Annotated in this window: 107 protein-coding genes and 1 riboswitch (2 of these 108 running past the window's edge); of the genes, 69 read left to right on the forward strand and 38 right to left on the reverse strand. The window is 63.0% G+C overall.

Annotated elements, in window-relative coordinates; genetic code table 11:
- Nucleotides 1-1181: the 5' portion of an FG-GAP repeat domain-containing protein gene (locus ACIQH5_RS06280; protein WP_400401264.1), read on the reverse strand. Its footprint begins 1069 nt before the window's first position; 1181 of the gene's 2250 nt are visible here — the first part of the coding sequence; it begins with the start codon at nucleotides 1179-1181; its stop codon lies beyond the left edge, outside the window.
- 318 nt (nucleotides 1182-1499) lie between these two features.
- On the opposite strand from ACIQH5_RS06280, the gene ACIQH5_RS06285 reads away from it, so the two are divergent.
- Nucleotides 1500-1904: a rhodanese-like domain-containing protein gene (locus ACIQH5_RS06285; RefSeq protein WP_400401266.1), complete on the forward strand. Its 405-nt coding sequence runs from the start codon at nucleotides 1500-1502 to the stop codon at nucleotides 1902-1904.
- A 23-nt stretch (nucleotides 1905-1927) separates the two neighbouring features.
- A complete protein-coding gene (locus ACIQH5_RS06290; RefSeq protein WP_400401268.1) occupies nucleotides 1928-2596 on the forward strand; it encodes an alpha/beta fold hydrolase in 669 nt (222 codons plus the stop codon).
- A gap of 9 nt (nucleotides 2597-2605) precedes the next feature.
- Here the strand turns inward: ACIQH5_RS06290 and ACIQH5_RS06295 are convergent, their stop codons facing one another.
- Nucleotides 2606-3283 carry a hypothetical protein gene (locus ACIQH5_RS06295; protein ID WP_400401270.1) on the reverse strand — a complete coding sequence of 226 codons (678 nt, stop codon included), beginning with the start codon at nucleotides 3281-3283 and terminating at the stop codon, nucleotides 2606-2608.
- 202 nt (nucleotides 3284-3485) lie between these two features.
- Between ACIQH5_RS06295 and ACIQH5_RS06300 the strand changes: the two genes are divergently transcribed.
- A complete protein-coding gene (locus ACIQH5_RS06300; protein ID WP_400401272.1) occupies nucleotides 3486-4496 on the forward strand; it encodes a YdcF family protein in 1011 nt (336 codons plus the stop codon).
- 32 nt (nucleotides 4497-4528) lie between these two features.
- Here the strand turns inward: ACIQH5_RS06300 and ACIQH5_RS06305 are convergent, their stop codons facing one another.
- Complete coding sequence (locus ACIQH5_RS06305; RefSeq protein ID WP_400401274.1) at nucleotides 4529-5092, reverse strand: hypothetical protein; 564 nt, start codon at nucleotides 5090-5092, stop codon at nucleotides 4529-4531.
- A 70-nt stretch (nucleotides 5093-5162) separates the two neighbouring features.
- Here ACIQH5_RS06305 and ACIQH5_RS06310 point away from each other — a divergent pair, with 70 nt between their 5' ends.
- The 6 genes from ACIQH5_RS06310 to ACIQH5_RS06335 all read left to right on the forward strand — a co-directional run bounded on the left by ACIQH5_RS06310 (nucleotide 5163) and on the right by ACIQH5_RS06335 (nucleotide 9323).
- On the forward strand, nucleotides 5163-5732 hold the full coding sequence (locus ACIQH5_RS06310) for a GNAT family N-acetyltransferase (protein WP_400401276.1): 570 nt from the start codon (nucleotides 5163-5165) through the stop codon (nucleotides 5730-5732).
- A 53-nt stretch (nucleotides 5733-5785) separates the two neighbouring features.
- Nucleotides 5786-6238 (forward strand): hypothetical protein, encoded by a 453-nt coding sequence (locus tag ACIQH5_RS06315; protein WP_400401278.1) that lies wholly within the window; start codon nucleotides 5786-5788, stop codon nucleotides 6236-6238.
- The gene (locus ACIQH5_RS06320; protein ID WP_400401280.1) at nucleotides 6235-6912 is read left to right on the forward strand and encodes a hypothetical protein; all 678 of its coding nucleotides are present in this window, start codon (nucleotides 6235-6237) and stop codon (nucleotides 6910-6912) included. The genes ACIQH5_RS06315 and ACIQH5_RS06320 overlap by 4 nt, the downstream gene beginning before the upstream one ends.
- A 112-nt stretch (nucleotides 6913-7024) precedes the next feature.
- Entirely contained in the window at nucleotides 7025-7969 is a 945-nt protein-coding gene (ppk2, locus tag ACIQH5_RS06325; RefSeq protein ID WP_400401282.1) for a polyphosphate kinase 2, read from the forward strand.
- A gap of 119 nt (nucleotides 7970-8088) precedes the next feature.
- Nucleotides 8089-8616 carry an RNA polymerase sigma factor gene (locus ACIQH5_RS06330; RefSeq protein WP_400401284.1) on the forward strand — a complete coding sequence of 176 codons (528 nt, stop codon included), beginning with the start codon at nucleotides 8089-8091 and terminating at the stop codon, nucleotides 8614-8616.
- Nucleotides 8613-9323 carry a hypothetical protein gene (locus tag ACIQH5_RS06335; RefSeq protein WP_400401286.1) on the forward strand — a complete coding sequence of 237 codons (711 nt, stop codon included), beginning with the start codon at nucleotides 8613-8615 and terminating at the stop codon, nucleotides 9321-9323. Before ACIQH5_RS06330 ends, ACIQH5_RS06335 begins: the two co-directional genes overlap by 4 nt.
- Nucleotides 9324-9398: 75 nt before the next feature.
- On the opposite strand, the gene treS is transcribed toward ACIQH5_RS06335, so the two are convergent.
- Nucleotides 9399-11693, reverse strand: a complete 2295-nt coding sequence (gene treS, locus ACIQH5_RS06340; protein ID WP_400401287.1) for a maltose alpha-D-glucosyltransferase — start codon at nucleotides 11691-11693, stop codon at nucleotides 9399-9401.
- A 234-nt stretch (nucleotides 11694-11927) separates the two neighbouring features.
- Here treS and ACIQH5_RS06345 point away from each other — a divergent pair, with 234 nt between their 5' ends.
- From ACIQH5_RS06345 to ACIQH5_RS06360, 4 genes are all read left to right on the forward strand, one after another.
- Nucleotides 11928-12902 carry an NAD-dependent epimerase/dehydratase family protein gene (locus ACIQH5_RS06345; protein WP_400401860.1) on the forward strand — a complete coding sequence of 325 codons (975 nt, stop codon included), beginning with the start codon at nucleotides 11928-11930 and terminating at the stop codon, nucleotides 12900-12902.
- 66 nt (nucleotides 12903-12968) lie between these two features.
- Nucleotides 12969-14273, forward strand: coding sequence for an LssY C-terminal domain-containing protein (locus ACIQH5_RS06350; RefSeq protein ID WP_400401289.1), 1305 nt, complete (start codon nucleotides 12969-12971; stop codon nucleotides 14271-14273).
- An 83-nt stretch (nucleotides 14274-14356) separates the two neighbouring features.
- Complete coding sequence (locus ACIQH5_RS06355; protein WP_400401291.1) at nucleotides 14357-15280, forward strand: AEC family transporter; 924 nt, start codon at nucleotides 14357-14359, stop codon at nucleotides 15278-15280.
- A 118-nt stretch (nucleotides 15281-15398) separates the two neighbouring features.
- The gene (locus ACIQH5_RS06360) at nucleotides 15399-16127 is read left to right on the forward strand and encodes a polyprenol monophosphomannose synthase (protein WP_400401293.1); all 729 of its coding nucleotides are present in this window, start codon (nucleotides 15399-15401) and stop codon (nucleotides 16125-16127) included.
- Nucleotides 16128-16346: 219 nt separating this feature from the next.
- Here ACIQH5_RS06360 and ACIQH5_RS06365 read toward each other — a convergent pair whose 3' ends face one another.
- From ACIQH5_RS06365 to ACIQH5_RS06375, 3 genes are read right to left on the reverse strand one after another with little or no spacing between them, the layout of a single operon-like run.
- A complete protein-coding gene (locus tag ACIQH5_RS06365) occupies nucleotides 16347-16751 on the reverse strand; it encodes a RidA family protein (RefSeq protein ID WP_024818727.1) in 405 nt (134 codons plus the stop codon).
- Nucleotides 16748-17554 (reverse strand): IclR family transcriptional regulator, encoded by an 807-nt coding sequence (locus ACIQH5_RS06370; RefSeq protein ID WP_400401295.1) that lies wholly within the window; start codon nucleotides 17552-17554, stop codon nucleotides 16748-16750. The genes ACIQH5_RS06365 and ACIQH5_RS06370 overlap by 4 nt, the downstream gene beginning before the upstream one ends.
- A complete protein-coding gene (locus tag ACIQH5_RS06375; protein ID WP_400401297.1) occupies nucleotides 17514-18521 on the reverse strand; it encodes a sugar kinase in 1008 nt (335 codons plus the stop codon). The genes ACIQH5_RS06370 and ACIQH5_RS06375 overlap by 41 nt, the downstream gene beginning before the upstream one ends.
- A gap of 178 nt (nucleotides 18522-18699) precedes the next feature.
- Between ACIQH5_RS06375 and ACIQH5_RS06380 the strand changes: the two genes are divergently transcribed.
- The 4 genes from ACIQH5_RS06380 to ACIQH5_RS06395 are packed head-to-tail and all read left to right on the forward strand — an operon-like array spanning nucleotide 18700 to nucleotide 23732.
- The gene (locus tag ACIQH5_RS06380) at nucleotides 18700-20016 is read left to right on the forward strand and encodes an alanine racemase (RefSeq protein ID WP_400401299.1); all 1317 of its coding nucleotides are present in this window, start codon (nucleotides 18700-18702) and stop codon (nucleotides 20014-20016) included.
- A 10-nt stretch (nucleotides 20017-20026) separates the two neighbouring features.
- On the forward strand, nucleotides 20027-21685 hold the full coding sequence (locus ACIQH5_RS06385) for an amidohydrolase family protein (protein WP_400401301.1): 1659 nt from the start codon (nucleotides 20027-20029) through the stop codon (nucleotides 21683-21685).
- Complete coding sequence (locus tag ACIQH5_RS06390) at nucleotides 21682-22317, forward strand: bifunctional 4-hydroxy-2-oxoglutarate aldolase/2-dehydro-3-deoxy-phosphogluconate aldolase (RefSeq protein ID WP_090821906.1); 636 nt, start codon at nucleotides 21682-21684, stop codon at nucleotides 22315-22317. The genes ACIQH5_RS06385 and ACIQH5_RS06390 overlap by 4 nt, the downstream gene beginning before the upstream one ends.
- Nucleotides 22318-22340: 23 nt before the next feature.
- Nucleotides 22341-23732 (forward strand): GntP family permease, encoded by a 1392-nt coding sequence (locus ACIQH5_RS06395; RefSeq protein ID WP_400401303.1) that lies wholly within the window; start codon nucleotides 22341-22343, stop codon nucleotides 23730-23732.
- Nucleotides 23733-24047: 315 nt separating this feature from the next.
- Here the strand turns inward: ACIQH5_RS06395 and ACIQH5_RS06400 are convergent, their stop codons facing one another.
- Nucleotides 24048-24554 carry a universal stress protein gene (locus ACIQH5_RS06400; protein WP_400401305.1) on the reverse strand — a complete coding sequence of 169 codons (507 nt, stop codon included), beginning with the start codon at nucleotides 24552-24554 and terminating at the stop codon, nucleotides 24048-24050.
- A gap of 135 nt (nucleotides 24555-24689) precedes the next feature.
- Here ACIQH5_RS06400 and ACIQH5_RS06405 point away from each other — a divergent pair, with 135 nt between their 5' ends.
- Entirely contained in the window at nucleotides 24690-24890 is a 201-nt protein-coding gene (locus ACIQH5_RS06405; protein ID WP_400401307.1) for a hypothetical protein, read from the forward strand.
- A gap of 69 nt (nucleotides 24891-24959) precedes the next feature.
- Here the strand turns inward: ACIQH5_RS06405 and ACIQH5_RS06410 are convergent, their stop codons facing one another.
- Nucleotides 24960-25304, reverse strand: a complete 345-nt coding sequence (locus tag ACIQH5_RS06410) for a hypothetical protein (RefSeq protein WP_400401309.1) — start codon at nucleotides 25302-25304, stop codon at nucleotides 24960-24962.
- A 182-nt stretch (nucleotides 25305-25486) separates the two neighbouring features.
- Here ACIQH5_RS06410 and ACIQH5_RS06415 point away from each other — a divergent pair, with 182 nt between their 5' ends.
- Nucleotides 25487-26410 (forward strand): LysR family transcriptional regulator, encoded by a 924-nt coding sequence (locus ACIQH5_RS06415; protein WP_400401311.1) that lies wholly within the window; start codon nucleotides 25487-25489, stop codon nucleotides 26408-26410.
- A gap of 83 nt (nucleotides 26411-26493) precedes the next feature.
- On the opposite strand, the gene ACIQH5_RS06420 is transcribed toward ACIQH5_RS06415, so the two are convergent.
- Together ACIQH5_RS06420 and ACIQH5_RS06425 are read right to left on the reverse strand one after the other, a co-directional pair.
- On the reverse strand, nucleotides 26494-27273 hold the full coding sequence (locus ACIQH5_RS06420) for an isocitrate lyase/phosphoenolpyruvate mutase family protein (protein ID WP_400401313.1): 780 nt from the start codon (nucleotides 27271-27273) through the stop codon (nucleotides 26494-26496).
- Between the two features lie 135 nt (nucleotides 27274-27408).
- Entirely contained in the window at nucleotides 27409-28611 is a 1203-nt protein-coding gene (locus tag ACIQH5_RS06425) for a GGDEF domain-containing protein (protein WP_400401315.1), read from the reverse strand.
- A gap of 301 nt (nucleotides 28612-28912) precedes the next feature.
- Here ACIQH5_RS06425 and ACIQH5_RS06430 point away from each other — a divergent pair, with 301 nt between their 5' ends.
- Both ACIQH5_RS06430 and ACIQH5_RS06435 read left to right on the forward strand, forming a co-directional pair.
- Entirely contained in the window at nucleotides 28913-30145 is a 1233-nt protein-coding gene (locus tag ACIQH5_RS06430; protein WP_400401317.1) for a WD40/YVTN/BNR-like repeat-containing protein, read from the forward strand.
- Nucleotides 30146-30152: 7 nt separating this feature from the next.
- Entirely contained in the window at nucleotides 30153-30440 is a 288-nt protein-coding gene (locus tag ACIQH5_RS06435) for a MoaD/ThiS family protein (protein ID WP_400401319.1), read from the forward strand.
- Between the two features lie 23 nt (nucleotides 30441-30463).
- Here ACIQH5_RS06435 and ACIQH5_RS06440 read toward each other — a convergent pair whose 3' ends face one another.
- Nucleotides 30464-30700 carry a hypothetical protein gene (locus ACIQH5_RS06440; protein ID WP_024818712.1) on the reverse strand — a complete coding sequence of 79 codons (237 nt, stop codon included), beginning with the start codon at nucleotides 30698-30700 and terminating at the stop codon, nucleotides 30464-30466.
- Between the two features lie 227 nt (nucleotides 30701-30927).
- On the opposite strand from ACIQH5_RS06440, the gene ACIQH5_RS06445 reads away from it, so the two are divergent.
- Nucleotides 30928-33666, forward strand: coding sequence for an FG-GAP repeat domain-containing protein (locus ACIQH5_RS06445; protein ID WP_400401321.1), 2739 nt, complete (start codon nucleotides 30928-30930; stop codon nucleotides 33664-33666).
- Nucleotides 33667-33810: 144 nt separating this feature from the next.
- Here the strand turns inward: ACIQH5_RS06445 and ACIQH5_RS06450 are convergent, their stop codons facing one another.
- Entirely contained in the window at nucleotides 33811-35142 is a 1332-nt protein-coding gene (locus tag ACIQH5_RS06450; protein WP_400401323.1) for an MFS transporter, read from the reverse strand.
- 205 nt (nucleotides 35143-35347) lie between these two features.
- On the opposite strand from ACIQH5_RS06450, the gene ACIQH5_RS06455 reads away from it, so the two are divergent.
- The 12 genes from ACIQH5_RS06455 (at nucleotide 35348) to ACIQH5_RS06510 (ending at nucleotide 46923) form a co-directional block, all read left to right on the forward strand.
- Nucleotides 35348-36118 carry an IclR family transcriptional regulator gene (locus ACIQH5_RS06455; protein WP_400401325.1) on the forward strand — a complete coding sequence of 257 codons (771 nt, stop codon included), beginning with the start codon at nucleotides 35348-35350 and terminating at the stop codon, nucleotides 36116-36118.
- A 220-nt stretch (nucleotides 36119-36338) separates the two neighbouring features.
- Nucleotides 36339-37250, forward strand: a complete 912-nt coding sequence (locus ACIQH5_RS06460) for a shikimate dehydrogenase (protein ID WP_400401327.1) — start codon at nucleotides 36339-36341, stop codon at nucleotides 37248-37250.
- On the forward strand, nucleotides 37250-39133 hold the full coding sequence (locus ACIQH5_RS06465) for a bifunctional sugar phosphate isomerase/epimerase/4-hydroxyphenylpyruvate dioxygenase family protein (protein WP_400401329.1): 1884 nt from the start codon (nucleotides 37250-37252) through the stop codon (nucleotides 39131-39133). Before ACIQH5_RS06460 ends, ACIQH5_RS06465 begins: the two co-directional genes overlap by 1 nt.
- A 54-nt stretch (nucleotides 39134-39187) precedes the next feature.
- A complete protein-coding gene (gene pcaH / locus ACIQH5_RS06470) occupies nucleotides 39188-40057 on the forward strand; it encodes a protocatechuate 3,4-dioxygenase subunit beta (protein ID WP_400401331.1) in 870 nt (289 codons plus the stop codon).
- 5 nt (nucleotides 40058-40062) lie between these two features.
- Nucleotides 40063-40677, forward strand: a complete 615-nt coding sequence (gene pcaG / locus ACIQH5_RS06475) for a protocatechuate 3,4-dioxygenase subunit alpha (RefSeq protein ID WP_400401333.1) — start codon at nucleotides 40063-40065, stop codon at nucleotides 40675-40677.
- Entirely contained in the window at nucleotides 40674-42113 is a 1440-nt protein-coding gene (locus ACIQH5_RS06480; RefSeq protein WP_400401335.1) for a lyase family protein, read from the forward strand. The genes pcaG and ACIQH5_RS06480 overlap by 4 nt, the downstream gene beginning before the upstream one ends.
- Nucleotides 42106-42909 carry an alpha/beta fold hydrolase gene (locus ACIQH5_RS06485; protein WP_400401337.1) on the forward strand — a complete coding sequence of 268 codons (804 nt, stop codon included), beginning with the start codon at nucleotides 42106-42108 and terminating at the stop codon, nucleotides 42907-42909. The genes ACIQH5_RS06480 and ACIQH5_RS06485 overlap by 8 nt, the downstream gene beginning before the upstream one ends.
- Nucleotides 42906-43352, forward strand: coding sequence for a 4-carboxymuconolactone decarboxylase (pcaC, locus tag ACIQH5_RS06490; RefSeq protein WP_400401339.1), 447 nt, complete (start codon nucleotides 42906-42908; stop codon nucleotides 43350-43352). The genes ACIQH5_RS06485 and pcaC overlap by 4 nt, the downstream gene beginning before the upstream one ends.
- 75 nt (nucleotides 43353-43427) lie before the next feature.
- On the forward strand, nucleotides 43428-44642 hold the full coding sequence (locus ACIQH5_RS06495) for a thiolase family protein (RefSeq protein ID WP_400401341.1): 1215 nt from the start codon (nucleotides 43428-43430) through the stop codon (nucleotides 44640-44642).
- A 14-nt stretch (nucleotides 44643-44656) separates the two neighbouring features.
- Entirely contained in the window at nucleotides 44657-45340 is a 684-nt protein-coding gene (locus tag ACIQH5_RS06500) for a 3-oxoacid CoA-transferase subunit A (protein ID WP_090821864.1), read from the forward strand.
- 2 nt (nucleotides 45341-45342) lie between these two features.
- On the forward strand, nucleotides 45343-46014 hold the full coding sequence (locus ACIQH5_RS06505) for a 3-oxoacid CoA-transferase subunit B (RefSeq protein WP_400401343.1): 672 nt from the start codon (nucleotides 45343-45345) through the stop codon (nucleotides 46012-46014).
- Nucleotides 46015-46119: 105 nt separating this feature from the next.
- Entirely contained in the window at nucleotides 46120-46923 is an 804-nt protein-coding gene (locus tag ACIQH5_RS06510) for an IclR family transcriptional regulator C-terminal domain-containing protein (RefSeq protein WP_400401345.1), read from the forward strand.
- Here ACIQH5_RS06510 and ACIQH5_RS06515 read toward each other — a convergent pair whose 3' ends face one another.
- Nucleotides 46924-47286 carry an iron chaperone gene (locus ACIQH5_RS06515; protein WP_377486759.1) on the reverse strand — a complete coding sequence of 121 codons (363 nt, stop codon included), beginning with the start codon at nucleotides 47284-47286 and terminating at the stop codon, nucleotides 46924-46926.
- A 76-nt stretch (nucleotides 47287-47362) separates the two neighbouring features.
- Complete coding sequence (locus ACIQH5_RS06520) at nucleotides 47363-47761, reverse strand: RidA family protein (RefSeq protein ID WP_400401347.1); 399 nt, start codon at nucleotides 47759-47761, stop codon at nucleotides 47363-47365.
- A gap of 137 nt (nucleotides 47762-47898) precedes the next feature.
- Between ACIQH5_RS06520 and ACIQH5_RS06525 the strand changes: the two genes are divergently transcribed.
- Genes ACIQH5_RS06525 through ACIQH5_RS06555 form a run of 7 tightly spaced genes read left to right on the forward strand, consistent with a single transcriptional unit; the run spans nucleotide 47899 to nucleotide 56077 of the window.
- Nucleotides 47899-48753: a fumarylacetoacetate hydrolase family protein gene (locus ACIQH5_RS06525; RefSeq protein WP_400401349.1), complete on the forward strand. Its 855-nt coding sequence runs from the start codon at nucleotides 47899-47901 to the stop codon at nucleotides 48751-48753.
- Between the two features lie 42 nt (nucleotides 48754-48795).
- Nucleotides 48796-49278: a cupin domain-containing protein gene (locus ACIQH5_RS06530; RefSeq protein ID WP_179017946.1), complete on the forward strand. Its 483-nt coding sequence runs from the start codon at nucleotides 48796-48798 to the stop codon at nucleotides 49276-49278.
- Nucleotides 49279-49281: 3 nt separating this feature from the next.
- On the forward strand, nucleotides 49282-50154 hold the full coding sequence (locus ACIQH5_RS06535; RefSeq protein WP_400401351.1) for an acyl-CoA thioesterase: 873 nt from the start codon (nucleotides 49282-49284) through the stop codon (nucleotides 50152-50154).
- 60 nt (nucleotides 50155-50214) lie between these two features.
- Nucleotides 50215-51903 (forward strand): AMP-binding protein, encoded by a 1689-nt coding sequence (locus tag ACIQH5_RS06540; RefSeq protein ID WP_400401353.1) that lies wholly within the window; start codon nucleotides 50215-50217, stop codon nucleotides 51901-51903.
- A 15-nt stretch (nucleotides 51904-51918) separates the two neighbouring features.
- Complete coding sequence (locus tag ACIQH5_RS06545) at nucleotides 51919-54309, forward strand: bifunctional salicylyl-CoA 5-hydroxylase/oxidoreductase (RefSeq protein WP_400401355.1); 2391 nt, start codon at nucleotides 51919-51921, stop codon at nucleotides 54307-54309.
- Nucleotides 54310-54311: 2 nt separating this feature from the next.
- Nucleotides 54312-55670, forward strand: coding sequence for an MFS transporter (locus ACIQH5_RS06550; RefSeq protein WP_400401357.1), 1359 nt, complete (start codon nucleotides 54312-54314; stop codon nucleotides 55668-55670).
- A gap of 8 nt (nucleotides 55671-55678) precedes the next feature.
- The gene (locus ACIQH5_RS06555) at nucleotides 55679-56077 is read left to right on the forward strand and encodes an acyl-CoA thioesterase (RefSeq protein ID WP_400401359.1); all 399 of its coding nucleotides are present in this window, start codon (nucleotides 55679-55681) and stop codon (nucleotides 56075-56077) included.
- 37 nt (nucleotides 56078-56114) lie between these two features.
- On the opposite strand, the gene ACIQH5_RS06560 is transcribed toward ACIQH5_RS06555, so the two are convergent.
- On the reverse strand, nucleotides 56115-56903 hold the full coding sequence (locus tag ACIQH5_RS06560; protein ID WP_400401361.1) for a VOC family protein: 789 nt from the start codon (nucleotides 56901-56903) through the stop codon (nucleotides 56115-56117).
- A 22-nt stretch (nucleotides 56904-56925) separates the two neighbouring features.
- Here ACIQH5_RS06560 and ACIQH5_RS06565 point away from each other — a divergent pair, with 22 nt between their 5' ends.
- Nucleotides 56926-57912, forward strand: coding sequence for a PaaX family transcriptional regulator C-terminal domain-containing protein (locus ACIQH5_RS06565; protein WP_400401363.1), 987 nt, complete (start codon nucleotides 56926-56928; stop codon nucleotides 57910-57912).
- A 21-nt stretch (nucleotides 57913-57933) separates the two neighbouring features.
- Here ACIQH5_RS06565 and ACIQH5_RS06570 read toward each other — a convergent pair whose 3' ends face one another.
- Together ACIQH5_RS06570 and ACIQH5_RS06575 are read right to left on the reverse strand one after the other, a co-directional pair.
- The gene (locus ACIQH5_RS06570) at nucleotides 57934-58716 is read right to left on the reverse strand and encodes a VOC family protein (protein WP_400401365.1); all 783 of its coding nucleotides are present in this window, start codon (nucleotides 58714-58716) and stop codon (nucleotides 57934-57936) included.
- 218 nt (nucleotides 58717-58934) lie between these two features.
- On the reverse strand, nucleotides 58935-59576 hold the full coding sequence (locus tag ACIQH5_RS06575) for an NADPH-dependent F420 reductase (RefSeq protein WP_400401367.1): 642 nt from the start codon (nucleotides 59574-59576) through the stop codon (nucleotides 58935-58937).
- Between the two features lie 82 nt (nucleotides 59577-59658).
- On the opposite strand from ACIQH5_RS06575, the gene ACIQH5_RS06580 reads away from it, so the two are divergent.
- A complete protein-coding gene (locus ACIQH5_RS06580; RefSeq protein WP_400401369.1) occupies nucleotides 59659-60003 on the forward strand; it encodes a hypothetical protein in 345 nt (114 codons plus the stop codon).
- The gene (locus tag ACIQH5_RS06585) at nucleotides 59993-60715 is read left to right on the forward strand and encodes an HAD family hydrolase (protein WP_400401371.1); all 723 of its coding nucleotides are present in this window, start codon (nucleotides 59993-59995) and stop codon (nucleotides 60713-60715) included. Before ACIQH5_RS06580 ends, ACIQH5_RS06585 begins: the two co-directional genes overlap by 11 nt.
- A 41-nt stretch (nucleotides 60716-60756) precedes the next feature.
- Here ACIQH5_RS06585 and ACIQH5_RS06590 read toward each other — a convergent pair whose 3' ends face one another.
- Both ACIQH5_RS06590 and ACIQH5_RS06595 read right to left on the reverse strand, forming a co-directional pair.
- Complete coding sequence (locus tag ACIQH5_RS06590) at nucleotides 60757-61140, reverse strand: hypothetical protein (protein ID WP_400401373.1); 384 nt, start codon at nucleotides 61138-61140, stop codon at nucleotides 60757-60759.
- Nucleotides 61141-61271: 131 nt separating this feature from the next.
- Nucleotides 61272-61883, reverse strand: coding sequence for an NADPH-dependent FMN reductase (locus tag ACIQH5_RS06595; protein ID WP_400401375.1), 612 nt, complete (start codon nucleotides 61881-61883; stop codon nucleotides 61272-61274).
- A 186-nt stretch (nucleotides 61884-62069) separates the two neighbouring features.
- Between ACIQH5_RS06595 and ACIQH5_RS06600 the strand changes: the two genes are divergently transcribed.
- The 5 genes from ACIQH5_RS06600 (at nucleotide 62070) to ACIQH5_RS06620 (ending at nucleotide 65798) form a co-directional block, all read left to right on the forward strand.
- Nucleotides 62070-63230, forward strand: coding sequence for a Re/Si-specific NAD(P)(+) transhydrogenase subunit alpha (locus ACIQH5_RS06600; protein WP_400401862.1), 1161 nt, complete (start codon nucleotides 62070-62072; stop codon nucleotides 63228-63230).
- Nucleotides 63230-63580 carry an NAD(P) transhydrogenase subunit alpha gene (locus ACIQH5_RS06605; protein ID WP_400401377.1) on the forward strand — a complete coding sequence of 117 codons (351 nt, stop codon included), beginning with the start codon at nucleotides 63230-63232 and terminating at the stop codon, nucleotides 63578-63580. Before ACIQH5_RS06600 ends, ACIQH5_RS06605 begins: the two co-directional genes overlap by 1 nt.
- Entirely contained in the window at nucleotides 63577-64950 is a 1374-nt protein-coding gene (locus tag ACIQH5_RS06610) for an NAD(P)(+) transhydrogenase (Re/Si-specific) subunit beta (RefSeq protein ID WP_400401379.1), read from the forward strand. Before ACIQH5_RS06605 ends, ACIQH5_RS06610 begins: the two co-directional genes overlap by 4 nt.
- 124 nt (nucleotides 64951-65074) lie before the next feature.
- Nucleotides 65075-65329 (forward strand): hypothetical protein, encoded by a 255-nt coding sequence (locus ACIQH5_RS06615; RefSeq protein ID WP_400401381.1) that lies wholly within the window; start codon nucleotides 65075-65077, stop codon nucleotides 65327-65329.
- Between the two features lie 121 nt (nucleotides 65330-65450).
- On the forward strand, nucleotides 65451-65798 hold the full coding sequence (locus ACIQH5_RS06620; protein WP_400401383.1) for a hypothetical protein: 348 nt from the start codon (nucleotides 65451-65453) through the stop codon (nucleotides 65796-65798).
- Between the two features lie 64 nt (nucleotides 65799-65862).
- Here the strand turns inward: ACIQH5_RS06620 and ACIQH5_RS06625 are convergent, their stop codons facing one another.
- The 5 genes from ACIQH5_RS06625 to ACIQH5_RS06645 all read right to left on the reverse strand — a co-directional run bounded on the left by ACIQH5_RS06625 (nucleotide 65863) and on the right by ACIQH5_RS06645 (nucleotide 70718).
- Entirely contained in the window at nucleotides 65863-66501 is a 639-nt protein-coding gene (locus ACIQH5_RS06625) for a hypothetical protein (RefSeq protein WP_400401385.1), read from the reverse strand.
- Between the two features lie 111 nt (nucleotides 66502-66612).
- Nucleotides 66613-67530: an amino acid-binding protein gene (locus ACIQH5_RS06630; protein ID WP_400401387.1), complete on the reverse strand. Its 918-nt coding sequence runs from the start codon at nucleotides 67528-67530 to the stop codon at nucleotides 66613-66615.
- Between the two features lie 216 nt (nucleotides 67531-67746).
- Nucleotides 67747-68211, reverse strand: a complete 465-nt coding sequence (gene mscL, locus ACIQH5_RS06635; RefSeq protein WP_400401389.1) for a large conductance mechanosensitive channel protein MscL — start codon at nucleotides 68209-68211, stop codon at nucleotides 67747-67749.
- 132 nt (nucleotides 68212-68343) lie between these two features.
- Nucleotides 68344-69339 carry an agmatinase gene (gene speB, locus ACIQH5_RS06640; RefSeq protein ID WP_400401391.1) on the reverse strand — a complete coding sequence of 332 codons (996 nt, stop codon included), beginning with the start codon at nucleotides 69337-69339 and terminating at the stop codon, nucleotides 68344-68346.
- The gene (locus ACIQH5_RS06645) at nucleotides 69336-70718 is read right to left on the reverse strand and encodes an MFS transporter (protein ID WP_400401393.1); all 1383 of its coding nucleotides are present in this window, start codon (nucleotides 70716-70718) and stop codon (nucleotides 69336-69338) included. The genes speB and ACIQH5_RS06645 overlap by 4 nt, the downstream gene beginning before the upstream one ends.
- A 172-nt stretch (nucleotides 70719-70890) precedes the next feature.
- On the opposite strand from ACIQH5_RS06645, the gene ACIQH5_RS06650 reads away from it, so the two are divergent.
- The 12 genes from ACIQH5_RS06650 (at nucleotide 70891) to ACIQH5_RS06705 (ending at nucleotide 85154) form a co-directional block, all read left to right on the forward strand.
- Nucleotides 70891-72414, forward strand: coding sequence for a PucR family transcriptional regulator (locus tag ACIQH5_RS06650; protein ID WP_400401395.1), 1524 nt, complete (start codon nucleotides 70891-70893; stop codon nucleotides 72412-72414).
- A gap of 75 nt (nucleotides 72415-72489) precedes the next feature.
- Nucleotides 72490-72588, forward strand: a riboswitch (glycine riboswitch).
- Between the two features lie 147 nt (nucleotides 72589-72735).
- Nucleotides 72736-75606, forward strand: a complete 2871-nt coding sequence (gcvP, locus tag ACIQH5_RS06655; protein ID WP_400401397.1) for an aminomethyl-transferring glycine dehydrogenase — start codon at nucleotides 72736-72738, stop codon at nucleotides 75604-75606.
- 11 nt (nucleotides 75607-75617) lie between these two features.
- Entirely contained in the window at nucleotides 75618-76754 is a 1137-nt protein-coding gene (gene gcvT, locus ACIQH5_RS06660; protein WP_400401399.1) for a glycine cleavage system aminomethyltransferase GcvT, read from the forward strand.
- Nucleotides 76755-77019: 265 nt separating this feature from the next.
- Nucleotides 77020-77403: a glycine cleavage system protein GcvH gene (gene gcvH, locus ACIQH5_RS06665; RefSeq protein WP_090821801.1), complete on the forward strand. Its 384-nt coding sequence runs from the start codon at nucleotides 77020-77022 to the stop codon at nucleotides 77401-77403.
- Nucleotides 77400-78719, forward strand: a complete 1320-nt coding sequence (gene glyA, locus ACIQH5_RS06670; protein ID WP_400401401.1) for a serine hydroxymethyltransferase — start codon at nucleotides 77400-77402, stop codon at nucleotides 78717-78719. The genes gcvH and glyA overlap by 4 nt, the downstream gene beginning before the upstream one ends.
- A 262-nt stretch (nucleotides 78720-78981) precedes the next feature.
- Nucleotides 78982-80382 carry an L-serine ammonia-lyase gene (locus ACIQH5_RS06675; protein WP_400401403.1) on the forward strand — a complete coding sequence of 467 codons (1401 nt, stop codon included), beginning with the start codon at nucleotides 78982-78984 and terminating at the stop codon, nucleotides 80380-80382.
- A gap of 121 nt (nucleotides 80383-80503) precedes the next feature.
- Nucleotides 80504-81523 (forward strand): lipoyl synthase, encoded by a 1020-nt coding sequence (gene lipA, locus ACIQH5_RS06680; protein ID WP_400401405.1) that lies wholly within the window; start codon nucleotides 80504-80506, stop codon nucleotides 81521-81523.
- A gap of 157 nt (nucleotides 81524-81680) precedes the next feature.
- Entirely contained in the window at nucleotides 81681-82745 is a 1065-nt protein-coding gene (locus ACIQH5_RS06685) for an FUSC family protein (protein ID WP_400401406.1), read from the forward strand.
- A 96-nt stretch (nucleotides 82746-82841) separates the two neighbouring features.
- The gene (locus ACIQH5_RS06690; protein ID WP_400401408.1) at nucleotides 82842-83339 is read left to right on the forward strand and encodes a MarR family winged helix-turn-helix transcriptional regulator; all 498 of its coding nucleotides are present in this window, start codon (nucleotides 82842-82844) and stop codon (nucleotides 83337-83339) included.
- 80 nt (nucleotides 83340-83419) lie between these two features.
- A complete protein-coding gene (locus ACIQH5_RS06695; protein ID WP_400401410.1) occupies nucleotides 83420-83821 on the forward strand; it encodes a hypothetical protein in 402 nt (133 codons plus the stop codon).
- Complete coding sequence (locus tag ACIQH5_RS06700; protein WP_400401411.1) at nucleotides 83818-84819, forward strand: serine/threonine-protein kinase; 1002 nt, start codon at nucleotides 83818-83820, stop codon at nucleotides 84817-84819. Before ACIQH5_RS06695 ends, ACIQH5_RS06700 begins: the two co-directional genes overlap by 4 nt.
- A 74-nt stretch (nucleotides 84820-84893) precedes the next feature.
- Entirely contained in the window at nucleotides 84894-85154 is a 261-nt protein-coding gene (locus tag ACIQH5_RS06705; protein ID WP_062065229.1) for a GlsB/YeaQ/YmgE family stress response membrane protein, read from the forward strand.
- Nucleotides 85155-85285: 131 nt separating this feature from the next.
- Here the strand turns inward: ACIQH5_RS06705 and ACIQH5_RS06710 are convergent, their stop codons facing one another.
- The 4 genes from ACIQH5_RS06710 to ACIQH5_RS06725 form a co-directional block, all read right to left on the reverse strand.
- On the reverse strand, nucleotides 85286-86797 hold the full coding sequence (locus ACIQH5_RS06710; protein ID WP_400401412.1) for a leucyl aminopeptidase: 1512 nt from the start codon (nucleotides 86795-86797) through the stop codon (nucleotides 85286-85288).
- Nucleotides 86794-88506 carry an MFS transporter gene (locus ACIQH5_RS06715; protein ID WP_400401414.1) on the reverse strand — a complete coding sequence of 571 codons (1713 nt, stop codon included), beginning with the start codon at nucleotides 88504-88506 and terminating at the stop codon, nucleotides 86794-86796. The genes ACIQH5_RS06710 and ACIQH5_RS06715 overlap by 4 nt, the downstream gene beginning before the upstream one ends.
- Before the next feature lie 180 nt (nucleotides 88507-88686).
- Nucleotides 88687-90489, reverse strand: a complete 1803-nt coding sequence (locus ACIQH5_RS06720) for an SLC13 family permease (RefSeq protein ID WP_400401415.1) — start codon at nucleotides 90487-90489, stop codon at nucleotides 88687-88689.
- Nucleotides 90490-90604: 115 nt separating this feature from the next.
- A complete protein-coding gene (locus ACIQH5_RS06725; RefSeq protein ID WP_400401416.1) occupies nucleotides 90605-93241 on the reverse strand; it encodes a LuxR C-terminal-related transcriptional regulator in 2637 nt (878 codons plus the stop codon).
- A gap of 90 nt (nucleotides 93242-93331) precedes the next feature.
- On the opposite strand from ACIQH5_RS06725, the gene ACIQH5_RS06730 reads away from it, so the two are divergent.
- Nucleotides 93332-93967 carry a DedA family protein gene (locus tag ACIQH5_RS06730; RefSeq protein WP_400401418.1) on the forward strand — a complete coding sequence of 212 codons (636 nt, stop codon included), beginning with the start codon at nucleotides 93332-93334 and terminating at the stop codon, nucleotides 93965-93967.
- A 47-nt stretch (nucleotides 93968-94014) separates the two neighbouring features.
- On the opposite strand, the gene cls is transcribed toward ACIQH5_RS06730, so the two are convergent.
- The 3 genes from cls to ACIQH5_RS06745 are packed head-to-tail and all read right to left on the reverse strand — an operon-like array spanning nucleotide 94015 to nucleotide 96995.
- On the reverse strand, nucleotides 94015-95502 hold the full coding sequence (cls, locus tag ACIQH5_RS06735) for a cardiolipin synthase (RefSeq protein WP_400401420.1): 1488 nt from the start codon (nucleotides 95500-95502) through the stop codon (nucleotides 94015-94017).
- 6 nt (nucleotides 95503-95508) lie between these two features.
- Nucleotides 95509-96573 (reverse strand): AI-2E family transporter, encoded by a 1065-nt coding sequence (locus tag ACIQH5_RS06740; protein WP_400401421.1) that lies wholly within the window; start codon nucleotides 96571-96573, stop codon nucleotides 95509-95511.
- Nucleotides 96574-96617: 44 nt separating this feature from the next.
- Nucleotides 96618-96995 (reverse strand): hypothetical protein, encoded by a 378-nt coding sequence (locus tag ACIQH5_RS06745; protein WP_062066051.1) that lies wholly within the window; start codon nucleotides 96993-96995, stop codon nucleotides 96618-96620.
- Between the two features lie 279 nt (nucleotides 96996-97274).
- Between ACIQH5_RS06745 and ACIQH5_RS06750 the strand changes: the two genes are divergently transcribed.
- On the forward strand, nucleotides 97275-98537 hold the full coding sequence (locus ACIQH5_RS06750) for a hypothetical protein (protein ID WP_400401422.1): 1263 nt from the start codon (nucleotides 97275-97277) through the stop codon (nucleotides 98535-98537).
- A gap of 59 nt (nucleotides 98538-98596) precedes the next feature.
- Here ACIQH5_RS06750 and ACIQH5_RS06755 read toward each other — a convergent pair whose 3' ends face one another.
- On the reverse strand, nucleotides 98597-99352 hold the full coding sequence (locus ACIQH5_RS06755; protein WP_400401424.1) for a ZIP family metal transporter: 756 nt from the start codon (nucleotides 99350-99352) through the stop codon (nucleotides 98597-98599).
- A 299-nt stretch (nucleotides 99353-99651) separates the two neighbouring features.
- Between ACIQH5_RS06755 and ACIQH5_RS06760 the strand changes: the two genes are divergently transcribed.
- From ACIQH5_RS06760 to ACIQH5_RS06770, 3 genes are all read left to right on the forward strand, one after another.
- Nucleotides 99652-100260: a TasA family protein gene (locus ACIQH5_RS06760; protein ID WP_344763160.1), complete on the forward strand. Its 609-nt coding sequence runs from the start codon at nucleotides 99652-99654 to the stop codon at nucleotides 100258-100260.
- 153 nt (nucleotides 100261-100413) lie between these two features.
- The gene (locus ACIQH5_RS06765; RefSeq protein WP_400401427.1) at nucleotides 100414-101172 is read left to right on the forward strand and encodes a signal peptidase I; all 759 of its coding nucleotides are present in this window, start codon (nucleotides 100414-100416) and stop codon (nucleotides 101170-101172) included.
- Nucleotides 101165-101578: an Hpt domain-containing protein gene (locus ACIQH5_RS06770; protein WP_400401429.1), complete on the forward strand. Its 414-nt coding sequence runs from the start codon at nucleotides 101165-101167 to the stop codon at nucleotides 101576-101578. The genes ACIQH5_RS06765 and ACIQH5_RS06770 overlap by 8 nt, the downstream gene beginning before the upstream one ends.
- Before the next feature lie 66 nt (nucleotides 101579-101644).
- On the opposite strand, the gene ACIQH5_RS06775 is transcribed toward ACIQH5_RS06770, so the two are convergent.
- A complete protein-coding gene (locus ACIQH5_RS06775) occupies nucleotides 101645-102943 on the reverse strand; it encodes an MFS transporter (RefSeq protein ID WP_400401431.1) in 1299 nt (432 codons plus the stop codon).
- Nucleotides 102944-103198: 255 nt separating this feature from the next.
- On the opposite strand from ACIQH5_RS06775, the gene ACIQH5_RS06780 reads away from it, so the two are divergent.
- On the forward strand, nucleotides 103199-103939 hold the full coding sequence (locus ACIQH5_RS06780; protein ID WP_400401433.1) for an IclR family transcriptional regulator: 741 nt from the start codon (nucleotides 103199-103201) through the stop codon (nucleotides 103937-103939).
- A gap of 118 nt (nucleotides 103940-104057) precedes the next feature.
- A complete protein-coding gene (locus ACIQH5_RS06785; protein ID WP_400401435.1) occupies nucleotides 104058-105245 on the forward strand; it encodes a 4-hydroxybenzoate 3-monooxygenase in 1188 nt (395 codons plus the stop codon).
- Nucleotides 105246-105508: 263 nt separating this feature from the next.
- On the opposite strand, the gene ACIQH5_RS06790 is transcribed toward ACIQH5_RS06785, so the two are convergent.
- Entirely contained in the window at nucleotides 105509-107605 is a 2097-nt protein-coding gene (locus ACIQH5_RS06790; RefSeq protein ID WP_400401436.1) for a DUF222 domain-containing protein, read from the reverse strand.
- Between the two features lie 131 nt (nucleotides 107606-107736).
- The gene (locus tag ACIQH5_RS06795) at nucleotides 107737-108663 is read right to left on the reverse strand and encodes a helix-turn-helix domain-containing protein (RefSeq protein ID WP_400401437.1); all 927 of its coding nucleotides are present in this window, start codon (nucleotides 108661-108663) and stop codon (nucleotides 107737-107739) included.
- Nucleotides 108664-108874: 211 nt separating this feature from the next.
- On the opposite strand from ACIQH5_RS06795, the gene ACIQH5_RS06800 reads away from it, so the two are divergent.
- Nucleotides 108875-110257 (forward strand): MFS transporter, encoded by a 1383-nt coding sequence (locus tag ACIQH5_RS06800; protein WP_400401439.1) that lies wholly within the window; start codon nucleotides 108875-108877, stop codon nucleotides 110255-110257.
- Between the two features lie 122 nt (nucleotides 110258-110379).
- On the opposite strand, the gene ACIQH5_RS06805 is transcribed toward ACIQH5_RS06800, so the two are convergent.
- Entirely contained in the window at nucleotides 110380-111240 is an 861-nt protein-coding gene (locus ACIQH5_RS06805) for a class II glutamine amidotransferase (RefSeq protein WP_400401441.1), read from the reverse strand.
- Nucleotides 111241-111261: 21 nt separating this feature from the next.
- Nucleotides 111262-112158: the 3' portion of a glutamate decarboxylase gene (locus ACIQH5_RS06810; protein WP_400401443.1), read on the reverse strand. It continues 504 nt past the right edge of the window; only the last 897 of its 1401 coding nucleotides appear in the window; the start codon falls outside the window, past its right edge — the gene reads right to left on this strand; its stop codon occupies nucleotides 111262-111264.

A 112158-nucleotide genomic window follows, 5' to 3' on the forward strand; every position in this document is an offset into this window, starting at 1 on the left:
GGCATGGGGCCGATCGGCGGGGACGTCACCGTTGTGGGGAGGCGGTCAGCGGCCCGGGCGGTCACCCTTAGGGTGAGAACGGAGCCTCCAATGGGTCCACCGAGGAGTGAAATGCCGTCGTAGAACTCCTCCACAGGTTGGCCGTCCTTGAACCATTCGTACTCCAGTTTTGCGTCCGAAGGTTCGGTGACGCCCACGTCGGCCGTCGGGTAGGTTCCCAGAGCGTAGTCGGTGGCAATCTTGACGCCGGACGGGAAGGAAATCGGCATGAGCACTTTGTGGGGATTAATTACCTGGAAATCACCCTCTTCCAGGGCTGACCACGTCTCCGGGAATGGCTTTTCGGACCCGGATCCGTCATGTCGGCCATCGCGATAGTAGGTGACGAAGGAACCGCCGAGATAGGTAACCCGGGCTTGAGTCAGTGTGTATCCGCCGTCGAACGTCGCTGCCGTGACAGGTCCTGTGGCCGTTCCGCTGGCGGGAGACGTCGACGCCGGACCACTCCAGGTGAGCGTGACATCGGATGGTCCGGACTGGCCGGAATCGTTGATGTAGCGCAACTGCACTTTTTGGGCGGGCAGGCCTAGAGCGAATTGCACGGCGGCATTCTGTCCGGGCACAACGGGGCTCGAGGGACCGGAAAGCATTGTCAGAGCGGGGGCCCTCCGAGGGAGCGCGGGATTGGAGACAGCGAAATCGAAAGCCGAGAGTGGCCCTATGGAATTCGCTCCTCCGCCCGTTGTGCCGTAGGAGAAGACCGCTCCCTCGCGCAGGAAGGAGATGGGGTACTGCATTCCGGCGACCTCGACACGAACGTTTTGGATAGTCGCCTTACCTTCCGGCCATTTTTCCGCTGGTATTTCCAGTGCGACAGTCCCTGAGGTTGTCGGTGTCGAAGATGTCCACACTCCGGAGTAAAGGCGGAACTCGCCGTGGGCGTCTGAGGCAGTGACCTCCACGCGGCTCACCGGCTTCGAAGCCGTGAAGTCGAACAATGCGGGCTGCCCTGCTTGTGCCGTAAACGGTGTTGTGCGCTGGAAAGTAAACACCAGCGGATCGGCTGCCGCAGCTGGCTTGCCTGGTACCACCAGAAGCAGCGCTGTCATCACAGCGGCGAGGACGACGGCGGCGTATCGCCGAACGCGGGCAGGCGAAAGTAAGGAAGAGCGAGAGTCCACGAAATCCCCCAAGAAGCGGCCGGTGCGTCGGCCGGTGAAAGTGATGGCTTAGTCTACCAACGCCGGAGCCGGGGCGCTCAGTTCGCCGCGCTCCCGCGCCTCAGCGCCATTTCCGGAGTGTTCTGGTCCAGCCCCGAGGGCCGGGACTACGATGAGTTCCTGACCCGATTCAACGGCTCACACTTGGCACGGCTTGATGCGCCGTGGCAGCTGAGGCCGGGGGCTGATGGTTGGAAACGGGGAATAGGACGCCGAACAGCTCGTGAGGAACTGAGTGACTACAGAAGGCAAATCTGCCCACGATTCTTTGGAGCTCGTATGAGCATGAGCGCATCGGACTTCTTTCGCGCCAAGCTGCAGTGCGAGATCGACGTCATGGAGGTAGCTGAGTCCGAGCCCGGCTCGTTGGTCGTGGTGGACACGCGCCGTCAATCCTCGTGGGATCACGGACATATTCCAGGAGCCGTACATCTTCCGACGGCTCAAATACCTGCCCTCGGACGGGATCTCGTCCCTGCCGGTTCCCACGTGGTGGTCTATTCCTGGGGTCCAGGGTGTAACGGCAGCACGTTCGCTGCGCTCGCCTTCGCGGAACTCGGTTACTCCGTGAAGGAGATGATCGGCGGAATTGAGTATTGGATCAGGAATGGGCTCCCGGTGGAAACCGCCGCGGGGATCGTTCCCAGTGCGCCGGATGCGCTGGTGACAGCACACAAGTCTTAGACAAATATGGTAAGGCGGGAAAGATGGCGGTTTTCGTACTGATTCACGGTGGTGGTTCAACAGCGTGGGACTGGCACCTGGTCAGCCCACTGCTTGAGGCATCAGGGCATGAGGTGGTGGCCGTCGACCTGCCCATCGAAGACAAAGCTGCCGGGCTTGACGACTATACCCGTGCAGCGACGGAAGCAGTTGGCGATGCCCAGCACACCATCGTAGTGGGGCACTCACTGGGCGGCTTCACGGCGCCTTTGGTCTGCAACGAACTCCACTCCGACGGTCTGGTGTACCTCTCGGCAATGATTCCGATGCCGGGCGAGACCTTCGGCGACTGGTGGACCACCACGGGGCACGACCGCGAAACCATCCCTGAGGAAGCGTTTTTCAACCTGGTGCCGGAAGAGTTGGCCAAGGAAGCCGCTCGCAGGGAGCGGGACCAGCAAGGCGCATGGATGTCCGCCCCCTGGCCTGGCCAGCATCCTGAGGTGCCCACCTTGGCGATTCTGTGCCGTGATGACCAGTTCTTCCCGGCTTCCTTCATGAGGCGACAGGTTCAGCAGCGCCTTGGAAGCGAACCCGTGGAAATCCCAGGGGGCCATTATGTGACGCTGAGCCATCCGGAGGCTGTAGCTGCGGCCCTCAACGACTTTGCCCGAAACACCGCGCAGGAACAGTCAGCCCGGCAGCGGCGCTAACGAAAGCTGCTAGGCAGGCTTGACGTACTCAGGGTCGATTTCGGTTGGCTTTGCCCGAACAATGCTCTGGGCGTCGGTGACACTGGACGGCTCGGGGGCGGGCACGAACAAAGCAGTAGGCGGCTTGGCGGTACTGCAGTCCAGATCGGGAAGTGTCACCACGCTGCTGATGCGCAGCTTCCCACCGGCGATGTGCTCCATCCGGAACATCACACCGGAAGCATTCAAGTCATTCGGCACCTCACCCGTTTCAGATGCCCAACGCACCACACAGCCCCGCAGCTCGGCAGTGCCGGCGTCCCGGCCAGGTTTGATCTCCAGGGGGAGAAAAGGATCGGGCCCCGGGCGGATGTCAGGGCGTCGTTTCTGCGCGACATCGTTCAGCGGGTGCCTGGAAAGACGAACGCGGAGGTCCAGGCTGGTGGTCTCCACCAATTCGGGCAACGTGAAATCCGTAATGTTTTGCGCGACAGCCTGGGCCTCGAGCGACTTGCGGGCAGCAATGACCCAAGGATCGGCCTCTATGGCCTCGCTGGGCGCGGTTCCTTGCCATTCAATTGCCGGGTAAGGGGGCGTGGGCTTCTTCTCTTCGCCGCACGCTGACAGCCCGCCGGTTACAGTGACCAGCAGCAGCGAGGTGGCAACAGCATTGAGATACCGCGGCCGGGATGTCCTTGCGTGGCTCATGATCAACCCCTAGTTTGCGTTTTTTCGCCTATCGAATCTACCACGGGCGGGTCGAGGCCCGGGGGTCAGGAAGTTGCGGCGCCATGGACGGCTTGCCGGTGGCGGGCCCGACAACTCGAAGTGAGGCCGCCGTCGTCGTCGGTTTCGATGGCATCAAACGCCCGGCCGCCGTTACCCTTCGCCCAGCGCATAGGCTTGGATCATGCTGAACCTGGTCCTTGGTCTTCTCTTCGCGGGGCTGTTCCTTGCCTCGTTCCAGTCGGACCGGCGCCGGCTCCGCAACGGGGTTCTGTTGCTTGTGGCGGCGTGGTTTCTGCTGCAGGCCCTGTTGGACTTCCTCATTGACCTCAATCCATGGTTCGAATGGCTGAACCTGTTGGTTTTGGTGGTGCCCGTGGTGAGCATCTTTGTGTTTGCGGGCTTCCTGATCGCCAACGGCGTCACTATGGTCCGCCGTGAAGGCCCGGGAATCACCAGCTTCCTGCCGGTCGCGGTAGGGCTCGCAGTGTTCCTCGCGCCGGTGGTCGCGTTCCTTTTTGTGCTGAGCGGGCAGCCGGTCCTTACTGGTCTCGCAGCGTTGGCCTTCTTCCTATGCGCCTATCTGGGGTGCGCGTTCGTGGTGTTCCTTGGGTACGCCTTGTTGTATTCCCGCATGCGTTTCAGTGCGAATCCCGCGGCCGTCATCGTTCTCGGTTCCGGGCTGATCAACGGCAAAGTCCCGCCGTTGCTGGCCGCACGCTTGAACAAAGCCTTGGAAATTTACGACGGCGGCAGCCCGGCCAAGCCGGTTTTGGTGCCTTCCGGGGGTAAAGGCCCGGATGAGCCCCGGCCCGAGTCCACCGCCATGAAGGAGTACTTGGTGGCCAAGGGAGCGGTTGCCGCGGACGTGTTGGAGGAGAACCAGGCCACCACCACCCGCGAAAACCTTGCGTACTCCGTAGCACTGCTCGCTGACAAGGGAATCCAGGGACCGCTGCTGGTGTGCACCAACAACTACCACGTGCTCCGCGCGGCCCTCTTGTCGCGTCGGCAGAAGATCAACGCCGAGGTGGTGGGTGCTCCCACCGCCAGGTACTTCGTCCCCAGCGCCTTCCTCCGGGAGTTCGTGGCCGTGATGAGGGACAACCGCCTGACCAACATCATTCTTTGCCTGCCGATGTTCGGGATTGCCCTGCTCATCACCGTGGCAGTGATGAATTCGCCGGTGGTGTAGAACCGCGGACAGGGAGCCCGGGAGCCAGGGCGTTAGGGGTCAGGGGTGCAGCCGGGCGGGTTGGAGTTACCGCTGATGGAGAAGTCCCCACAGGTCAGGAAGTGTTCCTGAAGGACGCCCAAGGTGTAGGCGACGGCGAGGATGGCCAGGGCTGCGATCACCAATACGGCGCGTCGTGGGCCGGAAAGGTCTTCTCCGAAGCCGGGCCACAGCAACTGCGTGATCACCCATACGGCAAAGGGTAAGCCCAGGATGGCGACCAAGATGCCGATGAGGTCCGCGATGAGTTCAATACCGCTTTCAGTGTCCGATGGTGAGAAGAAACTGAGGACCAGCCATAGTGAGGGAACTGATAAGGCCGCGGCCTTCCAGAGCCGGCCGCGGTAGGGGCGCGCTTGGATGAGGACAATAACCAGGCACGCTGTTGAGACAGCCCACACCCCCAGAAGCTGATCGAAGAACAGCGTTCCCCATGCTCCGAGCGTAAACGCCGGCCACCACAGCGAGGCGCTGATCCCTACAAGGACCAAACCTGCTGCTGTGTTGCCGGGCTTAGGGGTTTCAGCAGTGCTCCGTCCAGCGGCTGTGGTGTCCATGCGGACAAGGTAGCACTCAGGGCCTTCGGCCAAGAACGGGCTTGAAGGCGCTCTCGGGTAGGGTCGGTCCATGTTTACCCTCGTCGCTCCCCATACCTCCTATCATCAGTCGTTCCTCGAGTCCCACCGTGAGTGGGACGGCGCCCACCAGGACGGTGCCGCCGTCTTCCTGGCGGAGGACGTCACCAGCCCCGAGGGTTTCGCCGCTTGGGTAGGCAAGCTGCTGGACGCTGAAACCGCGCCCGAGAAGGACGGTATTGTTCCGTGCACTTTTCGCTGGATTACCGAGGGCCCACGGTATGTGGGTGCCATCGCCTTCCGGCACCATCTGACTCCGGCCCTCCTGAACTCCGGCGGGCACATCGGCTACGGAATTCGGCCTTCGGATCGCGGGAGGGGGGCGGCTTCCTGGGCGCTGCGGGAACTGTGCAGCCAGGTGGCCGAGCAGGGGGAATTGGATCGCGTTCTGCTGACGTGTGATGACCACAATGCGGCATCGGCTAAGACCATAGAGCGTTGTGGTGGGCTGCTTGAGGACGTGCGCACGGACGAGGATGGGGACCTTTTCCGCCGTTACTGGATTGAGCTGCGCGCGGCGGACATCAAGGCCGCCGCCGTCGGGACAGCCCCTACAAACTAGTCTTGTCACCCTAGGGTTGACACTGCGGCACATCCCGGCGCACTATGGGATGCATGAGCAGTCAACCCCGGGGTGACAAACCCGTCGTCGCCGATCCACAGTGGCAGCAGGTCCTTACACACCGGGCTGCGGATGATGGCTCGCGGGATGTCGCAGCCGCTAGATTTACCGAACGCGGCATCACCCCGGAGCAGGTCAGCGCCGTCATCGCCGATGGTGGGGACGCCCTCTATTCCGCTGCCGCCGGGGGCGAGCCGGGTTGGGCGGAACCGTTCGGTGGCCCGCTCGCCGTCGCTCTCCTTGCAGCGGAAGTCAGCATTTTCGCAGCGCATCTGAACTCAAGGGCCTCCGGAGTCAGGTCAGCAGCAGTCGCCGAACTCCTGGATGAATACAGCGCCGTAACCGTAGCCAGCGAGCTCGGTGTGGCGCGCCAGAAGGTCTACGAAATCGCCAGAGCGGGTCTCCGCCCGCCATACATCGAGCAGGTCCCGTGGAGGGCGTCATGAATCCCATCGAAGAAAAGGTCCAATTACCGGACCCGGAAACCCAGTTCCTTGTCCATCCCCTGGACCTCCCCGGAGCCCGTAAGGAATTCCTGACGGGCTGGTGGCTGGGAATTGTTGCCACCCCGCAGGTCTACACGGCACTTCTGGCCTTCTTTTGGGCCGTCAGCAACAACTACGTCACGCCCGTCCTGGTCCCCCTGGTGCTGGTGGTGATTGCGGGATGGATCAGCTCCAAGCTCACCCGTGGCGCATGGGACTACATCCCCCGGAAGCGCCATGACAAGGACCGGCGGATGACGGTGATGACCATCGCTGCCTCGCTCATCACGTCGCTTGCACTTTTCGCGGGCCTGCTGACCTTCATGGTGTGGACCGCATCGCAGGACCTGGTGCCGGGCTTCAGCGCTTATCCACTGGGAATGGGTGTGGCGATTGTTGTGATCATGGCCGGAGAGTTGGTGGTCAAACTGGTGCGGTACCGGTCAATTGAGGTGGCTTCTGACGCCATCAGCCTGGTTGTGGTGGCCGGTGCTGTTGGACTCGGGTTCGGAATACTCCCCGCCGGGCGTGAACTCGCGCCCCTGGACCTGCTGCCCGGCGCCGCAATACTTCTGGGCGTCTGGTTGAGCTGGCTGCTCTTCAGGCAGGTGGAGGCCCGCCGCAACCACGGCTAGCCGTCGGGTACTCGTTCACGTTCCCGTCACCCAGCACTGTTAGGCTGCCGCGCACTACCCGTAGACGGCGGACACCCGCAGGCCGCGCACACTCACAGACCAGGAGCACCGCATGACGGAGGCAAGCCCATCAAGCCCAACAGGCGCATCACTGGACGATTGGTGGGTCAGGGACAACCTGCGCGAAACCATTGACCATTTGGTGGAGTTGGGCTACACCATCAGCGGAGGGCAAGGGGAGGACCCGGACCTGATCGATCCCGGCGGATCAGCAGTGGAGACGTGGAACGAGGATTACCCCTACGAGCAGCGGATGACCCGCGATGAGTACGAGATTGAGAAGTACCGCCTGCAGATCGAGCTCTTGAAATTCCAGTACTGGGGTCAGGACCTGGGACTCAAGCATGTGATTGTTTTCGAGGGACGAGACGCCGCCGGTAAGGGTGGCACCATCAAACGCTTCAACGAGCACTTGGATCCCCGGTCTGCCCGGACGGTGGCACTGGCCAAACCCTCGGATCGCGAGCAGGGCCAATGGTACTTCCAGCGTTACATCCAGCACCTTCCCACCGCAGGTGAGATCGTGATGTTCGACCGCTCCTGGTACAACCGCGCCAACGTTGAACGCGTTATGGGGTTCTGCACTGACGATGAATACGACACCTTCATGGGCCAGGCCCCGGTGTTCGAAAAGATGCTGGTGGACGCAGGCATCCACGTCACCAAGTTCTGGTTCTCCGTGACCCGGCAGGAGCAGCGAACCCGTTTCGCCATCCGACAGATCGACCCCGTCCGCCGCTGGAAACTCTCGCCCATGGACCTGGCATCGCTGGATCGTTGGGACGACTACACGGACGCCAAGGAGCGGACGTTCCTGCACACGGACTCGGATCACGCCCCGTGGATCACCATCAAGTCCAACGACAAGAAGCGCGCCCGCATCAACGCCATGCGCCACTTCCTCAACCAGTTCGACTACGAGGACAAGGACCACTCGGTGGTCTACGACGCCGATCCGCTCATCCTCCGCCGCGGCCGCGACGCCGTAGGCGACTAACCTCAGCGATTGACGCCAAAAGTTCGACGTCGGCACTCACCGTGAGTGCCGACGTCGAACTTTCCGTGTCTTTTCTGGAATTTGGTGACATTTTCCTGACTGCCGGACATTAACTGATTATGAGGGTGCGAACGGAGCAGGGGGATCGCGTGGAGTCGGCCGGGCAGAAGCATTTTCTGGCAACGCATGCGGCGTGCCACGACAAGGTGTACCGCTACTTCCGGCGTCGAACGGAGGGGACGCCCGCAGCCGAGGACCTCACCGCCGACGTCTTCCGCATCGTGTGGGAGAAATCCTGTCAGGGCCAGGAATTGTCTGAGTTGGTGGTGTTCGGTATCGCCCGGAATGTCCTCCGTAACTATCACCGTTCGGCCATTCGCTCCATGAATCTCGCACAACAACTGGAACATCAAAGAACGCGCGAGCTGGGCTCCGACGGCGGCACGGTGCGGGAGGCGCTGGACCAGCTCAAGCCGGAGGAACGCGAGGTCCTTCTCCTGACGTACTGGGACGGATTCAGCTCCGCAGAGGTGTCCGGTCTGCTCAATATCACCGCCACGGCCGTCAGGATGCGGTTGCACAGAGCAAGAAAGCAACTCAGCAACCTCCTCCGGACGGATCAAGCCACAGAGGATGTGCAGCGATGAAGAGAAAAGAAACGCCCGGCATGGATCGCCTGACGGCTGTTGATCCGGCCTTGGTGATCACGGAAGATGAACTGGCCCGGAGCCGTGAGAAGACCCTGGCTGTGATGGACACTGACGCCGAGCAGCTTGCCGTGGGTGGTTCCCTTGAAGATTCACATCAACAGCGTTCCCGGCGCCGTATGCGGTTGGCAGCAGGATTTGGGTTGGTGGCGGCCGCAGCAGTTGTTGCCGGGGTCATTGTGACCACGTCTTTGCCGGCGGACGTGGTCCCAGAGACTGCGCCGGTTGCCACTCAGCCTGGTATTGCGCCCGAAACGGGCTCGTCCCAGCAGCCACCTTTGCCGGAAATTACCGGACGGATGCCAACATTCGATAACCACATAGTCACCGGGGGCAACGGCAACAAGGCTGCTGTCGCCGATGACCCGGAAGCAGACTTCCATATGGATGCCGCCGATATGGGCAAGCTTGGCCTCAACAGCAGCGGGTGTTTTGTCAACGCCTCCGCCGAAGGCAGTTCGAACGGACTCATATTCCCCGCAGGGACAAATGTCACCGAGACCGGTGTCGTTTTTCCCGACGGCAAAACACTGAATATTGGAGACGAATTCGCGTTCGGAGGAGGACTTTCCCCAGAACTCGAGCCGTCGCCGTGCGCCGTAACCGGCGTGGCTTTCCTGGTTCAAAGCTGGGGGCCGCTCCCCTGATCTCTGACCGACCCCTCGGCGCTTAACGCCAAACTTCGACGTCGGCACTCACCATAAGTGCCGACGTCGAACTTCCTATTCCGTAGCCTCGTCCTCCACTACCGGGTCCTTCAGCAGGAGGGCCGTGCCCTGGAAGGCGGGCAACTCGAGGAAGAAGCTGCACAGATCATCCACCTGGGCCACTTCTTCCTCACCGGAGAACAAATCATGGACGGTAGCGCCCGGAACAAGGTGTGAGGACTGGATGCTGCCGGCGATGTCCTGATCAGAGAAGTTCAGGACCGTGACCTGCAGCGCTCCATCTGCAAGCTGATTGACCAGCACCAGCAGACCGCGGTGGGAAACGTCGGGCACGTCCAGCAGCGTGCTGGTGGCGATCCCCGCTTCTTCCCGCACCGTGAGGATTTGCTGGAGGCGCCGGGCATAGGAATTCGGGTCCTTCAGCTGATCGGGCAGCGGACCGTAGAGGCTCCGGGCGCGGGGCATGCCCGCCAGGGAGGTTTTGGCATCGGGGCTGGTCCCCATGAGATCGTGCGCGCCACGGTTGATCCAACGGGTATCGCCCTGTGAGGTGAGCTCGCGGACCGTCTCGCGGTCAATGGCCGTGATGCCCGTAAGGTCCCAGCCGGAAAGCGCGAAAACCCCCGGCTGCAACGCGTTGTACATGGACAACAGCACGTGGGCGTCCAGCACCTGCGCTTCCTGCTCCTTGGTGATATCGTCCTGATCCTTGATGCCCAGGGCGGCCATGATGAAGCTGACAGTGGTGCAGGCGATCCCGTTGGTGGTGAACACTGCGTTGTAGGGCCCGTTCTCACCCGTGAGCCGTTCCCGCATGGTGTTCTGGACCTTCTCGGCCACTTCTGCGCCGGTGAGCTCCTCGCCGGCAAGTTCAAAGACGTCGTCCCTGTGGCCCGCAGCGAAGTGGAGCAGTTCATAGGTCAGCTCATCGTGGTTCTGGAGGGCATGAACCAACGAGGCCTGGTCCACGCCGATCTCCATGGAAAGCCGCAACGTAAGGCGCAGGAACTCGGTATCGCCTATGACCAGGGCGTAGTGATAAGCGGGCCTGGTGATGAAGTCGTAGGACAGGTCAGGGCCGGACTCGGACTGGGTCTTGATGTCGTCAATGGTGAGGTTGAGCTCCTGGAAGGAGAACCCGCCCACCTTGCGGATCATGGAGCCAATCAACTGGTTGGCGGCCTCGGACAACGGGTGGCCCTCGGACCAGCCCGGTTCTTCCTCGGCGCTCTTCTCCACGCCAAGGAACCCGTTGGCATCGAGCCGGAGCGCTCCGGTTCCGAGGTCAAGCAACGAGTGCAGGGCGTCGCCAACCACCAGGCGCATGCCCGCGAAGGTGGGATCCAGCCAGTTGATGGAAGGCTGACCGGCCTTGAAGTAGTGGAGATAGACCCAGCGGCGTTTCTTACCCGTGGTGTCGATGATGGGCTTGGTGGCGCTCCAGTTGGTTTCCTTGACGCCAGGCTCGTAGAAGATGACCCGCTGCAGGCGCCCGATGATGTAGCCGGCCTTTTGCAGCGCCTCCTCAGCCGCGGGGCTGATGTTCACCGAGTCTTCGCCCTCGGGGACGTCCGGCAGCAAGTGCCAGTCCTCCTCGGGGATGTCCACCATGTGATAAATGCCGGGGTAGTCCCGGAAGTTCATTTCGGCGAGGCGGAAGTCCGCTCCCTTGCCGGTGTGCCCCGGGACGATGTCGTCAATGACAGTGCCGCCGTGTTCATTGGCTACCTCGCACATCTGACGGAACTCTTCCTCGGTACCGAAGGCAGGATCGATCGCCATGCTGATCCGGTCAAAGTGCCCGTCCACGCTGGGCGTCTGCGACCATCCGCGGATGCCGCCGGCCAGCTTCACCGGACCGGTGTGCAGCCCCCTGATGCCGATCTGGCTGAACGCGTCCCAGAGTGAGGGATCGCCCAGCGCTGAGAGGAAGGACTGTCCGTCCTTGGTGATGAAGGACAGTGGGTAGGCCGTGAACCAGACGGGTGCACGCTCAACTGCTGCACGCGGGTTGGGCCTGGCGTACGAGTTCTGCCACATGCTGGCCTGCCCGGACAGTTGCCGGGCCATGGTGTTGGCATCACCGAGCATGGACTGGTTCCTGAGCCAGTCCACATAGGTGGAGTTCAGGCCATCGAATTCCAGGGAGGGCCGGGCGGCAAAGAACTGCCGCCTCCGGGCGATCGGCCGCAGCGCCTTGGGCCGGGCCGGATAGAACTGTTCATCAAACGTGATTTCCGCCGGTTCGCTTGCGATTTCATCGGGCGTTTCCTGTGGCGTCAACTCCGGATTTTCTTCTGGAGATTCGCTGATTTCTGACACGCTCTCGTTGACTGCAGGCTCCCGCACAGTTTTCTCCTTTACGTGGTCGCCGCGTCAACGCCGACCGTCCGAGGGGGTCGTTCAAGAGGTCACGTAGTCCGGGCTTACCCGGACTATTCATGCTAGTCGGGGGAGCCTGCCGTTTGTCTAACCCGGGAACAAGTAAGTCTCGTTATTATGTGCGGGGTTGACGTTGGGCGCCGGGGCCTGCCGGTAAGTACCGAACATTCAGTACCGTGACTCGTGAAGATCGGAGCACTCATGAAGATCGTTGTCATCGGCGGCAGTGGCCACATTGGGTCCTTCCTCGTTCCCCGGCTTGTGCGCGCCGGACACGAGGTCATTAACGTCAGCCGCGGAAGCAGCCCGCCGTACGCTGACGTCCCTGAATGGCAGCAGGTCCGCCAGGTCACCGGGGACCGCGACCACGAGGAACGCGAGGGCGTCTTTGGTGACCGGATAGCGGGACTGGGTGCCGACGTCGTGGTTGACCTCATTTGCTTCACGCTCGAGTCAGCCACTGCGCTGGTGGAAAGTCTCCGAAACCAGACGGAGCATCTGCTGCACTGCGGCTCCATATGGCGGCACGGGGTCAGCTTGAAGTTGCCCATTGCCGAAGGAACGGATTCCGCCGCTGAACCACTGGACCAGTACGGGATCCGGAAACGCGACATCGCCCGCATGCTCGAGGAAGAGACTGCTGCCGGAGGCCTGGCCACAACATCCATCCACCCCGGACACATCGTGGGGCCCGGGTGGTTGCCGATCGGGCCACTGGGCAACCTGGATCCAGACGTGTGGCACACGATTGCCTCCGGGCAGCCGCTGCAGGTTCCCGGGAGCGGGACTGAACTGATGCACCATGTGCACGCCGACGACGTTGCGCAGGCCTTCGAGAAAGCCATCCTTCACCGAGACGCTGCAGCCGGGGAGGACTTCAGCATTGTTGCGCCCACTGCCCTGACGGTTCGGGGTTACGTGAGCATTGCGTCGTCCTGGTTCGGTCAGGAGCCGCACATGGAAACCGTGACCTGGGAGGAATTCCGCCGGACCACCACCCCGGAATTTGCCGATTCCAGCTGGGCGCACCTCTCCCGCAACCACTGCATGAGCATCCACAAGGCCACCTCCCTCATCGGGTACGCGCCCGGATATGAACCCGAGCAGGCGGTCCACGAGTCCTTACAATGGTTTATCAGCAACAGGCAGCTCCACCTGCCAAAGCTGCTGACCTAAGCCGGCAAAACCATGTACCAAGTACAGCGGAAGCCCGAAGCTTAGGGAGCCACAAGGGGGTTTAAGGTGCCGAACAAAGACGTCACAGACAGCCGGCTCGACCACGGATTCTTCATCCTCGGCGGAGCAGCTGCGGTGTGGCTGGCCTTCCTGCTGGTAGGCGAGAGCTTCCACCTGGGGTGGGGGCAACTGTGGTTCTCGATAGTGTTCTGGGCATTCCTCGCATACCTGCTGCTGCCCAGGCTGCACCGGATCCTCACCACCATTTACGTTCCGGGATACTTCATTGGCCGCGCCCGGACCAGCGACGGTCTGCTGGGTGACCCCGTCAATGTAGCGTTGCTGGGGACCGAACCCAAGATCCACGCGATCATGAGGGCCGCCGGATGGACCATGGCCGACGACGTCACTTTCGCCAGCAGCAGGCGCATCATCAGCTCCACCATCTTCCGGCAAAGTTACACGGAGGCGCCGGTAAGCCCGCTGTACCTTTTCGATCGGCAGCAGGATTTCGCCTACCAGCAAGAGGTCAACAACACCCCCGGAAAACGTCACCACGTCCGCTTCTGGCGTTGCCCCGAGGGCTGGCTTCTCCCGGGCGGCCATAAAGTGGATTGGCTCGCGGCAGGCACCTACGATCGCAGCGTCGGTTTCTCCCTCTTCACCCTTCAGATCACGCACAAAATCGAGCAGAATACCGACGTGGAACGGGACCACATCGTTTCCACCGTTTCGGACGCTGAGCCAGCAGTCGCGGTCCAGGTCATCGAGGACTTCTCCACCGGATATCACACGCGCAACGGCGGCGGTGACTCCATTTCCACCGACGGCGACCTGCCGATCGTCGACGCGCGCCGCGTCCAAGTCCCCTCGGATCAGCCGCCCGGCCGGACAGACAGCCGCGACCGCCGGCCCGCTCCCATCATGATGGGCGCCGCCTTGGTGGTGGCCAGGGCAATCGCCGCCTTGGCCCTCGCCATCACGCTGTTTACCTCGGGCGGTGAAATATCCGGACTCGCCTTGGACGCCGACACGTCCGACCCGGAAAGCACGACGGCGGCAATCGCCTTGATAGCGTCCGTGGTCCTGGTGTTCGGGCTGGGTGAAGTTTTCCTTGCCTGGCGCATTTTTCTGGGCAGCAACGGCGCCCGCGTGATTGCCATGGGACTGAGTTCCATCTCCATCGTGGTTCAGGCAATCGACTACGCCACTGGCAGCGCGAATATCACCCTCGAAGCGGGCCTCTCCGGTTTGGCCACCGACATCCTGGTGCTCCTGGCCCTGTCCAGCCAACGTGCCCGGGTGTACGCCAAGCGGCAGCGCGTCCCGGCTGTCCCGGCGTCGGTGGTCAGTAGGCGTGTGCCTTCCTGACCCTCTTTGCCGGATAGTCTGAAATCTGTTTCCAGAGCCTGCGCTGTCAGTGGGCCTCCCGAAGAGTGGATTGAGGAAGACGGTTGGACGGTGTCCTCAAGGGTTTCTTCGTGGTCGGTGTTGTGCTGCTCATCGGCTACATCCTGGGCAGAACAAAGGTATTGGGTCCTGAGGGAAGCAAAGTCCTTTCCACGCTGACCTTTATGGTGGGTCTGCCTTGCTTGATGTTCTCGGCCATTGCATCCAAGCACATCAACGAGGTCCTGAGTGCCACAGGCCTGATCTCCGTGGTGACAGCAGCGGCTGTCATGCTCGTGTTTACGGTGGCTGGCACCATTGCTCGGTGGGGTGTCCGGCGAACAACTATTGGCGCGCTGTCCGTGGGCATTGTGAACTCCACCAATTTGGGTGTTCCCCTGTCGCTATACATCCTGGGAAGTGCCACCTACGTCACCCCGATCATGCTGTTCCAGCTGGCCATCGTGACGCCCATTGCGCTGACGATCCTGGACCTCACCGATCCCGCGGGTAAACAAGTGTCGGTGTGGCGCACGCTCTCCATCCCGTTCCGCAACCCCGTGACTGTTGCGGCGATCCTGGGCGTGCTGGTCAGCGCGCTGGGAATTGAAGTGCCCGGCATGGTTCTGGATCCCTTGGCGCTGGTTGCCCAATTGGCTGTTCCGCTGATGCTGATCATCTTCGGCATGTCCCTGCATGGATTGTCGGTCCGCCCGGGTATCAGTGATCGGGCCCCTACAACGGTGGCTGTGGTTCTCAAGTCGGCAGTCCAACCCGCTCTCGCGTGGGCGTTGGCCGCCTTCGTCTTCCATCTGGATCCGTTCAGCACTTTCGTGGTGACTGCCTGTGCCATCCTCCCCACCGGCCAGAATGTGGTCCTTTATGCGGTCCGTTACGGGGTTGGCCAGGGAATTGCCCAGTCAACGGCCGTGTTCACCAGCATCCTGGCGGTACCGCTGCTGCTGGGGGCGGCCTGGCTGTTCGGCTGAGGAGGTCGTGTGGCCGTTTAGGTTGTCGGAGCTGAATCAATAGACTGGCTTGGCCCGTCGTGCGAGCTTCGGCAGCATGGCCGGGCCAGATCCGAAAACCGAATTGGGGACCTACGTTTTGACTGCTGAATATCCGAAAATCACTGTTGTTGTGCCCACCTACAATGAGCGGGAAAACTTGCCCGTCCTCGTTGCCCAGCTTGATTCACTTGGGATCGTGAACCTCAATGTCCTCGTAGTGGATGACAACTCCCCCGACGGCACAGGAGCGGTGGCTGACCAACTGGCAGCGGAATCCACGGGAACGGTGTCCGTCCTGCATAGGAAAGTAAAGGATGGGCTGGGGCGTGCCTATGTTGCCGGAATGACCCGTGCTCTGACGGAAGACTCCGACGTTGTCATCCAAATGGATGCAGATCTATCCCACCCCACGTCGGCAATTCCTACAATGCTTGACCGGATTCGTAATTCCGGTGCTGCGCTGGTGATCGGCTCGCGCTATGTCGCCGGTGGGTCCACGGCCGCGGAATGGCCGTGGCATCGCAAGGCACTCTCAGCTTGGGCCAATTTCTATGTAGGCGCCATCCTGGGTTTGAAGGTTAGAGATGCAACAGCGGGTTTCAAGGCGTGGACGGCCTCTGCGCTGACGCAGATTGATGTCGCGTCTGTTCGCAGTGACGGCTACTCATTTCAGGTTGAGATGAACTACCGGGCGGCCCGGCAAGGCCTAAAGATCGCTGAAGTACCCATCCACTTTGAAGAACGCGTCGAGGGCGCTTCCAAGATGAATCTCCGCGAACAGTTGGAGTCCGCGCTCACCCCGTGGAAGCTTCGGTTTCAGAAGTAGGCGCGTGCCTTCCTGACCCTTTTTGGGCTTGGAGGCCGGGCGACACGCCGCCATTCGCGGCGTGTTGCCCAGCTTGAAGAATCAAAGTGGGTGGTGACGGTACGCGTCCCAGCCACCACTGAAGGCTCGACGGCGACACTCAAGATGAGTGCCGCCGTCGTGCCTTAAACGCGGATGTGAGAGAGCGTCCTGTGGAAGCCCTAGGGATGTGAGAGAGCGTTAGGCAGTGACGGCCAGGGCGTCGATCTCCACCAGCATGACCTCGTGCGGGAGGTCCACGAATACGGTGGTGCGGCTCGGCAGCAGTCCGCTGGGCACGTTCTCGCGGATGAACTCGCCGTAGACCTCGTTCATGGCGGCAAAGTCATCGCGGGTGGTGAGGTAGACGCGGAACATGAGGACGTCTTCAACGGACGATCCGCCGGCTTCGAGGATGGCCTTGACGTTCTCCAGGGTGCGACGGGTCTGGACGCGGACGTCGCCCTCGCCGATGTACTGGTTGGTGGCGGGATCCATGGGGCCCTGGCCGGAAACCTGGAACATGCCACCCTTCTTGATGCCCTGCGAGAATACGTGCGCCGGGGCGGGGGCGTTTTCGGTCAGTACTACGGTCTTTTCACTCATGCTGAGTTCCTTTCGTGGCTGATCCAGCCGAGGTCGTTGGAGACAGCCTCGGTGCTGGCTTTGAGGTCGGGCAGCAGCTCAAGCAAGCCTTCATAGCTGAGCATCACTACCGGTACCGAACAAGAGGCTGCGGCTACAACGGCGCCGCTGGCGTCGCGGATGGGGGCCGCGATGCAGTGCACGAAGGCTTCGTGCTCGGCGTTGTCGTGGGCCCAGCCCTGTTCCTTGACCTGCTCCAGCTCCGCTAACAGGGCAGAGGGCGAGGTCAGGGTGTTCTCGGTAACTTTCACGTAGTCCAACCCCGCGGCGATCTTTTCCTGCCGGCTGCGCGGCATGTCGGCGAGGAGGACTTTTGACACAGCAGCCGAGTGCAGCGATGCAGTCAGGCCGATGCGCGAGTACATGCGGACGGGGTGGTGAGACTCGAATTTGTCGATGTACACCACCTCATTCCCTTCAAAGGCTGCGAGGTGCACGGTGTGCCCGGTGCGGCCGTTGAGTTCGGCCAGATGCGGGTGCGCCACTTTGCGGATGTCCCGCTGTTCCAGGGCCAGTGAGGACAGTTCAAAGAGCTTGGAACCGAGCATGAAGCGTTGGTCTTCGTCGCGGACCACGAATCGTTTTTCTTCCATGGCGTGCAGCAGCCGCATCACGGTGGTTTTGTGGACGGCGGCCTTGGACGCCAGCTCGTCCAGGGTTGCTGGTTTGGCGGCGAGTTCGCCGAGAAGGTCGATGGCCCGCATGAGGCTTTGGCTCACGGTGTCACGCTCCGGTTCTGGTGTTGAATTGTCCGTCTTCAACATGGATAGCAGCCCAAACGTGATCCGAAGAATCGAGGATGGCTGCGAGCTCGGCGGCGTCGGGCAAGGGGCCCCGGTCGCCGTGGACCGTTAGCGTGCACGCCGCGGCCACATGCCCGCGGCGGAGGCTCTCTTTTTGGCCGAGTCCGAACAGCATGCCGCTGAGGTACCCGGCAGCGAATGAGTCACCCGCCCCAACGGGCTCGACGACGGCGACGGACAGTGCGGGCACCTCTTCCCGGGTGCCGGTCCGGTCCAAAGAGATGGCGCTGATGGCCTCGTTCTTGATGACCAGAACCTTGGGGTCGGGCATCATGCGGCGGAGTTCGGCTTCGTCGGTGGTGCCGAAGGCGTGTTCGGCTTCGTCTTTTCCAACAAGCACGACGTCGGCCAGGTTCGCCAGGTGCTGTAGGACGGATCGGTCCTGGTCTGCCCAGAGAGCTTCGCGCCAGTTGACGTCGAAGCTGATGGTCCGGCCGTTTCTTGGCTCAGTCAGGATGGCTTCCAGCAGCTGAAGGCACTCGGGGGAGAGGGCTGCGGTGATCCCACTCAGGTGGATCAGTGCAGCGTTTTCCAGCAACGAGGAGACGGCGGGATTGGATAGTGTGTCGCGTCCCATGGCTGACGCTGCGGATCCTTGCCGGTAGTACAAAACCGAGCTGCCGCCGTCGGGCTCTGAATCCTGGGCCGGGACCTTCACGTAGAGGCCGGTGGGCAGGGAGTGGTCCACCTCGACGCCGGAGGTGCCCACGCCGTGATCCTGAAGCTCGTGGAGGATGCGGGTGCCGAATCCGTCGTGGCCAACCCGGCTGACCCAGTGCGTGTCCAAGCCCATGGCTGCAAGGCCCATGGCGACGTTGGATTCAGCGCCGCCGATCCCGAAGTGGAGCTCTGTTGCCAGGTGCAGGGGGACGGCGTGGACAGGGGTAAGCATGGCCATGGTTTCGCCCACGCATACAGCTGAAAGCATCGTTCTCCCACTAGTTCGTGCGCTTCTCAGCGGCCTTGACTCTCGATCCGCCACCATGTTAGACATATCACCAGCAGGTTTGCAACCAGCGTTGCAAAATACGCAACGCAAGCAAAACTCACCCAACAACCCCACAACGCAGCTTCAACAACGCAGCACCGCGAAGGGAACCAAACGCGTGAACACTTCCGAAGCCATCTCGGCATCTGCCGTGGCGGGTCTGGCTGAACGCCGTCTCGACTGGCGCCACAAAGCGGCGCCCGCCTCCGCAAACGGGACCACCCACGCGGACTTCCTCGCCGCCAAGCACACGTTGGCCGAGCTCCAGACGCCGCTGCTCACCCTCGATGCCAACGCGCTCGCAGCCAACGCCGACCGCCTGGCAGGGTGGTGCGCAGACCACGGTGTCCTCCTCGCCCCACACGGCAAGACCACCATGTCCCCCCAGCTCTGGGCCGAGCAGCTCAACCGAGGCGCATGGGGCATTACGCTGGCCAACTTCGCGCAGCTCCGCGTGGCCCGCGAGTTCGGCGTCCGGAACCTGCAGCTCGCCAACAGTCTCACGGATCCACACGCGATCCAGTGGGTGGCCGACGCTCCGTCCGGCACCACCATCCTGTCCTGGATCGACTCCCTGGGAACCGTGGACGTCATCGACCAGACCCTCACCGGAAGCGATGCAGTGCTGGACGTCCTGGTGGAGCTCGGCGCCCACGGTGGCCGGACCGGCGCGCGTGGCGTGGATGCTGCCTTGGAGGTTGCCCGCGCAATCTCCGCCTCGCCGAACCTGCGCTTGGTGGGCGTCAGCGGTTACGAAGGCTCGCTCGCGCACACAGCGGACGACGCCGGACTGGCCGCCGTTCGGGGCTACCTCGCCCAGATGGGGCTGCTTCACGAGCAGCTTCTCGCCGAAGGCCTGTACGGCACGGATTCCGTGATCCTCACAGCCGGGGGAAGCGCCTACTTTGACGACGTTGTGACGGTTCTATCGCCGTACATCAGGGCAGACCCGGAGGACGGCCCCAAGGTGGACCTCATGATCCGCAGCGGCGCCTACATCATCCACGACGACGATTTCTATCGCGGAATCTCGCCGTTCTCCCGCGAAGGAGACCAGCCATTCACCGCCGGGATGTACGGCTGGGCACGCGTCGTTTCGCAAACCGAACCAGGCCTGGCCATCCTCGACGCGGGCAAGCGCGACCTCCCGTTCGATGAAGGGCTGCCCGAACCGCAATTCATCGGCCCGGAGTTGGGCGGCGCCATGCAGCCTTTGGTGGGCGCCCACATCACCTCGGTCAATGACCAGCACAGCTTCATGACCTTCGACGCCGACACCACCACCGTCCGTCCCGGCGACGTGGTCCGGCTGGGGCTGTCCCACCCGTGCACCGCGTTCGACAAATGGACCGTCATCCCGGTCCTCGCGGATAGTGCATCCGCTGACAATGCAGGTAACCAGACCGTCGTCGACCTCATCCATACCTTCTTCTAGGACCCCTGCCATGAAGACCCTCATCAAAAACGCCACCCTGGTGGACGGAACCGGAACCGACCGCCACCGTGCGGACGTCCTGTTGGACGGCCCGGTGATTGCCGCCGTCGTCGAGGCCGGAACGCTCGACGCCGGTTCCCTGACCACAGCGGGAACCGGCGCGGACCGCGTCATCGATGCCACGGGCTTGGTCCTGAGTCCCGGTTTCATCGACATGCACGCGCACTCGGACCTGCAATTGCTGTTGAACAGGGACCACTACGCCAAGCTCAGCCAAGGCGTGACCACGGAATTGCTGGGCCAGGACGGTCTGTCCTACGCCCCGGTGGATGACGCCACCTTGGCCGGTGTCCGGGAGAAGATCGCCGGCTGGAACGACAATCCGGCCCACTTTGACTGGAACTGGCGGACCGTAGGGGAGTACCTCGACCGCTTGGACGCGGAGCAAGAGGGTGGCCGCATCGCCACCAACGCCGCCTACCTCGTTCCCCAAGGAACCGTCCGGGCCATGGTGATGGGCTTCGCCGAAGGGGACCCCACGCCCGGGCAACAGCAGCAGATGCAGGATGTCATCCGCACAGCGATGGAGGAAGGTGCCGTGGGCATGTCCGCGGGCCTGACCTACACGCCGGGAATGTACGCGCAGACTGAGGAGCTTGCCGGCCTCTGCCGGATCGTGGGCGAAATGGAGGGCTTCTACGCGCCGCATCACCGCTCCTACGGCAAGGGCGCGCTCGCAGCCTACGCTGAGATGATTGGGCTCAGCCGCGAGACGGGCTGCGCACTGCACCTGTCCCACGCCACCATGAACTTCGCCGAAAACAAGGGTCGCGCCGGGGAACTCCTGGACCTGATCGACCACGCCTTGGACCAGGGCGTGGACATCACCCTGGACACCTACCCTTACCTCCCGGGAGCCACCACGCTCTCCGCCATCCTGCCCAGTTGGGCGTCGTCGGGCGGAACCGAGGCCACGCTGGCCCGGCTGGCAGACCCGGAAACCCGTGCACGCATCCGGGAAGCCGTGGAGATCTACGGCTCCGACGGCTGTCACGGTGTGGTTGCCGAATGGGACACCCTGGAAATCAGCGGCGTCCAGAACCCGGCGCTCGCAGGCTACGTTGGCAAGACCGTCAGGGACATCGCTGCGGAGACCAAGCATGAACCCTTCGATGTCTTCGCGCAGATCCTCACGGAGGACCGCCTTGGCACCGGAATACTGCAGCATGTTGGCCACGAGGAAAACGTGCAGGCCATCATGAAGCACCGCACCCACACCGGCGGCAGCGATGGGCTTCTGGTCGGCGCCAAGCCACACCCCCGCGCCTGGGGCACCTTCCCGCGCTACCTCGGCCACTATTCCCGCGACCTCGGACTGCTCAGCCTCGAGGAAATGGTCCACCACCTCAGCGGCCGCGCCGCCGCACGACTCAAGCTCCACAAGAGGGGACTGGTCCGCGAAGGCTACGCGGCCGACGTCGTGCTCTTTGATCCCGAAACCATTCGCGATGAAGCCACTTTCGAGAATCCCCGCCAAGCCGCCAGCGGCATCCAGTTCGTCTTCGTCAACGGCACCGCAGCGATCGACGGCGGCAACCCCACCGGGGCACGCGCCGGCCGTGCCTTGCGCCGACACAGTGACGGCCTTACCCGAGAAGGACAACAATGACCCCTGAACAGTTCCTCCAGCAGCTCGAAGCCGACCGCACCCTGGCCGTGGTTCGCGCGCCGTCCATCACCGACGCCGCGGATCTCTGCCGGGCACTGGCCGACGGCGGCATCCGAAGCGTCGAACTCACGTTCACCACCCCGGATGTGCTCAAGCATGTACAGCGTGCGGCGGAGACGGCCGCGGACCACGGTGCCGCCGTCGGAATCGGCACCGTGATGACGGCGGACCAAGCCCGCGCAGCCATCGACGCCGGTGCACAGTTCCTGGTGACGCCGGGCCTCCGTCCGGAAGTTGCCGCCGTCGCGGTCGCCGCCGGGATCCCGTTCAGCCTCGGAGCCATGACCCCCACCGAGGTGGCGCAAGCCCTGGACCTGGGGTCCGCCGCCGTCAAGATTTTCCCCGCCCGGCAGCTCGGCCCGGCGTACCTGAAGGACCTGCAGGGCCCGTACCCGGGCATCCGCTTGCTGCCTTCGGGAGGCATCGACGCCTCCAACGCCAAGAGCTACCTCGACGCCGGTGCTGCCGCAGTGTGCTGCGGTACCAGCGTGGTCCCGCCCGCAGCAGTTGCTGCAGGTGACTGGGCAGACATCGCGGCACGTGCCGCCGCCTTCACCGGCACCCTCAAGTAGGACTCACCCAGAAAGAAACATCCATGAATGAATTTCTTGAATGGCTGCGGCACGACACCGCCGGCCTGCTCCTCCTGGCAGGTGCCGGCATTGCCCTTCTGCTGTTCCTGATCATCAAGGTCAAGCTCGAACCGTTCATCGCCCTGGTGGGAACCGGTGTGATCGTGGCCCTGGTGGGAGGGATCTCCGTGGAAGCCCTGGTGGGCTCAGCCACCAAGAGCAGCGACGCCCTTATTGAAAAGGGCTTCGCGGGCATCCTTGGCCACATCACGGTGATCATCGGCCTCGGTACTGTCCTCGGCGCAATCTTGGAACGGTCCGGCGGCGCGGAAGTGCTGCTCGGACGGCTCGTGAAGATCTTCGGTGAAAAGGGCACCCCGCTTGCCATGGGTATCACCGGCTTTGTGCTGGGCATCCCGGTGTTCTTCGACATCGGCATCTTCGTCCTGGCGCCGTTGGTCTATGTTGCCGCGATCCGTGGCGGCAAGTCGTTGGCCCTGTACGCCTTGCCGCTGCTGGCCGGCCTCTCCGTGACGCACGCATTCCTTCCGCCGCACCCCGGCCCCGTTGCTGCGGCCGGACTGTTCGGTGTGGACCTCGGCTGGATCATCCTCATGGGCCTCATCTGCGGCATCCCGGCCTGGTTCGCCTCAGGTATTTTGTGGGGCACCTGGATCGGCAAGCGAGTCATGGTCTCCGTCCCGGAGGACCGGATCGTTCCCGAGTCGGACACTGCCAAGGGCAACGAACCGTCCATCGGGTTGGTCCTGCTGGCCATCGGCCTGCCCATGATCCTCATCCTCGGCGGCACCTTCGGCAACATCTTTGCCCCCGCAGGTACGTTCCGGGACGTCCTTCAGTTCTTCGGCAACCCTGCCATTGCTCTGACAGTTGCTGTGCTCCTGGCCATGTGGCTCCTGGGGACCCGCCGCGGCATGACCTCAGCCGAACTCAGCGAAATCACCGGTTCTTCGCTGCGACCCGTGGGCATGATCCTGCTGGTTGTCGGTGCCGGTGCGTTCTTCGGAGCCGTCCTTTCCGCCACCGGTGTTGGCAAGGCCGTGGCGGACTCACTGTCCCAGGCCGGGCTTCCCATCATCCTGTCCGCGTTCGTGATCAGTGCCGGCATGCGCATCGCTCAAGGCTCGGCCACGGTGGCCATTGTGACCACCGGCGGCATCCTGGCACCCAGCCTCGCCTCCGGGTACTCCCAGCCACAGCTCGCGTTGATTGTGGTGGCCATTTCCTCCGGCTCCATCATCGCCAGCCACGTGAACGACGGCGGATTCTGGATCATCTCCAAGTACTTCAACATGTCCGTCAAGGACACCCTGAAGACCTGGACCGTGCTGGAAACTGTGCTCTCCATTGTGGGCTTTGGAATGGCAGCGCTGCTGTACACGTTCGTCAGGTGACCCGTGGCACCCAACCCGGGTGCCGGCGTCGTGACTTGCTCGTGAGCCCGTACCGCCACCACCCGCTATGAAATCGGAACGGCCCCGACACGCCTTGCTTGAGGTGTGTCGGGGCCGTTTTCGCGTCAAAGAAGGTGGTGGGGGCACATGCCTTAGCGCGGCGGAAGCGTCGCTTAAACAAAAGAGCTCCGGAGTGCGTTATTGGGGGATACGCACTCCGGAGCGGCCTTTGAGCAGGGGCTTTCGCCGTCCTGCAGTAATTACTCTACGTGCCGTGGGACTCCTTCGCCACCACCTCGAATAAGTACTTTCGCTTTAGTTTTTATGGGCAGCGTCGTGCCTCTTCTTTTGGGGCACAATCAGCACCGGACGCCGCTGGTGATGGCTCAGCCATGCCGCCACCGAGCCGTTCAGTGCTTCAGAAATACGGTGCCCCAAGCCAGGCTCGGGAGATCCAACGATGATCATTGACGCATCGATGTCGGAGGCCAAACGGCCCAGTGCCCGGGCAGGATCGCCGGCGAGCAGGCGCAACGTCCAGTCCGCGGTGCCGCCGTCCATGGCCTCAGTGATGGCTCTGCCAAGATCATCCCGAATAGCTGCCACGTCCTCGTCATCCTTTTCGGGATGCAGGGACATCCGGTGCGTTTCCCGGGAGGGATCCCACTCCACGAGGTAGCTTGCCTCGTCCACATAAGCGCAAACCAGCGGCACGCCCAGTTGTTCGGCCAAGGTCCGGGCAGTCTGCAGGACCTCCACATGCTGGTCCGGCAGCACTCCGACCACCAAGGGAATCCGTCCGCTGAAAGCTTCCGCAGCCATACCCCTATTGTTGCTCTGCGGCGTGTGCTTGAACAGCATGTTCCGGGCATCTGTCAGGGATCAAGCAGACGGCAGTGGACCCTTGTAGAGACACCCGTCCCGGCCTACCGTTAATCCGAAGAAAGGCGGTCCGCGATGGAAATCTATATGTGGTGGCTCGACCTGCACCTGGACAGCAAAGAGTGGCTGCGCGAAAACCTGCGGGCCGATGAACTGCCGCTGCAGGTATTGCAGCACATTGCCGAAGCCGGCGGACCCCATCCGGACAAGGTCAGCGGTGTTTTGACCATTGCCGATTGGGACTTCATCGAAACACAGTCGGAGTTTGTGGACTGACTCGCTGGGCGGGGCTAGTCAGGGCTCGTCTGCGCCCGGCAGCGCTTGTCAGCCGGGCCGGTCCACCGGTTAGGCGCAGCTGGCGGCCGGGCGAGCAGCCGCGACGATGACCTGGGCCGCGGTGTCCGGGCCAAGAGACGGGCTCTCCTGAGGCTCCACCGTGGCCTCCGCGGGTCTGAGCTTGGCCCTCATGCGAAGAAGTGCCACAGCTGAGATCAGGAACCAGGCCACGTTGGTCACCACGGAAGGCCAGGCTCCATGGAGCGTGCCGTTGATGATGAAGGCGCAGGAACCAAAGAGATTGACGGTCTGGAAAGTGCTGCCCGCCTGCAACCACCCCATGGACACCGCCATGTAGCCGCCGAGCATTGCCACTGCGCCGGTCCAACCGGCAATTTCGAACAGCAGTTCCATGGGAGTCCTTTCAGGATTTGGGCATCCGGATGAAGCCGACGGGCGGCGTGAGATCCGGGATGGGGGGCTTGATTCGGGGGTCGATGCTGCGTGACTGAATCGTGCTTGTGAGTCAATATTGAGGCAGTAACACCTTTAGTTCAATTGCATTATTCTGAATCCCGTGTTTAGGAGTGCTTAACATGGAAATGGACCCCCGCAGGCTGCTGGTTCTTCTGGCTGTTGCCCGCACCGGAGGCGTTCTGGCGGCAGCTGATGAATTGCGGATAACGCCGTCCGCAGTGTCGCAGCAGCTCAGCAAACTCGAGCACGAGGCGGGCCAGGCCTTACTCCTGCGGACCCCCAAAGGATCAGTGCTTACACCCGCCGGACTGGCCATGGCAGAGGCAGGGGAAGAAATAGAACGGGCACTCAACGTTGCCCGTGCCCGGATGCAAAGCGAAGTCAATATTGCTGGAGTGGTGCGGGTGGGTGGCTTCACCAGCTTCATGCGCACTGTTGTGATCCCGCGACTTCCAGAATGGCGCAACCAGTACCCCCAGCTGCAGATCCAGATCGTTGAAGACGGTTTCCCGGCATTGATGAGGCTGCTCCGTCAACGGCAGCTCGATGCCGTAGTGATTGAACAGGACTCGACGGCGGCCGAGCAGCGTCCCATGGCGGCCGGAATGGTTCAGGAACCCCTGCTGGACGAGCCATGGAAGCTGGTGGTGCCCGCAGGGAGCCTGCTCGGCACGGACAACATAGACCTGAGCCGCCTGCACTTGCCGTGGCTGGGAGTGGAACCGTCCGCAGCAAACACCGCGGTGCTCGGGCGCCTCCGCCACTCGACGGGCACCCGGATTGAGACTGTTCACCAGTACCACGACACCCTCACCGCACTGGCACTCGTCGCTGCCGGCGAGGGAGTGGCCATTGTGCCCACCCTGGCACTGACGGGCGTGATCCACGATCAGGTGGACATCCTGGACGTTCCCGGTTTGGGGACCCGGCACATCGCGCTGCGCCGCTTCGACCGCCGCAAAGCAGCCAGCCTGCCTGTGGACACAGTGGCCCGCCTGCTCCGGGAATCGGCGGCCGCGTTCGATACCCGTTCAGGCGCCTGACCGGTCCCGCCTGGCAGACGGGACCGGCCGGCGTCGCCTAGTTTGGCTGCTGTATCCTGATCACCTGGTTCAGCGCGGGTGTATCAGTTCAGTGCGGGTGTATCAGTGGGGACCACGCCCGAGCCATAAAGGTCCGTGGCAAGATCCCGGAGGGCGCGCAGAGCCACCCGCTGGGTGAACGGACCGTAAGACACACGGGCCACTCCCAGTTCCTGGAGTTCGCCTGCGGGGAGGGCGCCGGGTGCGCCGATGACGGAGAGCTTCCCGTGTCCGAGGCCCTCAACCAGAGGCTCGATCACTTCCCGGGTCATAGCGCCGGGCACGAAGACCAGCGACGCGCCGGCGTCGAGGAACGCCCGTCCCCTGGCGATGGCATCCTCAATGCTGTCCTTGATGGGACGGTCCCCGCCGCGAGCGATAGCGTCAGTGCGTGCGTTCAGCTGGAACGCAATACCCTCGTCCGCAGCGACCCCGATGATTGCCTGTACACGGGCAACGGCCTCGTCGAAGGGCCGCAAGCGGTCTTCAACGTTCGCGCCAACCACGCCGATTCCAATAGCCCGGCGGATGGTCTCGGCCGGGTTCTCGTAGCCATCGTCCAGGTCCGCAGTGACCGGGTGCTCCACGGCGTCGACAATTCGCTTGACCCCGTCCAGCGCGACGTCCAAGGGCATGGTTCCGTCGGCATAGCCAAACGCGGCAGCAATGGAATGCCCTGCTGTGGCGATGGCCTTGGTTTCGGGAAGTTCCGCAATAGTGCGGGCACTGATGGCGTCCCACACGTTAACCACACTCAGGATTTCCGGGGCTTCATGGAGGGCTTTCAGCTGTTGTGCGCGTGTAGCGGTGTTTGCTTCAGTCATTGTTGTTCTCCGTCATCGTTGTCCGTCATTCACGGGTGGAACCCGGCTCATTTGCCACCCTCAGCCTAGGCATAACGTCACCCAACGCGGTACCAGGGGTCCGCAGACACCGAACGCCCTGCCCGTGACCCGTGACTACGGACTTCCACGGAACGTGGGCAGCGGGTCCACTGAATCCGCGCCCACCACCCTGTTGCGTCCCTGTGCTTTGGCTTCGTACAGGGCCGCGTCTGCCACCGTGATCAGGAACTTCAGGTCCTGAGTTCTGGCTCCAGTGGACGTCACTCCGTAGCTCACCGTGGGGTAGGGCAACCCGTCCGGATCTGCCATGGCGGACAGGCGGCGGCTGATCTCCGAGGCGATGGCCTCGGCACGCTGTTGCGTTGCACCCGGTAAGAAGAGGATGAACTCTTCTCCGCCGTACCGGCCAACCAGGTCCGTTGACCTCACTGAAGCGGTGCAGGCCTCGGCGAAGGCACATAAGGCGGCGTCCCCGGCGGCGTGCCCGTGCTCATCATTGACGGCTTTGAAATAGTCGAGGTCCGCCAGGATCAGGGCTGCGCCGCGGTGGTTTGCCGGACTTGCCAGTTCCTTTTCGGCCAGGCCCAGGAAGGCGCCCCTGTTGAGCAGCCCGGTCAGGTGGTCCCGTTCGGCGCGCTCCCGGAGCCTTTTGATCAGGTGGCTGTTGCTGAGCGCGTTGATGGTGAAGGACAGCGATACCAGAAGGATCAGGTGCATGAGGGCCGCCGGAGCGTAACCGAAGAAGGTCCTGAACGAGTTGCCTTCCGGCCCTTCCAGCACAAACGTGACGGCCCGGCCCAGGTAGTACAGGGAGGTAAGCGCGGCGATGAGGGCCAGGAACTTCGTTACCCGGGACTGGGCGGACTTGGCAAACCACAACTCTGCGGCGGCCATGCCAAGGCCGGCCGCCGTCATGCCCAGATACACCAAGCCGCCGGACCACAGGCTGGTCTCGGCGCCGTCCATCGCTGACGTGAGGAAGGTGATCAGTGGAGCCGGAACCAACTGCCAACCACTGACTTTACGGCCGCGAAGGGTTCGAGCACCTGCCCAGATGCTGAAGGCACCAGCCACAATCAGGGCTTTGCCGGGCGGATTTGCCCAGGCCAGGAAGGAGGTTCCGTTCAGCAGGAAAGCGAAATTTCCGGCGAAGAAGAGAAGCAAGGCAACCCGCCACCAGCCGGTGCACGCGGACTTGAGCCGCCGGGAGGAGACAGAGGACAGAACTATCAGGGTCAGCGTAACCACCCCGAGGACCATCCTTACGGAGAACGGGTCCAGGACTATGGCTCCCTCTTGCAAAGAGACTGCAATCATGGCTCTGTCCTGCTACCGGCCGACCACCGCGGACATCCTTCTAGGCGGTGTCATGGCTCTTTGACCTCGTAAAACATTAATCCCCCAATAATTTGTTGCGGTCTGTTTGGCCGCAAAACCACAGTCAAGCACGTTTCCACCTATAACGGGCATCGGTCACAACCCGCGAAAAAGTTTTTTCTATTTTCGCGTCACGATTAGGGTTTGAGCCGCACTGTAACCGTAAGGGTTGGTCTTGCCTTGAAACGGACTGTCCACATACGCCCAAAAATCGTTGCCACCTTCACGCCCTGATGGTTCGATGGGGTTCATGGCTACTTCAGAGAGTTACGTCATCGCGATCGGGACCAAGAAAGGCCTGTGGCTCGCAACCAGCCCGGACCGCAAAGGATGGTCCCTCTCCGGCCCGCACTTCCTGATGAGTGAGATTCCCAGCATCGGGATAGATACAAGGGACGGCAAAACACGAATCATGGTGGGTGTCCGGTCAGAGCACTGGGGACCCACAGTGGCCCACTCGGACGACCTCGGCGTCACCTGGACCGAGCCCGAGCAGGGCGCCATCAAGTTTCCGGACGGCACCGACGCCGCCTTGGAGCGCATCTGGCAGATATACCCGGACGCCGAGTCCCGTCCGGGCGTCGTGTGGGCCGGCTGCGAGCCGATTTCGGTTTGGAAATCAACCGACGGCGGCGAGCACTTCGAGCTGAACCGCGGACTCTGGGACCACCCCCATCGCAGTGATTGGGGCGCCGGCTACGGAGGAGCGGCGGCGCACTCCATTGTGGTTGACCCTTCCGGGGAGAAAGTCCACGTCGCCATGAGCACGGGCGGCGTCTACAGATCGCTCGACGGCGGCGCCTCCTGGGAGCCCCGCAACAAGGGAATATCGGCCTACTTCATGCCCGACCCCAACCCCGAGTTCGGCCAGTGCGTTCATAAGATTGCGGCGGATGCCGCCGTCGAGGACCGTTTGTACGCGCAGAACCATCATGGCGTGTACCGCACGGACGATGGCGGCGAGAACTGGGACTCCATCGCGGACGGGCTACCTGCGGATTTTGGGTTCGTGATGCTGACTCATCCTCGACGCGAGGGCACGGCCTGGGTGGTCCCCTTGAAGGCGGACGGCGAACGCATCCCGCCCGGCAGCAAGCTCAGCGTCCACCGCACAGACGACGCCGGCGGAACATGGAAAGAGCTGCATACAGGTCTGCCGGACCACGAATACAACGCCGTGCTCCGGGATGCGGCGTCCGTGGACACCGCCGAACCCACTGGCGTGTACTTCGGAACCCGCGGGGGCGCTGTGTATGCCAGCGCTGACGAGGGCGAGACCTTTGCCGAAGTGGCATCGCACTTGCCGGACGTGCTCTGCGTGCGTGCCGCCGTCGTGGTGGGACACCCCGCTGGGGCGGAAGACCCGCTGGCAGCGGCGGAAGCCACACTGGTGGCGGAAGCTGAAGAAATCGTGGAGGCGGCAGCACAGACGCGCGACCCCGACTCCGAAGACCCAGCCACGGTGCCTGGTTAGGCCCGTCATGGCTGACTTTACGGTCCTGTTGCCTGGTGTCCTGCAGCCTCTCGTCGGCGGACAGTCCTATCTGACTGCGTCCGCCGACGGGGCTGTGACCGTTGGACAGTTGCTGGATTCAGTGACCGGAGATTATCCGGTGCTGGCCAGGCGTTTGCGTGATGAAACCGGAGCGCTCCGCCGTTTCGTGAATATTTACGTGAACGGTGACGAGGTCCGGCGTCTGAAGGGTCTTGAAACAGAGGTAGCGGCTGGCCAGGAGGTTCTGATCATCCAGTCCGTGGCCGGCGGCTGAGAGGAGTTTGGGGTCAAGCCGGTTCAGGCGACGCGCCAAACACTGCATTCGTCGGTATTGATGGCTTTCCTCATTCCGGAGGCGTGATCCATGATCCACACGACGCCGATTCCGGGCGCCGTTTCCTGGACGCGCCCGCGGCGGATGACCACGTCATCATAGGCGGGTCCCACGGACAGGCGGGCTTCAATCTCGTCTCCACGGTGGAGCTGGCTGATTGCGCGTATACGTGTTGTGTGTGTGGTGACTTCCTTCAACATTGTGGCCTCCTGGGCTGGAGCTTGTGCCTGCACTTGCCGGCTATTCCAGTGTGGCGCGGCAATGTTGCCACGGTATTTCGGCCCGGTTAGGGTCCCGTAAGCATTCCGGGATAGTTGGGTTTCCACGGGAACAGCCCCGCCTGCCGGTGTGGCTGCCTACCCGGTTGTAGCCTGATCTCGGTTACTGAGACTCACAGGAACCACAGGCTCCGGCTCAGGGAGATCGAATGGGTGCGCTACGGCGATCAATCGCGTTGTCTACAGGCTTGGTGGTGTTTGCTACCGGCCTGTTTTTTGTACAGACCCCTGCGACGGCGGTGCCGTCGCCCGGGCCGGAGAATCCGAACGTCCAGTTCGTGGAGGGGACGCCGCACTCGGAGCATACGTTCGAGACTCCCCCCGAACGGGCCACACCGTTTAACACCGGTCCCGATTCCGGCATCGGTTCGGACTCCGGCGCCGCGGCAGCAGGGCCCAGCGGCGATATCCGTGTACGGCTGGTCACAGCCAAGCTTGCGGACAACACCAACACGGTGTCCATGACCAGTGCCGAGCAAGCCGTGGCCGCATCCAGTAACTACTGGAAAGCGATGACGGCCAACAAGCTGTCCATGACGGTAAACACCAAGGTTGCCGGTCACCAGTCCAAGGCGAAATCCACCGACAGCTACAGCACCATCATGTCCACCATCACCAGCGAGCTGAATTGGACAGCAAGCCCGTACACCGCGCTGGTGATTTTCATTCCGCCGTCCACTCTGTCCGGAAACGCCCTCGGCGCCGGATACAGCAGCGGAAGCTACAGCGGCCGGGTGCTCCTGCCGCAGATCAGCGGGTTCACAAATAACGTGATGAGCCACGAGTTCGGGCATGTCATCGGCCTGATGCATGCGGACGCGTTGCAGTGCGGCAGTGGTGTGTCCGACGTCGGCGTTGACGGCAACGGTCGGTTCACCGATCCCTCGTGCTACATCCGGGAGTACGGCGACACCACGGACATCATGGGTGCTGCCCAATTCGAGTCGCCCGTGGTGAGCAGCTCGCTCTGGGACTATGCCGGGCTCGGCCGGGGAGATGAGATCCGTGATGTTGGCGTTGCCACGGGCGCCAAGACCTACACACTGAAACCTTGGGGCGGAACCGAAGCCCAGCGTGCCATCAAATTCACGGATCCCATCAGCAAAGAGGTCTACTACCTGGAGCTGCGGCAGGCTGCCGGTTACGACAGCTACCTCGACGACTCCGGCAAGCCAGCAGGAAACAGGGGCGTCAAGATCGTCCAGCGCGGCGGAGCCACCATCGCTTCGTCCCTGATCCTCATGCCGTCCACCAAGCCATTCCCGGAACCTTGGTACGCCACCAACCACGCCTGGCAGGCCGGCAGTACTTTCACTACCTATACCGGCACGCAGGTGACCATCAATTCGGTGTCCGCAACGCAAGCGTCGGTCACTATTGTTGCCGATCCCAAGCTCACGGCGAAGATCCGCTTTTCGGTGGGCGACTTTGACGGCGACAGGCTCAGCGATGTCCTCTCCCGTGAGCCGGACGGCTCGTTGATGTTGTACGCAGGGCTGCCCGGCAACAGGCTTAACAACCCCCGTCAGGTGGGCTGGGGCTGGAATGTTTTTGACGCCCTCACCGGCATCTCGGACTTTGACGGCGATGGCCTGGGGGATGTCTTGGCGCGCACCAGCGACGGCACCTTGTGGCTGTATCCAGGGGATGGCCGCGGCGGTTTCCTCGCGCAAAGGCAGGTTGGATCCGGCTGGCAAGGCTTCTCCAACCTGATCGGCGTGGGGGATTTTGACGGCGATGCCCGCCCCGATCTTATGGCCGCCAAGCCTGACGGCAGCCTGTGGCTCTACCCCAGCGACGGGCAGGGCGGATTCCGGGCTTGGTCCCAGGTGGGCTGGGGATGGACCGGTTTTAGCAGCATCACCTCTGCTGGTTCCCTTGGGGGCACCGGCGCAGGGCTCCTTGCACGGGCAGGCGACGGCACGATGTACCTGTACCCCGGAAACGGTTGGGGTGGGTTCGCGCCGCGGGTTTCGCTCGGAAACGGTTGGAATGCCCTGGGCGACATCGTGGGTGGGCAGGATTTCACAGGCGATGCGAAGTCGGATGTCCTGACGGCGACGTCGTCCGGAACCATGCGCCTCTTCCCGGGCAGCGGCTCGGGAATTGCTGACCGGCTGGCCATCGGGGCCGGGTGGAACCAGTTCAGCCAAGTGTGGGAAGCGGGAGATTTCGACGGCGATGCTGTCGCGGACATTCTTGCTCGCGGCACCAATGGTGTGTTGTGGCTTTACCCCGGCAACGGTTCCGGCGGATTCCTGCCGAGAGTCCAGGTGGGCTCAGGGTGGGCCGCGTTCACCTCCGTGCTCAGCGCGGGAGATTTCGACGGCGACGGTCGCCCGGACCTCGTGGCACGCACTTCCGACGGGGTGTTGTGGCTGTATCCAACGGATGGCCGCGGCCAGTTCCTGCCACGCAAACAGATCGGCACAGGGTGGCAAGGGTTCACGCAGATGCTCGCGCCGGGTGATTTCTCCGGCGACGGCAAAGCGGACCTTGTGGCGCGGGCTGCCGATGGCAATCTGTGGCTTTACCCGGGCAACGGTTCCGGCGGTTTCCAGCCATGGCGCCAGATCGGCACCGGCTGGAATATCTTCGACGCCGTCATGCAGGGCGGTGACTTCAACGGCGATGGCACGGAAGACATCATGGCCCGCGGAACTGATGGGGCACTGTGGCTCTACCCGGGCAACGGTAACGGGGGCTTCCTGGCCCGGACGTCCATGGGGTCGGGATGGAACATGTTCGCTTCCTTCGCCGCCCTCGGAAATGGCTTTACCGGGACGGGGAATCCTTCCGTTGTTGGCATAGCCGGCGATGGAGCGTTGTTGCTTTACGTCGGCACGGGCAAGGGGGCGTTCCAAACGGTGGTGCTGGACCCGAGGTAGGGGCCGCGCTCTTCCCCCGTTCGCGCTCCTCCCCGGTTGCCTCGGCTGGACCTTGCGCGAGAGCAGCGAAATGCCCGGCACGTCAGGAGATGTGCCGGGCATTTCCTTGCTCCAGGCCAGGTAACCGGGAAGGAGCGTCAGGATTTAGGCGTGTTTCTTGTGGATGCCGAGTTCTGCAGTGGGTGTCTTGGCTGATTCGCGGGCTGTCATGGCTGAGACAGCTGCGATCACGCAGATCACGGCGGTGAAGATGGAGATCTGGACCCATCCGCCGGGCTTCGTGCCACCCAGGGCCGTCACGATGGCCGGCGCGAAGCCTGCCATGAGGAAGCCGAGCTGCGTACCGATGGCCAAGCCGGAGAAGCGGACTTTGGTGCTGAACATTTCACCGTAGAAGGACGGCCACACTGCGTTGGCTGCGGCGTATCCGAAGGAGAAGTAGACAACGGAGACCACGAACATCAGCGGCACATTGCCGCCTTCGAGCGTCAGCAGGAACACCGGCGTCATGATGGCGCTGGACAAGGCTCCGTAGATGAACACGGGTTTGCGGCCGATCTTGTCCGAGAGCATGCCGAACAGGGGCTGGGTTCCCAGGGCAACCACGTTTGCTGCGACCACCAGCCAGAGCGTGATGGTGCTGTTGACGCCGGCAACATCCTGGGCGTATTTGATGGCCAAGGTTCCAAAGACGGTGCTGACCGCGGCGATGAAGGCGCAGCAGACGACGCGGAGAACATCGCGCCAGTGCAACCGCAGGAGATCGGCGACGGGCAGCTTGGAGATCTCATTGTTCTTCTTGGCTTCCGCGAAGGCCGGGGGCTCGTGGAGGGTGCGGCGGATGAAGAAGGCCACCAGAACTACCACTGCGCTGAGCCAGAACGGAATGCGCCAGCCGATGCCGTACTTGATCTCGTCCGGCAGCGCCACGACAGGGATGAACACCAGTGCCGCAAGAATTTGGCCACCCTGGGTACCGGTAAGGGTCCAGGAGGTGAAGAAGGAGCGGCGGTTGTCCGGGGCGTGCTCAAGGGTCATGGAGGAAGCGCCTGCTTGCTCGCCGGCCGCGGAAAGTCCCTGGCAAAGGCGGGCAAATACCAGCAGGATGGGCGCCCACCAGCCGATGGTCTTGAAGTCCGGGAGGCAGCCGATGACGAACGTGGCTGCACCCATCAGGACCAGCGTGAACATCAGGACCTTCTGCCGGCCGATACGGTCGCCGAAGTGACCCAGAATGACGGCACCCACGGGCCGGGCAACGTAGGCAAAGCCGAAGGTTGCGAAGGACATGATGGCCGCGTTGGCGTCGGCGGAGGGGAAGAAGACGTGGGGGAAGATCAGGGCCGCGGCAGAACCGAAGATGAAGAAGTCGTAGTACTCGACGGCGCTGCCCAAGAAGCTGGCAAGCGCGGCTTTCTTGGGAGTTCCGGCGGTGGTTTCAGTGCCTGGCGTCGCTGACGGCATTGTTTGGCTCATGGGTGTTCCTTCTGTGACGACGATGTCGCGGATCTGGCTTCTGTGGGGAGACCCAAGCATGGTGCGGCCGGTCGATCCCTGAACAAGTAACCGCATGGTGAGAGCTACTTGTGCAATACAGCAATACTGGCTGTGAGTGGGGTCACTTGTCAAGAGATGTCACCACGATCTAGAAATAGCTCTCACCATGTGAGAGCATCGAGTTATGAGTGTGAAAGAGGACACAAAGACCGACATGGTCGGCAAGGCCTTGAGCCTTTTGGTTTTGCTGGGCAATGAACCACGCGGGGCGAGTGCGGCGGATCTGGCGAGGAGCGCGAGCCTTCCCTTCAGTACCACGTACCGGCTGCTGGGTTCCCTGACCCGGGATGGTTTTGTTGACTACGAGCCGGATGGGCGCCGGTATCACCTGGGATTGCGCGTCTTCCAGCTCGGTCAGCGCGTCTCCAACCATCACGGCTTCGCGGCAACTGCGCTGCCTGTCCTCCAGCGCGTTACGGAGCGAACGCATGAGGCCACCATCCTGTCCGTCCGCGACGGCAACCATCACCTCACGGTCAACAAGGTGGACGGACCCAAGACCTTCCGCGTCACCAGCGATCCCGGCCATCTGGGCGCGCTGCACACCACGTCCGTAGGCAAGGCGATTGTGGCGTTCGAGGAGGAGATTGAGCGCAAGCGCCTCCTCGAGGAGCTCCCCCTGGATCCGCTGACCGAGCACTCGATCACCGATCGCGACAAGTTCCGCGAAGAAATCGAGCAAGTGCGCCGGCAGGGTTATGCCGTCATGGATGAAGAAAATGAGGTGGGCATGCGCGCCGTCGCTGTGCCCGTCCTGAACTCCCAGGGCCACGCTTTCGCATCCCTCGCCACGGCCGTGCCGGTCTTCCGGCTCACCATGGAGGAACTCATTGCGCACGTCCCCACCCTGCAGGAAGCCGCGGCTGAACTCGCGGCCCGCCTGCCCCAGCGCTAACGCCCGTTGTGAGGCCCGATTTGCGCCCCAAATCCCCGGAATGCCGCGCAGAGCGGGCCCCACAACGCACCCCCGAAGCACTCCAACGCTAATGAAATGTTCGCGATAAGAACAAGCGTGCGGAATATGAACACTTGTAGTAATCTAAATAACACCCGGTCAGGCGGCACTCCCAGCGAGTGCCCCAATCCCGCGGTGCTGAAGTCAAAGGAGCTTTAGGATGAGCAACCGAGCCGAGTCCGTTCTGGTGGGCCTCATAGGCGAAGGCGTCATGCCTTCGCTCACACCGCCCATGCATGAACACGAAGCTGACGTCCAGGGCCTTCGCTTGCTGTACCGCCCCCTCGACCTTCTGGAACTGGCATTGCCGGCCGCCGCCGTCGGGGATCTCCTCACCGCAGCGCAGCGCATGGGCTTCAACGGCCTGAACATCACGCACCCGTGCAAGCAGTTGGTGCTTGAGCACCTTGACGAAATTTCCGCCGACGCCGCGCGCCTGGGTGCCGTGAATACGGTCCTGATTCGGGACGGGCGGTTCATCGGCCACAACACAGACTTCTCCGGCTTCGGCTCGGCGCTCGCCGACGGCCTCCCCGAGGCCCAACTGGGCCGCGTGGTCCAGTTGGGCGCGGGCGGTGCCGGTTCCGCCGTCGCCTATGCGCTCCTCAAAGCCGGCGTCAGCACGCTGGACCTTGTGGATATGGATCCGGCCCGGGCTGCGGAACGTGCCGCCGAACTGGGTGAACTCTTCCCGGCTGCCACGGTGACGCCGCGGAGCATCAACGAGCTGCCCCAGATCATGCCGCTCGCCGACGGCCTGGTGCACTGTACTCCCATCGGCATGGCAGCGCACCCGGGCCTGCCGCTGGACATGGAGCTGTTGGAACCTCGGCATTGGGTGGCGGATATCGTGTACCGCCCCATCGAAACCCAGCTGGTCCGCGAGGCGCGCGCCAAGGGATGCGACGTCCTCGACGGCGGGAGGATGGCAGTAGGCCAGGCGGCCGACGCTTTCCAACTCATCACAGGTCGCGAGGCAGACCGCGAGCGGATGCGGGCGCACTTCCTTGAGCTGATCGCGGTGGAAGACGCCCAAGCTGCAGCCCCCGAGCTGACGAAGGCAGGCCACTGATGCGCACAGGTATCGCCACTGTCTGCTTGTCCGGCACGCTGAAGGAAAAGATGCAGGCCTGCGCCATCGCGGGCTTCGACGGCATCGAGATCTTTGAGCAGGACCTCGTGACGTCCCCACACAGCCCGGAAGAAGTCCGGAAAATGGCCGCCGACCTCGGTCTGGGCCTGGACCTCTACCAGCCTTTCCGGGATTTCGACGGCGTCACCCCGGAGCTGCTGAAGGCCAACCTCAAGCGCGCCGAAGCCAAGTTCAAGCTCATGTCACGTTTGGGCATGGACACCATCCTGGTCTGCTCCAACGTGGCGACAGCCACCATCGACGACGACGATCTCAGGGCCGAGCAGCTCGCGGAATTGGCAGAGTTGGCGGGGGCACACGGCGTCAAAGTTGCCTACGAAGCCCTGGCGTGGGGCAAATACGTCAATGACTACGAGCACGCCTACCGCCTGGTTGAGATGGTGGACCACCCCAACCTCGGCACCTGCCTGGACTCCTTCCACATCCTGTCCCGCGACTGGGACACCGCGCCGATCGAGGACATCAACGCTGAGAAGATCTTCTTCGTCCAGGTTGCCGACGCCCCCAAGCTCTCCATGGACGTGCTGTCCTGGAGCCGCCACTACCGGGTTTTCCCGGGTGAGGGACAGTTCGAGCTCGCCAAGTTCATGGGGCACGTTGTCCGCGCCGGGTACACAGGCCCGGTATCGCTTGAGGTTTTCAACGACGTCTTCCGTCAGTCGGACACCGAGCGCACCGCCGTGGACGCCATGCGTTCGCTCATTTGGCTGGAGGAGCAGAGCGCCAAGTGGCTCGCCAGCACCGCTGTGGAAACAGGAACTGAGTCCGCCGGCAACGGCAGCCCGTCCCGCCGTCGTTATCCCATGGAACTGGCCACGCTGCCCAAGGTGAACGAACCGGCCGGCTTCAACTTCGCCGAGGTCAAGGCCGACGACACCGCGCAGCTTGAGAAGCTCCTGGGCCAGCTCGGCTTCGGCTTCGAAGGCCGCCACCGCACCAAGGACGTCCAGCTCTGGACCATGGGCCAGGCCCGCGTCATCATCAACGAACAGGCGGCCTCGCACTCGGAACCGGCTATCGCCGCGTTGGGGTTCGACGTCGACTCTCCAGTGATTGCCTCCGCTCGCGCCCAGCAACTCAAGGCGCCTGTGGTGGCCCGCAAGGTCCAGGCTGACGAGGAAGTTTTCCAAGGCATCTCCGCCCCGGACTCCACCGAGATCTTCCTGTGCCAGGGAAGCCCGGACGGCACCGCAGCGTGGACACACGAGTTCGGCGAAGGTTTGGAACACGCCTCCAGCGCACAGAACGCCGTGATTGACCACGTGAACCTGGCCCAACCGTGGCAGCACTTCGACGAAGCAGTCCTCTTCTACACCAGTGCCCTAGCCCTGGAACCTCAGCCGTTCGCCGAGGTACCCAGCCCCAGCGGACTGGTCCGCTCGCAGGTCATGGAGACCAGCAACGGCGCGGTCAGGCTTGTCCTGAACCTGGCACCCGCACAGCAGGCACAAGAAAAAGCCCGCAAAACGTACCAGGAACACATCGCCTTCGCCGTGGACGACCTCGTGGCAACTGCCCGGTCCGCCCGCGATCGTGGCCTCGAGTTCCTGCAGATTCCGGCCAACTACTACGAGGACCTGGACGCCCGGTTCGATCTTGAACCCGGCTTCCTGGCCACCCTCAAGGAGCTCAACCTCCTGTATGACCGGGACGCCAACGGCGAATTCCTCCACTTCTACACGGCCACCGTGGGCAGTGTGTTCTTCGAAATGGTGGAGCGCCGAGGCAACTACGACGGCTACGGGGCGCCCAACGCCCCAGTGCGTCACGCCGTCCAATACGACTCGCTCCACCGGGTGTAAACCCACCGCAGCCGCCCATAGACCACAAGAACCGTCAACCGAAAGGAGCCGGCCGTGCCACAGGAACAGACAGCACAGGCGCTCGTATCAGAGGAACTCGTGCCGCCCGCTGAGCCACACGCCGCACACGAGTCCAAGAAGGTGGAAACCCAGGCGGATCTCAGTGCTGAGATCAAAGCCATGGGTGATCGCTACGCCGAGGCACTGAAGAACGGCCGTGCGCCGGAGACCATGCCGCGCCTGGATTACTCGCCGTACCGGAGCAGCATCCTGCGCCACCCCACCAAGAGCCTGCACCACGCGGACCCGGAGACAATCGAGCTCTACTCGCCCGCCTTCGGCCACCAGGACGTGCACGCACTGGAATCGGACCTGACCATCCAGCACAACGGTGAGCCCCAGGGCGAACGCATCATCGTGGCCGGCCGCGTCCTTGATGGCGACGGCAGGCCGGTTGCGGGTCAGCTCGTGGAGATCTGGCAGGCCAACGCATCCGGCCGCTACATCCACAAACGCGATCAGCACCCCGCGCCGCTGGATCCGAACTTCACGGGCGTTGGCCGCTGCATCACCGGTGACGACGGCTCATACAGCTTCACCACCATCAAGCCCGGCGCGTACCCGTGGAAGAACCACCTGAACGCCTGGCGTCCGGCGCACATCCACTTCTCCATGTTCGGCTCGGAGTTCACCCAGCGCATCGTCACCCAGATGTACTTCCCGGGCGATCAGCTCTTCCCACTGGACCCCATCTACCAGTCGATCGTGGACCAGGACGCGCGAGACCGCCTCGTGGCACAGTACGACCATGAGCTGACGAGCCCCGAGTGGGCGCTCGGCTACAAGTGGGACATCATCCTGACCGGTTCCAAGCGCACCTGGACCGAAAACGAAGCATACGGCGACGCCGGGGACGAGGAGTAAAGCGCATGAGCAAGCTGGCACCCACACCGGGTCAGACTGTTGGCCCCTTCTACGGCTACGCCCTTCCCTTTAATAAGGACAACGAACTCCTGGCTCCGGGCAGCCCCGGCAGCATCCGACTCCAAGGCACCGTGTACGACGGCGCGGGGAACGCCATCCCGGACGCCATCCTGGAAATCTGGCAGCCGGACTCCGAGGGCAAGATCGTCCAGCGTACCGGCTCCCTGGTCCGTGACGGCTACACGTTCACCGGCTGGGGCCGCGGCTCCGTGGGCAACTCGGGCGTGTACACCTTCACTACGGTCAACCCCGGCCCCACGGCTCCCGGCGCGGCAGCGTTCATCTCCGTGGCCGTCTTTGCCCGAGGCCTCATGAACCGTCTTTTCACCCGCGTGTATCTTCCCGAAAACGAGGAAGCGCTGGCCAATGACCCTCTGCTGAGCTCCCTCGACCCGGAGCGCCGCAAGACGCTGATCGCCCGCCGCGATCCCGACGGTGGCCTCACCTGGGACATCCGCCTGCAGGGTGGTGACGAGACCGTGTTCCTGGACTTCCAGCAGGACGGCTCGCTGGAAACCAGCGTCAACGCGGACCATTCTGAAGGGGAAACCCAGGCATGACCGACGGCGACTTCGGCCTCCTTAGCCCCGTCTCGGCGTCGCCCGCTGTCACGGCGCTGACCGGCGACCGTGCCGTGATCGCGGCAATCCTCCGCGTCGAAGCCTCCTGGGCTGCCGTCCTTGAGGGTGCAGGGCTTGTCCCTGCCGGATCCGCCGCTGTGGTGGCCGAAGCCGCCGATGGTGACTCTTACGACGTACTTTCAGTAGCGGAACGTGCCCAGGGCGGCGCCAATCCCGTGATTCCCTTGCTTGGCGACCTGCGCGCCCGGGTCCGGGCCCTGGACACCTCCGGAATCGGTGCCGGCAAAGCTGTCCACACGTCGCTGACCAGCCAGGACGTCCTCGACTCCGCCCTGATGCTGCTGGCCAGCCGCACCGTTTCCGCGCTCCTGGTTGACGTCAAGGGCACGACGACGGCGCTCGCCACCTTGGCGGAGCAGCATGCGGACACGCTGTGCGTGGGCAGGAGCCTGACACAGCACGCGCTTCCGTACACGTTCGGGCTGAAGGCTGCTCAGTGGTTCCAGGGCGTGGCCGCTGCGGCTGCCCGCTTGGAATCCCTTGAATTGCCGGTCCAGTTCGGCGGGGCCGGCGGGACGTTGGCCTCAGGCACGAAGCTCACCGCCGGCTCGGACTCCACGCCGTTCACCCTTGCGGATTCCTTGGCTGCCGAACTGGGCCTCGCACCTGTTCCAGCGCCGTGGCACACCAACCGCTTGCCGGTCACGGCCCTCGGCGACGGGCTCGCCGCCCTGATCGATTCCTTCGGCAAGATCGCTGCGGACCTGCTGTTCCTGAGTCGTCCGGAAGTGGGCGAACTTGGCGAACCGCTGGCTGCCGGACGCGGTGTTTCCTCGGCCATGCCGCAGAAGCAGAACCCCGTGCTGTCCGTGCTCATCCGCAGTGCGGCGTTGCAGGCCCCCGCTCTTGCCGCGCAACTGCATCTTGCCGCAGCAACATTCAACGACGAGCGCCCCGACGGAGCCTGGCACAGTGAATGGCCGGCTCTGCGCCAGCTGCTCGCCCTTGCTTTGGGCGCAGCCGGACACCTCCGCGAACTCACCGAAGGCCTCCGTGTCTTCCCCGATGCGATGCGCAGGAACCTGGAAATCTCCGGGCCGCTGCTGCTCAGCGAAGGTGTGGCTGCCGCCGTCGCGCCTCTGCTCGGTGAGGACGGAAAGCAGAAGCTGCAGGCCGTCGTCGACGAAACCCTGAAAGCACCCGCCGCCGAGCAGTCGCGGATTTACACCAAGCTTCTGCGCGAAGCCGTGCCCGCGGACAAGGTCTCCGATGCCACGCTTGAACAGCTCCTGGACCCTGCGAGCTACCTCGGCGAGGCATCGGAGATCAGCCGCCGCATCCTGGCCGCCTACCCCGACTTCACGGCGCCAGCAACAAACACGGGAACCTCAACGAAGGGAGCCACACGTGGCTAAGCCAACAGTCAAGGCCGTGCTGCTGTCCCCGCAGCGCGAACTCGGAGCCAAGCCGCTCTTGGTAGTGGGCCCGTCGCTGGGCACGTCCACTGTGCTGTGGACTGAAACGGCGGCCCTCCTGGGCGATGAGTACGACGTCATCGGTTGGGACCTCCCCGGCCACGGCATCTCGCCCACCACTACCGAAGGTTTCGATGTTGCGGAACTGGCTGACGCCGTCGTCGATCTTGTCGACTCGGTGTCGCCGGAATCAAAGTTCCACTACGCCGGTGTTTCGCTGGGCGGGGCCACCGGCCTGCAGCTCGGCATCAAGCACGGCGAGCGGCTCCGCAGCCTGTCCGTCCAATGCAGCGGCGCCAAGCTCGGCACCCCCGAGGGCTGGCTGGAGCGTGCTGAGACGGTTCGTCAGCTGGGCACGCCCGTGATGATCCAAGGTTCCGCGGAGCGCTGGTTCGGCCCGGGCTTCATGAACCGCCAGCCGGAGATCAGCAGCCGCCTCCTGCATGCCCTCCGCGACGCCGACCGCTTTGGCTACTCGTTCTGCTGCGAAGCCCTCGCCGCTTTCGACGTCCGCGAGCAGCTCGGCAGCATCACTGTCCCCACCCAGGTGATTGCCGGCGTCGAGGATTCAGTAGCGCCGCCGTCGCTCGCCGAAGAAACGGTCGAAGGGATCCGAGCCGGTGGAGGGTCTGCCGTGGTGGAAACGCTCGACGGCGTCGCGCACCTGGCGCCTGCAGAAGCGCCGGCCGCTGTGGCAGAGCTGATGCGCACTTTCATGAAGGAGAACGGACGATGACCTCTTCCGAAGACAACGGCGCTGAACGGAATGGCGCCGTGCAGGCGGATGCCACCGCACAGGACATTTACGACGCCGGCATGGTGGTTCGCCGCGAAGTGCTCGGCGATACGCACGTGGACCGGGCCAACGCCAACAAGGACTCCTTTACCGAGGACTACCAGGACATGATCACCAGGATCGCCTGGGGTGGCATCTGGACGCGACCCGGCCTGAGCCGACAAATGCGATCCGCCGTTACCCTCACGGCACTGGTGGCGCACGGTCACTGGGAGGAGCTGGCCATGCACGTCCGGGCTGCTCTCAACAACGGCCTGAGCAGGGACGAAATCAAGGAAATCCTGCTGCAGACCGCCATTTATTGCAGTGTGCCGTCGGCCAACTCGGCCTTCAAGACGGCCCAAAAAGTATTCGCCGACATTGACGCATCCGAACCCAACTGAGTCGCACTTCAGGTCGTTCTGAACGCTGAAAACGGCCTGAACTGCTACCTAGTTGGGCAAGAGAAAGAGAAACCCATGAATCAGGCTTTTGTGTACGACGCCGTGCGCACGCCCTTTGGCAAGTTCGGCTCCGGCCTTGCCGCTGTCCGTCCCGATGACCTTGCCGCCCATGTGGTCCGCGAGTCCGTCAAGCGTGCTCCGGGGCTTGATGTTGAGCGGATCGATGAGGTGGTGTTCGGCAACGCCAACGGTGCCGGCGAGGAAAACCGCAATGTAGCCCGTATGGCCACGCTCCTGGCAGGCCTGCCCGTCTCCATTCCCGGCACCTCGGTCAACCGGCTCTGCGGTTCCTCGTTGGACGCGGCGATCATCGCTTCGCGGCAGATCAACGCCGGCGACGCTGAGTTGATGCTGGTTGGCGGCGCCGAGTCCATGTCCCGTGCGCCGTGGGTGCTGCCCAAGACCTCCAAGCCCTACCCGGCCGGCGACATGACCTTGGCGTCCACCACCCTGGGCTGGCGTTTGGTGAACCCGGCCATGAACAAGGACTGGACCATCTCCTTGGGAGAGGCCACCGAACGGCTCCGCGAGAAGTACGGGATCACCCGGGAGCGGCAGGACCAGTTCGCTGCTGATTCGCACAACCTGGCCGATGCCGCGTGGAACGAAGGCTTCTACGACAACCTGGTGACCGCGGTTCCGGGCACTGACCTGGTCCGTGACGAAGGTATCCGTGCCGGTTCTTCGGCGGAGAAGCTTGCCGGGTTGAAGACCGTGTTCCGGGCGGAGTCTGACGGGCCCGACGGCGGCACGGTCACCGCCGGGAACGCCTCGCCGTTGTCTGATGGTGCTTCGGCTGCGTGGATCGGTTCGGAGGCTGCTGCCGGGATTCTTGGTTTGGAGCCGCTGGCCCGCATCGCAGGCCGTGGCGCGCACGGCAATGATCCCCAGTTCTTCGGGTTCGCCCCGGTGGAGGCCGCGAACAAGGCCCTCGCGAAGGCGGGCATCGGCTGGGACCAGGTGGGCGCCGTCGAACTTAACGAAGCGTTCGCCGCGCAATCGCTGGCGTGCGTTGACGCGTGGGGGATTGACCCCGGGATCGTGAACCAGCACGGTGGCGCAATAGCGATGGGTCACCCGCTGGGTGCGTCCGGTACCCGCATCCTGGGCACGCTGGCCCGCTCCCTGCAGGCTTCCGGCCAGCGCTGGGGCGTTGCTGCGATCTGCATCGGCGTGGGCCAAGGCCTTGCCGTGGTGCTCGAAAACGTCACTGCCGGCGCGTCGGCATAGAAGGGGTAAGAGTCATGCTGAATTTCATTGACACTGTGGGCGAGGCTGTCGCCAGCATCAAGGACGGGTCCACGGTGATGATCGGAGGCTTCGGCAACGCCGGGCAGCCGTTCGAACTGATCGATGCCCTCATGGACTGCGGCGCGAAGGACCTGACCGTGGTCAACAATAACGCCGGCCAAGGCGACCAAGGACTGGCGTTGCTGATCAAGGAAGGCCGGGTCCGCAAAATGATCTGTTCCTTCCCGCGGCAGTCCGATTCCTGGCACTTCGACGCCAAGTATCACGCCGGCGAGATTGAGCTGGAACTGGTTCCGCAGGGCAACCTGGCCGAGCGTATCCGGGCCGCTGGTGCCGGAATCGGCGGCTTCTTCACTCCCACCAGCTACGGCACCACGTTGGCTGAGGGCAAGGAGAGCAGGTTCTTGGACGGGAAGTGGCAGGTGTTCGAGACGCCGATCCACGCCGACGTCGCGCTTATCAAGGCACTCAAAGCGGACGGCAAGGGCAACCTCGTGTACCGCAAGACCGCCCGGAACTTCGGCCCCATCATGGCCGCCGCTGCCAAGCACACCATCGTGCAGGTCTCGGAGATCGTGCCTACCGGTTCGTTGGATCCGGAGAACGTGGTGACACCCGGTATCTACGTCAACAGCGTGGTCCGCGTCAGCGGTTCCAGCGCAGAGAAGGTGGCCTGATCATGAGCACCCAAACCAGCATCCAGACCTCGGAAAAGCCGTTGGGCCGCGACGAGCTCGCCCAGTTGGTGGCCCGCGACATCGCCCCGGGTTCGTTCGTGAACCTGGGCATCGGCCAGCCCACTCTCGTGTCCAATTACCTCACCGAGGAACAAAACATCACGCTCCACACGGAGAACGGGATGCTCGGCATGGGCCCGGCAGCTGTTGGTGATGAGATCGATGAAGACTTGATCAACGCCGGTAAGATTCCCGTCACTGAGCTGCCCGGAGCCTCGTACTTCCACCATGCCGACTCGTTCGCGATCATGCGTGGCGGGCACCTGGACATCTGCGTTCTCGGCGCGTTCCAGGTCTCCGCCAACGGCGATCTAGCCAACTGGCACACCGGAGCCCCGGGTGCCATCCCCGCCGTCGGTGGCGCAATGGACCTTGCCACCGGCGCCAAGGACGTGTTCGTGATGATGACTTTGTTGACCCGTGAGGGCGTGTCCAAGCTCGTGGAGCAGTGCACCTACCCGGTCACCGGCGTCGGCTGCGTCACCCGCGTGTACACGGACAAAGCCGTGTTCCTCACAGGCCCCGACGGCGTCACGGTCCGCGAGACCTTCGGCTGCACCTTCGAAGAAATCCAGGAGCTCGTGCCGCTGCCCCTGAAGGCCAAGGCAGAGTAGGCCCCGCAACGTCCTCCCCAGCACGTTGTGAGGCCCGCTCTGCGCGCTATTTCGCGAACTTAACGCGCAGAGCGGGCCCCGCAACGCGCTCTAGGATTGGTAACCATGAGCGATTCCGCAGTTACCCCCCAGGCAAGCGACCAGTATGTCCAGTCGCTGGCCCGCGGGCTCGCCGTGATCCGGGCGTTCGACGCGAACAACCCGGTGATGACACTCAGCGAAGTCGCTGCCCGCACGGATCTGACGCGCGCCACGGCCAGGCGCTTCCTGCACACCCTCGTTGAGCTCGGCTACGTCCGCACCGACGGTAAGACCTTCGCCCTGACGGCAAAGGTGTTGCAGCTCGGCTACTCGTATCTTTCGGCGCTGTCTTTGCCGCAGTTGGCACAGCCGCACCTGGAGCAGCTGAGCCTGAAATTGGGGGAATCCACCTCCGCCGCGGTTCTGGACGGGCCGGACATTTTCTACGTGGCCCGCGTTGCCACGCGCCGGATCATGAACGTTGGGATTACGGTAGGCACCCGCTTCCCGGCTTATGCAACGTCCATGGGGCGCGTTCTGCTTGCCGGATTGCCGCAGGCCAAGCTTGAGGCGTACCTCTCGACGGCGGAACTCACCCCGCTCACGCCGCGAACCGTCGCCAGCGCGCCCGACTTGAGGGCCGCCGTCGAGCATGTCCGTGCGCAAGGCTGGTGCCTGCTGGACCAGGAGCTGGAAATCGGCCTCATGTCCATCGCAGCCCCGGTGTGGAACCACAACAACGGCGACAATGTGGCTGCGATCAATGTGTCCTTGCAGGCGCAGGCGGTCGCAGCGCAGCCGGATCCGGCGAAGTACCTCGATGCGGTGCGGCAGGAAGTGGTGGCCACGGCCAACGCCATTTCACAGGACGTGTCCGCGAAGCACTGATTACTTCCGGATTGCCGCCAACCTGGTTTCCAGGATCCGGCGCACCATGGAGTCCGGCACGGGGTTGTCCGCGGAAAACCGCAGCGTCCCGGGCGACCACGAATATCCGCCGAGCTCCTCCGACATTTCCGGCAGGATCTGCCCGCTGAACGGGTACAGGGCCAAGTGTTTCTTCGTCTCCAGAACGCTCAGGAAGCCCTTGCCATCAACCAGCAGCGCGGGCATGCCGTAGCTGACGCCTTCTTCGGCATCGGGCGCGAGTTCGCGGGCTATCCCCACAATCCGTTCCAGGATGGAGCGGTTGTCCTCGGTGACGCTTTCCAGGTATTCGGTGACGGTTCCCATAGGCCAATCCTGCGTCATGGCGGGGAGTTTTTGTACAGATAATGTCCTTTAGAAGCGGTTTTAGGGGCGGTATCTGTACAAAAACTCCAGAGGCTTAGCGCTCCGGGATCACCGCGATGCCCTGGATTTCTATCAGGGCCTCTTTCTGCCAGAGGCGCGTGACACCGATGCCGGCCATGGCGGGGTACTGCGAACCGGCCATGTCGCGCCAGATGCGCCCGATCTCCCGTCCGTTCGCCATGTAGTCGTCCACATCCGTGAGGTAGATGGTCACGTTGACCAGGTCTTCCGGCTGCCCGCCGGCTTCGCGAAGCGTGGTCAAAACGTTGGTGAACGCCTGGGTGAACTGCTCCACGATCCCGCCGGGAACGATGTTCATGTTCTTGTCCAGGGCCGTCTGGCCGCCCAGGAAAACGGTGTTGCCGGCCAGGATTCCGTGGGCAAAGCCCGATGGTTTGGGCAGCGATTCCGGGTTGATCGTTATGTGGCTCATGCTGTTCCTCCTTGTTGTGGCAACTGCAAAAAACTTTTGGAAAGCCTCTGTGCAGATCATTTCCGCCGTGCTACGTTGAGCATATGTGACGATCGTAAAAAAGTCGACACATCACAAAAACTCGAAGGGAACCCGCAATGAAACTAGCCACCTTGCGCACGGCCGGCGGAAGTACGACGGCGGCGCTCGCCACGGGCGCCGCCTCCTACCTCGCGTTGCCCGCCACTGACGTGGGGGAACTCCTGGCGCAGGCGGATTGGCGTGCTGTGGTGGAGGGGGCTGCCGCGTCCAAGGATCAGACCGTCATCGCCGCAGCTGACGCAGACCTCGCGCCGCTCCTGCCCCGCGCGGGCAAGGTCATTTGCTGCGGCTTGAACTACGGCGACCACATCCAGGAAATGGGTCGTGAACTTCCTGAGTTCCCCACCCTTTTCGCCAAGTACGCGGACACTCTTATCGGAGCAAACGACGCTGTGGAAGTCCACGGCAGCGGGCGCGTCGACTGGGAAGCCGAGCTGGCCGTCGTCGTCGGTTCTGAACTGTTCCGCGCTGACGAAGACCAGGCCCGTGAGGCCATTGCCGGGTACACCGTGGCAAACGACGTTTCCATGCGTGACTGGCAGAACCGGACCTTGCAGTGGTTCCAGGGCAAGGCCTGGGACGGCACCACCCCTGTTGGTCCGGTCATGCTGACCGCCGATGAAGCCGGGCAGCACTTCGACGTGCGCGGCTACGTCAACGACGAGCTGGTACAGGAGGGAAACACCAGCACTCTGGTGTTCGGCCCCGCGCAGCTGCTGTCCTACATCTCGCAGTTCACCACCCTGCGCCCCGGCGATCTCGTCCTCACCGGAACTCCCGGGGGAGTGGGCATGGGAATGACCCCGCCGCGCTTCCTCAAGGACGGCGACGTCCTCACCACCGAAATCGACGGGATCGGCCGGTTGGAAAACCAGTTCCGGATCCACGCGCCCGTCGCCGCCACCGTCTAAGTCCCACCCCGCAAAGCGTCACCCCACACGAAGGAGAGACCCATGAGTCAGACCACCACCGAATACCGCCTCGAAGGCGATAACTCCATCTACGCCCAGGCTGACGGCAAGGTTGTCCCTGTTGTCACGCGCGCCGGCGCAGAAGATACCAACACTGCCCAGTCGGGGGACTGCATCCGCGTCTCCGGCGTCAGCATCCAGCACACCCCGGCAACCAAGATCTGGTTCGGCCAGGTGTCCAACACCCCCGGTTACCGCTCCCTCCCGCACCACCACGGCGAGGCTGAGACCGGTGGCTACGTGCTGCGCGGCCACGGCCGGATCTACTTCGGCGAGAACTACTCGGAGTTCATTGACATGAAGGCCGGCGACTGGGTTTTCGTGCCGCCATTCATGCCCCACGTCGAGGCCAACATGTCCATCACGGAAGAACTCGTCTGGCTCACCGCACGCACGCCGGAGAACCTGGTGGTCAACCTTGAGGACGTAGCCGACGAAACCCTCGCCGACTACCGCCGGGCCTAAGCCATGATCACTGGAACCCTGACGTCCGAGACGTTCCTCAAGGCAGTTGACCTAACGCCCACAACGGCAGAGGTCTTCGACGAAGCCTATGAAGCAACCACCCAGTACGTGCCGTGGCCAAAAGCCTATGGTGGAGACATGGTGGCACAGGCTGCGGCCGCAATGATGCGGTCCGTTGATGCTGACAGGACTCTGCACTCGATGCATAGCTACTTCATGCGCCCCGTGGATATCGGTTCCAGTGTCCGCTACGAAGTGGAGCGCCTGCGGGATGGCCGCGGGTATTCCACCCGCACGGTTCGGGGCTTCCAGAACGGCAAGCCTGTATATGCCGCGATGGGTTCCTTCCAGGTTCCCGAAGACGGCCCGGACTTCCAGCCTGAGCCTCCTGCCGCCGTCGAGCCTGACTCGCTGCGGACCGCGGCGGAAGCGCTGGACGGCGTGGACGGCAAAGCAGCGGAGTACTGGTCTGCGGGCCGCAGCTTCGATATGCGCCATATTCCCGGTCCGGTATATATCGAACTCGAAGGCGGTTCAGTGCCGCAGCAGGCGATTTGGGTCAAAGCCTTCGACGCCCTGCCCGACGACGCCGACCTCCACCGCACAGCTTTGGCTTACGTCTGCGATTACACCATTTTGGAGCCGCTGCTCCGGGTGAACGGACTCACGTGGTCCAGCCCCGGACTCGCCACCGCCAGCCTGGACCACTCCATGTGGTTCCACCGGGACGGTCGCGCGGACGACTGGGTGCTCTACGCCCAGGAGGCCATTTCCGGTCAAAGCAACAGGGGCCTCGCCATGGGCCGCTTCTTCGATCGCCAAGGCAGGCTCCTCGCTACGGTCGCCCAAGAGGGCATGATCCGCGCCGGCTCCTGAACAGCTTTTTCCCACCCCCCAATCATCCGCTTCAACGACGCACCACTGAAAGGAACGGCCATGAGCATGATGCCATCGGCCCACGTGGACACGTTCACCCGCCACCACCTGCCGCCCGCCGATACCTGGCCTGCGCTTGAATTCACCCTCCCGGAACTCAACTACCCGGAGCGGCTCAATGCTGCAGCGGTGCTGATCGACGACGCTGTCGAAAAGTACGGCGCCGACCGCCCGGCCCTGTGGACACCCGATGGCTCTGTTTGGACCTATGGTCAGCTCCAGCAGCGCTCCAATCAGGTGGCGCAGGTGCTCACCGAAGACCTCGGGGTTGTCCCCGGCAACCGCGTGTTGCTGCGTGGCCCCAACAATCCGTGGATCGTCGCCGTCTGGCTGGGGGTTCTGAAAGCCGGCGCCGTAGTGGTCACCACCATGCCCATGCTGCGCTCCACAGAGGTCTCCACGCTCATCCAGCTCACTAAGCCGACGGTGGCCATCTCCGATCACCGGTTCGTGGACGAGCTCGCAATTGCGGCGGGGGATGAGGTCAAGGTACTGACGTACGGGGCCGGCAACGGATTCGACGACGACGGCGACCTCGCCTCGCGCTGCGAGCACAAGAGCGGCAAGTTCACGGCAGTGGACACAGCCGCGGACGACGTTGCCCTGCTGGGTCCGACGTCGGGCACCACCGGTGTGCCGAAGGTGACCATGCATTTCCACCGGGACATCCTGGCCAATGCTGACACCTTCGCCCGGTACATCCTGGAGCCCACGGCGGATGACGTCTTCGCCGGTTCCCCGCCGTTGGCGTTCACGTTCGGGCTCGGCGGACTGGTGGTCTTCCCGCTCCGGTTTGGCGCGTCTTCGCTCCTCACCGAGAAGGCCGGCCCCGTGGAACTGGCTGAAGCCGCAGCCGCAGCAGGTGCCAGCATCCTCTTCACCGCGCCCACGGCCTACCGGGCGATTTTGAAAGAGAAGCGCGGCGATCTCCTCCGTGGCCTGCGCATTGCAGTCTCTGCGGGTGAGCACCTTTCCAAGGAAACCTGGGAAGCCGTGCATGAGGCGACGGGTTTGCGGTTGGTCAACGGGATTGGCGCCACGGAGATGCTGCACGTCTTCATTTCCGCAGCGGGGGACGATATTCGCCCCGGAACAACCGGCCGCGCCGTGCCGGGCTTCCGTGCCACCATCCTGGACGACGACGGCAACGAACTCGGCCCCAACAGCATCGGCCGCCTTGCCGTTATTGGCCCCACCGGCTGCCGCTACCTGGATGACGCCCGGCAGGCCAACTATGTGGTCCGTGGCTGGAACGTCACCGGGGATACGTTCTCCATGGACGCCGACGGGTACTTCACCTACCAGGCCCGCTCGGACAACATGATTGTCTCCTCCGGCTACAACATCGGTGCGCCCGAGGTTGAAACGGCCATCGATCAGCACCCGGACGTGGTGGAAAACGCCGTCATCGGGATCCCGGATGAGGAGCGCGGCAGCATCGTCTGCGCGTTCGTCGTCCTGCGCGAAGGCGTCACTGGCGATGCGGGGAAGCGCAAGGAAATCCAGGACTTCGTGAAGCAAACCATCGCCCCGTACAAGTACCCGCGGGATGTTCGCTTCGTCGATGAACTGCCCCGCAATCCCAGCGGCAAACTCCAGCACTTCAAGCTCCGCGACAGGGTCCTCTCGCAGGACAAAACCGGGAGCCAGACCGAACAACTTACCCCCGCCGGCCAGAGCCAGGCCTGAGAAGGAGCAACACCCATGAAAATCGCAATCGTTGGAGGCGGCCCCGGCGGCCTGTACTTCGCAGCACTCATGAAGCAGCTGGACCCGTCACACGACATCACCCTCTGGGAACGCAACGCTGCCAGCGACACCTTTGGCTTCGGCGTCGTGTTTTCCGATGAAACGCTGGGCGGCATCGGCAATGCTGATCCCGTGGTGGCCGAATACATGAGCCGCCGCTTTGCCCGTTGGTCAGATATCGACATCCACTTCCGGGACGAAATGATCACCGTGGGCGGCCAGGGCTTCGCTGCCATGAGCCGCAAGGAACTGCTGGAACTGCTGCAGCGCCGCTGCATCGAACTCAACGTGGATGTTCGTTTCAGCACCACGGCTCCGGCTGTTGAAGAGCTTGAAGCCAACTACGATCTTGTGCTGGCAGCTGACGGCATCAACTCGCAGATTCGCGCTAAGTACGCAGAGTCCTTCAAACCGGACCTTGATCCCCGCACCAACAAGTTCATGTGGCTCGGTACCAACCAGGTGTTCGAGGCCTTCAAGTTCTTCGTGAAGGAAACCGAGTGGGGCGTCATGCAGATCCACGGCTACCCCTACTCGGATGAGGGCTCCACGTTCATTGTGGAAATGCACCAGGATGTGTGGCACGCGGCCGGATTCGACGAGACCGCCAACGAGGTCTTCCCTCCCGGCGTTTCGGACGAGAAAGCAATCGCCAAGATCCGCGAGATTTTCGCAGAGGAACTGAACGGCTACGAAGTCCTCACCAACAACTCCAAGTGGATCAACTTCACCACGGTCCGCAACGAGAACTGGCGCCATAACAACGTGGTGCTGCTGGGCGACGCCGCCCACACGGCCCATTTCTCCATCGGTTCGGGCACCAAGCTGGCCATGGAAGACTCGCTTGCCTTGGCTGCGTGCCTGCACGAGCACGCTGATGTTGAGTCGGCACTGGCTGCCTACGAGGCGGAGCGGCGGCCCGTGGTCGCGTCCACCCAGCGCGCCGCGCAGGCATCGCTGGAGTGGTTCGAGCGCATCGGTCAGTACAAGGACCAGGACCCTACGCAGTTCGCGTTCAACCTGCTCACCCGCAGCCGCCGCATCACCCAGGAAAACCTGCGCCTCCGCGATCCTGAGTTCGCCGATGCCGTGGACCGCGACTTTGCTGAATCCCAGGGCCTCAGCGAGGTGGCACCGGCCATGTTCCAGCCCTTCCGCATTGGTGGGCTGGAGCTGAAGAACCGCATTGTGGTCTCCCCAATGGACATGTACTCAGCTACTGACGGCGTTCCGGGCGACTTCCACAAGGTCCACCTCGGCTCCAAGGCCCTCGGCGGTGCCGGCCTGGTGATGACCGAAATGGTCTGCGTCTCCGCAGCGGGCCGCATCACCCCAGGCTGCAGTGGCCTGTACACGGATGAGCAGCGGGACAGCTGGAAGGAAATCGTGGACTTCGTCCACAGCCGTTCCACCGCCAAGATCGGCGCTCAGCTGGGCCACTCAGGCCGCAAGGGCTCCACCAAGCTCATGTGGGAAGGCATCGACCAGCCCCTCGAGTCCGGTAACTGGACCGCCGTAGGTCCTTCCGCCCTGCCGTACAGCGCTGAGAACCAGACCCCCGTGGAGCTTGACCGCGCGGGCATGGACGCCATCAAGGCGGAGTTCGTCGCGTCCACGGTTCGTGCCGAGGAGGCAGGCTTCGATCTCCTGGAGATCCATGCCGCTCACGGCTACCTGCTGTCCTCTTTCCTGTCGCCGGTGTCCAACAAGCGGACCGACGAATACGGCGGCAGCTTGGAGAACCGGCTGCGGTTCCCGTTGGAAGTGTTCGACGCCGTTCGCGCGGCCTGGCCTGCCGGCAAGCCTGTGACCGTGCGCATCTCCGCCACCGACTGGATCGAGGGCGGCAACACCTCCGACGATTCTGTGGCCATCGCCGCGGCCTTTGTTGAGCACGGTGCTGCCGGTTTGGATGTTTCCACCGGACAGGTGGCCAAGGAAGAGAAGCCCGCTTTCGGCCGCAGCTACCAGACGCCGTTCGCCGACCGCATCCGTCAGGAAGTTGCCGCACCGGCAGGCGTGGCTGTCATCGCCGTCGGCGCCATCTCCACTTACGATGACGTGAACTCCATCCTCCTCGCAGGCCGCGCGGACCTGATCGCTCTGGGCCGCACGCACCTTTACGACCCCCAGTGGACGCTGCATGCTGCGGCCGAACAGGAATACCAAGGCCCCGGTGCCCAGTGGATCCCGCAGTTCCGTGCGGGCCGCCGCAAGCCACCGAGCTCACGCACTGACGCCGTCCGTCCCCGTCTGTCCTTGCTGAAGGAAGCGGACCTTGACGAGGTCAACACCCACCTCCGCTGGACTCCCGAGTCAGCCGCTGCATCGGTTTTGGTGAAGTAGCCATGGCCACCGCACCAGTTAATAACTGGAACGTGCCCAAGAAGACCACCGGCCTGGTGTTGTTCTGCTGCTGGCTCGCGATCCTCGCCGAAGGCTACGACGTCGGCGTCCTGGGAGCGATCCTCCCCGCCCTTGCCGAGTACAAGGAATGGAACCTTAGCCCGCTGGCACTGGGCGGACTCGGTTCATATGCTCTGATCGGCATGCTTATTGGTGCCCTCTTCATCGGCACGCTGAGCGACCTCGTGGGCCGGAAGAAGATGCTCCTGGCCTCCATGGTGATCTTCACGCTCACCCAGGCCGGCGCAGCGTGGGCTCCGACGCCGGAACTTTTCGGCCTGTTCCGGCTCATTGGCGGCCTGGGCATGGGCGGTGTCATTCCGGTGGCAGCGGCCCTGACCATTGAATACTCGGCGCCGAACAAGCGCTCATACAACTACGGCCTGATGTACTCCGGCTACTCGCTGGGTATTGTGGCAGCCGCACTGGCAGCCCTGTTTGTCCTGCCCATGGGTGGCTGGCGTGCGGTGATCGCCATCGGTGCCGCACCGGTGGTCCTGATTCCGATCATCTGGAAGTTCCTGCCTGAATCCTTGGAATTCCTGGAGTCAAAGGGCCGGAAGTCCGAGGCCAAGTCCCTGGCCGCCAAGCTGCAGATCACCGACTACCGGCCAGTGGTTGCCGTTGCCCCCTCAGGTGCGCAGGCGGCGGATCCTTGGTGGAAGACCATCACCACCATGTTCTCCATGAAGTACCTGCGCTCCACCGTCTTCTTCTGGATCTCCCTGTTCCTGGGCCTCCTGCTGGTTTACGGATTGAACACTTGGTTGCCGAGCATCATGAAGAAGGCCGGCTATGACCTGGGCTCGTCCCTGACGTTCCTCCTGGTCTTCAGCCTTGCCTCGGCCATTGGTGGCTTGCTCCTTGGCCGGGCGGCGGACAAGTACGGCAAGAAGCTCATTCTGGTGGTGTTCTACATCCTGGGCGGCCTGGGCATCATGCTCCTGGTCTTCCCCAACACCATGGTGGTGAACCTGCTGTTCGTGGCCTTCGCCGGGGTCGGTTCCATCTCCACATCGCTGGTCCTGACGGGCTACATCGCCGATTACTACCCGGCCAAGGTCCGCGGCACGGCAACCGGCTGGGCGTTGAGCTTCGCCCGACTGGGTGCCATTTCCGGACCGTTGATCGGTGGTTGGATCGCAGGTTCCAAGCTGCCCTTTGAGGCCAACTTCGCCATCTTCGCAGGCATCGCGGTACTGGCAGCCGGCGCGGTGGCGATGATTCCCAAGCCCCAGCCTGAGCTGCCCGTAGCCGCCGTCGACGTCGACCCCGACGACGCCACCGTCAGCGCCCGCTAGGAGCAATCATGGACAGGTTTCCGGAGGCGTGCGTCGAGCGAACGGTGGAATGGGTGGACACCGACGCCTCCGGACACCAGCACAACTCGGCCATCCTGCGCTGGGTTGAGGCTGCGGAGGCCGAGCTGTTCCGAAAGTTGAAGCTGCCGGACTATTTCCCCAACGCCCCGCGAGTCCAGCAAGTCATCAATTACAAGGCCAAGCTGTGGTTCGGCCAGCGCATCACCGCCACGGTGAAGATCCACGCGCTTGGCCGGACCTCGCTGACGCTCGCCTTTGAGGTGATGTCCGACGCCGGTGAGGTGGCCGCGTACGGGACGGTCACCACGGTGCACGTCCCCCACGGCACTACCTCGGCGCAGCCCTGGCCGGAGCATCTGGTCCGGGCCGTTACCCCCGCGAGGTGACAGTTAACGACAATGCCGGCGCCTCGGCGGATCCGGTTCAGGCCTCGACGTTCTGGCTGATGGCGAGTACTCCGCCGCTGGGATCGGCCAGCACGGCATTACGGAAGCCCGGGGCGTCTGTTGGCGGCATCAGCAGCGAACCGCCGAGCTCCACCACACGGCTGGACACAGCATCGGCATCGGACACCTGAACGTTGACAGCCCAGTGGGGTGGCACGCCGGCCCCGGGGCTGGCCAACGTCGCTACGGTAACCACGTCATCCGGCAGGGTTGGATGGTTGGCCCGCCGGGTGCTGCCGGCCAGTCGCCACAGCCCCACGCCCGAGCCGGGTGCCATCTCAAGCCGCCAAGCAAAAACAGTTGCGTAGAACTTCTCTGCGCTGGTCATATCCGGGGTGTGCAGGGCGCTCATCTGCCAAGCACCAGGCGAATCGACGATCTCCGCCACGGTGGGGGCGCTGCCTTCACGTATTCCGAAAGGCGCCCCACTGGGATCGGCGAACAGTGCTGTACGCTCGGCGTTTCCGGCGTCTACGGGCCCAGCGAGAAGGCTTCCGCCGCTCTCAGCGATGAGAGCCGCCGATTCGTCGAGGTCCGCCACGAGGAAGTATGTGGCCCACGCACCGCGGTCAAGCATGGGCGGGGCCTGCCCCACTCCAACCACGCGTCGTCCGTCGAGCCGGGCAACGCGGTAACCAGCGGGTGACGCGTCGTCGAACGTCCACCCGAACAATGAGCCGTAGAACGTTACGGCTTTCCCGACGTCGGGTTGCAGTGACTCGACCCAGCAGGGCGCCCCAACGGGGTAGCTTGGCGCATCAGTCATGGTGGGGACCTCCAAGGAATAAGTGCCGGGACGCCGCTCAGCCTACGCCGACCACAGAGGATCCCGCACCTATGATGAACTGGACTTGCGCCTGCTGTGCGGCGCGGAAATGAGGACCCTTTCGATGTTCGCCGTCCCGGCACCCCCAGTGCGTCACCAGCAGTTGCTCGTCACGATCTTCGGCCTCTACGGCCGGAACGCGGGCGATGCGTTGCCGGTTTCGGCGCTGATTTCCATGCTGGGTTCTCTGGGTTACGACGCCCCCGGGGTGAGGTCGTCGGTGTCCAGGCTCAAAGCCAAGGGCGTGCTGAAGAGCGTCCGTGAGGGCGGCATCGCCAAGTACAAGATTTCCGAGTCTGTCAGCGATGTTTTCCGCGAAGGCGACCGGCGGATTTTTGCCCCGGAACAACCTGCACCGGTGGACACGTGGGTGCTTGCGGTGTTCTCCGTGCCGGAATCGATGCGTAACCGCAGGCACCAGTTGCGTTCCGCCCTTTCAGGATTGGGATTTGGTTCGGTGGCCAGCGGTGTCTGGATCGCGCCGGCCCACAAGCTGGAGCAAGCGCGGGACCTGCTGACAGCAAGCGGTCTGATCGAGTTTGTGGACCTGTTCCGCAGCGATTACGTCTTTGACGGCCCCATGAGACCCAAAATCTCCGAATGGTGGGACCTCAAGGAACTCGATGAGCAGTTCACCGAGTTCCTTGAGCTGTACAACGACGCCGGGCAGCAGTGGACCGAACGGGTGGGCGAGGATCCGGAGGTTGCCTTGGCCGAGTCCACGGAAGAGCTGCGGCGTGATGCTTTCCGCTACTACATCCCGATGCTCACCATGTGGCGACGGTTCCCCTACCGGGACCCGAACCTGCCTGCCGATTACCTTCCACCCGAGTGGCATGGCCCCGCGGTCCGCAGGACGTTCCAGGCGGTTCATCGCCTGGCATCACCCCTGGCCGCTGCACATGCGCACGAGGTCATTGCCGAGGCTCTGGATCCGGCCGTAGCCTGACGCTTCGCCTGGTGTTCGCGGCTACTCGCTGGTGCGGGGTGCGTCGATGATGCCGAAAATTTCGCCCTGCGGAGCCTGGACAAGAGCCATGCGTCCCATCGGACTTTCAGCAACGGGCCTCAGGAGGGTGGCGCCAAGCTCCAACGCCCGCGTGGCAGTGCCGTCCACGTAGTCGCTGGCGAACCACGTGGACCAGTGGCCGGGCGTGTGCTCGGAGAGGTCGGAGTCGTGGTGGACGCCGCCCACCTCACGGCCGTCCAGTGGCCTCCGGATGGTGGAGTAGACCAGGCCTTCTTCAGTGGAGTCCTGGTAGCTGACATCGAAGACCTCGGCGTAGAAGGCTCGCGCTGCAGCGTAGTCGTGGGTGTGGATCTCATTCCAGCACAGGGCACCGTGCTCGTTGACGCGTTCCGCCCCAATGTGGTTGCCGGCTTGCCACACCCCAAAGACCGCGCCGACGGAATCGACGGCCAAGGCCATGCGGCCGGAGTCCATGACGTCGAACGGGGGTGCCATCAGCTGTCCGCCGGCGGCAACTACCTTCTTGGACGTGACGTCCACATCGTCCGAGGCCAGGAACGTGGTCCAGACGGTGGGCATGCCCGGATCCTGTTTGGGGCCCAGCCCCGCAACAGCACGCCCGCCGACGTGCGCCAGGAGGTAATCCCCGGAGTCCTGACCGCCGCATACGAACTCCCAGCCGAATAGATCCGAGTAGAAGGCCTTCGCCGCGTTGAGGTCGTCGACACCCAGGTCCACCCACATGGGTGTTGCTGCGGGCCAGTTAGAGATTTTGGTGGACACGGGACTCCTTGGGTTCGGGGCACAAAGGGGCAGCTGCCTCCCCGGATGCCCAATGCGCAGGGCATCCGAGGAGGCAGCCATCCATAAAGTGCGGTCCGGACCCGATTCGTGACACGGTTTCCCACCAGAAATTGGAAGCGCCCCACTCTACGGAAAGAACCTCCCAAAAAGGATGGCGGGCAAGCGTAAGCCGCTTGCCCGCCGTCGTGCGTTGTGGGTTAGACGGTGCGCGGCGCCTTGGCGAGGTTGTCCCGCAATTCCTCCGCGTTCTGGCGGATCACGTAGGCGGGACGGTCGCGCTCCACACGCCAGCTGTCCTCGAGCGGGCCAATGTTGACGGTGTCGAAGCCGAACTCGTCGTACAGCTTGGTGACCAGGTCCGCGGCTTCGGGGAAGTCGCTCGCGGTGGCCAGTGCACGTCGGTTTGGGGTGCCGGCGGGGGTGCCGTCGGTGGTGATGTCCTTGGCGAAGATGTGGTTGAAGCCCTTGGCTACCTTGGACGTGGGCAGGTGCTTCTGGAGGAGCCCGGACGTCGTTGCCTCGCCGTTGTCCAGCGCGGGAATGTGGCCGTCGCGCTCCCAGTAGTAGTTGTTGGTGTCAATGACGATCTTGCCTTCCAGCGGCTCCGTGGGGATGCCCTGGTAGTTCTTCAGGGGAACGGTCACGACGGCGAAATCGCCCGCCGCTGCTGCCTCGGCTGCCGTAGCCGCACGGGCACGCGGCCCAAGTTCCGTGACCAGTTCACTGAGGGTTTCGGGTCCCCGTGAGTTGCTGATGACGACGTCGTAGCCGAGTTCCACTGCCTTTCGTGCGACTTGGCTGCCAATGTGTCCTGCACCGATGATTCCGATTGTTGTCATGTTCCTGCCAACAATAAGTTGCACACGCCTATTTCCCGCGTGACGCAATATTACTGAGAGGTTTATACTAAGTAGTCTTACTATGCTGGTTGGCATCGAAGACGAGGAGGTAGCGATGGCCGGGCATTTGGAACTGGTTGAAACGCCTGATGGGGAATTTCGGATTCTGATGGTGGACGGCGATGACGTGCTGATGGGACTCTCCAAGCAGTTCTCCACCATGGATGAGGCTGTTGAGGGAGTCGCGGCGATCAGGGAAGTTGCGGGGACGGGCCTGCTTCGCCCGGCTTCGGCTGAGCGATATGCCGTTCTGATGTTGGAGGAGCCTGTGATCGACTCGGCGCTGGCAGCGCAGGGCGAGCAAGTCCAGGCGCGAGCCCAATCACAAGCGCGAACCCCATCGAAGGTGGTCAACTGTGGCAGCTGACGGAGCACTAAAATATGACGGAGCAATAAAAAAGCAGCGTGGCGTTCTCTTCGATGTGGATGGAACCCTGATCGACTCCAGCTACTTCCACGCCATGGCGTGGTGGCAGGCTTTCCGGCGCGAAGGGCTGGACATCGAGATGTCCGCCATCCACCGGCGCGTAGGCATGGGAGGGGACAAGCTCATTCAGAGCCTGGTCCCGGACTGTACCGAGGACATGCAGGAAGAGCTGAAGTCCGCACACAGCGCCGTGTTCTCAACGTTCTGGCCCACGCTGCGGCCTTTCGAATCAGTCCAAGATCTCCTGGCCGCCTGCTCGGACGCCGGGCTGGCCGTGGGGCTGGCATCCTCAGCGCAGGACCGCGACCTGGAAGTGAGCCGCCACATCCTGGACGCCGGGTCCTCCATCGACGCATGGACCAGCTCCAACGATGCCGAGGAGAGCAAGCCTGCCCCGGACATCCTGCTGGCCTGCCTGGAAAAGCTGGGACTCACGCCGGAGGACGCTGTCTTCGTTGGCGATGCAGTCTGGGACGTGAAGGCCGGAGCCGCAATTGGCATACCCGTGATCGCACTGACCTGCGGTGGAATCAGTGAAGCCGAACTGCGCGACGCAGGTGCCGCGGAAGTCTATGACAATCCACGGCACCTGTTGGAGCGCCTGGAAACCAGCATCATCGGCAGGCTGACGGCGGGGCGCCGGGACGCCTAGCGTCCATCCAGACCGCCCGACGTCGGGTCTAGCGGGTGCATCTAGCGCGGCTCGTGGCTGATGCCCTTGTCCCGCCCGCGCCGGTTCCGCAGGGTCCAAATGATCAGCGCGATGATGATGACCGCCGCGACTCCCGCCAGAACCCAAGGAACGACGTCGGTACGAGTCTGTTCTTGCTGCTCGGTCTCGCTGGTGCCTGGATTGGCCGGGCCGGTGCCGGCGGGATTCGAGACGTCGGTTGTCGGCTCTGCTGTAGGTGTCGCCGTAGAAGGTCCGGAGGGGTTGCTGGGCTCAGGCGATGGGGTGGTGGTGGCGGCTACGCTGCCCTGCGTCACCACGGCTGCGTTCGCTGCAACGGTGGTGGAGATTGTGGTCCCGGCTAAGAGGGTCAAAGCAAGGGTGGTCATGGCCAATCTGCGAAGCATCGTTCCTCCTGGTTGCTAGCATGACTTCTCATATAGTAAGCATACTGATCAACCCGGAATTGTGGATGCTTTTGCCGGTGCCGCCGGCCGCCAGCCGTCTGTCGGCGCGGCAAGCGGCACCCGACGAGGCGTTACCGCGTGAGCTTGGCGGAATCCGGCTCCTGATCACCGATGTGGCCCGGCGCGTTCGCCGCAAGGACGCGCTGCACAAACGCGCTGTATTCCTCCATGTAGTGACGCAGAAGCCCGGCCGTTGCTGGGTCCTTAACCGAGCCGTCGTCGTCGTACGCGTCTGCGACGAAGCGTATGTAAGCCTCAGGCGCATTCAGCTGCGGGGCGTCCAGGAAGCTCAACACGCTGCGCATGGACGACTGCATCACGGCCGTTCCAATACCGCCCGGCGATGCGCCAATGATTCCGGTGGGCTTGCGCGCGAAGGAATTGGTGCCCCACGGGCGTGAACCCCAGTCGATGGCATTCTTCAGGGCGCCAGGGATGGAGCGGTTGTACTCAGGGGAGATGAAAAGGATTCCGTCCGACGCGGCGATGGCCTCCTTCAGTTCCCGGCCCGCCGGTGGGAAATCTGCGTCGTAATCCGAGCTGTACAACGGAAGGTCTTTGATGGCGATCTCATGGAACTCGAGTTCCGGCGGTGCCACGCTGATCAGGGCCTTGGAGAGGACCCGGTTGATGGAAGTGCTTGCCAGGCTTCCGACGAAGTAACCGATTTTGAACGTGTCCATAGTGGCGTTCCTTTCCGACGGCACGGCCGGAACCGGCTCGTCGACGGTGGGGAGGCTGGTTGCCCCCAGCTTCCACCGACCTTAGTGGACTTATGCACATAGCGCAGCCCCTACTCCCGTCCGGCCCCTCGCAGTCATAGACTCATGCCAACTGAGTTCTGGAGGGTTCCGGAAAAGGGGTGGCTGGTGAAGGCAGGCATAGCGCGCGAGACGCTCGACGGTGAGCGACGTGTTGCCGCAACGCCGGAAACGGTGAAGCAATTGGTGGGGCTGGGCCTTGACGTTGAACTGGAGTCCGGCGCCGGCCTGGCCTCCGGCCATAGCGACGATGACTACCGCACAGCAGGGGCCACGGTAGTACAGTCACTGGATCTCGGGACACTAGATGTCTACTGCCATGTGCGTGCCATGGAACCGTCGACGGCGGGAGCTCTCCGCCGGGGTTCGGTCACCGTTGGATTGGGGTCGCCGTCCTCGGAGTTGCCCACAGTGCGGGCGCTCGCCGCCGGGGGCATTACCTCCTTTGCGCTGGAACTGGTTCCTCGAATATCGCGTGCCCAGTCCATGGATGCGCTCACCTCGCAGGCCCTGGTGGCAGGTTATCGCTGCGTCCTCGAGGCGGCCATGCGGCTCCCGCGGTTCTTCCCGTTGTACATGACGGCAGCGGGGACCATTCCGCCGGCCCGTGTGCTGGTGCTCGGCGCAGGGGTGGCCGGTCTGCAGGCGATCGGAACAGCGAAGAGGCTGGGCGCCCGGGTTTCTGCGAATGACATCCGGCCGGCATCGGCCGATGAAGTGGCATCCATGGGAGGAACATTCATCAAGTTGGACCTTGAAACCGCAGAGGCTTCGGGCGGTTATGCCAGGGAGCTCAGCGCGGACAGGGGCGCCCTGCAGCGGGCGCTTTTGTCACCGCACGTGGCCCAGGCCGATGTCCTGATCACCACAGCTGCCGTACCTGGAAGGCGCGCCCCGCTTTTGGTGACGCGCGAAATGGTACAAGGGATGCGGTCGGGATCCGTGGTGGTGGATCTGGCAGCCGAATCCGGTGGGAACGTCGAGGGGAGTATTCCAGGGCAGGACGTCCCCATCCCTACCGGCGACGGGCAGGGGTCCGTGACACTCGTAGGAATCAAAGACGCGGCGTCGGCGATGCCCGCTGATGCCTCTCGGTTGTTCGCAAAGAACGTCGCCAACCTCCTGGCCCTGATGACGCGGGACGGCGCGGTTTCCCCCGACTTTTCGGATGAAGTGGTGGCTGGAACGTGCCTGACCCACGACGGCAACGTCCGGCACGCACCCACTGCGGAAGCACTTGCGGCACTCGGCAGCGAAGGAGTGCGCTGATGGATGGCATGAGCCTGCTGACGATCACCGTCCTGGCGGTGTTCGTCGGTTTTGAGGTTGTTTCCAAGGTTTCCAGCACCCTGCACACACCGCTCATGTCCGGTGCCAACGCGATCCACGGCATCATTCTGGTGGGTGCCATCATTGTGGCAGGACAGGCGGCTGACCCCTGGGTGTTGGTGGTCGCACTGCTGGCCGTTGTCCTTGCCACGGCCAACCTCGTGGGTGGCTTTGTGGTGACCGACCGGATGCTGGAGATGTTCCGCGGACGGCAACGGCCGCCGTCGAGCGCTGGAGTTCCTCAAGATCGCGGCTCCGTGGAGCCGGCCAAAAAGGAGCGCCGGCAATGACGCTTCTCAATCCCACCTGGACGGCGCTTCTGTACCTCGCCGCGGCAGCCTGCTTCATTCTCGCCCTGAAGGGCCTGAATTCACCACGGACTGCCCGGCGCGGAAACCTCATTGGGGCCTTCGGTGCCCTGCTGGCTGTGGTGACGGTGTTTGTCTCCGTGAAACTGGACAACATTCCTTGGATTCTTGGGGCCATAGCTGTGGGCTCGGGCGTCGCAGCGCCGGTGGCCCGCCGGGTGCAAATGACGCAGATGCCCCAGCTGGTGGCCCTCTTCAACGGTGTGGGTGGTGGCGCTGCGGCCCTGGTGGCGTTGCTGGAACTCTCTCATACAAGTGATCCGTGGGTCCGCCTGGCCATCGTCTTCACGTTGCTGGTGGGGGCGGTGTCCTTCGCCGGGTCCGGTGTAACTTTCGCCAAACTTCAAGGGCTCATGACTACCCGGCCCGTGACGTTCCCCGGTCTGCCCGCCCTGATGGCTGTGGTGCTGCTGGCCGCCGTGGGCGCTGGAGTGGTGGTGATCCTGAACGGCTCCTTGGTACTGGCGCTGGTCCTGCTGCTGTTGGGTCTCGCTGCCGGAATCCTGTTGGTGCTCCCCGTGGGTGGCGCTGATGTGCCGATTGTCATTTCGCTCCTGAATGCCTTCACTGGCCTGGCCGTCGCGGCATCCGGACTGGTACTGGGCAATGTCCTCCTTGTGGTGGCCGGAACGCTGGTGGGGGCTTCGGGCACCATCCTCACCCGGGCCATGGCCGCCGCGATGGGACGCAGCGTCGCAGGCATCATGTTCGGGGCCTTCAAAGGTGGATCCACCGCGGGCTCAACTGCCGTGAGCGAACGGCCCGTGCGTTCCTCCAGCGCGGAAGACGTGGCAGTATTGCTCGGCTATGCGCAGCGGGTGATCATCGTTCCGGGATACGGCCTGGCAGTCGCCCAGGGTCAGCACACTGCCGCTGAGCTTGCCTTGGCCCTGGAATCACGGGGAATTGAGGTGGACTTTGCCATCCATCCTGTGGCGGGCCGCATGCCGGGCCATATGAACGTGCTCCTTGCGGAGGCCAATGTGCCGTATGAGTCCTTGAAGGAGATGAGCGACATCAACTCGGAGTTCAAGACCACCGACGTAGCCCTGGTGGTGGGCGCCAACGATGTTGTGAACCCTGCGGCAAAGACCACCTCAGGTTCGCCAATCTACGGAATGCCCATTTTGGAAGTCGCCGACGCCCGTCAGGTGGTGTTCCTCAAACGTTCAATGCGTCCGGGGTTTGCCGGTATAGAGAACGAACTGTTGTATGAGCCCCAAACCACCCTGCTGTTTGGTGATGCGAAGGAATCCTTGACTAAGGTCCTGGGGGCGGTGAAGGCGCTCTAGGAGACGAGACGTATCTCTCGTCAATTCGGCCGCGAAATTCCGTCATGGACTGAGTCGCTCGGGCACACCTCTTGTACAGAAACCTTTCAAGGAATATTTGTACAGCAGGCGAGGAGGCATCCATTTGCAGAACGGTAATGAGGATTCGCTGAAAGGGTCGCGCTTTGGGCCGGCACAGGGCAAGAGGGTGAACAACTGGAGGACGCTGGTGGGGCACACGGTCCAGATCTGGGACGGTAACGACATCCTGGATCAGGGCATGGTGGAAGCGGTCACTGCTGACGGCACGGTGCTGTGGCTTGCTCAAGCAGGAGCCACACAACGTCGGCTGGTGATGAAAGAACGCGGCGCGGGCCTCTGGGTACGCCTCATGAGCTGAGGTCTTGGACCGATCCGGGGCGGACCACCGGGGCTTTTCGGGCAGTCCGCGGTAGTCCTATGCTGGACCGTACGAGTTGCCTTACCCAGGCCGACCCGCCACATCCAAGCGAGGCTGCGTCATGACCGTGAAACTCAACAAGAAGGCTTTTGACCACGCAAAGCACCTGATCCGCGACGGCAAGGTGGTCAAGGACAATCGCGATGACTGGAGCGAACACGCTCCCGACACCAAGGATGAAAACGCCTTTCTGGACAAGCACGGGCACGCCGAGTACTCCAAGTGGTTCCTGGGTGTGGATGACGATCATCCCCAGGACCAAAAGGGCCACTACAAATTCCCCATCGGCGATTTCAAGAAGATTCACCGCTGTGGTGTCATCTCGGCTGAGAGCAGAGCCGGCCAGTACGACTACGACGATATTCGTGATGCTTTAGGGAAACTTCTCGAAAAGATCGACGAGGACTAACTCCCGGACACCTCTCGGCAAGGGCAGCATATTCCCCTGGTACCGCGTCCTGACGGAAGCCGTCCTATGACTCTTTGGTTGCGGCGAAGAGCTGCCGGAGAGTAAAGAAGCAACCGAGGGCGCCGAACAGGAGTGCCAGCAGGAAATCACCCATGTAGCTGCCAACGAAGTCGGGGTTGTACGCAAAGTTGTCGGCCATCAAGGCCCACGGCTCCGAACTCATCACCATGGCCAGGGGTTCGCGGCCCAGGAACTTCACGGCATCGAGCCAGACCCCGCCGAGGAAGGATGCCAGCGCCGTCGCAGCAGTGACGACAGCCACCACCCAGACACCCTTGCGGCTCAGCGCGCCCGCACCCATGACATAGAACTTTGCCGCCATAAAAGCGGCCGCGTAGGTCACCAGGGATGACATCCATCCGAGGTTCCAAATGATCATCCAGAGAATGACACCGATCGGCAGCGCTGCCAACGCGAACAAGGTACCCCGTCCGATGTCCTCGCGGGAGACAGAGCCAGCGGCCGAGGTGTTGAACCGCTTTGACTGGGTGGTGTCCTGCTGGGACGGTGCGGCTTCAGGGTGCCAGGAAGGGATTTCAGGACCCTGCCCGGCTGGAACGCGGATTCCGAATTGGGGTTCCGGAGTTGGCCGTGCATCCCGCCCGCTGAATTCGGGCGCGTTGGATGGTGAGCTGTCAGACATGGGTCCCCCAATGAAAGAAATAGTGCGATGCGAAAGTGTCGGAGAAATCTTCGCACGACAACCGCATGGTGGCCGCCTCCGCAGCCGCAAGCGGTGAATGTGTCGCGGACGCTACAACGTGCCGGCGGCTTGGCGGGGCACGGCAGGAGTGTGCGCCAGGATTTCCGCTAGCTCGGCCAACCTGTGCGCCCGAGCCGATTCGGCGGGTGAAAATGGCTCACCGGGTCTGGAGAAGAGCAGCGGGCCGTGCCACGCCGTCGGGATTTTGAGGATGTCGCAGGAAGGCCCGACGGCGGTGGTCGCCTCCGGTATGGGGCGTTCAGGATCGAACGGGACTACTTTTGCGGACAGGAGCTCGGCGACGACCATGGGAAGCTCCTGTGGATTCCCCGCGATCCGGGTGGCGAGGCTCAGCGCCTTGGTTTGGCCGTCGGCCATGGCCAAAGCAGTGGTGGGCCAAACATGGGACTCATGCCCGCCGCCGTCGTGCAGTGCTTTCAGCAGTTCCTGCTCAGTAATTTCGCCCGGTGTGGACAGAACGAACTCGTCCATCACCCGTTCACCGGCACCTGTCTGAGCGGAGAGACCCGCCTGAGCTGAGCCGGTCCCGGTCATCGGGTGGACATGAAGACTGAGGATATTGGCGTCCAACTTGGCGAGGGACTGAGTGACCTTCTGCAGGGACCCTGGCTGGTCCAACAGAACGGTCCGGGCGCGCCACAGGGCAGGAGCGAGGTGCAGTGTGCGCCGCTGCCGGAGCGCCGGCGCGTGCAGCCAGCGTCGGAGGACCTTGGCAGCGGACGGTTCAGCCACCCAGATGACCAATACCGTGGCGGTGACTGCCAGCAGCAGGACCTTGGCCACGTAGGGCAGATGGGTTCCAACCACTGCCGCATGGACCAGCAATTCGATGGGAAGCATGACCGCGATGTTCGCGAGCGTGAGCCGGGCTTTGGAAGCTTCGGGCAATTGACCGCAGACATCACAGAGGAGATCCGCGGTGACGGGAGTGCTCGGGTTGGGCTTCATGTTTTCATGCTGCACTGCCCCGGTTTCGAACCCGTTGCTTGTGCGTCACGTTCTGAGGTCAGCTCGATTAACGAGCGCTCCTTCCCGGTTGGTGCTCACGTCGCCGGGCCGGAAACGCAAGAACCCGGCGTTCTCGCGGGGAGAACGCCGGGCTCAGGTCAAGCAACTGGGAAGGAAGGCTCGCAGCGAGCTGCTCGTCCTAGGGTGTTGCCAGTTCTAGCGGGTGCGGTCGGAATCGAGGTCTGAGTCGAGTTCCGAGATGTTGTCTGCGTCGCGGTGGGCAGCGGCGTCCTTCAAGAGGTCGCGGATTTCTGCCAGCAGTGCAGTGTCAGCAGGCAGCGGCTCTTCTTCGGGCTCCTCAGTGGAGAGGCGCTCCTTGACCAAGGAGTTAATCTTGTTCATCGGTGCCACGAAGATGAAGTACACCACGGCTGCAGTGATGACGAAGGTCACCAGGGCCGTCAGTACCGAGCCAAAGTCAACGAACGTGGCGGGATTGTTCTCCCAGATCTTGAAGCCGAGTCCCTCGGCGTTCATGCCGCCGGCGGCGGCGATGACGGGGTTGATGATGTGGTTGGTGAATGCTGCCACAAGGGCGGTGAAAGCACTGCCGATAACCACAGCAATGGCCAGCTCGATCACGTTTCCGCGAAGAATAAAGTCCTTGAAACCCTTAAACATGGATGGTCCTCCGATTGGGTGCGAGTGTCTGCCTCCAGCAGAGATCAAAATACCACTCCGAGGTTTCCGCGTGGGGTCAAGCGGCCGGCCTGGACACTTGACCCCATTGCGTACTTCAAATAGACAGCTCGATCAGGCGGAAGCCGATTCGAGTTCGTGGCCTAACACCGTGGCGCCCTTACCTCGATTTACCATCAAGGCCAAGAGGTCGAACACCACTGTTGCTGCGGCCACGCTAGTGATATCGGCATGGTCGTAGGCAGGGGCTACTTCAACGACGTCGGCACCTACGATGTTGATGCCGTTCAAGCCGCGGAGGAGTGCCAGAAGTTCGCGGGAATGGAGGCCGCCCATTTCCGGGGTGCCCGTGCCCGGCGCGTAGGACGGATCAAGAACGTCGATGTCGATGGATACGTACACGGGAGTGTCACCTAGACTCTGCTTGACCTGATCGATGGCCGCCGGGACGCCGATAACATCCAGGTCGGAACAGCGAATGATCTGGAAGCCGAACTCGTGGTCCCGGAGGAAATCGTTGCGATCATAGACCGGGCCGCGGATACCGACGTGCATGGATTTGTCTTCGATCAGCAGGCCCTCCTCAAAGGCCCTGCGGAAGATGGTTCCGTGCGTAACTGGCTGGTCGAAGTATGTGTCCCACGTGTCTAGGTGGGCGTCGAAGTGGAGCAGTGCCACTGGGCCGTGAACCTTGTTGAGTGCCTGCAACATGGGGAGGGCGATGGTGTGGTCGCCGCCGATGGAAATCAGCTTCTTGTCCTTGCTGATCAGGGGACGGGCTTGTTCTTCGATCTCGCGCACTGCGCGGGCGATGTCATAGGGAGTGCAAGCGATGTCGCCAGCATCAACAACCTGTACTTCGTTGACAGGCTCGACGTCCAGTTCAGGGTGGTAACCGGGCCGCAACAGGCGGGAGGCCTCGCGGACTGCGGCCGGACCAAACCGGGCGCCGGGGCGGTAGGAGGTACCGCCGTCGAACGGGACACCAACAATCGCGATGTCATAGTCGGGGACGCGGTCAATTTGTGGCAGCCTGGCGAATGTACCCAATCCTGCGAAGCGGGGAACCTTGGTGGCATCGACGGGGCCAATGGGCTGGTGAGTGGTCATGACAGGGATCCTTCGGTTACTTTGTTGGTCTCCGGGCTGGCCGGCTTCTTATTGCTGGTGAGTTCTGAGAGGGACTTGTTGGCCGTTTCTGGAGCGAGCAGGAACGTCGCTACCAGTCCAACCAAGGAGATGGCGGCGCCGATGAGGAGGGAACCGGCAGCACCGAAGCTCAGGATTGCGATGGGCATCAAGTACGTGCTGGCGGCCGATCCGATCCGGCTGATGGCAGTACCGAAGCCCACGGCCGTTGCCCGGACCTCCGTGGGGAAGAGCTCGTTGGGGTACACAACTTCGAGGAAGCTGGAGGCGCCGGAAGCCAGCGCGAAGATCGCCAAGGCGATAAACAATGGTGCGGCCTGGACGTTGGGAATGAAGGCCGGGATGGCGAGGGCCACCACGATGATGCCGAAGCTCCAGAGAAGCAGCTTGCGTCGTCCGATTTTCTCCACGAGCCACAGGCCGGGAATGCCACCCACTACGAACAACATGGAGATCAGGAACGATCCCCCGTAAAGGTTGGCGTCGCCGTGCATGCCGAAAGAAGCTAGAAGGTCTGGAGCAAAGGTGTAGACGGCGAAGAGCGGGATCACCTGGGCTGTCCAGAAGATGGAAACAAACAACGTGCGCTTCCAATACTGGCCCCGGAAGATGTCCAGGAACCGGCCTTGTTTGGCTGGTCCCTCGCTGTCGGAAGCGATATCGCTCAGCCCGTACTGCTGTCCGTAGACCTTCTTGATGACCGCGTCAGCCTCATCCCGTCGCCCACGGGAGAGCAGCCAGCGAGGAGACTCGGGGGTTCCGAGACGGCACAGGAGGGTGATGATGGCGAAGATGGCAGGGCTGGCGACCATCCACCGCCATGCATCCGGTCCCATGTCCCGGAGCAGATATCCGACGGCGTACGCGACGGCCGCGCCAACGGCCCAGACAACGAAGGTGGCGCCCAGCAGGCGGCCGCGGTGTTTCTTTGGCAGGAACTCTGCCAGGAGCGAGGTGGCGATGGGGTAGTCGGCGCCGATGGCCATTCCAAGGAAGAACCGGCACAGGACAACCTGCCACACTTCAGTAGCGAATCCGTTTAGGAGTGAGAAGACTGCCAGTGCGATCAAGTCGGCGATGTACATTTTGTGCCGGCCGATCTTGTCGGTGAGCCAGCCGAAGATGGCACCGCCGAAGAAGATACCCACCAGGCTGGCCGCGCCTATCAAGCCAATTTCACCTGTGCTGAGCTGCAGCCCGGGGGTCATGGTGATCAAGGCGATGCCGATGATGGACAAGGCATAGCCATCGATGAACGGACCGCCGGAGGCGAAGAACGTCAGCTTCTTGTGGAACGCGGTCAGTGGGGCATCGTCAATGAGGTTGCTTGTTGCGCTCATTGCATCCCTCTCTCGTGAGTGCTCTTGGGGAGCGGGGGGAGTAAGTAGTTCAATTCTTGGTGACCCGAGTCACTTCGACTACCTACACTTTGACTACAAATGACGAAGCCGCATATACCTTTGTCTAACAGCCGCCGGTGGACCGCCACCCGAGGACAGCAGGGAGCACAAAATGGCGATCACCGTAGCGGAACTCATCGCAGAGCCGCAGCTGGGGCTCACCCTTCTGGCCGGGTCGGCCGGCCTGGACAACCGGATCACCTGGGCGCACACCTCGGACCTCCCCAGGCTGTGGGAGTGGGTCACCGGCGGTGAGCTCATGATGACCAACGGCCTCTCCATTCCCTCTGATGCAGCCGCCCAAGTAGCGCTCGCCGAGGCATTGATGGACAGTGGTGCCAGTGCACTGGCGATCGGTGAAAAGATGCACGCGCCGCCGCTAACGGACGAGTTCCTGGAGGCCTGCAACCGGCTCCCGCTGCCCCTGATCAACATCCCGTATCCGCTGCCATTCATCGCCATAGCCCGTTCGGTTGCCGAGTCATCGCTGCTCGAAGAGTCCCGCCGTTTACGGCAAACAGCCCGCGTTTATGATCTTCTCCGCACCGCCGGAGCGTCCGAGGACCATTGGCAGAGCCTCGTCCAGCGGCTATCAACCGAACTCGACGCGGAACTCTTCGTGGTGGACCGCCGATGCCTCCATCCTTGGCATCCGGACGGGCAATCACTCCCCGTCTTCCTCGCCGAGGAATGGGCGCCGTTGTCCGGGCAGGTGGGCCTGGCGGGGAAGAACTTCCAGTGGCACCGCATCCGCGGCAGGCACGTGCTCACCATGGACATTCCCACGCATGCCAACGCGCTCCTGGTGGTGCTGCCTAACAGCGAACCGCACCCGGACGCCGTCGTACTCCTTCATGCCGCAACCGTGCTGGGACTGCAGCTTTCGCGCATCGTTTTGTCGTTGGAAGGCCGCCATCGGCTTGCCGGCGAGTTCCTGCTGCAGGCCATGGATGGGCGTTTGGGTGCGGCCGAGATGGAGAGCCGCCTGGCGGGTTTCGAGGTTGCGCCCCAGGATTTCCTGCTCGCCTCCATGACGGCGAGCATTCCCACGGCGGGCGCTAAAGCAGCGGACGACGTCGGCGGGCTGGCTGACGTGCACATCGAACTGTGGCGGCACGGGGTTGCGTCGGCGTCGTTGAAGCGGAACAACAGGCTCCACGTGGTGGTCCCCGCGGGCGTGTCGGATGACGTCTTGGTCCATTGCGCCGGGGCGAACGCCGCGATCGGGATCAGTGCGCCGGCGGATGTGACCGGTATCCAAAGGGCGCTGCAAGAGTCTCTCTGGGCGCTCGGTTCAGCCCGGGCCAACAAGCTGGGGCTGGCTCGGTACGCGGAGGGGCCGTCATGGCTGGGGCTCACCGGTTTTGAGGAAGGGACCGCGCTGGTCCGGCGTCTCCTGGGCCCGATTTTTGACTACGAGCAGGGCCAGGACGGCGATCTGATAGTCACGTTGCGGACATATTTGGATTCGCAGCGTTCGTGGCAGAAGACTGCTGCCGCGGTGTTCGCGCATCGGCAAACCATCATCTACCGAATCCGGAAAATCGGCGAGCTGACGGGGCTGGACATGGGTGAAACGTCCACCGTTGCCCAGTTGTGGTTTGCGTTGCAGATTCATGAAGCCATGCATCAGTAGCCACACCTTGCTTGCGCTTTTTCAAAACAACCCGCTATGGTGTGAAGCGTGTCACTCATGGTGATGCAACGCTTTTGATCTGCGGCGGGAGAGTCCTGCCGGTACATCCAGTCAGGCGCCGTAGGAGCAAATCCTCCCCAGGAATCTCTCAGGCCCATGTACCGCCGCGGTTAGGCAACTCTGGAAAGCAGTCCGGGCAACCGGGCTCACCGACGGTGCAAGCAGGCAACCATTCCTGCGGAATCTCTCAGGTCCAATACAGAGCGGGGAGGAACCCACATCATCGAGCGCTCACTGGGCGCCTGAATCATGGAGTTCCTCTTGACTGTTCAATCAACCCCCACCGCCTTCGCGGACCGGCATATTGGCGCCCGCCGCCAAGCCGACGTTGACACCATGCTCAAGGCCATCGGCTACGACTCGGTCGACGGCCTGGTAGACGTCGCCGTCCCCGATTCCATCCGCCAGGACACTGCCCTGAAGTTGCAGGACGCCCTCACCGAGGTGCAGGTCCTCTCCGAGCTCCGCAAGCTGGCGTCCAAGAACAAGACCGCTGTCCAGATGATCGGGCAGGGCTACTACGACACCGTGACGCCGCCCGTTATCCGCCGCAACATCCTCGAAGCTCCGGCCTGGTACACGGCGTACACGCCGTACCAGCCTGAAATTTCGCAGGGCCGCCTTGAGGCTCTCCTGAACTTCCAGACCATGGTGCAGGACCTCACGGGGCTGCCCATTGCCAACGCTTCGTTGCTGGATGAAGCCACCGCCGTGGCCGAGGCCGTGCTGCTGATGCGCCGGGCCAACAAGAACAAGGCTGCCAAGGATGGCAAGACCGTCCTCGACGCCGACCTCCTCCCGCAGACCATCGCGATCGTGAAGGGCCGGGCCGAGGCTCTGGGCTTCGAAGTTGAGATTGCGGACCTGTCCGCCGGACTTCCCGACGGCGACATCAACGGTATCGTCCTGCAGCAGCCTGGCGTTTCGGGCCGCGTTTTCGACCACACGGCCGTGATTGCCGACGCCAAGGAACGCGGTGCCCTGGTGACCGTGGCCGCCGATCTTTTGGCGCTCACCCTCATCACGCCCCCGGGCGAGCAAGGTGCGGACGTCGCCGTCGGAACCGCGCAGCGTTTCGGTGTGCCGCTGTTCTTCGGCGGCCCGCACGCTGCCTACATGGCCGTCCGCGAAGGCATGGAACGCACGCTTCCCGGCCGCATCGTGGGCGTCTCCAAGGACAACGCCGGCGTACCGGCCTACCGCCTGGCGCTCCAGACCCGCGAGCAGCACATCCGCCGCGAAAAGGCCACGTCCAACATCTGCACCGCCCAGGCTCTGCTGGCGATCGTAGCCTCGATGTACGCCGTGTACCACGGTCCCGAGGGCCTGAAGTCGATCGCCGAAACAGTCCACGGACACGCCCGCGTTTTGGCTTCGACCCTGCAGAAGGCCGGCCGCGAACTCGTCTCCGAGGCCTTCTTCGACACCCTCACCGTCCGTGTTCCCGGCAAAGCTGCCAAGGTCATCGCAGCCGCCGAAGCCCGCGGCATCAACCTGCGGCTCATCGACGCTGACACTGTTGGCGTTTCGGTTGATGAAACCACGACGCCGGAGGTCCTCTCCGCAGTGGCCGTCGCCTTTGGTGCCGGCCCGGTAGGGGACGTAGCAGGGTTCGAACTGCCCGCATCCGTGGTCCGCACCTCCGATTTCCTGCAGCATCCGGTGTTCAACACGCACCGTTCCGAGACGCAGCTGTTGCGCTATATCCGCAAGCTGTCAGACCGGGACCTCGCGCTGGACCGCATCATGATTCCGTTGGGCTCGTGCACCATGAAGCTCAACGCGACTGCTGAGATGGAAGCTATTTCCTGGCCGGAATTCGCATCGATCCACCCGTTCGCTCCGGACCACCAGACGGCCGGTTGGCGTGAACTGATCACCGACCTCGAGGCGGACCTCACGGAGATCACCGGTTACGACCAGGTCTCCATCCAGCCCAACGCCGGTTCGCAGGGCGAGCTGGCTGGCTTGTTGGCGATCCGCGGCTACCACCTTTCACGTGGCGACGAGCAGCGCACTGTCTGCTTGATCCCCGCTTCGGCTCACGGTACCAATGCTGCCTCGGCTGTGCTGGCGGGCATGAAGGTTGTTGTGGTGGCCACGGCTGCTGACGGCACTATTGATCATGCTGATCTGACGGCCAAGATCGAGGCCAACAAGGACGTGCTGTCCTGCATCATGATCACTTACCCGTCCACGCACGGTGTGTACGACGCTGACGTCCGCGAAGTGTGCGACGCCATCCACGCAGCCGGCGGCCAGGTGTACGTTGACGGCGCCAACCTGAATGCCTTGGTTGGCTTGGCCCAGCCGGGCAAGTTCGGCGGCGACGTGTCCCACCTGAACCTGCACAAGACCTTCTGCATCCCGCACGGTGGCGGCGGTCCGGGCGTTGGCCCTGTTGCTGCGAAGGCACACCTGGCTCCGTTCATGCCGGGCGACGCGAACAAAGCGGCGCACGAGGAAGGGCATGGCGTGGCCATCTCGGCGTCGCGTTATGGCTCCGCCGGTGTGCTGCCGATTTCCTGGGCGTACGTGAAGCTCATGGGTGGCCAAGGACTGACGGAAGCCACCAAGTCTGCTCTGTTGGCAGCGAATTATGTTGCTTCGCGCTTGGATGAGCACTTCCCGGTTTTGTACACGGGCGAGGGCGGACTCGTTGCCCACGAGTGCATCCTGGACCTCCGCGAGCTGACTGCCCGCACGGGTGTCACGGCCGAGGACGTGGCCAAGCGACTGATCGACTTCGGCTTCCACGCCCCCACCCTGGCTTTCCCGGTGGCGGGCACGTTGATGGTGGAACCCACCGAGTCCGAGGACCTGGCCGAGATCGACCGCTTCATCGAAGCCATGATCACCATCCGTGCCGAAATCGAGCAGGTGGCCAGCGGTGATTTCACTGTTGAGAAGTCGCCGCTGCGCAACGCGCCGCACACGGCTGCCGCCGTCGTAAATTCCGGCTGGGACCGTGAGTACCCGCGTGAGCAGGCCGCGTTCCCCGTCCACCACCTCAAGCAGGACAAGTACTTCCCGCCGGTCGGCAGGATCGACGGCGCCGCAGGTGACCGGAATCTTGTGTGCTCGTGCCCGCCCCTCGAGGCATTCGAGAACACTGCTGACTTCGAAAACTAAGGACTCCTGACATGTCTGAGAATTACACCGCTCTTTACGAGCAGCACAAAAAGGCCGGCGCTTCCTTCACCGATTTCGGCGGCTGGCAGATGCCCCTGAAGTACGAGTCCGAGCTCGCCGAGCACCACGCCGTCCGCAAGACCGCCGGCCTGTTCGACCTCTCCCACATGGGCGAAGTCTGGGTCAGCGGCCCCGAAGCAGCCGCCTTCCTGGACTACGCGCTGGTGGGCAAACTGTCCGCCATCGCGGTGGGCAAAGCCAAGTACTCGCTGATCTGCAACGCAGACGGCGGCATCATTGATGACCTCATTACCTACCGCCGTCCCTCTCCCGAAGAAGGCGTGGACAAGTACCTGGTGGTGCCCAACGCGGGCAACGCGAAGGTAGTTGCTGCTGCGCTGAAGGACCGTGCGGCCGGGTTCGACGTCGTGGTGGAAGACGCTTCGGCAGAGACGTCGCTGATCGCCGTGCAGGGCCCCAACGCCGAGGCGATCCTGCTTCCTCTGGTCCCGGCAGAGCAGCACGCACTGGTCACCGAACTGAAGTACTACGCGGCCGTGGAGGTCTCCATCAACGGGCAGGACCTGTTGCTGGCCCGTACCGGATACACCGGTGAGGACGGCTTCGAAATCTACCTTCCCAACGTCGATGCTGCTGGCCTTTGGGAAGCCCTGCTCGACGCCGGGGAAGGCCACGGTCTCATCCCCGCCGGACTCGCTGCCCGCGACTCCCTGCGGCTGGAAGCCGGGATGCCCCTCTACGGCAACGAGCTTTCCCGCCACGTCAACGCCTACGCTGCAGGGTTGGGCCCCGTGGTTTCCCTGGCCAAGGAAAGCGACTTCATTGGCCGCGATGCACTGACAGCCATCAAGGCCGCCGGCGTCGGATCCACTCTCGGCCAGAAGCTCGTGGGCCTCAAAGGCGCCGGACGCCGCGCCGCCCGCGCCCACTACTCGGTCCTCAAAGACGGCTCCCTGATCGGTGAAGTCACCTCCGGCCAGCCAAGCCCGACGCTCGGTTACCCGATCGCCTTGGCGTATGTCGACGTCGAGCATTCCGAACCGGGCACCATCTTGGACGTAGACCTCCGCGGAAAAGCCGAGCCGTTCGAAGTCGTGCAGCTGCCGTTCTACAAGCGCACTAAATAGCCCGGCGGGAGTGGCCGGTGACTCATCGAAGCCCGGCGGAGCCGACCTCCTCTGCGGGCTCGGTCGCATAAGCGCCCGCTGGGCGGACGCGATGCTCCCTTGGACGCCCGCTGCCGGAGGCCGGCTCCACAGGGGCCAGTCCGCTTCCGGTTGCCGGACCCGAACCATTGTGGATGGTGGCGCTGTTTGAACCCCTAAGTGCTGGTTGATTTGTCAACCTGCCTCAGGTGATCTTGAAAGTCTTAAGTTAGAGAGAAGGAATCTTATGAGCAAGGTAGTTGCTGAATTGAAATACTCGGCTGAGCACGAGTGGGTTGCCGTCGATGGGGACGGGCCGGTGGGGATCGGGATTTCCGCGGTGGCCGCTGATGCCCTGGGCGACATTGTGTATGTGGACCTGCCCGAGGTTGGTTCTACTGTGACCGCGGGGGAGACCTGTGGCGAGGTGGAATCGACGAAGTCGGTCTCGGACCTGTACTCGCCGGTGACCGGTGAGGTGACCGAGATCAACGACGCCGTCGTCACCGATCCCGCGCTCATCAACAACGATCCCTACGGTGCCGGCTGGCTGTTCAAGGTGGCCGCAACGGAAGAAGGGCCGCTCATGTCGGCCGAAGAATACGCTGCAACGAACGGTGGAGAACTGTGAACCCGGTATCTGTGACTGACTACCAGCAGGTGGTGTCGGCGTCGCTGGATGCCCAGCTGTCCGAGCTGGATCCCGAGATCGCTGCGAAGATCGACGACGAACTGGGTCGCCAGCGCGACGGCCTGGAAATGATCGCGTCCGAAAACCACACGGCCGTCGCCGTGATGCAGGCGCAGGGCTCGGTGTTGACCAATAAGTACGCCGAAGGTTACCCGGGCAAGCGCTACTACGGCGGCTGTGAGCACGTAGACGTGATCGAGCAGCTGGCTATCGACCGCATCAAGGCACTGTTCGGTGCCGAGTACGCGAACGTTCAGCCGCACTCCGGCGCCCAGGCCAATGCCTCCGTGATGCACGCGCTGATCAAGCCCGGCGACACCATCATGGGCCTCAACCTGGCCCACGGCGGGCACCTCACGCACGGCATGCGGATCAACTTCTCCGGCAAGCTCTACAACGTGGTCCCTTACGGCGTCCGCGAGGACACCCACACCGTGGACATGGCCGAGGTTGAGCGTCTGGCCCAGGAACACAAACCGGCACTGATCGTTGCCGGCTGGTCCGCATACGCGCGGCAGCTGGACTTCGCTGAATTCCGCCGGATCGCCGATTCCGTGGGCGCTTACCTGATGGTGGATATGGCCCACTTCGCGGGTCTCGTGGCCGCCGGGCTGCACCCGTCCCCGGTCCCGCACGCGCATGTGACCACGTCCACGACGCACAAGACGTTGGCAGGTCCCCGTGGCGGCATCATCCTCTCCAACGACGCCGACATCGCCAAGAAGATCAACTCGGCCGTCTTCCCGGGCCAGCAGGGCGGACCGCTCGAGCACGTTATCGCCGGCAAGGCCGTGGCGTTCAAGATCGCTGCCTCGGAGGAATTCCGTGAGCGCCAGGAACGTGTCCTTGCTGGGGCCCGGATCCTCGCCGAGCGACTCGTTCAGCCCGACGTCGCAGGGAAGGGCATCTCCGTGGTTTCCGGCGGAACCGATGTCCACCTGGTGCTCGTGGACCTGCGCAACTGCGAACTCGACGGCCAGCAGGCTGAGGACCGCCTCGCCGCGATCGACATCACCGTCAACCGCAACGCCGTCCCGTTCGACCCTCGCCCGCCCATGGTCACCTCCGGCCTGCGGATCGGCACCCCGGCCTTGGCAACGCGCGGATTCGGCGAAGCAGCCTTCCGTGAGGTTGCGGACATCATCGCCGAGGTACTGATCGCCGACGCCGACGCTGACCTTTCCGGGCTGCGTCACCGCGTCGAGGTTCTAGCTGCGGCGCACCCGCTGTACCCGGGGACAGCGAACCTAGGCTGAGTCCGCTCGGGTTGGCCCTACCTTCTTGGCGGGCCGACGTCCTACGCCGGCCCCTGTCTAGCCGATTCGAGGGTTCCCTGCGGGGTGTGCCGTGCGCACGGCATGTTTGGCAGGGAACCCCCGGAATGGCGGGGTACGGGGGCCGGGGGCAGCCGGGTTCGGGGGTTTGGTGGGCTTGGTTTGTTGATCTGGGTTTGAGGGTCCGCTCCGTTTGTTGGGGGCGGGGCGGGTTCTATTCGTTGTACGTCGTTAGGAAATCACCATGGCCGTTGGGGTCTTTGATCTGTTCTCTGTGGGTATTGGTCCGTCGAGTTCTCATACTGTGGGTCCGATGCGTGCTGGGGCGGTGTTTGCTGCTGAGCTGCGTGAGTCCGGCGTGCTCGATTCCGTCGCGGCTTTACGGGTTGATCTCTATGGCTCCTTGGCCGCGACGGGCAAGGGGCACGGGACCTTCACTGCTGTGCTGCTGGGGCTCGAAGGGTTTGAACCCGAGAAGATCCTGCCCGATGAGGTGGAGGAGCGGCTGGCTTCCATCGCCGACACGGGGAAGCTCAACCTGGCTGGCGGCGTGCTCCTCGACTACGCCCTGGAAGACATGGTTCTGCATCCGTTGACGGTGTTGCCGCGGCATACGAACGGGATGAAGTTTGCTGTCTCTGATGCTGAGGGGAATGTGCTGCGGGAGGCGACGTTCTTTTCGGTGGGTGGTGGGTTCATTGTCCGGGAGGGTGAGGAAGACGCGGCCCGTGAGGAGTTGGAGGAGTCGAAGAAGGAGTTGCCGTTGCCTTTCAGGACGGCGGCGGAGTTGTTGGGCCGGTGCGCGTCCAAGGGGCTGGGGATCAGCGACATCATGTTCATCAACGAGCGGGCGTCCCGGTCTGAGGAGGAGATCCGTGAGGGTCTGTTGCATATTTGGGCCGTGATGGAGGCCTGTGTTGAGACCTCGTTGAAGCGTGAAGGTGTGTTGCCGGGTGGTTTGAAGGTTCGTCGTCGTGCACCGGATTGGTTGGAGCGGCTCCTGAAGGAGGACAAGGACCGGAACGATCCGAAGTACTGGCAGGAATGGGTCAACCTGATCGCCCTGGCGGTCAACGAGGAGAACGCGACTGGTGGCCGGGTGGTGACGGCTCCGACTAATGGTGCTGCGGGGATTATTCCGGCGGTGTTGTATTACGCGTTGAATTATGCGCCGGGGATGGATAAGGCCACCCAGGCGGATCGGGATGATGTGGTGGTGAAGTTCTTGCTCGCTGCTGGTGCGGTGGGTGTGTTGTATAAGGAGCAGGCGTCCATTTCGGGGGCTGAGGTGGGGTGTCAGGGTGAGGTGGGGTCGGCGTCGTCGATGGCTGCTGCTGGTTTGGCTGAGGTGATGGGTGGTACGCCGGGTCAGGTGGAGAATGCTGCGGAGATTGCGATGGAGCATAATCTGGGGTTGACGTGTGATCCGATCGGGGGTTTGGTGCAGATTCCGTGTATTGAGCGGAACGCGATCGCGGCGGCGAAGGCGATTAATGCTACGAAGATGGCGTTGTGGGGTGATGGGACGCATCGGGTGTCGTTGGATGAGGTGATCGTGACGATGCGTGAGACGGGCAAGGACATGTCCACTAAGTACAAGGAAACAGCGATGGGCGGCCTCGCCGTCAACGTCGTCGAATGCTAAGTGCCCAAGAAACGAATCGTTGTAGGGCCCGCTCTTCGCGATTGGACGCTCTTGAAGGGCGCATAGCGGGCCTCACAAGGGACCGCACACAGACTGCTGATAACAAACCAGAAGGAACGTCATGACACTCGCACCTGAAGGCCGTAAGTTGCTGCGCGTTGAGCAGCGTAACTCGGCGGTCCCGGTTGAACGTAAGCCTGAGTGGATCAAGGCCAAGGTCCAGATGGGGCCGGAGTTTGTTCAGCTCAAGAACCTGGTGAAGAAGGAAGGCCTGCACACGGTGTGTGAGGAGGCCGGCTGCCCGAACATTTTTGAGTGCTGGGAAGACAAGGAAGCGACGTTCCTGATCGGCGGGTCCGAGTGCACCCGGCGTTGTGATTTCTGCCAGATCGATACGGGTAAACCGTCCCCGGTGGACATGTTCGAACCCACCAAGGTGGCCCGCAGTGTCCAGGCGATGCAGTTGCGCTACGCCACGGTGACCGGGGTGGCCCGTGATGACCTGGCCGATGAGGGCGTGTGGTTGTACGCCGAAACGGTCCGGAAGATCCACGAACTGAACCCGGGCACCGGGGTGGAGTTGCTGATCCCTGATTTCTCCGGCAAGCCCGAGCACATCGCGGCGATCTGTGATTCCAAGCCCGAGGTGTTCGCGCACAACGTGGAGACCGTGCCCAGGATTTTCAAGCGGATCCGTCCGGCGTTCCGGTACGAGCGCTCCCTCGATGTGATTACCCAGGGCCGGGATTTGGGCATGGTGACCAAGTCCAACCTGATCCTGGGCATGGGCGAGACCCGCGAGGAAATCTCCGAAGCGCTGCGTGACCTGCACCAGGCCGGCTGCGATCTGATCACCATCACCCAGTACCTGCGCCCGTCCGAGCGGCACTTGCCGGTGGACCGGTGGGTCAAGCCCCAGGAGTTCGTGGACCTCCAGGAAGAAGCCCAGGAGATCGGCTTCCTCGGCGTCATGTCCGGCCCGTTGGTGCGGTCCTCGTACCGTGCCGGGCGTTTGTGGGCCACCGCGATGCGCAAGAAGGGCCGCGACATCCCCGCCGAACTCGCCCACATCGCCGACGGCATCCAGGACTCCGGCACCACCCGCCAGGAAGCCTCCACCATCCTCGCCGCCCACGGCTAAACACCACACAGCCAAGCACTGCAGCCCCAATGTCACGTGATGAGGGGCACTATCCCCCCACAATTCCGGGGTAGCCCAAAAACCCGGGCGTAACCTTGAAGCGGACGCCAGCGCCGCCGTCGTACGTTTGATCCTGCGACGAAAGGCGAGCTGCCCCTTGAAGGCTGTAGCGGAAATGTTCACGATGGGTCCCGGAAACAAGGACCACCATCCCGCACTCCGCTGCGCTATAGGTGTGTTTGTTCCGCTGATTACGTTGACGTTGCTGGGGCGGCTGGACCTGGCCGTGTTTGCGTCGTTCGGTGCGTTCACTGGAATTTATGGCCGGAATGAGCCTCACAGTGTTCGTTTCCGGAGCCAGTTGCGCGCTGGCGGTTTCATGCTTTTCATCATTCTTCTGGCCGCGGTCATGGCCCGTCTGGCTCAAGCCGGAGGCATCGACGGTGCAGCTTATTCCTGGCTCCTAACGGCTGCCACCACTCTTGTGGCTGGCGCGTGCTCCGTGGTGGTGGCGGCGTGGAGGCTCCGTCCCGGCGGCTCGCTCTTTCACATTTTTGCCTTCGCCGCCATTGCCTCGATCGCCGCGCAGCCTCCTCTCTGGGAAGCCATGGCGGTAGCGGTGGGGACCACGGTCTTTTGCCTGCTGATCGGTATGTCATCGCGCGTGCTCAAGAGCCACAGAACACCATGGAAACGGCCGCCGCCCATCCGGCACACCGCAGCTGAGCGCCGGGCAATCTGGCTCGAAGGCGGCGGCTACTTGGTGGCTGCCGGTTTGGCAGGAACCATCGCGACGTTGGTGGGGGAGCGGCTCGGGTTCGGGCACACCTACTGGGCCATGGTGGCGGCTGTAGTTCCGCTGGTGGGTCACTCCACCCGTCACAGGGTGAGCCGTGGCATCCAAAGGATCGCCGGAACGGTGGTGGGGCTTGTGCTGCTGGCCGGCATTTTGTGGCTGAATCCGGCGCCGTGGGCCATGGTCTTGGTCATTGCCGCATGCCAGTTCGGTGCGGAAATGTTCATTGCGCGCCAGTACTTGGTGGCGCAGGTTTTCGTGACGCCGCTGGCCTTGATAGCCACGCTGTTGGCGGCGCCGGTGGATCCTGCTTTGCTGCTGCGGGACCGCATCATCGAAACCGTCATTGGTGCCGCCGTCGGCGTTGCAGTGGTGGTGGCGCCGGCCGTTTGGCGGCGCTTGCGGGCAGCTGAACCGCGTGAATAGCGCCACAGCAAACTGAGGTTGTCAGCACCGCGGGAACAAATCACCTAGTATCGATTGGTTAGACAAGCGAGATACATGTCTACCAAAGGACTGGTGATGAGCGACAAAAGTGAACGTCAGGGCTATTGGTACGGGCTGGAAAGCCGCAAGCAGATGGGCGCCGTGGACGTCCTGAATGCCCTCAGGGACTACCGCTCGGCCGAAGCTGACATGCGGCGACGAACCCAGGCTGCCATGGGCATGGGCGAAACGGATCTCCTTGCACTGAGGTATCTGCTGGAGGCTGAGCGTGCCGGAAGGGACGTTGGGCCCAAGGAGCTGACGGTGCGGCTGGGGATGACCTCCGCTTCCATGACGTCATTGGTGGACCGGCTGGTCAGGTCCGGATATGTCACCCGCGAACCGCATCCCACTGATCGTCGCGCACTTATTCTCAAGCCCACCCCGGGATCGGACCAGGAGGTCCGCAGCACTTTGGGCGATATGCATACCCAGATGATGGAGGTTGCGGGGACCCTCAATCCCGAGGAATCGGCAGTGGTGGTGGACTTCCTCAGGCGTATGCGCGGCGCGGTTGACAGCGTGGCCACGTAACCCCGGCTGGACTTTAAGTAGTAAGTACACATATAACTAGATAGCCAAGCTACTTACTAGTAAATGTGTGGGAGAGAACGATGACAGTCGCGCTGCGTGAACCTAGCTCCACACCAGTGGCTGAAAACACCGTGGACATTGTCACGGAACAGGTTATCCCTCAGGGACCCGTCCACTGCGGATCCCATATGGCCATCTCCGCCGGACCATCCTACGACGCCATGCAGTGGGTCTCGGTGGAACCGATCTGGCCAGAGTGGGCCTGCGGGTGCGGTTTCCGCATGGACATCGACGCCCTTGATCCCGTGAGCGGCGTATGGATCGCGGCTCTCCGCCGCCAGAGCCTGCAGCACGAACTGGAAATTGCCCAGAACACGCTGGAACTGGCTTTCAAAAAAGCGGTCGACGCCGGTGTCGACCCTCGCGCTCTGGCCGAGGTGACCGGAGTCCCGGGCGCCGAAATCGACTCCCTCCTTCAGTGACTCTCCTGGAACGGGCGGCCGTCCGCGCTGATCGCGGGGCCGTCTGCACTGAACGTAAGCCTGCGACTGAAGGCGGGGCGGCGACTGATCGCGAGGCGGCGACTGAACGCGGGACGACAGCTGCACGGGCCAACACTGGCCAACCGGATGTGGTTCTTGGAGGTCGTTACCGGCTCGGTGCCCAACTGGGCGGAGGCTCGGAGGCGTACGTCAACGAGGCCTTGGACCTGGAAACCGGCAGTGCGGTAGCGGTCAAGATTTTCAGGTCAACCGACTCCACGGATAACGCCCCTTTTCGGCGGGAGCTCGATATCCATGGGCGCCTGAGGCACAAGAACATCGTCAGGGTTCTGAACTCGGGACGCTGCGGAGACACCGGAGATAACGGAGCCATCGGCGACTCTGCTGACCCAGCCGCTGGCCACAACCAGGAAAGCCGCAATTACGTGGTGATGGAGCTGGTGGGCGGCAAGGACCTGCGAGGGATCATGCAGGACAGGCCCGCTTCGATGGAACAAACGGCTGCGTGGATGACTGATGTTGCCCGAGCCTTGGCCCATGTTCATCGCAGGGGAATTGTTCACAACGACATCAAGCCCGGCAACATCCTCGTGGACTTCGATTCGGACCCGCATGGGCCTGGAATCGCGAAGCTGGCAGACTTCGGAATTGCTCTCAACGGACGGTACTCGGCGCCCAACTCTTCCTCGGGCACCCCGCATTACCTCAGCCCCGAAGAGGTGTGCGGCGGAACGTCCACAACAGCCAGCGATATCTACTCACTGGGCTTGGTTGCCCTCGAATGCCTGACGGGAACCAAAGCGTTCCCAGGCCCTCCCCTGGAGTCCATGGTGGCAAGGACTCTTGGGGAACCCCGAATTCCCGGCACGGTGCGGCGGCGCTGGTCCATGGTGCTTCATGCTATGACAGACCCCAATCCGGCCGGCAGGCCGTCTGCCAGCCAAGCCGTCGGTATGCTCCGACGGCTCAGCTGGTAGCCAACAATCAGGCAGATAGCGGCATGCGTCCTTATGCCGAACTGGGGCCTCCTTTATGAAAGAGAGAATGAAAAATGGGAATCATCGGTTGGATCATTTTGGGCTTGATTGCCGGCGCCATCGCAAAGGCCATCATGCCCGGTAAGCAGGGTGGCGGCTGGATCACCACCATCCTCCTCGGCATCGTAGGCGCCGTTCTGGGTGGCTGGATTGGCAGCGCACTCTTCAAGGTGGGCATCAACGAGTTCTGGTCGCTCTCCACCTGGCTGCTTGCCATCGGTGGCGCACTGCTGGTCCTCATCATCTGGGGACTGGTCACGCGCAAGAAGGCGTAACTGCCCCAAGCACAGGAGGCCCCCACTCTGCAGTTCTGCAGAGTGGGGGCCTCCTTGTTGTCTGCAGGCAGAGCCCCGGGCAGGCAGAGCCCCGGGCAGGCAGAGCCCCGGGCAGGTAGAGCCCCGGGCAGTCAGAGCCCTGAGTAGCCGAGTGCCAGATCGATCAGAAGACGGGTGCCGAAGCCTGTGGCCCCTTTGCTTCGCCATGCGTCGTCTTTGTCGGATTGCATGGTGCCGGCAATGTCGATGTGGGCCCAGGGAGTCTCTCCCACGAACTCGGCCAGAAACAAGGCAGCTGTGGTGGAACCCGCGTAGGGTCCGCCCAGATTGGAGATGTCGGCAACATCGGAATCCAGTTGGGGACGGTAGGCCCGTTCCAAAGGTAGTTGCCACACTTGCTCGTCAGCACGGCTGCCGGACTCGAGCACACGGTCCACCAAGCGTTGATCGTTCCCGAACACCGGAGCGGTGAGTTGTCCCAGGGACATCAGGGCAGCACCGGTGAGGGTGGCGATATCAACAATCCCGTCCACCTCGTCCTCCACGGCCAACGTCAGGGCATCGCACATCACCAGGCGACCCTCGGCGTCGGTATTCTTCACCTCAATGGTGAGGCCGCTGCGGGTGGTGAGGACGTCGCCCAACTTGTACGCCGAGCCGGAGGGCATGTTGTCCGTGCACATCAGGAAGCCGGTAACGGCGGCCTTGCAGCCCAGATCGCGGAGGGCGGTGAAGACGGCGAGAACCGCTGCCGCCCCGCCCATGTCCATTTTCATGAGCAGGTGCATGGGGTCGCTGGGTTTGAGGCTGACACCGCCGGAATCGTACATGATGCCCTTGCCCACCAAACCGAGGTGGCCGGTGGGGGAGCCGTCAGGCTCGTAGCTGAGTTTGATCATGCGGGGTTCCTGGGCGCTGCCGGCGTTCACGCCGAGGAGGCCGCCGCACCGGAGTTCGATGAGTTGTTCCTTGTTGAACTCCTCCACTGCGAAACCGAACCGTTTGCCGAGTTCCCGGGACACCTCACCCAAACCCGCGGCCGTGAGGTGGCTGGGCGGTGCGTTGCACAAATCGCGGGCTATGGTGGTGGCCCGCACCCTCACACGACCCTCGGTCAGCCCCCGGTCCGCGGCCTCCCTGTCGATGCCCGGGGCAAGGAACTGCACCTCGCGCAGTGCTTTCAGTTCGCTCTTGCTTTTGAGTGTTTCGTAGCTGTAGCGCGCCAGCAGTACCCCCTCCGCCAGAACCTGGCCCAAGTGTTCGGCGTCGATCCCCGCAGTATCGGAGAGCTCGAACCCTATGCGGGCGTGACGTTGGGTGGCGCGGACTAAAGCCGCGGCAGCTTTGCGCCAGCCATCAGCGTCAAGCGAGCCCGGCTTGCCGCCACCGACGGCAACAACCAGCGTGCCCGAGGCGTTGGCCAACTGCAGTGTGGTTCCGGGTTTGCCGTCAAAGCCCGCACTCTCCAGCGTTTCCCGGTGCAGTCCGACCGACGCCGGGACGTCGCCTTCGAAGGGGACCAGCACGCCGATAGCATCGAGCTGATCGAAACCGTCCACGAAGTGCAGCGCAGGTTCGTCACCCTCAAGGGAAGGGACAGCCGTAAAACCTTCAGGGATCAGTTTGTAAGGTTCGTGGTTCACCGTTTCGCCCGTTCTGTTGATGTAGGTACCGCTGTGGATGCCCGGGTTGTGGACGGTTCCGGAATGGCGTCCGGATCGTCCGGTTCAAGTTGCTCAGGCAGATCGCCCTTCATCCGGCCGGGCATACGACCCGCCGGGACAATCGCCAGCAAGGCAAGCCCGGACAATCCAAGGAGCGAGATCTGCAGGGCGCGGAGCCGCGCTTCCTCGTTGACTTCGATCGCGGCCGCCAGCTCTGAAGGGCTGCTCACCCGATCGCCGATAACCCCTTCCACTTGGGCGTTCGTCAGGAAGTCGGCCTCGTTGACGTTCACCTTGTAAATCAACTCCTGGGACACTTCCGGATGCGCGGCGGCGCCGCTGGCGATGAGCGAGGAGAGCATTCCGACGGCGAACGCGCTCGCTACGGCGATGCCCACACTGCCGGAGAGATTGTGGACCAGCCCGCGCCAGGCACCGACGTCGCCGGCCAACTCGCGCGGAACCGCGCTGAGCAGAGTGTTGAATACCAGTGCGACGATTGCGCCTTGGCCGAGCCCCAGCAGGATCAGGCCGAGCACCACAAAGAGCTGGCCCCAGTCGTTGCGGATGGTGAAGGCGAGCAGGACCAGCGCACCGGCCACCACAACAAAGCCGCCTTGGGCGATGACACGTGGCGGGAATTTGTCGTACAGGAACGCCACAAAGGTGCTCGCGAGGAAGATGGACAAGGTGTAGGGGATGATCGAGAACGAGGTCTCAATGCTGGACCTTCCCTGCACGATCTGCATGTACAGGGGGATCAGGAAGTTCGCGGCCGTTCCGACGAACAACATGATGGCCATGCAGGCAGTGACCGCGAGCTCGGAGCTTGAGGCGAGAACCCTGAGGTCAAAGATGCGCGGCAGTTTGGCATCCTGGCGTTTCCGGATCCACATGAAGAACAGCTGTCCGGCTATTGCTCCGAGAAGGATTAGCAGCGGCGCGGGCGAGAGTCCCAGGATGTCGAAGGGTGCCTGGCTGGTGGCGAACCAAGTACCCCAAGCGGACAGGCCACTGAATCCGAAGCTCAGCAGGATGACGGCCACTGCGGCGATGATCGAGCCGGTCCAGTCGATCTTCAGCAAGGGTTGCGCCGGGACGGTCTTGAGCTTGAAGCTCAGCAGCAGGTTGATGGCGCCGAGGACCACCATGAGGCCGAACGAGTAGCGCCAGCCGATGGTGGTAGCGAACCACCCGGCAATCAGGAGGGCCAGGACACCAGCTGCCGGGATGGCAGCGGCCAGGAGGCCAATGGCCTTGGCCTGCTGCTGGTCCTTGTAATTCGTGGCGATAAAGACCGTGAGGGCGGGTGCGATCAGGGCAATGACAGCGCCCGAAGAAGCCTGGGCTATGAACAGCATGGCAGGGCTGAGGCTCAGTGCCACACCCGCCATGGCGGCCGCATGGATGGCGACGGCGATCTGGAACACCTTGCGCGTTCCGAACCGGGCGCCCAACTTCGCTCCCAACAGGATGAAAGCCGCCATCGAAAACGTTCCGGCAGTGATGGCAGTGCCCACGGATGTTGCTGCGGTGTCCAGGTCGGTGGTGATGCCCTGCATTGAAACCGTCAAGGCGTTCACGGCGAACGAAGCCTGGATTTGGGTGAGGACCACCACGATCAGGGGCAGCCATGAAGCCGCCTTAGCGGGTGGTGGGGTTTCTGTAGTGGTGTGGTCACTGGCCATGTTGTGCTCCTGGTGTGCTCTGCCCGTCCTCAGGGAAGGGGGCGTTTGAATACCTCACAGCGGGGTTGACGGAACGGTGTACAGGCTTTGCTTCGGTGGATGACCTCCGATCCTTGGTTTCTGGTTCTGAACGGGTGCTGGTTACCGGGTGCTGGTCCTCGGGTGCTGGCTACCGGGGTGCTAGGTATGCAGCGGCCAGAAGACTGGTACCAACAGAATGGCCACGGCAGCGTAGAGGGCCATGATCGCCAGCCCGAACTTCCAGTAATCGCCGAAGCGATACCCCGCCGGCTGCATGATCATCATGTTGGCCGGAGTGGCCACCGGCGTCAGCAAGGCAGCCGAGGAAGCCACCGAAACGCACATCAGAACGGCGTAAGGGTTGATGGATGATTCCTGGGCCACAGAGAGGGCGATGGGGATGATGATCAGCGCCGTGGCGGTGTTGCTGATCAACTGCCCCAGGACGGCGGTGACCACGAAGAGCCCAACAAGCAACAACAAAGGTCCGCCACCTCCCACCACCGAGACCATGCCTTCGGCCAGGATCTCAGCGGTGCCCGTTGTAGTGATCGCGGTGGACAGCGGGATCATTCCTACCACCAGGATGAGGGTGGTCCATGCCATGGAACGGTGGGCCTGCTGAACAGTCACCACGCGGAGTACCACCATGGCCAGTGCAGCCAGGACGGCGGCCACCGGCGCGGGAACCAGGTTGGTGGCCAGCAGGATCACCATGATGCCGACGACGATCAGCGCCGGTGTGGCACGCGGCCCCAGCGGGACGGTCTGCCTGCGGATGGTTTCCGGCGAGTCCACCAGCAAGACGTTGTGATCCACGGTGTGCTGGTCCAAAGCCGGCCAGGTTCCTTGAAGAAGCAGCCTGTCACCGGCGGTGATGAGAGTGGGTCCGGACGATTCCGGCTCACCCGGATGGTGATGAGCCAACACCACCAGGTGGCCGCTGTCCGTCACCATGCCGGGATAAGCCTGCGTCCCAACGAGGTTCGACCGGGGCGGAACCACAACCTCGGCCACTCCGTAGCTGCTGCTGATGAGACCGCACGTGGCGTCGTCGTCCTGTTTCAGGCCATGCCGGGCTGCCAGGGCGTCAATGGTCGGCTGACCACCGCGCACCACAATCTCATCGCCCTGTTCAAACACGGTGTTCCCGGACGGCTTGCCGTCCGACCCCTGCACGCTGATGAGGTGGAGGTGGCCGCCGTCGTGCTCGTCCTGAAGGCACGCCACAGGCTGGCCCACCAAAGCCGAACCGGCCGGAATGCTGAGCCGGCTCAGCCCATCGCCACCCAAGTAATGGTTCATGAGCGTCTCACCATGGGAGCCCAGATCCTTCGGGAGTGCTTCCGGGGTCCTGGCAGGTAAAAGCCTGGGTCCCAGCCACAGCGTCAGGCCGATGGTTCCCAACAACAGCGGAAGTCCCACCAGCCCGAACTCGAAGAACCCGATCCCGGTTCCGGTGGTTTCCAGCGCCGCGTTGAGAATGAGGATGTTTACAGGTGAACCGGTCAGGATCAACAACGATCCCGCATGCGCGGCGAAAGCCATGGGCATCAGAAGCTCGGAGGGACGCCGGCCAAGTCGAACCGCCAGCACCACCACCATGGGAAGCAACGCGGCCACTGCCCCATTGACGCTGATGAGTGCCGTCAGCAAAGCCGTGAGGACCATCATCAACACCATCAGCCGGGTGCGGCTCGTCCCCGAAAACCTGATCAGCAGGCTTCCCAACCACGTAGTAACGCCGGCGGCATCAATGGCCTCCGCCACCACGAACAGCGCAGCAATCAGCACCACGGTCCCGCTTCCGAAACCGGCGAACGTGTCGTCCAACCCCACAATGCCTGTTCCGTACAAGGCCAGGGCCGCTCCGAGGGCCACCACTTCCACTGGCAGGCGGTTCCACACGAACGCAGCGATCACCGCGACGAGCACCAGCAACGTGACGGTGACGTCTGTCATGAGTGCCTTTGGCAACCCGTAGGATCTTTGGCCAGCATTCTTTCAGACTAGATCCGGGTTCCCGCCGGAGGGTCACCCCAAACAGGTGAGTGATGGGAGTTTACCGAGGTCACGGCTAGGGTAGATATCCGCTCTTATAGGCCGCTGCCACCGCATCGTGCCGCGAACCGGCCCCGAGCTTGGAATAGATAATGCGAATGTGGGTCTTCACCGTGTTCACGGACAAGTGGAGTTCCGAGGCCATCTGTTCCTGCGACAAGTGCGACGGAAGAAGAGTGAGGACCTCACGCTCCCGGGGAGTCAACGACTGCGCTCGCCGGGCATCGGTGGGAGGCCGTAAAGCAAGAAGGCGCTGGGCAAGTGCTTCATGAGGTCCACAGGCGCCCACCCTTTCCACCAGAAGATCCATCACTTCCTGGGGTGCGATGGCCAGGGGGCGGAGCACATCCAATTCGTCGGCTGTAGTGAGGGCTTCCTCCAGGAGCTTTCCGGCCTGTGTCCGCCGTCCCGTCCGGAGGGCAATGGAACATTCCAGGACGTTCACGTGGATCCGGGTCCATTCCAGAACTGGCTTCGCCGCACCGGTGTGCAGCGGCCTGAGACGGTCAAGGGCGGCGTCGAACCGACTGATCCCGGCCGGTCCCTGGGCGCGCAGGAGGCAAAGTTCACCCGTTCCTGGAAGACGTTCCTCGGCCCACTCCAAAACTTCGCGGGCGTGATCAGCATGGCCCAGTCCCAGAGCAGCTGTGTGCTCAAGGACTGCGATGCATGCGGCCAGTGGGTGGGCAAAGACGTGATCCCTGCTGATGCGGAGCCTGGCTTGCCGGAGTCCCTCCAAAGCATTCCGTCTGTCCCCGGAATCCAAATGTGCGCATGCGGTGACTATGTCCAACGTGGTTCGCACGGCTGCTCCGACTCCCTTGGAGGAAGTACCGAGTTGTCCGAGATCCGCAAGACCAGCTCCGGCGAACAGCAGGGCCTCCGCCGGGTCGGCGCGGAGAAGCGCAGCCGAGGCATGCATCAGGGCTCCAACGGACCTGCCGACGCCGGCCGTCCACAGGTGTGCTGGCAGCTTTTCCTCGGCCAGGCGCAGAGCTTCACAGGCACGGCGAAGATGACCTTGCAGTGAATGAATGGCGGCGAGTTTCAGGTAGACCTTGCCGGCCAGGTAGGCGTTGCCTGCCTCCGTGGCTTCGATCAGGGCCGCGGAAGCTTCGTTCTCCGCAGTTCCATACCTGCCCTCCACCAAGGCGGCAGTGACCGACACCATCCTCGCCTCGATGCGAACACTGCTTTGCCTCGAAAATTGGAGCGCAGCGTGTTCCACGGTGGCCTGAGGGTTCTGGCCTTCCCACCCGTCGCTGAACCAGGAAAGGCGTGCTTTCGCCAACGCCTGCAACTCGCGGAGCTCGGCAGGTGAATCATCAGCCCGGATTCGGTTTGCCGCCGCCATATAGCGGGAAGCGGTGGTGGGCTGACGGCTTTCCACGTGTGCCAGCGCGGCAACCACGCAGAGCTTGGGGCTCACAGCGAAGAGGGCGTCCGGCAAAGCCGTGATGGCCCGGCGGACATTGATGACTTCACCCGATCCCAAGAGCGCTGCGCCGTGCCGTTCAAGGATTCCACCGATCAGCTGGTTATCCGCGGAATCCATGGCGTGCCTGAGCGCCGAAGCAGGCTCGCCGGCACGCTCATGCCACTGAGCTGCGATCCGGCTGAAGCGGTGTAGCTCGTCAGGCTGCTTCCGGGCCAGCCCGGCCCTGAAGTACGCACGGATCAGGGGGTGAACCAGGAACACATTCCGCCCGCTCCCGGCCGACTCCACGATTCCGCGGTCATCGGCCAAGCCGGAGAGGACGTTTCCGGCGTTCCTGTTGCCTGCAAGGGTGTTGGCCTGCGCGGCGACCACCACCCGGCACACGCTGGTGCTGGAAAGGACATGCCGCTCCTCATAGGAAAGAGCACGGAAGATCTCCTGGTCCAGGTAATCGGAGAGCTGCCGGTTGTTGGCAGCAAGGTCTCCCAAGGGAGCATCGGGATTGGCGGCTTCACGCAAGTAACGCATGGTGAGGACTACGCAGGCCGGCCACCCCGCGGTCTGCCTGAAAAGCTCACGCTGTTGCTGCATCCCCATCAGGGTGGTTGTCTTCGCGGCCAGCACGTTGATGTCCTCCAGGGTGAAGGCCAGGTCTTGGGTGCGCAACTCAACCACGCGTCCGCTCAGACGGGCGGGTCCTGGGTCAACGGCGGAGTTGTCCCGGAAAGCCAATGCCAGTTGAAGGGACTGACCCGCGTGGTTGAGCAGGGCGGGAATCCAGTAATCACGTTCATCCGGAGCAAATCCGTCCACGCCGTCGATCACCAGACGAACAGTGGTGCCTGTTGCAGCCAATACTTGGGTGAGATCGCCCAACACATCAGTAGCACTGTCTTCGATTCCGGAAAATCGCCCCAAAGTGTCCGGTGCAATGGCGGGGCATCGCCGGAGGGCCTGCAATATGGCGGGCCACATCGCTTTCCTGTTGTGTTGGTCGGGGCTAAGCCACGCCACGTTATGCGGCTGGCCTTCCAACCATTGGGTCAAAAGCACCGTTTTTCCATACCCTGCGGGGGCGCAGATCAGGACGGCGTCTGCCGCGCAGTCAAGCGTGGCCATGAGTCGGGAGCGAGCCAGCAGGACCAAGGGCGGCCGGGGGACCGGAGTTGGCTTCAGGCTCAAGAGGTCCGGGCGGGTACCACCTTGGTCGTCCACACCTTCAGTGTAGGGGCGGGGCATCGAGGATTCACCCGGTAAAGGCGATCCGCGTGGCGGCCACAGGACGTAAGGATGAAGCTGGCGGCCGTGAGACGCTTGGACGAGGCCCGGGAGAGGGGTTTCACCATGCAGGCTTTCAAGGACATCATGAGTGCCGCGGACTCCGGGTGGGTCTACCCGCTGGGAGCAATCTTTGTTGCGTTCTCGGCCATCTTCCCGCCAATTCCCACAACGTCATTGTTTGTGGCATTGGGCGCACTCTCAGCCACGGATAACCTTCCCAACGGGTTCCTGTTGGTGGCAGCCATGCTTGCCGGTGCCGTGGCCGGGGACGTGGGCGCCTACGAACTGGTCCGCCGCCGGGATATGGCCAACTGGAAGATCCTCCAAGGCCACCGCACTCAAAAAGCCCTGCACGCCTCCCGGGAGCGGTTGGCCAAGCACGCAGCCTCGTGGGTCCTGACGTCCAGGTTCGTTCCGATGGGGCGGCTGACCATGAACGTGGCCAGTGCCATCACACCGGTTCCACGGGGACGGTTCATCCTGTATTCAGTGGCTGCAGGCATCCTCTGGTCCGCGTACTCCGTGGGCATTGGTGCCCTCTCCGGGCTGCTGCCGGGACTGTCCACTGAGTTCGCAGTGGTCATTGCCATAGCGTTCTCACTGCTGCTGGGCCGGGCAATCAGCGCCGGAGTGACCTGGTATCTGCAGTTGGATGACTGACTTGGCCCCGCAGCGCTAAGTATGCGTGAGCAGAAGCGTGTGAGCAGCTACTGAAGCGAAGACGTCAGCCGCGCCAGATTGTCCAGGGCTACGTGGCCAACAGGCCGCCGAAGCCAATCTTCCAGCAGCAACTCGGTGCTGGCGGCGCGGTAACTGTCTTCCACTGCGCGCATTTGGTCCACTATGGAGCGTCCGTGGACCAGCACGGAGACTTCCATGTTGAGACTGAAGGATCGGACATCCATGTTGCTCGAACCGATCACCGCGACGTCGTAGTCCACGGTGAAGTGCTTGGCGTGCAGGACTTGCGGGGCTTTGTACAGGTAGATCCGTACGCCGGCCCGCAGCAGTACCTCGTAGTAGGAACGCTGTGCGTGGTAGACCATGGCTTGGTCGCCCACTTCAGAGACAAAGAGCTCCACGTTGAGGCCGCGGGAGGCCGCGGTGATGATGGCCAGCTGGATGGCCTCGTCCGGCACGAAGTAGGGGCTGGTAATGCTGACGCGATGCTCGGCCTTGTAGATCAGCGTGGTGTACAGCTTGAGGTTGTTGTCATTGTCGAAGCTGGGGCCGCTGGGAAGGACCTGGGCGTCGATGAGTTCGGGCGCGGAACCAAGGACCACGGGGGATGTGTCCAGTGGCAGCAGGATCTCGGATTCGCTGTACCAATCAGTGACGAACACTGCGTCCAGTTCCCGAACCACTGGACCTTCCAGCCGCACCATCAATTCGTGCCATTGGAGACCCCGTTTGATGTTGCTTTTCTTGTTATACGACGCATCAATGAGGTTCTGTGATCCCGTGTAACCCACCCTGCCGTCCACCACCATCAGCTTGCGGTGGTTGCGCAGGTCCGGGCGCTGCCATTGCCCTTTGAAGGGACGCAAGGGGAGCATGGCATGCCATTCAGCGCCCATCCCGTCAAAGGACCGCAGCATGTCCTTGTACGTGGGATCGCGGACCGCCGCCAAATGGTCGAAAAGGACCCGGACGGCTACGCCCCGCCGGCAAGCCCTGGCCATGGCGTCAAAGAACGGCTCCGTGGTGTGGTCCAACGCGAAAATATAGAACTCCACGTGCACGTACTCCGTGGCGGCGTCGATGTCCTCGATCATGCGATCAAAACATCCCTTGTAGTCCTCCAGTAATTCGGCCCGGTTGCCGCCCACCATGGGCAGCGCGCCAAGCCTGAGGTTAAGTTCGACGGCGGATCGCAGCCAGGCGGGCCAGTCCTCACTGTGGCTCACTGCTGAGAGGCCAGGCGTCCGTGCCAGCATGAGCTCGTTAACGGCGCGCTGCTTCTCCCTCCTGGCCTTGGGAAGTTTGCCGCGGCCCACCAGCAGGAACGCCACCATTCCCAAATAGGGGATGAAGATGATCGCCAGCACCCAGGCAATGGCTGAGGACGGCCGTCTATTGGCTGAGACCATCACTGCGGCGATTGATCCGAGCACGATGTGGAGCGCCAACAAGATCAAGGCGACAGCATCGGCGTCGTGCAGTAGTTCTTGGAAACTGCGCAGTAGTTCTTGCATGCCGCGCTACTTGGCGTTCTGCTGCGGTATGACCACCTTTTTGATGATCAGCAGAATCGAGGCTGTGGTGGGGCACGCTATCAGTGCTCCCAACAGCCCCAGGAGCGTCCCGCCCACCATGGCCCCAATGAGGACCAGGGAGCCGGGGATGCTGATCGCTTTCCCCACCACCCGGGGAGTCAGAATGTAGGCCTCCACCTGCATGTAGACCAGCATCACGAGGAAAACCACCACCGCTGTTGCCGGAGACGTGAACAGCGAAACCACAGTGATGATTGCGGTGCTGATCGCGCTGCCAACCAGGGGTATGAGGGTGATGGGGAATGCCAGGACCGCGAGCACTGCGGCGTACCTCACCCCGGCAACGGAAAGGACAATAAAGGTGAAGATCGCGTTGAGGAGGGCAAGAATTGACATGCCGCTCAGGTATTTACCCACTGACGCAATAATTGTTTCGGAAATATCCGCGAATGATTCCCGCCGGGAGGCTGGAATCAGTGCGTAAAGGCTCGATTTCATGACCTCATGGCCGGCCACGAAGTAAAGCGTCAGGACTACTACGAACACCACGGCAAAGGCGCCATTGACCACGTTGTAGCCCACCTGCACTGCGCCACCGCCAATAGCGAGCCACACATTGGGATCCGCTGCCGAGGTTTCCAGCCATTCCAGCAGCGGGGTCAACGCCCCACCCAGCGAACCGTTGAAATCACGGAACCATTCCTGGTCTCCCACGGCGTCGAAACTGGAGGGAAGTACCCGAATGAGCGCGGCGCCCTCCTCCACCAGAATCGGGACAATAAAGCGGATCAGCACGGCTACCACCACCAGGAAGCCAACTGCTACGGCCAACACTGCGCCACCGCGGGAAAGTTTCCAGCGTTCCAGCCAACGAACCAAAGGATAGAGGCCAAGGGAGATGAAGAGCGCGGCAAAGATCAAGGTCAGCGAATACCGCAGCGTGATGACGGCTGAGCCCAAAGCCAAGGCAACCAGAACACCGAGAGCCGCGATGAGCCCGAATCTGAACGGTCCGCCTTCCAGGAGCGGGAATGCCTTCAATCGCGTCATGCGGTCCCTTTCGGCCGTACGTGAATGGCGGACCGCAGCCCGGATCAGGCCAAAGCGATCTCCTTGAGGCGAGCGTACTCGGCTTCGTTAATATCGCCAGCAGCAAGCAGCGCTTTGGCCGCTTCGATTTGCTGTGTGGGTGTTTGGGCCCCGGCGACTTCGCGGATGTAGTTCTCCGCCTCCTCAACCGATTCCCGGACCCGCATCTCACCACGCAGAGCCATGCCTTTCCCGCGCATGATGACGTAGATCAAGGCGGAAATAAAGGGAGCCACGAACAGGCACAGGATCCACAATGCTTTGATGCCACCACTCAGGGCTTTATCGCGGAGAAGATCGGAAATGATCTGAAAAAGAAGGATCAAATATGCAATGAAGAAGAATGCAACAATGATGCTCCACAACGATTCCAAAAAGCTCATGGTGTCTTTCCCATCGTTCGTTCGGCCCCGGTAGGACCACAACTCCATTCTCGATTCGCATGCGCCTAAGTGCGCGTGCCTTCAGGGGATCGGTGACGATTGGATAGAAAGATCACCCACTAAGGGTGAGCGTGGGCGGTTGGGTTTCCTCCATGAGGTCGGCCGGTTTACGAACCCGCTCGTCGGTCACAAATCCCCCGCAGCGCCGCGGCTGCAGGCCGCATCCGGAGGTCCGTTAAGCTGCTCAGAGCCACGCCACTCCGCACGCATAGGGCCCCAATGACGCACTCTTTCGCAGCCGACAACGCCACCCCTCACTCGGAAAAGCAGCAGGGAACTCGGTCGGAAAATCAGCCGGAACCCTCGCTCGAACGTTCCGCCGCTGGTACTGCCTTGGGATCGTTCGGAGTGGTGGCCGTCGTCGGCGTGTTCGCACTTCTCCTCCACATGCTTGCGCAGCACTCGCCACGGGTGGGTCCTGGCTACGCAGCCTGGGCTCAAGAGACCGTTGATTCCCCTCTGGCCGCCCTGCGCTGGTTCCTCGGCGACATGACCGAACCCCTGTTCTACAAGTCCGATCTCGCCGCGCTCGGACTCCTCGCAGGTGCCGCGGCCGCGTGGTGGGTTGGCCGACGAGGCGCCGGATGGGCAGGCACTCTCAGCTACAGTTCGGGGCTGTGGCCCTGGGTCCTGGCTTCTGCGTCGATGAGTTTGATGCTGTCCAACCTGGTGTTCGGTTGGGCGCTCGACGACGGGTGGCAGCCCACGTTCGTGCCGTTCGTCTGCGTTGCTCCCGCCATGGTCCTTCTCTACGGCACGGGGTGGAGGACCTGCATCACGGGCGCGGTCCTGGGGGCAGCCACCACCACACCGTTGGCGTTGCTTTTCATCCCTACCCTCTCTGCACCTCTTGGCCTGCCGCCCGTGGTGGCATGCGTGCTCGCAATGTCAGTGGGCTCGGTCATCTCGTTCTTGATCGCCCGGCGGCTGCCGTGGCTCATTTTGCGGGAGGCCTGGGAGGTTCGCCCGGCGACGCAAGCCGAACGGCCGCCGTCGGGCCTCAACCGGAACATCGCGGCCGACGCCGCCTGGGCCGCCCGCCGGGTACTCAAGGACTTCACGGAAACTCACTTTTTCGCCAACGAACTCGCGGGTGCCTGTCTGATCCTGGCGGTGGCCGTGGCATTTGTCCTCAACCCGGGTCTGCCGTCGTACGGGACGGGTCTGCTGCCGCACCTTCTGTTTGCCCAAGCATTGACCTCGGCCATTGGCGTCACTCTCTGGCGGGGCTGGTACCGCGACGGCGGGTGGGCGGCTACGTACGCCTCCGTGGTGTCGGTTGCTCCGGCGGCAGTCCTCGCGTACCAGGGGTCGTGGCAGGGAATGCTCGGTGGGGCCGTGCTGGGAGCCGTCCTCGCGCCGCCACTGGCCCGGGCAATATCCGCACGGCTGCCAGCCGGCTTCCATCCGGTCATCGGCAACACTGCCGCCATGGCAATCTCGACGGCGGTTGCCTTGCCAATGCTTCGGCTACTGTCGTAGTTCGCTCGTCTCGGGCCATCTACTGTGTACTCGGCCCATTGGCTGTGAAATCGGGGGAGTCAGCCGCCTACGTGATGGATGGTGAATGCACTCAGGAAGCCCACGGCGGCCGTTAGCCCGGTCAGGTTGTGGTGCTCCTCAAACGCCTCGGGGATCATGGTGTCGGCAAGCATGGCCAGGATCCCGCCCGCGGCAATGGCGGTGATGAACGCGATCACACTCTCTGGAGCATTCTCCAGTGCGGTGTATCCCAGCAGTGCGGCAAGCCCGCTGAACACTGCAATGCCGGCCCATGTACCAAAGACGTAGGCGGGGCTGCGCCCGGCTTTCTTCATCCCTGCCGTGCTGGACAGACCCTCCGGGACGTTTGAAATGAAGACCGCAGCGAGCATGGCCGGACTCACTGCTCCACCGGCGAGAAGACCAACGCCCAGGACCACCGATTCCGGAATGCCGTCAATAAGGGCACCCACCGCGATGGCCGTGCCGCTTCCGGGAGAGTCCTTCTCTGACGGCTGAGTGCCTCCCGAACGTTTTCGATGCTTGGCTCCCGCCCTGGCCAGCAGGACGTTTGAGCCCACAAAGATCACGGCGCCCAGGAGGAAACCCAAGATGGTGGGGAGCAGCCCGCCGCCCTCCACTGCTTCATCAACCAGTTCAAACGCCAGCGCCGAGATCAAAACGCCGGCGCCGAAAGCCATCACCGTGGACACGAGTTTGGGCGGTACTTTCCAGATCCAGGCTATGCCCGCCCCGAGGACCAAGGCGCCGCCGGCCAGCGTTCCCCACATCAAGGCCTGTAACCACATTGGCATTTGTTTCGCCCTTCCATCGGCCGTGCATGTGCATCATGAAGTGTTGCACATGGGGGCTGAAGCGCTTTCTGAATCGCTCGATCGGGCTGCTCGATTGGGCTGCTCGATTGGGTTGCGGGAGTCTCGATTGGCCTGCTTGGTTGGCCTGCGGGAGTCTTGAGGTTTTCCTGAGGAAGTGCTGCGGGTATGCAGGATTTGTTCTTGATCCAGGCCCGGCACAGTAGTTCTTGTCAGCCACACAGGCTGAAAGAAACGGCCGGCCGGTCTCACGGTGGCCTCCCGAAAGGAAACTGATCCCCATGGCCATCAGCCTCAAAACCACCTCCGGCAAGATCCTCGCTTCGGTCGCACTGGTCGGCACCGCAGCCGCCGTCGCCGGCATGGGCACCTACGGCGCGTTCACTTCCTCCACCTCCGCCTCCCAGGCCGTCACCGCAGGAACCGTCACCATCGCCCTGGGCGCACCCGGACCGGCCAACACCCTCAACGTCCCCGTCGCAGGCCTGCTGCCCGGCGACAAGGTCGAAAAACTCGTCACCCTGGCCAACACCGGCAACTCAGACCTGAACAACGTCACCCTCACCACCTCCGCCGGCGCCACGGGCTCCCTGCTCACCACCGACGCCACCAACGGCCTGCAACTGACCATCGAAAACTGCTCCGTTGCCTGGACCGGCGCCACAGCACCCTACAACTGCACCGGCACCCGCAGCACCGTCCTGGCCTCCGGCCCCGTGATCGCAGCGAACAAAGCCCTGGCCAACCTCACCTCCCTGACCTCGGCCAAGACCGACAACCTCAAGGTCACCACCGCGTTCCCCACCACCGCGAACAACGACTTCCAGGGCGCTACCTCCACCATCGCCTTCGCCTTCACCGGCACCCAGCGCACCGAAACCACCAAGTAAGCGCAGAACCTCCAAGCAATCGCAGCAACACCACCAGCCCCGCCGGGCCTGGTCGGGCGCCCCCCTGCCCGATCAGGTCCGCCGGTATTTACCCAAGCAACTCCGCAGCTTCACCCAACAAGCTGCCGCCCCACGAGGAAGGAACGCCAGATCATGAGCACTATCACCACCAGCATCAACGAACCCGCAGTCCACGGCCGGCGTTCCGCCCGGGCGGCTAGTGTCGCCGTCGTTATTCCAGCGGATGCTGCCACCGCCCTTGGATCTAACGGATCTCGAGCGAACGCAGCTGGAACGATCGCCGCAGGCGAGACGACTACCCCGGCAACGACCAGCTCATTCCGCAGGGTTGCCGGCAAAGTGGTCAGGGGCATCGGTGTGGGCCTGCTGATCCTGGGCGCATTGGTGTTCCTGTTCCTGGCCATCGGGCCGCGGATCCTGGGCTACCAAACCTCCACCATGCTCACCGGATCCATGGCACCACTGATCAACCCGGGCGACGTCGTCGTCACCGTCCCCACCCCCATCACCGACGTCAAAGTAGGCGACATCATCACCTACCACATCCCCGTCGAAGACCAACGAGTGGAAACCCACCGCATCACCGAAATCACCACCACGGCCGACGGAGGCATCGCAGTCCAAACCAAAGGCGACGCCAACAACGGCATCGACCCTTGGATCGCCACCCTCCAAGGCACCACCGTCGACAAGCAAATCGCCACCATCCCCCACATCGGCAACGCCATCCGGACCCTCCGCGAACCCATCGTCATGAACACCCTCATGTACGGCGCACCCGCCATCCTGGTCATCGGAATGCTCGCCTCCATCTGGACCAAAGACCCCAAAAACCCCACCAAGACAGCGTCAGAAGGCGCCGCAGCTCCCCAGGCAGCAAACGGTGAGTGAGGGCCAGGTCCCCGCGGTCGAGGCTACTGTGCTGGAACCGTGCCGCCTTCAAGAGTTGGCTGACGAGTTGGGAGGCTCAGCTCCGGTGCTCGGTTTTCTCGCCGACTACCTGTCCCTGCTGCCGGACCGGATGCTCAGGATCTCCAGCGGACTGTGCGGGCACAACGCCGATGCCAGCATGGACGCCATCCTGAGCCTCAAGATTTCCTCGGCCATGGTGGGAGCCCTGGAGACAGAGGACCAGTGCCGCGCCATCGAACGGATGATCAGGGAAGACCACTTCGACTCAGCCATCCGAGCATTCCCGGCTCTTCAAAACTCCACGGACCGCTGCTTTGCTGCAGGGCCTCAGTTACTGGGGAAAGCACGGGAGTCGCTCTGCACAGGGCCACGGACTCCTTTTTAGGATTTAGCCACCGGGCCTGGCTTTAGGACCCAGCGCGCAGGCTTAGGTTCAGCGCTCCCTTGGCGTCTACTGCTCTACCGGTACGCCGGTATCGGCCGTCTTGACCGCATGCGGCACGAGGAACAGTGCGGCTACGGCCAACAGCCCGGCGGCGGCGAACACGTAGAAGCCGGCAGGGTAGGCGATGTTCGCGGCAACCAAGGTACCTGTCACTGCAGGCCCGACGATCGCGCCGAGCCTGCCCACCCCGGCTGCGAATCCCAACGCGGTTCCACGGAGGCGGGGCGGGAAGAGTTGGCTGACCCAGGCGTAGACCAGCACCTGTGAGCTGAAGACGAAGACGCCGGTGACGAACACGGCAGCGTTGAGCAGGAACTCGTTCTGGATCTTGACGCTCAGAATGGCCAGGAACACGGCGGACAACCCGAACCACATGAGCACGATCTTTTTGGTCCCGTGTTTGTCGGCAAGGATTCCGGCAAGGAAAAGCCCAGCAACGGCACCGAGGTTCAGAACCAGCAGCAGGGTAAGCCCGGTGCTGACGGGGTATCCGGCCGCGGCCATCAGTTGCGGCAGCCATGTATTTAGGCCGTAGACCAGCAGCAGCCCCATGAACGAGGCGATGCCAATCCCCACGGCAACTTTGGGATACGGCTTCTGCAAAAGGTCGCGGAAGCCCGTCTTTGGTTTGGTGGCCGTTGAACTCACGACGGCGTTGGTCGCGTTTGCGGGTTCGCTCGGCTTTCGCTTGCCGGCTTCTGCCGAACCAGCCTTGGCGGAGGCAACCTCAGGGAGTGATTCCGGGAGTTTGGCCCACAGGAAGGGCAGGAGTGCCAGCCCGGCAACGCCGCCGATGACGAACATGAGGCGCCAGTTCGGAACGATGAAAATTGCCAGAAGTGCCGTTGCTACAGCGCCCACGTGATAGCCGGTCATAGTCCGGGTGGTGGATTTGCCGGCTGATCCGGCTGGAGCGTAGTCGTTGATATACGCCAAGGCGGCGGGGAGGCAGGCGCCCAAGCCGAGCCCGGCCAACATGCGAAGCAAGGAGAAGACTGCCACGTTCGGGGCAAAGGCAACCCCGATGGTGAACAGTGAGAAGCTTCCGACGCAGGCGATCAGCAGTTTGCGGCGTCCGAACTTGTCCGAGAGGGGCGCGATAAAGAGTGCACCAAGGCCCACGCCCACCAAGGAAATGGTGGCGGCGAAGGTTGCCCCGAACGCGTCAAAACCCAGTTCGCCGGTCTTGATAAGGGTTGGGATGACGGTGCCCAGCACCACGAGGTCGAAGCCGTCCAGCACCATGGCCAGCCAGCAGAGCCAGACAGGCCATTGGGAGCGGCGGGCAGATGACATCGTTGGCATAGCGTCCTCGGTACTTCTCACAGGGGTCTTATGGGAACTCTCGACCACAGAACGATCGGTCGGTCGGTTAAGAGAGTTGTATCACCGCATGATGTTGCTTGGCACACGTTCTACCATTGAATGGAAGCTGGTGACACGGAAGGCGCCCGGTGCAGCGTCAGTTGGTAAACCGGGATCAGCGCAAAACAACAGTGCTCATTCAGAGCAGAGCATCAAAGCTGATGACACAGCGACCAGGAATCAAGGGAGCACGCCATGGCCAACTCGGCATCAGGCGATTCTGTGGTGGACCGCGTGGTGAGGGTCATCGAAGCCTTTCCGGAAGGTGCTACCTCGCTGCAATTGAGCGAGTTGGCTGACCGCTCGGGGCTCCCGTTGTCATCAGCCCACCGGCTGGTCCGGCAGCTCTCCGAGCATGGACTCCTGGATCTTGGCGCCGGCGGGACCGTCCGCCTGGGACTGCGTTTGTGGGAGCTCGTCAACCGGAATTCGCCCACTCTGGCTCTCAGGCAGGCAGCAATGCCGTTCATGGAAGACATTCAGCAAGTCCTCAACCAGAATGTAAACCTGGCTGTGCTGGACGGATGGGAAGCGCTCTTTGTGGAGCGGCTGTCCCGGCGGGGGTCAGTAGCCAACCGGGCGCGGATTGCCGGGCGCATGCCGGTCCACATTTCCTCCGCAGGGCTGGCCCTGATGGCACACCAGTCGCGTGAACTGCAGGTGGAGTACCTCGAGCAGTTCTCCGATGCGTCCGGAAAGGTAACCGCCGGCGTCGTGCGTCATCTTCTGGCTGAAGCGGCGCAGCAGGGGTACGCCCAACTGGCTGGCGTGGTGGACCCGGACACGTGGGGAATTGCCGTGCCGGTGATCAACAGCAAGCGTCGCACCGTGGCAGCCCTCGGAGTGGTTGTGCCGTTAGCCGAGATGCGGCTGCAGGCGCTGGTACCCGCGCTTCAAACGGCGGCCCGGGGTATCGGGCGTCAGCTCGGCGACTAGAGTCCAACTTCCGTTCAACGGAATTGACGTAACGCCAATCACGCCTCGCGGGCCACACTGATTTCAGATTCATCCCGCTTCATTGCAAGCCGGGATCCGCAACGAAGCGAGGAAAACCATGGCACGCACACCGATAACCACCCAAGTCGCCATCATGGGCGCGGGCCCCGCCGGACTAATGCTCTCCCACCTGCTGGCAAAGCAGGGCATTGAATCCGTGGTGGTCGAAATCCGCAGCCGCAAAGACATCCAAGAGACCGTCCGGGCAGGCATTTTGGAGCACGGCACCGTGAACCTCCTGGTGGATTCCGGCGTCTCGGACAGGGTCCTGCGCGAAGGCGACCGGCACGACGGCATTGAGTTGCGCTTCAACGGCGAAAGCCACCGCATCAACTTCAAGGAACTCGTCGGTGAGTCCGTGTGGCTCTACCCGCAGACCGACGTCTTTATGGATCTCGCAGCCAAGCGGGAAGCCGACGGCGGCGACATCCGGTACAGCGTCACGGACACCACCGTGCACGACCTCGAAGGCAAGCCCAAAGTCTGGTTCACCGACGCGGACGGCCAAGAGTTCGAGATTCAGGCCGACTTCCTGGTGGGTGCCGACGGTTCGCGCAGTCACTGCCGCTTCCAGATCCCCGAAGCCAACCGGAAATGGTACTTCCACGAGTATCCGTTCGCATGGTTCGGCATCCTCGCTGAAGCTCCGCGCAGCGCTGACGAACTCATCTACGCCAACTCCGAGAACGGTTTCGCCCTGATCAGCCAGCGCACCGAAACCGTTCAACGCATGTACTTCCAGTGCGACCCCAAGGAGAACGTGGCCGACTGGGACGACGAACGCATCTGGACCGAGTTCCGCAAGCGCGTCAACGGCAACGGGTTTGAACTCAAGGAAGGACCCGTCCTGGAAAAGATGGTCCTGCCGTTCCGCAGTTTCGTGCACACCCCCATGCGACACGGCAACCTTTTCCTCGCGGGCGATGCTGCGCACACAGTCCCGCCAACCGGTGCCAAGGGCCTCAACCTGGCCATCCACGACGTGAAGGTGCTGTTTGAGGGTCTGGATTCCTTCTACTCCAACGGCTCCACTGCGCTGCTCGATTCCTACAGCGACCGCGCGCTGGACCGCGTCTGGAAGGCTCAGCATTTCTCGTACTGGATGACGTCCATGCTGCACACCGTTCCGGGCGCCGACGACTTCGACCGAGCCCGCCAGCTCGGCGAGCTGCACTCCGTGGTTACGTCAGAGCACGCCAAGGCGTACCTGGCGGAGTCGTACACGGGCTGGCCGACCTCGCGGTAGTGCCGGTTCCGGGATCGCTGGCGTTGCGCTAACTGCGGGTTGCTTGTCGCGAGCCGCCGACGGCAGGTGACACGGGGCGGGCTGCTGGAGAGCGCTGGTCTGACCTCGGAACCCGTGCCGTCCCTTCGCATTTGGCGCACCCCGGAACCCTATCGCCCCTCGCAGTAGGCAGGGCGGCACATCGCACTAACCCACGGCATCAAACGGTCCGTCCGAGGCAGCCCTGTTTACTTGGCGGGCACGGTTCATGTTCTCTGCGTTCTCTATGTTCTTTGGGGTGTGTGGTGGTGGTTGCGTCGTGGTTTCTGGTTTGGGTCGATGTGGGGTGGGGGGATGAACCAGGGGACCCCGGTTCTCATGTCGATACGCCATTGTTCTTTATGGATGAGGTGGTGGTGGTGGCTGCAGAGCAGGGTGCCGTTGTCGGTTCCGGTGGTGCCGCCGTGTGACCAGTAGGTGGTGTGGTGGGCTTCGCACCAGGGGGCGGGCATGGTGCAGTCGGGGAAGGCGCAGCCGCCGTCGCGGGCGGTGATGGCTTTGCGGATGTGGGGTGGGAAGATCCGGGTGGTCCGTCCGATGTCCAGTAGGCGGGAGTCGCTGCCGAGCAGGACGGGGAGGATGTCCGCGTCGCAGGCGATTTTGCGGATGGTGGTCGGGTGGATCGGGCCGAGGAACGTCGCTGTCCCAGACCTTGACCCGGTGCCGGTGCCCGCCCCTTTCCGAGTCCGGGTCCGGGTCGCTGTTCCTGTGCGGCCGTGGTCTTCATGGTGGCTGGTGTCGTTGAGTTGGTTGAGGAGTTCTTGGTAGCCGATGGTGACGGTGAGTTGGGGTCGGAGTCCGCCGTTGGAGGGTAGTTTCCCGGTGGTCATCGCGACACTGCAGGCCCCGACGAGGCCGTTGAGGTGTTTCTGCGCCCGGGTACGCAGATCCAGGACTGGTCCGGCCCCGGCCCCTGCCCCGTCTCCGGCTTCCGTGTCAGCTGCGGCTGCGGTGCCGGTGTCGTCTGCGGTGCCGGCGTTGGACTCGGTTCCGGTGTTGGTGGTGAGTCTGGGGTTGGTGGCGGTGTTCATGACGGTGGTGAGTGTTTCGTATTGTTCGTCGGTGGCGAAGATTTCGATGTGGTGGAGTCCGTAGCGGCGTCGGCGGCGCAGGAACGCGCCTTGGTGCTGACGGAGGACTTCTTCGGAAGGTTCAGGGCCGTCGTGGTCGATGTAGTCGATCCAGCGTTTGGTCATTTTGGTGAGGAAGTCCGGGTCGGTCTCCACCGCGGTGCCGGTCAGGGCTTGTTCCATCCGGGTGATGGTTTCGTCGTCGGTGAGGTGCCGGACTTTGTCCAGGGCGGTGCTGATGATCGTCGCGGACCGGGAAGGCACCAACGCGGCCCCGACAGCGTCGGCGAGGATTTCGCGGCGGGCCGGGATGTCTTGACCGGTCATTCCGGTTTGCGGGAGGACCTCGGGGGCGAGGGCGAGCCTGCGCCGGGCTTCACCGATACTGATCCGTAACCGTGCCCGAAGGAACTGCGCCGCGTCCCGGTACCCGTCATCCACCACACTGCGCCCGTCATCTACAGCTTTGGTCGCCCCCGGAACCGTTGCGCCCGTGGCTGGTTCGGTCCAGCCCGTCCGCCACTCCGGTGCTGCCGCCGAGGACCCCGGACCGGTTTGCTGTGCCTCTCTACGGGTCCGTTCCACAGCCTGGGCCGCGACCACCTGCAAAAACTCCACCGACCGGGAAAGCTCCTCGACCCTGCCCGCGAAATCAGCAGCCTCAACAAACCCCAACAACCGCACCTCATCGGCCGCTATGGACCGCAACGCGTCAGTTGCGGCAGCACCCTCAACAAGCGCCGCGTCCAATGCAGGAACACCAGACAACGGAGACTCGGTGGACAACCACTCGAGCGCTGATTCTGGAGGGGCGGGGAAGGACGCGGGTACGCCTTCCGGTGCGGGTTCCTCTGACGCTGCCGACGGCTCGAGCAAAGCCGCGGGCACCACTCTCAACTCGGATTCCTCGGGCTGCGGAACCGTTCCCAGCTCGGATTCCTCGGGCTGCGGCACCGCTCTCGACTCGGGTTGAGGCACCCCGTCCGGCTCGGATTCCTCGGACTTGAGCAAAGCCGCGTGCACCCACTCCGACCCAGGCTGTACGGGCTGCCCGGGCTTTGACAATGACTCGAGTTCAAGCAGCATCCCAGAGGTCCGGGAGGTCTCGGCGTTGGTGCCTAACGGCGTCGGGCACTTGCGTGCTGAGAACCGGGAAGGCATGTTGAGGGGAACAGGCGAGGCATTCCTGGACACCTCACTGGCGCCGGGCGAACCTGCCCGCCGCGCCAAGATCTGCCCTATGCCTTCCATGAGTCAACCCTGTCACGAGGGCTCGGCAGCTATCAGCCCCAATCGACGCTATGTGGAAAACTCCCTCCGAAAGCTCGAGTTGTCGTTGCATGTGATCCCGCCACGACGCCGGGCTGAAGTTTATTCGGGGCCTACCTGACGAGCCCGGATTGATGGTGGAGACCGGCTGGTTTACGGGCGTCGATTTCCGCCAAACGGCGCGGGATTGCCCCGACGCCGCCCGAACTTTGGAGAAGCTGCAGCGCCGTCGCCGCCGGCGAGCCCGGTTCTGCGGCGTACAGGAGCACCCGGTGCCCGGATTCGTCCGGGGGCGTGAGGACCTCGAAGTTCAACTCCAGGTATCCAATCTCAGGGTGGTGCAGGTATTTCACGCCGGACATGCAGTTCTCCACCGGATGCTTGGCCCAGAGCCTCGCGAATTCCTGGCTCTTCAACGTGAGCTCTCCAACCAGGGATGCCAGTTCCTGGTCATCGGCGGATTTTCCCGCCACGAGGCGCAATGATGCCACCGCCCGGCTCGCCTCCTCGGGCCACCGGGTGTAAAGCTCCCGTGTGTGATCGTCGAGGAACAGCAATCGGGTCATGTTGGGACGGCTGGAGGGGCTCTCCGGAGCTGCGAAGTCAACGTGTCCGGCAACGAGCCGGTGTCCCAAGGCATTCCACGCCAGAACTTCGCTGCGACGGCCCAGCACCACCGCGGGCGTACCGGGCATGGACTGGATCAACCTCAATGTCCCGGGCCGAACTTTGTCCGGCTTGGCCAGCGAGCGCCGCTTTGTCTTTCCGGGGCGCGCCAGATTGAAGAGGTGTGCGCGTTCGTCCATGCTGAGGTTCAAGGCCCGGGCAATTGCGTCGATGACAGCGTCTGAGGCATTTGTGCTCAGACCCTGCTCCAACCGGGTGTAATACGTGGTGCTGACCCCGGCCAGCATGGCGAGCTCCTCCCGCCGCAGACCGGGGACGCGGCGGATGCCGTAATTCAGAACGCCGACGTCCTCAGGCTGCAAGGCTGCCCTGCGGACGCGGAGGAACTCCCCAAGTTCACTGTGTGTACCCATGATCCCATTGTTCAGCCATCGGCCCGGATTGTCCTGTCACTGTCAGTGGTACCCACAGCGGGGTGTGGTTGCCGATCACGGAAATGTCCACGCTGTAGGCATGCCAACAACCAAAAGAATCCGCCATTCCGACGCCGGGCCAATGCAAAGCGGGGCTTCACAAAGCGGGCCAACGCAAAGCAAGATCCCACAAAGCCAAGCAACACAGAGCATGACCCCCAAGCAGCGGCTGGCGCTCATTGTCCTCCTGACAGCGAGTTTCACGCTGGCTGTCGATTTCTCCATCCTCAACGTCGCTCTGCCTGCCATCGGTTCGGATGTTGGCTTCTCACTGGATAACCTGCAATGGGTCGCAACAGCGTTCGCCCTCTGCGCTGCCGGGTTGACTCTGCTGTTCGGTCGGGTGGCCGATCTGGCGGGGCGGCGGAAGATGTTCCTGATCGGCATGGCGTTGCTCGGGGCAGCGTCATTGGGGGGTGGGCTGGCCGCCGAACCTGCGGTGCTGCTGCTGGCGAGGGTGGGCCAGGGCATTGCCACGGCCATGGTGGTGCCGGCCGCCCTGTCCTTGTTGTTGGTTTCGTTTCCGGAAGGCCCTCTTCGGGACAAAGCACTTGGCCTTAATGGCTCCCTGATGGCTGCCGGATTTACCACCGGGGCAATTCTGGGTGGGTTATTGACTGATCTCCTGAGCTGGCGGTGGGCTTTCTTCATCAATGTTCCCGTTGCGGCGGCCGTCCTCCTCATCGCGCCCGTTGTCCTCGCCGAGAGTAGGCCCACGTCCAAGCTCAGGCTCGACGTTCCCGGGGCCATCACCGTCACCTTGGGTCTGTTCGCCTTGGTCTTCGGCTTCACTCATGCTGCAGCGCATTCGTGGACCAACCCCCTCACGCTCGGTGCGCTTGCGGCCGCCGTCGTCCTCTTTGCAGTCTTTGCCGTGGTGGAAAGCCGCGCACCGCACCCGTTGGTGCCTCTTGCCATCCTCAAGCGTTCAAACGTGGCGTGGGGCAACGTTGCCGGAGTTCTGGCGTTTGTTACCGAGACATCCTTGGTGTTCCTGCTGACCTTGTACCTGCAGCAGGTTCTGGGCTACACGCCGCTCGGCGCGGGCCTCTCCTTCGCCGTCCTGGGCTTGGGCACGGTCCTTGGGGGCATGGTGGGCCCGAAGGTGATCGCCAGGGTGGGGAGCAAGAACGCCATGGTCTACGGGTTCGTGGTTCAGGCGCTGGCTACGGGAGCGTTGGTGTTGCTCAGTTCAGATCCGGCATCCATTGGGCTCCTCCTGGTGGCGACATTCATGGGTGGTGTGGCTAACTTGGTGGTCATCGTGGGCTTCATGGTGACCGCCACATCAGGTCTCCCCGAAGCGGATCAGGGCATGGCAACGGGGCTGGCCACCATGAGCCAGCAGATCGGCATCACCATGGGCATCCCCGTGATGAGCGCGGTCTTCACTGCTCAGTTGCTTGCCGTCGGCGCGAGCGACGCACCCGCGGTGCTGAGCGGCGTTACGGTTGCCATCGCCGTAAATGCGGCGCTTTGCCTCGCGGCTGCTGCAGCGGTTGCGGTCTTCCTCAAGAAGCCAGCTGCGGCCTGACGCCCCGGAAAGGCGGGAAACCCCGGAAAGGCGAGAAACGCACGACGGCGGGAGGTCGCCGTCGTGCGTTTGTCCTGTCGGGTGCGGACTGACAAAGTGAGCGCGGCAGGACCAGCGGCAGGTCAGGGCTGTTGTGACGCTGCCGCGGCTGGTTCGAGGTCGGCGAGGGTGAGCAGATGGGTGGGAGCGTTCGGGAAGTGCACAGTGGAGGTCACGCCCAGGCCGGGCCCAACATGGATCAGCTCGCCGGATTCCATGGGACGCCACCCCGGGTTAGGGTCCATGGGTTCAGTGGCGAAGAGAACGTGCGGGGAATGGGAAAGCCCGGTGCTCCTTGAGCGGATTCGGTGACTTCGAGCGTCCAGCGGGGCGGACGCAGTGGCCGGTTGCCTTTCGAGCACGAACAACTCGTGGGTGGCCGGGTACCTCAGCGCCCACATGTCTGTTGCGGTGGACAGGATGAAGTTGAGGCTGAACACGGGTAGTTCCCGGGCCACCCAGTTGATGGCCTCCACTATGCCGGTCCCCACATCTCCGCCGGCTCTTCGCGTTTCCGCCGTGATCAGTGCGAAGAGGCGCTCACTGTCGGACTGTCCCAGCACCAGGTCCATCACGCCGAGCTCGTTGAGGCGCTGATCGAGGTGTTCCAGGCCATGAAGAACGCCGTTGTGCGCAAACAACCGCCCGTCCTGCTCAAACGGGTGGGTGTTGACCATAGTGAGCGCGCCGGTGCTGGCATACCTCACATGGGCGAGGAACGTGGTGCTCACCAGGTCCCTCGCTTCACGGGCGAACGCGTGATCTTCCCATGCTGCCAAAGGCTGTTTGGCCACGTGAGCTTTACCGGCCGAGTCGAAAGTGCCAATGCCGGCGCCGTCAGGTTCCCGCCGGCTTTGAACGGAGAGGCTGTCCGGGGCATCCAACAACCAGAACGTGGCACGCTCCGGCCGTGGACCGGCGTGGAGCCCGAAGAGACGGCACATGGCGAACTTCCCTTCCAAGGGTTAGTGGTGGAAGCCTTCTGATTGCTTGATGGTGGGCATCGGTGCGGTGAGGCTGTCCAGGTAGTCCACTTCCTTCTTGAGGTCAGCCAGGAAACTGGAGGCGAGGTCGCGGGTGAAACCGTTGCGGACCACGATCCTCTGGACGGTGACCTCGCTCAGACCATCGGGCAGGGGGTACGCCGGAACCAGCCAGCCGTTCATCCTGAGCCGCTCCGAGAGGTGGTGCAGGTTCCAGTGTTCGGTGTGACCGTCGCTGAGCTGCCAAGCGAACACTGGAATGTCGGACCCGTCGCTCCACAACGTGAACGCGTCCATGGCCCCGATTTCGCTGGAGAGGTAAAGCGCCACATCCCGGGACGTCGCCTGGACGGACCTGTAGCCGGCAAAACCAAGGCGGAGGAAGAGGTAATACTGCAGTAATACCTGAGCGCCGGGGCGGGAGAAGTTCAGGGCAAACGTGGGCATGTCCCCGCCCAGGTAGCTGACGTGGAAGATCAGGTCCTCGGGGAGTGCCGCCGCATCCCGCCACACCACCCATCCGAGGCCGGGATACACCAGCCCGTATTTATGGCCGGAGGTGTTGATCGACGCGACGCGGGGAAGCCGGAAATCCCATACCGTTTCCGGTTGCAGGAACGGCGCCACCATGGCCCCCGAAGCTCCGTCCACATGGATGGGGATGTCCAGTCCGCGGCGTGCCTGGATCTCGTCCAAGGCTTCGGAGATGAGTTCCACGGGTTCGTACTTACCGGTGTAGGTGACGCCAAGGATGGCCACGACGCCGATGGTGTTTTCGTCCACGTAGTGGTCAAGGTCGTGGCCGTCCAAGGTGGGGTGTTCGGCCGAGACCGGGACAAAACGGGGCTCCACATCCCAGTAATTGCAGAATTTCTCCCA

The sequence above is a fragment of the Paenarthrobacter sp. NPDC091711 genome (genome assembly GCF_044756605.1).
Classification (GTDB): Bacteria; Actinomycetota; Actinomycetes; order Actinomycetales; family Micrococcaceae; genus Arthrobacter.

Excerpts from the sequence above, each read along its gene's own strand:
- ACIQH5_RS06285 (WP_400401266.1), top strand. The coding sequence starts at position 1,500 with ATGAGCATGAGCGCATCGGACTTCTTTCGCGCCAAGCTGCAGTGCGAG.
- ACIQH5_RS06290 (WP_400401268.1), top strand. The coding sequence starts at position 1,928 with ATGGCGGTTTTCGTACTGATTCACGGTGGTGGTTCAACAGCGTGGGAC.
- ACIQH5_RS06295 (WP_400401270.1), bottom strand. The coding sequence starts at position 3,283 with ATGAGCCACGCAAGGACATCCCGGCCGCGGTATCTCAATGCTGTTGCC.
- ACIQH5_RS06300 (WP_400401272.1), top strand. The coding sequence starts at position 3,486 with ATGCTGAACCTGGTCCTTGGTCTTCTCTTCGCGGGGCTGTTCCTTGCC.
- ACIQH5_RS06305 (WP_400401274.1), bottom strand. The coding sequence starts at position 5,092 with ATGGACACCACAGCCGCTGGACGGAGCACTGCTGAAACCCCTAAGCCC.
- ACIQH5_RS06310 (WP_400401276.1), top strand. The coding sequence starts at position 5,163 with ATGTTTACCCTCGTCGCTCCCCATACCTCCTATCATCAGTCGTTCCTC.
- ACIQH5_RS06315 (WP_400401278.1), top strand. The coding sequence starts at position 5,786 with ATGAGCAGTCAACCCCGGGGTGACAAACCCGTCGTCGCCGATCCACAG.
- ACIQH5_RS06320 (WP_400401280.1), top strand. The coding sequence starts at position 6,235 with ATGAATCCCATCGAAGAAAAGGTCCAATTACCGGACCCGGAAACCCAG.
- ppk2 (WP_400401282.1), top strand. The coding sequence starts at position 7,025 with ATGACGGAGGCAAGCCCATCAAGCCCAACAGGCGCATCACTGGACGAT.
- ACIQH5_RS06330 (WP_400401284.1), top strand. The coding sequence starts at position 8,089 with ATGAGGGTGCGAACGGAGCAGGGGGATCGCGTGGAGTCGGCCGGGCAG.
- ACIQH5_RS06335 (WP_400401286.1), top strand. The coding sequence starts at position 8,613 with ATGAAGAGAAAAGAAACGCCCGGCATGGATCGCCTGACGGCTGTTGAT.
- ACIQH5_RS06345 (WP_400401860.1), top strand. The coding sequence starts at position 11,928 with ATGAAGATCGTTGTCATCGGCGGCAGTGGCCACATTGGGTCCTTCCTC.
- ACIQH5_RS06365 (WP_024818727.1), bottom strand. The coding sequence starts at position 16,751 with ATGAGTGAAAAGACCGTAGTACTGACCGAAAACGCCCCCGCCCCGGCG.
- ACIQH5_RS06370 (WP_400401295.1), bottom strand. The coding sequence starts at position 17,554 with ATGTTGAAGACGGACAATTCAACACCAGAACCGGAGCGTGACACCGTG.
- ACIQH5_RS06375 (WP_400401297.1), bottom strand. The coding sequence starts at position 18,521 with ATGCTTTCAGCTGTATGCGTGGGCGAAACCATGGCCATGCTTACCCCT.
- ACIQH5_RS06385 (WP_400401301.1), top strand. The coding sequence starts at position 20,027 with ATGAAGACCCTCATCAAAAACGCCACCCTGGTGGACGGAACCGGAACC.
- ACIQH5_RS06390 (WP_090821906.1), top strand. The coding sequence starts at position 21,682 with ATGACCCCTGAACAGTTCCTCCAGCAGCTCGAAGCCGACCGCACCCTG.
- ACIQH5_RS06395 (WP_400401303.1), top strand. The coding sequence starts at position 22,341 with ATGAATGAATTTCTTGAATGGCTGCGGCACGACACCGCCGGCCTGCTC.
- ACIQH5_RS06400 (WP_400401305.1), bottom strand. The coding sequence starts at position 24,554 with ATGGCTGCGGAAGCTTTCAGCGGACGGATTCCCTTGGTGGTCGGAGTG.
- ACIQH5_RS06405 (WP_400401307.1), top strand. The coding sequence starts at position 24,690 with ATGGAAATCTATATGTGGTGGCTCGACCTGCACCTGGACAGCAAAGAG.
- ACIQH5_RS06410 (WP_400401309.1), bottom strand. The coding sequence starts at position 25,304 with ATGGAACTGCTGTTCGAAATTGCCGGTTGGACCGGCGCAGTGGCAATG.
- ACIQH5_RS06415 (WP_400401311.1), top strand. The coding sequence starts at position 25,487 with ATGGAAATGGACCCCCGCAGGCTGCTGGTTCTTCTGGCTGTTGCCCGC.
- ACIQH5_RS06420 (WP_400401313.1), bottom strand. The coding sequence starts at position 27,273 with ATGACTGAAGCAAACACCGCTACACGCGCACAACAGCTGAAAGCCCTC.
- ACIQH5_RS06425 (WP_400401315.1), bottom strand. The coding sequence starts at position 28,611 with ATGATTGCAGTCTCTTTGCAAGAGGGAGCCATAGTCCTGGACCCGTTC.
- ACIQH5_RS06430 (WP_400401317.1), top strand. The coding sequence starts at position 28,913 with ATGGGGTTCATGGCTACTTCAGAGAGTTACGTCATCGCGATCGGGACC.
- ACIQH5_RS06435 (WP_400401319.1), top strand. The coding sequence starts at position 30,153 with ATGGCTGACTTTACGGTCCTGTTGCCTGGTGTCCTGCAGCCTCTCGTC.
- ACIQH5_RS06440 (WP_024818712.1), bottom strand. The coding sequence starts at position 30,700 with ATGTTGAAGGAAGTCACCACACACACAACACGTATACGCGCAATCAGC.
- ACIQH5_RS06445 (WP_400401321.1), top strand. The coding sequence starts at position 30,928 with ATGGGTGCGCTACGGCGATCAATCGCGTTGTCTACAGGCTTGGTGGTG.
- ACIQH5_RS06450 (WP_400401323.1), bottom strand. The coding sequence starts at position 35,142 with ATGAGCCAAACAATGCCGTCAGCGACGCCAGGCACTGAAACCACCGCC.
- ACIQH5_RS06455 (WP_400401325.1), top strand. The coding sequence starts at position 35,348 with ATGAGTGTGAAAGAGGACACAAAGACCGACATGGTCGGCAAGGCCTTG.
- ACIQH5_RS06460 (WP_400401327.1), top strand. The coding sequence starts at position 36,339 with ATGAGCAACCGAGCCGAGTCCGTTCTGGTGGGCCTCATAGGCGAAGGC.
- ACIQH5_RS06465 (WP_400401329.1), top strand. The coding sequence starts at position 37,250 with ATGCGCACAGGTATCGCCACTGTCTGCTTGTCCGGCACGCTGAAGGAA.
- pcaG (WP_400401333.1), top strand. The coding sequence starts at position 40,063 with ATGAGCAAGCTGGCACCCACACCGGGTCAGACTGTTGGCCCCTTCTAC.
- ACIQH5_RS06480 (WP_400401335.1), top strand. The coding sequence starts at position 40,674 with ATGACCGACGGCGACTTCGGCCTCCTTAGCCCCGTCTCGGCGTCGCCC.
- pcaC (WP_400401339.1), top strand. The coding sequence starts at position 42,906 with ATGACCTCTTCCGAAGACAACGGCGCTGAACGGAATGGCGCCGTGCAG.
- ACIQH5_RS06495 (WP_400401341.1), top strand. The coding sequence starts at position 43,428 with ATGAATCAGGCTTTTGTGTACGACGCCGTGCGCACGCCCTTTGGCAAG.
- ACIQH5_RS06500 (WP_090821864.1), top strand. The coding sequence starts at position 44,657 with ATGCTGAATTTCATTGACACTGTGGGCGAGGCTGTCGCCAGCATCAAG.
- ACIQH5_RS06505 (WP_400401343.1), top strand. The coding sequence starts at position 45,343 with ATGAGCACCCAAACCAGCATCCAGACCTCGGAAAAGCCGTTGGGCCGC.
- ACIQH5_RS06510 (WP_400401345.1), top strand. The coding sequence starts at position 46,120 with ATGAGCGATTCCGCAGTTACCCCCCAGGCAAGCGACCAGTATGTCCAG.
- ACIQH5_RS06515 (WP_377486759.1), bottom strand. The coding sequence starts at position 47,286 with ATGACGCAGGATTGGCCTATGGGAACCGTCACCGAATACCTGGAAAGC.
- ACIQH5_RS06520 (WP_400401347.1), bottom strand. The coding sequence starts at position 47,761 with ATGAGCCACATAACGATCAACCCGGAATCGCTGCCCAAACCATCGGGC.
- ACIQH5_RS06525 (WP_400401349.1), top strand. The coding sequence starts at position 47,899 with ATGAAACTAGCCACCTTGCGCACGGCCGGCGGAAGTACGACGGCGGCG.
- ACIQH5_RS06530 (WP_179017946.1), top strand. The coding sequence starts at position 48,796 with ATGAGTCAGACCACCACCGAATACCGCCTCGAAGGCGATAACTCCATC.
- ACIQH5_RS06535 (WP_400401351.1), top strand. The coding sequence starts at position 49,282 with ATGATCACTGGAACCCTGACGTCCGAGACGTTCCTCAAGGCAGTTGAC.
- ACIQH5_RS06540 (WP_400401353.1), top strand. The coding sequence starts at position 50,215 with ATGAGCATGATGCCATCGGCCCACGTGGACACGTTCACCCGCCACCAC.
- ACIQH5_RS06545 (WP_400401355.1), top strand. The coding sequence starts at position 51,919 with ATGAAAATCGCAATCGTTGGAGGCGGCCCCGGCGGCCTGTACTTCGCA.
- ACIQH5_RS06550 (WP_400401357.1), top strand. The coding sequence starts at position 54,312 with ATGGCCACCGCACCAGTTAATAACTGGAACGTGCCCAAGAAGACCACC.
- ACIQH5_RS06555 (WP_400401359.1), top strand. The coding sequence starts at position 55,679 with ATGGACAGGTTTCCGGAGGCGTGCGTCGAGCGAACGGTGGAATGGGTG.
- ACIQH5_RS06560 (WP_400401361.1), bottom strand. The coding sequence starts at position 56,903 with ATGACTGATGCGCCAAGCTACCCCGTTGGGGCGCCCTGCTGGGTCGAG.
- ACIQH5_RS06575 (WP_400401367.1), bottom strand. The coding sequence starts at position 59,576 with ATGACAACAATCGGAATCATCGGTGCAGGACACATTGGCAGCCAAGTC.
- ACIQH5_RS06580 (WP_400401369.1), top strand. The coding sequence starts at position 59,659 with ATGCTGGTTGGCATCGAAGACGAGGAGGTAGCGATGGCCGGGCATTTG.
- ACIQH5_RS06590 (WP_400401373.1), bottom strand. The coding sequence starts at position 61,140 with ATGCTTCGCAGATTGGCCATGACCACCCTTGCTTTGACCCTCTTAGCC.
- ACIQH5_RS06595 (WP_400401375.1), bottom strand. The coding sequence starts at position 61,883 with ATGGACACGTTCAAAATCGGTTACTTCGTCGGAAGCCTGGCAAGCACT.
- ACIQH5_RS06605 (WP_400401377.1), top strand. The coding sequence starts at position 63,230 with ATGGATGGCATGAGCCTGCTGACGATCACCGTCCTGGCGGTGTTCGTC.
- ACIQH5_RS06610 (WP_400401379.1), top strand. The coding sequence starts at position 63,577 with ATGACGCTTCTCAATCCCACCTGGACGGCGCTTCTGTACCTCGCCGCG.
- ACIQH5_RS06620 (WP_400401383.1), top strand. The coding sequence starts at position 65,451 with ATGACCGTGAAACTCAACAAGAAGGCTTTTGACCACGCAAAGCACCTG.
- ACIQH5_RS06625 (WP_400401385.1), bottom strand. The coding sequence starts at position 66,501 with ATGTCTGACAGCTCACCATCCAACGCGCCCGAATTCAGCGGGCGGGAT.
- ACIQH5_RS06630 (WP_400401387.1), bottom strand. The coding sequence starts at position 67,530 with ATGAAGCCCAACCCGAGCACTCCCGTCACCGCGGATCTCCTCTGTGAT.
- mscL (WP_400401389.1), bottom strand. The coding sequence starts at position 68,211 with ATGTTTAAGGGTTTCAAGGACTTTATTCTTCGCGGAAACGTGATCGAG.
- speB (WP_400401391.1), bottom strand. The coding sequence starts at position 69,339 with ATGACCACTCACCAGCCCATTGGCCCCGTCGATGCCACCAAGGTTCCC.
- ACIQH5_RS06645 (WP_400401393.1), bottom strand. The coding sequence starts at position 70,718 with ATGAGCGCAACAAGCAACCTCATTGACGATGCCCCACTGACCGCGTTC.
- ACIQH5_RS06650 (WP_400401395.1), top strand. The coding sequence starts at position 70,891 with ATGGCGATCACCGTAGCGGAACTCATCGCAGAGCCGCAGCTGGGGCTC.
- gcvT (WP_400401399.1), top strand. The coding sequence starts at position 75,618 with ATGTCTGAGAATTACACCGCTCTTTACGAGCAGCACAAAAAGGCCGGC.
- gcvH (WP_090821801.1), top strand. The coding sequence starts at position 77,020 with ATGAGCAAGGTAGTTGCTGAATTGAAATACTCGGCTGAGCACGAGTGG.
- ACIQH5_RS06675 (WP_400401403.1), top strand. The coding sequence starts at position 78,982 with ATGGCCGTTGGGGTCTTTGATCTGTTCTCTGTGGGTATTGGTCCGTCG.
- lipA (WP_400401405.1), top strand. The coding sequence starts at position 80,504 with ATGACACTCGCACCTGAAGGCCGTAAGTTGCTGCGCGTTGAGCAGCGT.
- ACIQH5_RS06690 (WP_400401408.1), top strand. The coding sequence starts at position 82,842 with ATGAGCGACAAAAGTGAACGTCAGGGCTATTGGTACGGGCTGGAAAGC.
- ACIQH5_RS06695 (WP_400401410.1), top strand. The coding sequence starts at position 83,420 with ATGACAGTCGCGCTGCGTGAACCTAGCTCCACACCAGTGGCTGAAAAC.
- ACIQH5_RS06705 (WP_062065229.1), top strand. The coding sequence starts at position 84,894 with ATGGGAATCATCGGTTGGATCATTTTGGGCTTGATTGCCGGCGCCATC.
- ACIQH5_RS06715 (WP_400401414.1), bottom strand. The coding sequence starts at position 88,506 with ATGGCCAGTGACCACACCACTACAGAAACCCCACCACCCGCTAAGGCG.
- ACIQH5_RS06720 (WP_400401415.1), bottom strand. The coding sequence starts at position 90,489 with ATGACAGACGTCACCGTCACGTTGCTGGTGCTCGTCGCGGTGATCGCT.
- cls (WP_400401420.1), bottom strand. The coding sequence starts at position 95,502 with ATGCAAGAACTACTGCGCAGTTTCCAAGAACTACTGCACGACGCCGAT.
- ACIQH5_RS06740 (WP_400401421.1), bottom strand. The coding sequence starts at position 96,573 with ATGACGCGATTGAAGGCATTCCCGCTCCTGGAAGGCGGACCGTTCAGA.
- ACIQH5_RS06745 (WP_062066051.1), bottom strand. The coding sequence starts at position 96,995 with ATGAGCTTTTTGGAATCGTTGTGGAGCATCATTGTTGCATTCTTCTTC.
- ACIQH5_RS06750 (WP_400401422.1), top strand. The coding sequence starts at position 97,275 with ATGACGCACTCTTTCGCAGCCGACAACGCCACCCCTCACTCGGAAAAG.
- ACIQH5_RS06755 (WP_400401424.1), bottom strand. The coding sequence starts at position 99,352 with ATGCCAATGTGGTTACAGGCCTTGATGTGGGGAACGCTGGCCGGCGGC.
- ACIQH5_RS06760 (WP_344763160.1), top strand. The coding sequence starts at position 99,652 with ATGGCCATCAGCCTCAAAACCACCTCCGGCAAGATCCTCGCTTCGGTC.
- ACIQH5_RS06765 (WP_400401427.1), top strand. The coding sequence starts at position 100,414 with ATGAGCACTATCACCACCAGCATCAACGAACCCGCAGTCCACGGCCGG.
- ACIQH5_RS06775 (WP_400401431.1), bottom strand. The coding sequence starts at position 102,943 with ATGCCAACGATGTCATCTGCCCGCCGCTCCCAATGGCCTGTCTGGCTC.
- ACIQH5_RS06780 (WP_400401433.1), top strand. The coding sequence starts at position 103,199 with ATGGCCAACTCGGCATCAGGCGATTCTGTGGTGGACCGCGTGGTGAGG.
- ACIQH5_RS06785 (WP_400401435.1), top strand. The coding sequence starts at position 104,058 with ATGGCACGCACACCGATAACCACCCAAGTCGCCATCATGGGCGCGGGC.
- ACIQH5_RS06790 (WP_400401436.1), bottom strand. The coding sequence starts at position 107,605 with ATGGAAGGCATAGGGCAGATCTTGGCGCGGCGGGCAGGTTCGCCCGGC.
- ACIQH5_RS06795 (WP_400401437.1), bottom strand. The coding sequence starts at position 108,663 with ATGGGTACACACAGTGAACTTGGGGAGTTCCTCCGCGTCCGCAGGGCA.
- ACIQH5_RS06800 (WP_400401439.1), top strand. The coding sequence starts at position 108,875 with ATGACCCCCAAGCAGCGGCTGGCGCTCATTGTCCTCCTGACAGCGAGT.
- ACIQH5_RS06805 (WP_400401441.1), bottom strand. The coding sequence starts at position 111,240 with ATGTGCCGTCTCTTCGGGCTCCACGCCGGTCCACGGCCGGAGCGTGCC.